General features: G+C 73.0%; 100 protein-coding genes and 3 pseudogenes (2 of these 103 cut by a window edge). 71 read left to right on the forward strand and 32 right to left on the reverse strand.

Going from position 1 to position 115,343, the window contains the following annotated elements; genetic code table 11:
• Positions 1–460, forward strand: partial view of an HAD family hydrolase gene (locus GA0070216_RS14965; protein WP_091245829.1) — the 3' portion only. Its footprint begins 158 nt before the window's first position; 460 of the gene's 618 nt are visible here — the last part of the coding sequence; its start codon lies beyond the left edge, outside the window; its stop codon occupies positions 458–460.
• Positions 461–523: 63 nt separating this feature from the next.
• Here GA0070216_RS14965 and GA0070216_RS14970 read toward each other — a convergent pair whose 3' ends face one another.
• The 5 genes from GA0070216_RS14970 to GA0070216_RS14990 all read right to left on the reverse strand — a co-directional run bounded on the left by GA0070216_RS14970 (position 524) and on the right by GA0070216_RS14990 (position 5,602).
• Positions 524–1,045 (reverse strand): DinB family protein, encoded by a 522-nt coding sequence (locus GA0070216_RS14970; protein WP_091245832.1) that lies wholly within the window; start codon positions 1,043–1,045, stop codon positions 524–526.
• Positions 1,046–1,182: 137 nt separating this feature from the next.
• Positions 1,183–1,674: a universal stress protein gene (locus tag GA0070216_RS14975; protein WP_176738971.1), complete on the reverse strand. Its 492-nt coding sequence runs from the start codon at positions 1,672–1,674 to the stop codon at positions 1,183–1,185.
• 3 nt (positions 1,675–1,677) lie between these two features.
• On the reverse strand, positions 1,678–3,297 hold the full coding sequence (locus GA0070216_RS14980) for an MDR family MFS transporter (protein WP_091245837.1): 1,620 nt from the start codon (positions 3,295–3,297) through the stop codon (positions 1,678–1,680).
• Positions 3,298–3,427: 130 nt separating this feature from the next.
• Positions 3,428–3,865 (reverse strand): MarR family winged helix-turn-helix transcriptional regulator, encoded by a 438-nt coding sequence (locus GA0070216_RS14985; RefSeq protein WP_245722511.1) that lies wholly within the window; start codon positions 3,863–3,865, stop codon positions 3,428–3,430.
• Positions 3,866–3,889: 24 nt separating this feature from the next.
• Positions 3,890–5,602, reverse strand: a complete 1,713-nt coding sequence (locus GA0070216_RS14990) for an alkaline phosphatase D family protein (RefSeq protein WP_091245839.1) — start codon at positions 5,600–5,602, stop codon at positions 3,890–3,892.
• A 148-nt stretch (positions 5,603–5,750) separates the two neighbouring features.
• Between GA0070216_RS14990 and ftsY the strand changes: the two genes are divergently transcribed.
• The 20 genes and pseudogenes from ftsY to GA0070216_RS15090 all read left to right on the forward strand — a co-directional run bounded on the left by ftsY (position 5,751) and on the right by GA0070216_RS15090 (position 24,533).
• Entirely contained in the window at positions 5,751–6,932 is a 1,182-nt protein-coding gene (gene ftsY, locus GA0070216_RS14995) for a signal recognition particle-docking protein FtsY (protein ID WP_091245842.1), read from the forward strand.
• A gap of 7 nt (positions 6,933–6,939) precedes the next feature.
• Positions 6,940–7,803 (forward strand): aminoglycoside phosphotransferase family protein, encoded by an 864-nt coding sequence (locus GA0070216_RS15000; protein WP_176738972.1) that lies wholly within the window; start codon positions 6,940–6,942, stop codon positions 7,801–7,803.
• Positions 7,804–8,116: 313 nt separating this feature from the next.
• Positions 8,117–9,535, forward strand: a complete 1,419-nt coding sequence (locus tag GA0070216_RS15005; RefSeq protein WP_091245845.1) for an ammonium transporter — start codon at positions 8,117–8,119, stop codon at positions 9,533–9,535.
• 25 nt (positions 9,536–9,560) lie between these two features.
• The gene (locus GA0070216_RS15010; RefSeq protein WP_067307311.1) at positions 9,561–9,899 is read left to right on the forward strand and encodes a P-II family nitrogen regulator; all 339 of its coding nucleotides are present in this window, start codon (positions 9,561–9,563) and stop codon (positions 9,897–9,899) included.
• Positions 9,900–9,912: 13 nt separating this feature from the next.
• Complete coding sequence (locus GA0070216_RS15015; RefSeq protein ID WP_091245848.1) at positions 9,913–12,237, forward strand: [protein-PII] uridylyltransferase; 2,325 nt, start codon at positions 9,913–9,915, stop codon at positions 12,235–12,237.
• A 233-nt stretch (positions 12,238–12,470) separates the two neighbouring features.
• The gene (gene ffh, locus GA0070216_RS15020; RefSeq protein ID WP_091245850.1) at positions 12,471–14,027 is read left to right on the forward strand and encodes a signal recognition particle protein; all 1,557 of its coding nucleotides are present in this window, start codon (positions 12,471–12,473) and stop codon (positions 14,025–14,027) included.
• Positions 14,028–14,096: 69 nt separating this feature from the next.
• Positions 14,097–14,678, forward strand: coding sequence for a Uma2 family endonuclease (locus tag GA0070216_RS15025; RefSeq protein WP_091245854.1), 582 nt, complete (start codon positions 14,097–14,099; stop codon positions 14,676–14,678).
• A gap of 18 nt (positions 14,679–14,696) precedes the next feature.
• A complete protein-coding gene (locus tag GA0070216_RS15030; protein ID WP_091245857.1) occupies positions 14,697–15,776 on the forward strand; it encodes an amidohydrolase family protein in 1,080 nt (359 codons plus the stop codon).
• Positions 15,777–15,846: 70 nt separating this feature from the next.
• Positions 15,847–17,253 (forward strand): proline--tRNA ligase, encoded by a 1,407-nt coding sequence (gene proS, locus GA0070216_RS15035; protein ID WP_091245859.1) that lies wholly within the window; start codon positions 15,847–15,849, stop codon positions 17,251–17,253.
• 194 nt (positions 17,254–17,447) lie between these two features.
• Positions 17,448–18,095, forward strand: a complete 648-nt coding sequence (locus GA0070216_RS15040; protein WP_091246250.1) for a ribonuclease FAU-1 family protein — start codon at positions 17,448–17,450, stop codon at positions 18,093–18,095.
• A 295-nt stretch (positions 18,096–18,390) separates the two neighbouring features.
• On the forward strand, positions 18,391–18,912 hold the full coding sequence (gene rpsP / locus GA0070216_RS15045) for a 30S ribosomal protein S16 (protein ID WP_091245862.1): 522 nt from the start codon (positions 18,391–18,393) through the stop codon (positions 18,910–18,912).
• Complete coding sequence (locus GA0070216_RS15050; RefSeq protein WP_172862164.1) at positions 18,887–19,147, forward strand: RNA-binding protein; 261 nt, start codon at positions 18,887–18,889, stop codon at positions 19,145–19,147. The genes rpsP and GA0070216_RS15050 overlap by 26 nt, the downstream gene beginning before the upstream one ends.
• A 2-nt stretch (positions 19,148–19,149) precedes the next feature.
• Complete coding sequence (gene rimM, locus GA0070216_RS15055; RefSeq protein WP_176738976.1) at positions 19,150–19,743, forward strand: ribosome maturation factor RimM; 594 nt, start codon at positions 19,150–19,152, stop codon at positions 19,741–19,743.
• A gap of 16 nt (positions 19,744–19,759) precedes the next feature.
• A complete protein-coding gene (trmD, locus tag GA0070216_RS15060) occupies positions 19,760–20,548 on the forward strand; it encodes a tRNA (guanosine(37)-N1)-methyltransferase TrmD (RefSeq protein WP_091245868.1) in 789 nt (262 codons plus the stop codon).
• Positions 20,549–20,691: 143 nt separating this feature from the next.
• Positions 20,692–21,048 carry a 50S ribosomal protein L19 gene (gene rplS, locus GA0070216_RS15065; RefSeq protein WP_091245871.1) on the forward strand — a complete coding sequence of 119 codons (357 nt, stop codon included), beginning with the start codon at positions 20,692–20,694 and terminating at the stop codon, positions 21,046–21,048.
• A gap of 193 nt (positions 21,049–21,241) precedes the next feature.
• Positions 21,242–22,063 (forward strand): annotated as a pseudogene (lepB, locus tag GA0070216_RS15070) (signal peptidase I); the annotation flags it as partial.
• A 170-nt stretch (positions 22,064–22,233) separates the two neighbouring features.
• Positions 22,234–22,869: a signal peptidase I gene (lepB, locus tag GA0070216_RS15075; protein ID WP_091245878.1), complete on the forward strand. Its 636-nt coding sequence runs from the start codon at positions 22,234–22,236 to the stop codon at positions 22,867–22,869.
• A 58-nt stretch (positions 22,870–22,927) separates the two neighbouring features.
• Positions 22,928–23,407 carry an NUDIX hydrolase gene (locus tag GA0070216_RS15080; RefSeq protein ID WP_091245881.1) on the forward strand — a complete coding sequence of 160 codons (480 nt, stop codon included), beginning with the start codon at positions 22,928–22,930 and terminating at the stop codon, positions 23,405–23,407.
• Positions 23,401–24,213 (forward strand): ribonuclease HII, encoded by an 813-nt coding sequence (locus tag GA0070216_RS15085; protein WP_091245883.1) that lies wholly within the window; start codon positions 23,401–23,403, stop codon positions 24,211–24,213. The genes GA0070216_RS15080 and GA0070216_RS15085 overlap by 7 nt, the downstream gene beginning before the upstream one ends.
• A complete protein-coding gene (locus GA0070216_RS15090) occupies positions 24,210–24,533 on the forward strand; it encodes a DUF2469 domain-containing protein (protein ID WP_011905215.1) in 324 nt (107 codons plus the stop codon). The genes GA0070216_RS15085 and GA0070216_RS15090 overlap by 4 nt, the downstream gene beginning before the upstream one ends.
• Positions 24,534–24,594: 61 nt before the next feature.
• On the opposite strand, the gene GA0070216_RS15095 is transcribed toward GA0070216_RS15090, so the two are convergent.
• The gene (locus tag GA0070216_RS15095) at positions 24,595–25,698 is read right to left on the reverse strand and encodes a sulfite oxidase (RefSeq protein WP_091245886.1); all 1,104 of its coding nucleotides are present in this window, start codon (positions 25,696–25,698) and stop codon (positions 24,595–24,597) included.
• Between the two features lie 180 nt (positions 25,699–25,878).
• Here GA0070216_RS15095 and GA0070216_RS15100 point away from each other — a divergent pair.
• Positions 25,879–26,546: pseudogene (locus tag GA0070216_RS15100) on the forward strand (murein hydrolase activator EnvC family protein).
• Positions 26,547–26,683: 137 nt separating this feature from the next.
• On the opposite strand, the gene GA0070216_RS15105 reads toward GA0070216_RS15100, so the two are convergent.
• The 3 genes from GA0070216_RS15105 to GA0070216_RS15115 form a co-directional block, all read right to left on the reverse strand.
• Positions 26,684–27,865, reverse strand: a complete 1,182-nt coding sequence (locus GA0070216_RS15105) for an aminotransferase class V-fold PLP-dependent enzyme (protein ID WP_091246253.1) — start codon at positions 27,863–27,865, stop codon at positions 26,684–26,686.
• A gap of 113 nt (positions 27,866–27,978) precedes the next feature.
• Entirely contained in the window at positions 27,979–28,977 is a 999-nt protein-coding gene (locus GA0070216_RS15110) for a tyrosine recombinase XerC (protein WP_091245892.1), read from the reverse strand.
• 124 nt (positions 28,978–29,101) lie between these two features.
• Positions 29,102–30,433: a serine hydrolase domain-containing protein gene (locus GA0070216_RS15115; protein WP_245722512.1), complete on the reverse strand. Its 1,332-nt coding sequence runs from the start codon at positions 30,431–30,433 to the stop codon at positions 29,102–29,104.
• Between the two features lie 147 nt (positions 30,434–30,580).
• Here GA0070216_RS15115 and GA0070216_RS36115 point away from each other — a divergent pair, with 147 nt between their 5' ends.
• Positions 30,581–30,709 carry a hypothetical protein gene (locus GA0070216_RS36115; protein ID WP_281190427.1) on the forward strand — a complete coding sequence of 43 codons (129 nt, stop codon included), beginning with the start codon at positions 30,581–30,583 and terminating at the stop codon, positions 30,707–30,709.
• 140 nt (positions 30,710–30,849) lie between these two features.
• Here GA0070216_RS36115 and GA0070216_RS15120 read toward each other — a convergent pair whose 3' ends face one another.
• From GA0070216_RS15120 to GA0070216_RS15130, 3 genes are all read right to left on the reverse strand, one after another.
• On the reverse strand, positions 30,850–32,028 hold the full coding sequence (locus GA0070216_RS15120; protein WP_091245899.1) for a DNA-processing protein DprA: 1,179 nt from the start codon (positions 32,026–32,028) through the stop codon (positions 30,850–30,852).
• Positions 32,025–33,545 carry a YifB family Mg chelatase-like AAA ATPase gene (locus tag GA0070216_RS15125; protein ID WP_091245904.1) on the reverse strand — a complete coding sequence of 507 codons (1,521 nt, stop codon included), beginning with the start codon at positions 33,543–33,545 and terminating at the stop codon, positions 32,025–32,027. The genes GA0070216_RS15120 and GA0070216_RS15125 overlap by 4 nt, the downstream gene beginning before the upstream one ends.
• A 127-nt stretch (positions 33,546–33,672) precedes the next feature.
• A complete protein-coding gene (locus GA0070216_RS15130; RefSeq protein ID WP_091245909.1) occupies positions 33,673–34,032 on the reverse strand; it encodes a YraN family protein in 360 nt (119 codons plus the stop codon).
• 234 nt (positions 34,033–34,266) lie between these two features.
• Here GA0070216_RS15130 and GA0070216_RS15135 point away from each other — a divergent pair, with 234 nt between their 5' ends.
• The 8 genes from GA0070216_RS15135 to GA0070216_RS15170 all read left to right on the forward strand — a co-directional run bounded on the left by GA0070216_RS15135 (position 34,267) and on the right by GA0070216_RS15170 (position 43,584).
• Entirely contained in the window at positions 34,267–35,430 is a 1,164-nt protein-coding gene (locus GA0070216_RS15135) for a hypothetical protein (RefSeq protein ID WP_245722513.1), read from the forward strand.
• Positions 35,431–35,830: 400 nt separating this feature from the next.
• On the forward strand, positions 35,831–36,736 hold the full coding sequence (gene rpsB, locus GA0070216_RS15140) for a 30S ribosomal protein S2 (RefSeq protein ID WP_091245916.1): 906 nt from the start codon (positions 35,831–35,833) through the stop codon (positions 36,734–36,736).
• 132 nt (positions 36,737–36,868) lie between these two features.
• The gene (tsf, locus tag GA0070216_RS15145; protein ID WP_091245920.1) at positions 36,869–37,696 is read left to right on the forward strand and encodes a translation elongation factor Ts; all 828 of its coding nucleotides are present in this window, start codon (positions 36,869–36,871) and stop codon (positions 37,694–37,696) included.
• 168 nt (positions 37,697–37,864) lie between these two features.
• A complete protein-coding gene (gene pyrH, locus GA0070216_RS15150; protein ID WP_091245924.1) occupies positions 37,865–38,632 on the forward strand; it encodes a UMP kinase in 768 nt (255 codons plus the stop codon).
• An 85-nt stretch (positions 38,633–38,717) separates the two neighbouring features.
• Complete coding sequence (frr, locus tag GA0070216_RS15155; RefSeq protein ID WP_091245927.1) at positions 38,718–39,275, forward strand: ribosome recycling factor; 558 nt, start codon at positions 38,718–38,720, stop codon at positions 39,273–39,275.
• Positions 39,276–39,726: 451 nt separating this feature from the next.
• Entirely contained in the window at positions 39,727–41,052 is a 1,326-nt protein-coding gene (locus tag GA0070216_RS15160; protein ID WP_091245930.1) for a phosphatidate cytidylyltransferase, read from the forward strand.
• A gap of 104 nt (positions 41,053–41,156) precedes the next feature.
• Positions 41,157–42,308, forward strand: a complete 1,152-nt coding sequence (rlmN, locus tag GA0070216_RS15165; protein WP_091245935.1) for a dual-specificity RNA methyltransferase RlmN — start codon at positions 41,157–41,159, stop codon at positions 42,306–42,308.
• A gap of 22 nt (positions 42,309–42,330) precedes the next feature.
• Positions 42,331–43,584 (forward strand): DivIVA domain-containing protein, encoded by a 1,254-nt coding sequence (locus tag GA0070216_RS15170; RefSeq protein WP_091245938.1) that lies wholly within the window; start codon positions 42,331–42,333, stop codon positions 43,582–43,584.
• Positions 43,585–43,649: 65 nt separating this feature from the next.
• On the opposite strand, the gene GA0070216_RS15175 is transcribed toward GA0070216_RS15170, so the two are convergent.
• Entirely contained in the window at positions 43,650–43,871 is a 222-nt protein-coding gene (locus GA0070216_RS15175) for a DUF2631 domain-containing protein (protein ID WP_091245943.1), read from the reverse strand.
• A 362-nt stretch (positions 43,872–44,233) separates the two neighbouring features.
• Here GA0070216_RS15175 and GA0070216_RS15180 point away from each other — a divergent pair, with 362 nt between their 5' ends.
• Positions 44,234–45,823 carry a Rieske 2Fe-2S domain-containing protein gene (locus GA0070216_RS15180; protein ID WP_091245946.1) on the forward strand — a complete coding sequence of 530 codons (1,590 nt, stop codon included), beginning with the start codon at positions 44,234–44,236 and terminating at the stop codon, positions 45,821–45,823.
• A 173-nt stretch (positions 45,824–45,996) separates the two neighbouring features.
• Entirely contained in the window at positions 45,997–46,668 is a 672-nt protein-coding gene (locus GA0070216_RS15185) for a TMEM175 family protein (protein ID WP_091245950.1), read from the forward strand.
• An 86-nt stretch (positions 46,669–46,754) separates the two neighbouring features.
• Here the strand turns inward: GA0070216_RS15185 and GA0070216_RS15190 are convergent, their stop codons facing one another.
• Entirely contained in the window at positions 46,755–48,356 is a 1,602-nt protein-coding gene (locus tag GA0070216_RS15190) for a phytoene desaturase family protein (protein ID WP_091245953.1), read from the reverse strand.
• 443 nt (positions 48,357–48,799) lie between these two features.
• Between GA0070216_RS15190 and GA0070216_RS15200 the strand changes: the two genes are divergently transcribed.
• Entirely contained in the window at positions 48,800–51,214 is a 2,415-nt protein-coding gene (locus GA0070216_RS15200; RefSeq protein ID WP_091245960.1) for an MMPL family transporter, read from the forward strand.
• On the opposite strand, the pseudogene GA0070216_RS15205 reads toward GA0070216_RS15200, so the two are convergent.
• Positions 51,163–51,993, reverse strand: a pseudogene (locus tag GA0070216_RS15205) (YhjD/YihY/BrkB family envelope integrity protein); the annotation flags it as partial. The gene GA0070216_RS15200 and the pseudogene GA0070216_RS15205 overlap by 52 nt on opposite strands.
• Positions 51,994–52,044: 51 nt before the next feature.
• Here GA0070216_RS15205 and GA0070216_RS15210 point away from each other — a divergent pair.
• Together GA0070216_RS15210 and GA0070216_RS15215 are read left to right on the forward strand one after the other, a co-directional pair.
• Positions 52,045–52,611 (forward strand): GNAT family N-acetyltransferase, encoded by a 567-nt coding sequence (locus tag GA0070216_RS15210; RefSeq protein WP_091245964.1) that lies wholly within the window; start codon positions 52,045–52,047, stop codon positions 52,609–52,611.
• A gap of 368 nt (positions 52,612–52,979) precedes the next feature.
• A complete protein-coding gene (locus GA0070216_RS15215) occupies positions 52,980–54,539 on the forward strand; it encodes a pectate lyase family protein (RefSeq protein WP_091245967.1) in 1,560 nt (519 codons plus the stop codon).
• Positions 54,540–54,642: 103 nt separating this feature from the next.
• Here GA0070216_RS15215 and GA0070216_RS34555 read toward each other — a convergent pair whose 3' ends face one another.
• Positions 54,643–54,849, reverse strand: coding sequence for a hypothetical protein (locus GA0070216_RS34555; protein WP_176738973.1), 207 nt, complete (start codon positions 54,847–54,849; stop codon positions 54,643–54,645).
• A gap of 749 nt (positions 54,850–55,598) precedes the next feature.
• Between GA0070216_RS34555 and GA0070216_RS15220 the strand changes: the two genes are divergently transcribed.
• From GA0070216_RS15220 to ispG, 6 genes are all read left to right on the forward strand, one after another.
• On the forward strand, positions 55,599–56,405 hold the full coding sequence (locus GA0070216_RS15220) for a helix-turn-helix domain-containing protein (RefSeq protein ID WP_245722514.1): 807 nt from the start codon (positions 55,599–55,601) through the stop codon (positions 56,403–56,405).
• The gene (locus tag GA0070216_RS15225; RefSeq protein WP_091245973.1) at positions 56,396–56,605 is read left to right on the forward strand and encodes a DUF397 domain-containing protein; all 210 of its coding nucleotides are present in this window, start codon (positions 56,396–56,398) and stop codon (positions 56,603–56,605) included. The genes GA0070216_RS15220 and GA0070216_RS15225 overlap by 10 nt, the downstream gene beginning before the upstream one ends.
• Positions 56,606–56,929: 324 nt before the next feature.
• Positions 56,930–57,673, forward strand: a complete 744-nt coding sequence (locus GA0070216_RS15230) for a Uma2 family endonuclease (protein ID WP_091245976.1) — start codon at positions 56,930–56,932, stop codon at positions 57,671–57,673.
• 43 nt (positions 57,674–57,716) lie between these two features.
• The gene (gene dxr / locus GA0070216_RS15235) at positions 57,717–58,928 is read left to right on the forward strand and encodes a 1-deoxy-D-xylulose-5-phosphate reductoisomerase (protein ID WP_091245979.1); all 1,212 of its coding nucleotides are present in this window, start codon (positions 57,717–57,719) and stop codon (positions 58,926–58,928) included.
• Entirely contained in the window at positions 58,928–60,169 is a 1,242-nt protein-coding gene (locus GA0070216_RS15240) for a M50 family metallopeptidase (protein WP_091245982.1), read from the forward strand. The genes dxr and GA0070216_RS15240 overlap by 1 nt, the downstream gene beginning before the upstream one ends.
• A gap of 7 nt (positions 60,170–60,176) precedes the next feature.
• The gene (gene ispG / locus GA0070216_RS15245; protein WP_091245985.1) at positions 60,177–61,349 is read left to right on the forward strand and encodes a flavodoxin-dependent (E)-4-hydroxy-3-methylbut-2-enyl-diphosphate synthase; all 1,173 of its coding nucleotides are present in this window, start codon (positions 60,177–60,179) and stop codon (positions 61,347–61,349) included.
• A 72-nt stretch (positions 61,350–61,421) separates the two neighbouring features.
• On the opposite strand, the gene GA0070216_RS15250 is transcribed toward ispG, so the two are convergent.
• A complete protein-coding gene (locus tag GA0070216_RS15250) occupies positions 61,422–62,000 on the reverse strand; it encodes a PadR family transcriptional regulator (protein ID WP_091245987.1) in 579 nt (192 codons plus the stop codon).
• A 160-nt stretch (positions 62,001–62,160) separates the two neighbouring features.
• Here GA0070216_RS15250 and GA0070216_RS15255 point away from each other — a divergent pair, with 160 nt between their 5' ends.
• Both GA0070216_RS15255 and GA0070216_RS15260 read left to right on the forward strand, forming a co-directional pair.
• Entirely contained in the window at positions 62,161–63,000 is an 840-nt protein-coding gene (locus GA0070216_RS15255) for a GNAT family N-acetyltransferase (RefSeq protein ID WP_091245990.1), read from the forward strand.
• 257 nt (positions 63,001–63,257) lie between these two features.
• A complete protein-coding gene (locus GA0070216_RS15260; RefSeq protein WP_091245993.1) occupies positions 63,258–66,935 on the forward strand; it encodes an ATP-binding cassette domain-containing protein in 3,678 nt (1,225 codons plus the stop codon).
• Between the two features lie 166 nt (positions 66,936–67,101).
• On the opposite strand, the gene GA0070216_RS15265 is transcribed toward GA0070216_RS15260, so the two are convergent.
• The 4 genes from GA0070216_RS15265 to GA0070216_RS15280 all read right to left on the reverse strand — a co-directional run bounded on the left by GA0070216_RS15265 (position 67,102) and on the right by GA0070216_RS15280 (position 71,545).
• Positions 67,102–68,169 (reverse strand): NADH:flavin oxidoreductase/NADH oxidase, encoded by a 1,068-nt coding sequence (locus tag GA0070216_RS15265; protein ID WP_091245995.1) that lies wholly within the window; start codon positions 68,167–68,169, stop codon positions 67,102–67,104.
• A gap of 104 nt (positions 68,170–68,273) precedes the next feature.
• Entirely contained in the window at positions 68,274–69,581 is a 1,308-nt protein-coding gene (locus GA0070216_RS15270) for a dicarboxylate/amino acid:cation symporter (protein WP_176738979.1), read from the reverse strand.
• Positions 69,582–69,789: 208 nt separating this feature from the next.
• Positions 69,790–70,587, reverse strand: a complete 798-nt coding sequence (locus tag GA0070216_RS15275) for a DUF998 domain-containing protein (RefSeq protein ID WP_091246000.1) — start codon at positions 70,585–70,587, stop codon at positions 69,790–69,792.
• Positions 70,580–71,545 (reverse strand): glutathione S-transferase family protein, encoded by a 966-nt coding sequence (locus tag GA0070216_RS15280; RefSeq protein ID WP_091246003.1) that lies wholly within the window; start codon positions 71,543–71,545, stop codon positions 70,580–70,582. Before GA0070216_RS15280 ends, GA0070216_RS15275 begins: the two co-directional genes overlap by 8 nt.
• 165 nt (positions 71,546–71,710) lie before the next feature.
• Between GA0070216_RS15280 and pcaF the strand changes: the two genes are divergently transcribed.
• The 5 genes from pcaF (at position 71,711) to GA0070216_RS15310 (ending at position 79,271) form a co-directional block, all read left to right on the forward strand.
• Entirely contained in the window at positions 71,711–72,916 is a 1,206-nt protein-coding gene (gene pcaF / locus GA0070216_RS15285; protein ID WP_091246006.1) for a 3-oxoadipyl-CoA thiolase, read from the forward strand.
• 322 nt (positions 72,917–73,238) lie between these two features.
• On the forward strand, positions 73,239–74,057 hold the full coding sequence (locus tag GA0070216_RS15290) for an SAM-dependent methyltransferase (RefSeq protein WP_091246008.1): 819 nt from the start codon (positions 73,239–73,241) through the stop codon (positions 74,055–74,057).
• 7 nt (positions 74,058–74,064) lie between these two features.
• Positions 74,065–76,230: a putative bifunctional diguanylate cyclase/phosphodiesterase gene (locus tag GA0070216_RS15295; protein ID WP_091246256.1), complete on the forward strand. Its 2,166-nt coding sequence runs from the start codon at positions 74,065–74,067 to the stop codon at positions 76,228–76,230.
• 273 nt (positions 76,231–76,503) lie between these two features.
• Positions 76,504–77,004 (forward strand): DUF456 domain-containing protein, encoded by a 501-nt coding sequence (locus GA0070216_RS15300; protein ID WP_091246011.1) that lies wholly within the window; start codon positions 76,504–76,506, stop codon positions 77,002–77,004.
• A gap of 623 nt (positions 77,005–77,627) precedes the next feature.
• Positions 77,628–79,271 carry an amino acid permease gene (locus tag GA0070216_RS15310; RefSeq protein WP_245722515.1) on the forward strand — a complete coding sequence of 548 codons (1,644 nt, stop codon included), beginning with the start codon at positions 77,628–77,630 and terminating at the stop codon, positions 79,269–79,271.
• A 116-nt stretch (positions 79,272–79,387) separates the two neighbouring features.
• Here GA0070216_RS15310 and GA0070216_RS15315 read toward each other — a convergent pair whose 3' ends face one another.
• Positions 79,388–79,981 carry a hypothetical protein gene (locus tag GA0070216_RS15315; protein WP_141723101.1) on the reverse strand — a complete coding sequence of 198 codons (594 nt, stop codon included), beginning with the start codon at positions 79,979–79,981 and terminating at the stop codon, positions 79,388–79,390.
• A 563-nt stretch (positions 79,982–80,544) separates the two neighbouring features.
• Between GA0070216_RS15315 and GA0070216_RS15320 the strand changes: the two genes are divergently transcribed.
• The 6 genes from GA0070216_RS15320 (at position 80,545) to GA0070216_RS15345 (ending at position 89,343) form a co-directional block, all read left to right on the forward strand.
• Complete coding sequence (locus GA0070216_RS15320; protein WP_091246021.1) at positions 80,545–81,909, forward strand: glutamine synthetase family protein; 1,365 nt, start codon at positions 80,545–80,547, stop codon at positions 81,907–81,909.
• A 94-nt stretch (positions 81,910–82,003) separates the two neighbouring features.
• Positions 82,004–83,350: an aldehyde dehydrogenase family protein gene (locus GA0070216_RS15325; protein WP_245722525.1), complete on the forward strand. Its 1,347-nt coding sequence runs from the start codon at positions 82,004–82,006 to the stop codon at positions 83,348–83,350.
• Positions 83,351–83,355: 5 nt separating this feature from the next.
• The gene (locus tag GA0070216_RS15330) at positions 83,356–84,123 is read left to right on the forward strand and encodes a 3-oxoacyl-ACP reductase (RefSeq protein WP_091246030.1); all 768 of its coding nucleotides are present in this window, start codon (positions 83,356–83,358) and stop codon (positions 84,121–84,123) included.
• Positions 84,124–84,200: 77 nt separating this feature from the next.
• Complete coding sequence (locus GA0070216_RS15335; RefSeq protein WP_091246263.1) at positions 84,201–84,881, forward strand: gamma-glutamyl-gamma-aminobutyrate hydrolase family protein; 681 nt, start codon at positions 84,201–84,203, stop codon at positions 84,879–84,881.
• A gap of 61 nt (positions 84,882–84,942) precedes the next feature.
• Positions 84,943–85,494 carry a pyridoxamine 5'-phosphate oxidase family protein gene (locus GA0070216_RS15340; RefSeq protein ID WP_091246033.1) on the forward strand — a complete coding sequence of 184 codons (552 nt, stop codon included), beginning with the start codon at positions 84,943–84,945 and terminating at the stop codon, positions 85,492–85,494.
• Between the two features lie 192 nt (positions 85,495–85,686).
• Entirely contained in the window at positions 85,687–89,343 is a 3,657-nt protein-coding gene (locus tag GA0070216_RS15345) for a SpoIIE family protein phosphatase (protein WP_091246036.1), read from the forward strand.
• 74 nt (positions 89,344–89,417) lie between these two features.
• Here GA0070216_RS15345 and GA0070216_RS15350 read toward each other — a convergent pair whose 3' ends face one another.
• Positions 89,418–89,732 carry an STAS domain-containing protein gene (locus GA0070216_RS15350; protein WP_245722516.1) on the reverse strand — a complete coding sequence of 105 codons (315 nt, stop codon included), beginning with the start codon at positions 89,730–89,732 and terminating at the stop codon, positions 89,418–89,420.
• A gap of 92 nt (positions 89,733–89,824) precedes the next feature.
• Here GA0070216_RS15350 and map point away from each other — a divergent pair, with 92 nt between their 5' ends.
• The gene (gene map / locus GA0070216_RS15355; RefSeq protein ID WP_091246041.1) at positions 89,825–90,682 is read left to right on the forward strand and encodes a type I methionyl aminopeptidase; all 858 of its coding nucleotides are present in this window, start codon (positions 89,825–89,827) and stop codon (positions 90,680–90,682) included.
• The gene (locus GA0070216_RS15360; RefSeq protein ID WP_091246044.1) at positions 90,679–91,395 is read left to right on the forward strand and encodes a VIT1/CCC1 transporter family protein; all 717 of its coding nucleotides are present in this window, start codon (positions 90,679–90,681) and stop codon (positions 91,393–91,395) included. The genes map and GA0070216_RS15360 overlap by 4 nt, the downstream gene beginning before the upstream one ends.
• Positions 91,396–91,462: 67 nt before the next feature.
• Here GA0070216_RS15360 and GA0070216_RS15365 read toward each other — a convergent pair whose 3' ends face one another.
• The 7 genes from GA0070216_RS15365 to GA0070216_RS15395 all read right to left on the reverse strand — a co-directional run bounded on the left by GA0070216_RS15365 (position 91,463) and on the right by GA0070216_RS15395 (position 98,129).
• Positions 91,463–92,194 (reverse strand): nucleotidyltransferase domain-containing protein, encoded by a 732-nt coding sequence (locus GA0070216_RS15365; RefSeq protein ID WP_245722517.1) that lies wholly within the window; start codon positions 92,192–92,194, stop codon positions 91,463–91,465.
• Positions 92,191–92,670, reverse strand: coding sequence for a nitroreductase/quinone reductase family protein (locus GA0070216_RS15370; RefSeq protein ID WP_091246269.1), 480 nt, complete (start codon positions 92,668–92,670; stop codon positions 92,191–92,193). The genes GA0070216_RS15365 and GA0070216_RS15370 overlap by 4 nt, the downstream gene beginning before the upstream one ends.
• Before the next feature lie 108 nt (positions 92,671–92,778).
• A complete protein-coding gene (locus GA0070216_RS15375; protein WP_245722518.1) occupies positions 92,779–95,643 on the reverse strand; it encodes an FtsX-like permease family protein in 2,865 nt (954 codons plus the stop codon).
• A complete protein-coding gene (locus tag GA0070216_RS15380) occupies positions 95,640–96,374 on the reverse strand; it encodes an ABC transporter ATP-binding protein (RefSeq protein ID WP_091246047.1) in 735 nt (244 codons plus the stop codon). The genes GA0070216_RS15375 and GA0070216_RS15380 overlap by 4 nt, the downstream gene beginning before the upstream one ends.
• Positions 96,371–96,958, reverse strand: a complete 588-nt coding sequence (locus GA0070216_RS15385; RefSeq protein WP_091246050.1) for a PadR family transcriptional regulator — start codon at positions 96,956–96,958, stop codon at positions 96,371–96,373. Before GA0070216_RS15385 ends, GA0070216_RS15380 begins: the two co-directional genes overlap by 4 nt.
• Before the next feature lie 275 nt (positions 96,959–97,233).
• On the reverse strand, positions 97,234–97,683 hold the full coding sequence (locus GA0070216_RS15390; protein ID WP_091246055.1) for a ferritin-like domain-containing protein: 450 nt from the start codon (positions 97,681–97,683) through the stop codon (positions 97,234–97,236).
• A complete protein-coding gene (locus tag GA0070216_RS15395; protein ID WP_176738980.1) occupies positions 97,680–98,129 on the reverse strand; it encodes a hypothetical protein in 450 nt (149 codons plus the stop codon). The genes GA0070216_RS15390 and GA0070216_RS15395 overlap by 4 nt, the downstream gene beginning before the upstream one ends.
• Before the next feature lie 229 nt (positions 98,130–98,358).
• On the opposite strand from GA0070216_RS15395, the gene rimP reads away from it, so the two are divergent.
• The 10 genes from rimP (at position 98,359) to GA0070216_RS15445 (ending at position 108,675) form a co-directional block, all read left to right on the forward strand.
• Positions 98,359–99,072: a ribosome maturation factor RimP gene (gene rimP / locus GA0070216_RS15400; RefSeq protein WP_091246279.1), complete on the forward strand. Its 714-nt coding sequence runs from the start codon at positions 98,359–98,361 to the stop codon at positions 99,070–99,072.
• Entirely contained in the window at positions 99,069–100,112 is a 1,044-nt protein-coding gene (gene nusA, locus GA0070216_RS15405; RefSeq protein ID WP_091246059.1) for a transcription termination factor NusA, read from the forward strand. Before rimP ends, nusA begins: the two co-directional genes overlap by 4 nt.
• A gap of 16 nt (positions 100,113–100,128) precedes the next feature.
• Positions 100,129–100,461, forward strand: coding sequence for a YlxR family protein (locus GA0070216_RS15410; RefSeq protein WP_091246062.1), 333 nt, complete (start codon positions 100,129–100,131; stop codon positions 100,459–100,461).
• A gap of 93 nt (positions 100,462–100,554) precedes the next feature.
• The gene (gene infB, locus GA0070216_RS15415; RefSeq protein WP_091246065.1) at positions 100,555–103,572 is read left to right on the forward strand and encodes a translation initiation factor IF-2; all 3,018 of its coding nucleotides are present in this window, start codon (positions 100,555–100,557) and stop codon (positions 103,570–103,572) included.
• A gap of 90 nt (positions 103,573–103,662) precedes the next feature.
• Complete coding sequence (locus tag GA0070216_RS15420) at positions 103,663–103,956, forward strand: DUF503 domain-containing protein (RefSeq protein ID WP_091246069.1); 294 nt, start codon at positions 103,663–103,665, stop codon at positions 103,954–103,956.
• A gap of 294 nt (positions 103,957–104,250) precedes the next feature.
• Complete coding sequence (gene rbfA / locus GA0070216_RS15425) at positions 104,251–104,730, forward strand: 30S ribosome-binding factor RbfA (RefSeq protein WP_091246072.1); 480 nt, start codon at positions 104,251–104,253, stop codon at positions 104,728–104,730.
• Complete coding sequence (locus GA0070216_RS15430) at positions 104,727–105,827, forward strand: DHH family phosphoesterase (RefSeq protein WP_091246076.1); 1,101 nt, start codon at positions 104,727–104,729, stop codon at positions 105,825–105,827. Before rbfA ends, GA0070216_RS15430 begins: the two co-directional genes overlap by 4 nt.
• Positions 105,828–105,846: 19 nt before the next feature.
• On the forward strand, positions 105,847–106,254 hold the full coding sequence (locus GA0070216_RS15435) for a hypothetical protein (RefSeq protein ID WP_091246080.1): 408 nt from the start codon (positions 105,847–105,849) through the stop codon (positions 106,252–106,254).
• Positions 106,254–106,463 (forward strand): DUF6186 family protein, encoded by a 210-nt coding sequence (locus tag GA0070216_RS15440; protein ID WP_176738974.1) that lies wholly within the window; start codon positions 106,254–106,256, stop codon positions 106,461–106,463. Before GA0070216_RS15435 ends, GA0070216_RS15440 begins: the two co-directional genes overlap by 1 nt.
• 886 nt (positions 106,464–107,349) lie before the next feature.
• Positions 107,350–108,675: an MATE family efflux transporter gene (locus GA0070216_RS15445; RefSeq protein WP_091246087.1), complete on the forward strand. Its 1,326-nt coding sequence runs from the start codon at positions 107,350–107,352 to the stop codon at positions 108,673–108,675.
• A 63-nt stretch (positions 108,676–108,738) separates the two neighbouring features.
• On the opposite strand, the gene GA0070216_RS15450 is transcribed toward GA0070216_RS15445, so the two are convergent.
• Positions 108,739–109,935, reverse strand: a complete 1,197-nt coding sequence (locus tag GA0070216_RS15450) for a hypothetical protein (RefSeq protein WP_091246090.1) — start codon at positions 109,933–109,935, stop codon at positions 108,739–108,741.
• 133 nt (positions 109,936–110,068) lie between these two features.
• Positions 110,069–110,365, reverse strand: a complete 297-nt coding sequence (locus tag GA0070216_RS15455) for a hypothetical protein (protein WP_091246092.1) — start codon at positions 110,363–110,365, stop codon at positions 110,069–110,071.
• A 95-nt stretch (positions 110,366–110,460) separates the two neighbouring features.
• Between GA0070216_RS15455 and truB the strand changes: the two genes are divergently transcribed.
• The 4 genes from truB to GA0070216_RS15475 all read left to right on the forward strand — a co-directional run.
• On the forward strand, positions 110,461–111,345 hold the full coding sequence (gene truB / locus GA0070216_RS15460) for a tRNA pseudouridine(55) synthase TruB (RefSeq protein WP_091246284.1): 885 nt from the start codon (positions 110,461–110,463) through the stop codon (positions 111,343–111,345).
• A gap of 134 nt (positions 111,346–111,479) precedes the next feature.
• Entirely contained in the window at positions 111,480–112,406 is a 927-nt protein-coding gene (locus tag GA0070216_RS15465) for a bifunctional riboflavin kinase/FAD synthetase (RefSeq protein ID WP_091246095.1), read from the forward strand.
• A 217-nt stretch (positions 112,407–112,623) separates the two neighbouring features.
• Positions 112,624–112,893, forward strand: coding sequence for a 30S ribosomal protein S15 (gene rpsO / locus GA0070216_RS15470; RefSeq protein WP_091246098.1), 270 nt, complete (start codon positions 112,624–112,626; stop codon positions 112,891–112,893).
• Between the two features lie 221 nt (positions 112,894–113,114).
• On the forward strand, positions 113,115–115,343 hold the 5' portion of the coding sequence (locus GA0070216_RS15475) for a polyribonucleotide nucleotidyltransferase (RefSeq protein ID WP_091246101.1). The gene runs 174 nt beyond the window's last position; only the first 2,229 of its 2,403 coding nucleotides appear in the window; it begins with the start codon at positions 113,115–113,117; its stop codon lies off the right edge, out of view.

Consider the following 115,343-nt stretch of genomic DNA (forward strand, 5'->3'; position numbering starts at 1 on the left):
GACCGGTCAGGTCAGCCACGCCGACTGGGTGTCCAGCGTGGCCGACGCGCTGACCGAGTCGGTCGGCCCGGACCGGGCGCGGGCGGCGGTGCAGCAGTGGCAGCGTTACCGGGGTGAGGTCGACGCCGACGTGCTGGCCTTCGTCCGCGAGGTGCGGGCCGCCGGGGTCCGGGTCGGGCTGGGTACCAACGCCACCGACCTGCTCGACACCGACCTCGCCGAGTTGGGCCTGGTCGGCGAGTTGGACGTGGTGGTCAACTCCTCGGTCGTCGGGGTGCACAAGCCGGCGAAGGAGTATTTCCAGGCGGCCTGCGACGCGTTGGCGACCCCACCGGCCCGGGTGCTCTTCGTCGACGACGAGGACTGGGCGGTCCGGGGAGCCCGGGTGGCCGGGCTGTCGGCGTACCGGTGGAGTGGGCCGGAGGGGCTGCGCTACCTGCGGGCGGCGCTGGGGTGCTGACCCGGCCGGCCGGTGGGCTGTCCGCCTGACAGCCTGCCGATCCGGGCCCGGTCCCCGCCGGGGTCACTCGCCGGTGACGCCGTCGAGGCGTTCCCGGAGCAGGTCGGCGTGGCCGTTGTGCCGGGCGTACTCCTCGATCAGGTGGAGGTAGACCCAGCGCAGGCTGAAGGTTCGTTTCTTGGCGCCGACCTCGGTGAACGTCTCGTCGAGCGAGCGCCCGGCGGTGGCAGCCCGGGCCAGGGCGACCTGCTCGTGGTAGATGGCGAAGTCGGCCTCGGCGTCGGCGTGGCGCACGTCGAGGTCGGCGTCCGGGTTCTCGGGGGTGCCGTACGGGTAGTCGAACTGTTGCCCGGCGAAATTCTCCCGGAACCACCAGGACTCCACCTCGCCCAGGTGGCGGACCAGGCCGAGCAGGGTCAGCGTCGACGGCTGCACGCTCGGGGTGCGCAACTGCTCGCCGGTCAGCCCGGCACACTTGAGCAGCAGGGTCTGCCGGTGGTAGTCGAGCCAGCTCTCCAGCATGGCCCGCTCGTCGCCGACGGGGAGCTCAGGGGTCCGGGTGATCTCCGGTGCACGCCAGGTCATGTCCGGCATCCTTGTCGCCCGGTCCGACATTCCGCGACCGAGATTCGTCGCGCCGCCGGCGGCACCACCCGGCCAGGATGCCCGGCGGTGACCCGGGAGGGAACCCGGGCGGCAGCGGTCGCCGACCCTGTCCCCGGTCAGGGCACGACGAGGACCGGCCAGCGGCCGGTGCGGACCAGGCGGGTGGCGACCGAACCGACCAGCCGGTGCCCGGCCTGCGCGGAGGAGCCGACCACCACCAGGTCCGCCCGGGACTCGTCGGCCGCCGCGCGGAGTTCGGTGTACGCGTCGCCGCGCCGGCACAGGAACGTCACCGGCAGGCCCAGCTCCTCCGCGCCCCGACGGCACTCCTGCCGCAGGTCGGCGGCGAGTTCGTCGTGGGTCTGCTGGACCGCCCCGGCCACCACTGCCGGCATCAGGGAGGCGTAGCCGGCCGGGGCGCTGACGAAGACCACCACCAGCCCGGCATGCTGCCGACGGGCCAGCCCCGCCGCGTACGAGGCGGCCCGCAGCGAGGTCCGGCTGCCGTCGACGCCGACCAGCACCACCCGGGGGCCGTCGGTGCCGCGCTCGAACTCCAGCGAGCGGGCCTGCGGGCCGTACTGTTCACGCTCGACGGGGATGCTCACCGGTCAGTCCCGGGTCCCGGTGCGGACCACCGCCGCCCCGGCGCCTGCGGCGACGGTGGACTCCTGCGTGACGGTGTCGGTCAGGGCGTCCCCGGTGTGCTGGCGCAGCGGGATCTCCTTGATGAAGATCACCGCGATCAGGGCGATCAGCCCGAACGGGGCGGCGGCCAGGAAGATATCCCCGGCGCCGTGGCCGTAGGCGCTCTCCACCACGGTGCGGATCGGGCCCGGCAGGGCGTGCACGTTCGGCAGCACACCGCCGCTGCCCGAGGCGCTGGCCGGGATGCCCAGCGCGGTGAGGCCGTCGGCGATGTAGTCCTTGACCCGGTGGCCGAGCACCGCGCCGAGCACGGAGACGCCGACCGCGCCGCCGAGGCTGCGGAAGAAGGCCACCACCGAGCTGGCCGCGCCGAGCTCGTGGGTGTCGACGGTGTTCTGCACGGCGAGCACGAGGTTCTGCATGGTCATGCCGAGCCCGAGGCCGATCAGCGCCATGTAGATGGCGAGGTGCCAGTACGGGGTGTCGTAGCGGATCGTGCCCATCAGGGCGAACCCGGCGGTGAGCAGGGCCGACCCGGCGACCAGGTAGCGCTTCCACCGGCCGGTCCTGGTGATGATCCGACCGACGACGACGGAGGAGACCAGCAGGCCGAGGATCATCGGCATGGTCATCAGGCCGGACATGGTCGGGCTCGCACCCCGGCTGATCTGGAAGTACTGGCTGAGGAAGACCGAGGCGCCGAACATCCCCACGCCGACGGCGATGCTGGCGACGACGGCGAGGGTGATGGTCCGGTTGCGGAACAGCCGGGGCGGGATCATCGGCTCGCTGGCCTGGTTCTCCACCCGGACGGCGAGCACACCGAGGGCGACCGCACCGGTCACCATCACGGCGCTCTGCCAGGAGATCCAGTCGTACTTGTCGCCAGCCAGGGTGACCCAGATCAGCAGCAGCGACACGGCGGCGGTGATCAGGGTCGCGCCCCACCAGTCGATCTTCACCTGGCGCTTGACCACGGGCAGGTGCAGGGTCTTCTGGAGCACCACCAGGGCGGCGATGGCGAACGGCACGCCGACGTAGAAGCACCAGCGCCAGCCGAGCCAGGAGGTGTCCACGATGACGCCACCGATCAGCGGGCCGCCGATGGTGCCGAGGGCCAGCACCGCGCCGAGGTAGCCGCTGTACCGGCCCCGCTCGCGGGGCGCGATCATCGTCGCCATGATCACCTGGGCCAGGGCGGTGAGGCCGCCCGCGCCGACGCCCTGGAGCACCCGGCAGGCGATGAGCTGCTCGGTGGACTGGGACAGGCCGGCCAGCACGGAGCCCAGCACGAAGATGGTGAGGGAGAGCTGGACCAGGATCTTCTTGCTGGTCAGGTCGGCGAGCTTGCCCCAGATCGGGGTGGTCGCGGTGGTCGCCAGCAGGGTCGAGGTGACCACCCAGGTGTAGGCGGACTGGCCGCCCTTGAGTTCGGTGATGATCCGCGGCAGCGCGTTGGAGACGACCGTGGAGGAGAGGATCGCGACGAACATGCCCAGCAGCAGTCCGGAGAGGGCCTCCAGGATCTGCCGGTGGGTCATCTCGACGCCGGTCGCCCTGCTGGGCGCTGTCGCCTGGGTCATCGTCGCTGCCTCCGATGGGTGGTGAAAAGGGTGCCTCAGGCAACCGTAGGCTTTCGTTGCCTCAAGCAACAACCGGACGTGACATGGCTCTATTCCCCTCGCCCCGGGTCGGGGGAGGGGCGTGACGGGGTCAGAAGGTCTCGTTGAACCGGTGCATCAGGCGGGCGAACTCCTCGACGTCCCGCTTCGGCCAGGTCTCCATGGATCGGGTGATCTGGTCCATCCGGGCCGACCGGGCCGCGTCGAAACGCCGGCTGCCCTCCTCGGTCAGGCGCAGCTGCGCCGCCCGCCGGTCGGCCGGGTCCGGATCGCGGCGCACCAGCCCCAGCGTCTCCAGCCCCTGGATCTGCCGGCTCAACGTGCCCTTACCGATGCCCAGCAGGACCGCCAGGTCGGTGAGCCGGGTCGAGCCGGACCGGCGCAGCCAGAGCAGCAGGCCGTACGCGTTCGGCTCCAGGTTGGGGTGCACCTCCCGGGCGATCTCCAGGGAGAGTGCCCGCCCCCGGCGGAGCAGCGCGGCCAACTCGTGCTCCAGCACGCGCATCGTCTCCGGCAGATGATCGTCCACGGCACCGAGCGTACGTGCCGTCCGTCACTTCGCCGAGGAGAGTTTCTGCCGGGCCACCTCGCGCAGGTGCCCGTCGCTGGTGGTGCCCTCGATCAGCACCTCGGCCTCCCGCCCGGTGTGGCGCAGCGTGCTCACCGCGTTGCCGAAGTACGGGCCGGCCAGCTTCTTCCAACGCACCGTCGGGCGGCGTACCCCGGCGGAACGGGCCAGCGCCCGGGTGGCCGCCGCCGGCCCGGAACTCCAGCCCAGCTTCATCAGCGGGCGCATCGCCGCCGGCACCTGGTTGTGGATCGGTGAGCAGGTGAGCTGGTGCACCGGGGTGCGTACCGCCGGATCGTCGAACCGGGCCCGGGCCACGTACGAGTGGTGCACGTCGCCGGAGAGCACGCTGATCGACGCCGGCGCCGGGTACGCGGGCCCGGCGCCGACCCGGTCCCCGGCGGTGCCCGGGGCACCGCTGCCCAGCCGGACGAAGAGCGCGCCGAGGGCGTCGAACGAACGGCGGAACGCGGCCCAGTGCTCCAGGTCGAGCGCCCGGCGCAGCTTCTCGGCCAGCCCGGCGACCCACGGTTTGCCGGAGTCCGCCAGCCGCTCGTTCCACGCCTCGACGTGGTGGATGCCCGGCGGCAGCAGCCAGGGCAGCGACGCCCCGATCACCAGGTGGTCGTAGACGCCGTGGGCCCGGTCCAGGAACCAGGACCACTCACCGGCCGGCAGCATCGACCGCCCGCCCGGTTCGAGCACCCGGCTGCACCGGTTGTCCAGCATGACCAGCCGGGTCCGGCCCAGGTCCAGCGCGTAGCTCCACTGGTACTGCACGGCCCGCCAGCGCTCGGTGTCGTGCGCCTCGTCGGCCTCGGAGTCGACCCGCTCGCCGAACTCGCGCAGCACGTCGGTGGCGTCCTCGGCGGCGACCACCTTGGCATAGAGCGGGTCGGCGGCGATCTCGTCCGGGGCCAGGTTGCCCAGGTGCTGGTAGACCCAGTAGGAGGCCAGGCCGCTGCGGATCCGCTCGGCCCACCAGGCCTGCTGGCGCATGTCGGCCCGCCACGACTTCGAGGTGTTCCAGTCGTCGATCACCTCGTGGTCGTCGAAGATCATCACGCTCGGCACGGTGGAGAGCAGCCAGCGGATCTCCGGGTCGCGCCACGACTCCAGATAGAGCTTGGTGTACTCGTCGAAGCTCACCACCTGGTCGGCCGGGGCGTCCTGCGGCCGCCGCCGACGCCGCTTGAGCAGCCGCTTGACCGTGGGCGACGTGACGTCGGCATAGACCTGGTCGCCGAGCAGCACCAGCAGGTCGGGCTGCGCGTCCCGGTCGGGCGCGGCCATCAACCGCCGGGCGTACGCGTCCAGCGCGTCCGGGGGCAGCCGCCGGGTGGTGTTGTGCTGGGTGGTCTCCCGGCACGATCCGAAGATCAGGCTGACCGGCTGGTCCCGGTCGTCGGCCGCCCTGGTCCGGATCACGCTGGGTGGGAAGCCGTCCCGGGCCACCGGCCAGACCAGTTCGTCGTCGACCAGCACCTCGTAGCTGGTGGTGTGGTCCGGGGCGAGCCCCTCCACCACCACCAGCGCATAGTGGTGGTCGTACGCGGAGAAGGTGGGCGCGGAGCCGGTGACGCCCTCGGCCGTGCGGACGGTGACCACCGCGGGCCCGCTGGTCTCCACCCACACCGTTGCCCGGGTGCCGACGACCCGGCGCAGCAACGGGCCGATGAGCAGACGGGGCTCGGGCATGGGTGGCACCTCCGAGGAGAAGACGATTCATCTTTTCTACCCCGTGGGTCAGTGGGTCACCCCCGGCAGCGGCGAGCGTACCCGCAGCTCGCTCAGGTCCGGAGGCGGTGAGTGGGACGCCGCCGCCGGCATCTGACAGGATTTCGGCATGACGGACTACCTCCTCGTCGCACTGGCCCTGCTCGGTGTGCTGATCCTCGGCGGCCTCGGCCTGGTGGTGCCCCGGTTGCGCCGGCGTGGCGAACCCCCGCTGCCGCAGACCGAGGTCGACACCCGGGCGGAGGAGGACCTGGCCGGCCCACCCGTCGAGGCGGCGGAGTCCGACCTGTCCACCGGTGTCCTGGTCGAGCCGCCGGTCGTCGCGGCCCCGCCGCTGGAGGTCCCCGAGCCGACCGCCGGCCGGCTGGTCCGGCTGCGGTCCCGGCTGGCCCGCTCGCAGAACGCCTTCGGCAAGGGCCTGCTCGGCCTGCTCGCCCGCGACCACCTCGACGAGGACGCCTGGGAGGAGATCGAGGACAGCCTGATCACCGCCGACGTCGGCATCGACGCCACCCGGGACATCGTCGACCGGCTCCGCGAGCGGACCCGGGTGCTCGGCACCCGCTCCGCCGGTGAGCTGCGTGACCTGCTCGCCGCCGAGCTGGTCACCGCGCTCGACCCGGGCCTGGACCGCTCGCTGCGCACCACCGGCCGCGACGGCATGCCGGCGGTGCTGCTGGTGGTCGGGGTCAACGGCGCCGGCAAGACCACCACCTGCGGCAAGATCGCCCGGGTGCTGGTCGCCGACGGGCGCTCGGTCACCCTCGGCGCGGCCGACACCTTCCGGGCCGCCGCCGCCGACCAGCTGGAGACCTGGGGCGGCCGGGTGGGCGCGGAGACGGTCCGGGGCGCGGAGGGCGCCGACCCGGCCAGCGTGGCCTTCGACGCGGTCCGCCGGGGCATCGACGCCGGCACCGACACCGTGCTCATCGACACCGCGGGCCGCCTGCAGAACAAGATCGGCCTGATGGACGAGCTGGGCAAGGTCAAGCGGGTGGTGGAGAAGCACGGCCCGATCGACGAGACCCTGCTGATCCTGGACGCCACCACCGGGCAGAACGGGCTGGAACAGGCCCGGGTCTTCACCGAGGTGGTGAACGTGACGGGCGTGGTGCTGACCAAGCTCGACGGGACGGCCAAGGGCGGCATCGTGATCGCCGTACAGCGCAAGCTCGGCATCCCGGTCAAGCTGGTCGGTCTCGGCGAGGGCGCGGACGATCTGGCCCCGTTCGACCCGGCGCAGTTCGTCGACGCGCTGCTCGGCACCGAGCCGCTCGCCCGGGACGCGTAACCTCGCGGTGAGCAACGACGATCGCGCGTACGCCGGGTGGCGTGACCCCCGCCATGCGGCGCCGGGCCTGGGGAGACCGTACGTGACCTCGCAGGAGATCCCGCTGCACGGTGGGAACGTGAGCACCGTGGTCCGGGTCGGCGACACCGTCCGGCGCAACGCCGGCCCGTGGACGCCCTCGGTGCACGCCCTCCTGCGCCACCTGGAGTACGTCGGGTTCACCGGCGCTCCCCGGGCGCTGGGCATGGACGAGCGCAACCGGGAGGTGCTGTCGTACCTGGAGGGGGAGTGCGGGGAGTACCCGCTGGCCCCGCACTGGGTCACCGACGAGGCGCTGGTGACCGTGGCCACCATGCTGCGGATGTTCCACGACGCCCAGTACGGTTTCGCCCCGCCGCCGGGCGCGGTCTGGCGCTCGTTCGGGCCGCCGCCGCCGGACACCGAGGTGATCTGCCACCACGACGCCGCCCCGCACAACGTGATCTGGCGGCCGGACGGCACCCTCGGCCTGATCGACTTCGACCTCGCCTCGCCCGGCGCCCGGATCTACGACGTGGCGTACGCGGCGTGGACGTGGGTGCCGATCTTCGCCGACCGGGACTCGATCACGCTCGGCTGGAAGCGCCCGGACCGGCCCCGCCGGCTGCGCCTGTTCGCCGACGCGTACGGGTTGATCCCCCGGGACCGGCACCGGCTGATCCGGACCATCCGCAAGCGGATCGTCGACCACGTGGAGGGCATCCGGCGGATGGCCGCGGCGGGTGAGCCGGCGTTCGTCCGGATCGTGCACAAGGGTCACCTTCGTCGCCCGATGCGCGACCTGCGCCTGCTCGACTACGAGCGGCACGCGTTGGAGCACGCCCTGCGCTGAGCCTTCTACGCGCCGGGCCCGGCAACTCCGTGCACGCCGGGGCCGGTGACCCCGCGCGTCGATCACCCGGACCACCCCTCCGATTAGTCACCATCGAGGAAAGAGTGGCCGTTCGTTGCCGAACGGCCACTCTTTCGTTTTCCGATTTTCATGATCGAGGTTCTTCACACGCCGGAAACAACCCGTCACGTGTCGGAAATCGAGGGGTGTCGGTGCAGGAAACAGCGGCCCACCAAGCTCTCGGCCAACCGGCGTACGGGCGACGCTGCCCCGGAAGCCGCGAAGGAGGGAACTTCACCTTTAGGAGGCCAGCGTGCCTGAAGCACCGACGATCGACGGCGGCAACACCGTTTGGCTGCTGGTTTCGACCGCTCTCGTGCTGCTCATGACCCCGGGACTGGCGCTGTTCTACGGCGGCCTCAACCGGGCCAAGGGCGTGCTCAACATGATGATGATGAGCTTCTCCGCCATCGGGCTCATCTCTGTTCTGTGGTGGTTCTACGGTTTCAGCATCGCCTTCGGGACCGACGTCAACGGTTTCTGGGGCGACCCCGGTGCCTACCTGGGCACCAAGACCTTCCTCGCCGAGACCGACCTGTGGGGCGCCACGGCGGAGAACCCCAGCGGCATCGGCGTCCCGCTGTACGTGTTCATGGCGTTCCAGATGGTCTTCGCGGTGATCACCGTCGCGCTGATCAGCGGCGCGATCTCGGACCGGGCCAAGTTCGGCGGCTGGCTGCTCTTCGCCTTCGGCTGGGCCACCCTGGTCTACTTCCCGGTCGCCCACTGGGTGTGGGGCGGCGGCATCATCGGCGCCAAGATCCACGCGTTGGACTTCGCCGGTGGCACCGCGGTGCACATCAACGCCGGTGCGGCGGCCCTCGCCGTCGCCCTGGTGCTCGGCAAGCGGCTCGGCTGGCCGCGTGAGGGCATGAAGCCGCACAACATCCCGCTGGTCGCGCTCGGTGCCGGTCTGCTGTGGTTCGGCTGGTTCGGGTTCAACGCCGGGTCCGAGCTGACGGTCGACTCGGTCGCCGGGTTGGCCTTCATCAACACCCAGCTCGCCACCGCCGCGGCGGTGCTCGGCTGGATCGCGGTGGAGTGGATCAAGGACAAGAAGCCGACCATGGTCGGTGCCTCGTCCGGTGCCGTCGCGGGTCTGGTCGCCATCACCCCGGCCTGTGGTTTCATCGCCCCCTGGGCGGCAGTCCTGCTCGGCATCGTCGCCGGTGTGGTCTGCGCGCTGGCCATCAGCCTGAAGTACAAGCTCGGCTACGACGACTCGCTCGACGTGGTCGGCGTGCACTTCGTCGGTGGCTGGATCGGGTCGCTCTGGCTCGGCCTGTTCGCCACCAACTCGGTCAACGCCGCGATCAGCGACGTGGTCGGGGCCTCCGACGGCCTGTTCTACGGCGGCGGCGTCACCCAGTTCGGCCGCCAGGCCCTCGCCGGCCTGATCGTGACCGTCTGGTCGTTCGGTGTCGCCTGGGTGCTCGCCTTCGTCATCGACAAGACCCTCGGGTTCCGGGTCAAGGCCGACGACGAGGTCGAGGGCATCGACATCTCCGAGCACGCGGAGAGCGGCTACGACCTGTCCCCGAGCACCGGCGGCGCCGGTGGCGGTGGTGGGGCGTTCGCGATGGCCGGGCTCACCCCGGCCGGCGCGAAGCCGGCCTCCCCGGGGGCACCCGAGCCGGCCGGCGCGCCGGTGGACGAGAAGGTCGCGCGTTAACGTTCGGAGAATGGAGGGCTTGGACATGAAGCTGGTGACCGCGGTCATCAAGCCGTACCAACTGGACGCGGTGAAGGAGGCCCTGCACGCCCTCGGCGTTGCCGGTCTGACCGTCAGCGAGGTCCAGGGGTACGGACGTCAGAAGGGGCACACCGAGGTCTACCGGGGTGCCGAGTACACGGTCGAGTTCCTGCCCAAGATCCGGGTCGAGGTGCTCACCGACGAGATGGACGTCGACAAGGTGGTCGACGCGATCGTGGCCGCCGCCCGGACCGGCAAGATCGGTGACGGCAAGGTCTGGGTGACCGGCGTGGAAGAGGTCGTCCGGGTCCGTACCGGCGAACGCGGCCTCGACGCCCTGTAGGAGGACCTACCAGATGACCCCGTCGACCACGAGGAACGCGTCGGACGACACCGGCGACGGAGACAGGAAACTCGTGGTCGACGGGGTCATCGGGGTCCCCGCAGGAATCGGGGAACCGGCCCGGGTGGGGCGCGCGGAGGCCTTCGACGGATGGCTGCGCGGATTGCTGCCGGGGCGGGAGGGCATCGCGCTGATCGCCGTCGGCGGCCTCGGCCGTCGACAGTGCGCCCCGTACGGCGACCTCGACCTCGTGCTGCTGCACGCCGGGGTGGCCGGGGTGGACGAGTTGGCCGCCTCGCTGTGGTATCCGATCTGGGACGCCGGGGTCCGCCTCGACCACTCCGTGCGCACCCTCGCCGAGGCGCTGTCGGTGGCCCAGGACGACGTCAAGGTCGCTCTCGCCCTGCTCGACGCCCGCTTCGTCGCCGGTGACCGGGCCCTCGCCGACACGCTGACCCGCACCGCCACCGACCACTGGCGGCGGACCGCCGTCCGCCAACTGCCCGCCCTGCGGGAGATCACCGACCTGCGCTGGCGTACCCATGGCGAGCTGGCCTTCCTGCTCGAAGGCGACCTCAAGGAGGCCGCCGGCGGACTGCGCGACGTGGGCATCCTGCGGGCCATCGCCACCGCCGGGATCACCGACGCGCTGCGTCCCGCCGTCCGCGCTGCCCACCTGCGGCTGCTGGACACCCGCGACGCCCTGCACCAGCAGGTGGGCCGCCGGGTCGACCGGCTGGTCGCCCAGGAACGCGCCGGGGTGGCCGCGCTGCTCGGCCTGCGCCAGCCGGCGTCCGAGGTCGCCGACCCCGGGGCGCGGGCGGAGGCCGGCGACGGTGACGCCCTGCTGCGTCGGGTCGCCGGCGACGCGCGCACCGTCAGCCACGCGCTCGACGACGCCTGGCGGGCCGCCGACCGGCTCCGCTCCGGCCGCCGCCGGGGCGCCGACGGCCGGCCGCTGCGCCGCCCGGTGGCCCGGGACGTGGTCGAACACGACGGGGAGCTGGTGCTCGCCCGGACCGCCATCGGGGCCCGCCCCGACCCGAGCCTGTCGCTGCGGATCGCCGCCGCGGCCGCCACCAACCGCCTGCCGATCGCGCGGGCCACCTGCGAGTGGCTGGCCGCGTACTGCCCGCCGCTGCCCGCGCCCTGGCCGCCGGCCGCCCGGGCCGCGTTCATCACCCTGCTCGGTGCCGGCCCCGGCCTGGTGCCCGCCTGGGAGACCTGCGACCGGTACGGCCTGGTCGACGGCTGGCTGCCCGAGTGGACCCGGCTGCGCAGCCTGCCGCAGCACAACCCGGTGCACCGGTTCACCCTCGACCGGCACCTCGTGCAGACCGCGTACGAGGCGAGCCGGCACACCCGCGACGTCGAACGCCCGGACCTGCTGTTGATCGGCGCGTTCCTGCACGACATCGGCAAGGGGCTGGACGGCGACCACTCGACCGTCGGCGCGCCGCTGGCCGAGGCGGTGGCCGCCCGGATCGGCCTGCCCGCCGAGGAGGCGGCGCTGATCGGCACGCTGGTGCGGCTGCACCTGCTGCTGCCCGACGTGGCCACCCGCCGCGACCTGTCCGACCCGAAGACGATCGCCGGTGTCGCCGAGCGGGTCGGTGACACCACCACCCTGGAGCTGCTGCACGCCCTGGTGCTGGCCGACGCCACCGCGACCGGCCCGGCCGCCTGGTCCGGCTGGAAGGGCCGGCTGATCGCCGAACTGGTCGCCCGGGTGCGGACCACCCTGGACACCGGCGTGGTACCCGCCCCGCCGGCCCCCGACCCGGCGCTGGTCGCCGGGCCGCTGCCCGTCGTGCACCTGACCGAGGACCGGGTGGCGGTGGCCGCGGCCGACCGGCGGGGGCTGCTCGCCACGGTGGCCGGCTGCCTGGCCCTGCACCGGCTGGACGTGATCTCCGCGGACGCTGCCACGGTCGACGGCCGGGCGCTGGTCGAGTGCCGGGTGCAGCCGCGCTACGGGCTGGCCCCGGACCCGATCGCGCTCAGCGCCGACCTGCGCCGCGCGGTCGTCGGCGACGTCTCGGTCACCCAGCGGCTGCGCGGCCGGGCCCTGGCCGCCCGGAGCGGGGGCGCGGCCCCCCGGGTCGTCTGGCACCGGGAGGCGGCCACCGACGCGGTGCTGCTGGAGTTACGGGCCGCCGACGCGGCGGGTCTGCTCTACCGGGTCGCCTGCGCGCTGGACGAGGCCGGGGCGCAGGTGCGCGCCGCCCGGATCTCCACTCTCGGCGGCGACGTGGTCGACGCGTTCTACCTGGTCGGTGGCTGGCCGTCGGACGAGCAGCGGGCCAGCGTCGAGACCGCCGTCCTCGCCGCGGTGTAGGACCGCGCCGCGACGGCGGCCCGACACGGTGCTTGTCCACGGGTGGACGCCCGGCGGCAGCGGGGTGCGCCCACCGCAGTGTGGACGACCCGGTGCTGGTCGCTTCCGCGCGGTGTGGTGCGGGGCGTGCGGGGCCGGAGCGGGCGCGCGGCCGGCGGGCTACCCTAACGGTGGGCTGGACAGCCGGCCCGGCTGCATTTGTGCCCGCCGATGACGACAAACGGGATGTTCGCGTGTTTGACACCTTGAGTGACCGCCTGTCCGGAATCTTCACCAAGCTCCGCGGCAAGGGCCGGCTCACCGACGCCGACATCGACGCCACCGCGCGCGAGATCCGCCTGGCGCTGCTGGAGGCGGACGTCGCGCTGCCGGTGGTCAAGGGCTTCATCACCAACGTCAAGGAGCGGGCCCGCAGCGCGGAGGTCTCCCAGGCGCTCAACCCGGCCCAGCAGATCGTCAAGATCGTCAACGAAGAGCTGGTCAACGTGCTCGGTGGCGAGGGGCGGCGGCTCCAGTTCGCCAAGCAGCCGCCGACCGTGATCATGCTGGCCGGCCTCCAGGGTTCCGGCAAGACCACCCTCGCCGGCAAGCTGGCCCGCTGGCTCAAGGCCCAGGGGCACCAGCCGCTGCTGGTCGCCGCCGACCTCCAGCGTCCCAACGCCGTCGGGCAGCTCCAGGTGCTCGGTGGCCGCGCCGGCGTCGAGGTGTACGCCCCGGAGCCCGGCAACGGCACCGGCGACCCGGTGCAGGTCGCCCGCGCCTCGATCGAGCACGCCAAGCGGGCCGCCCGGGACATCGTCATCGTCGACACCGCCGGCCGGCTCGGCATCGACGCCGAGATGATGCAGCAGGCCGCCGACATCCGCGACGCGGTCGACCCGGACGAGGTCATCTTCGTCATCGACGCGATGGTCGGCCAGGACGCGGTCCGCACCGCCGAGGCGTTCCGCGACGGCGTCGGCATCACCGGCGTGGTGCTGTCCAAGCTCGACGGCGACGCCCGGGGTGGCGCGGCGCTGTCGGTGCGGGAGGTCACCGGCCAGCCGATCCTGTTCGCCTCCACCGGCGAGAAGCTGGAGGACTTCGACGTCTTCCACCCCGACCGGATGGCCAGCCGGATCCTCGGCATGGGCGACGTCCTCACTCTGATCGAGCAGGCCGAGGCGGCCTTCGACACCGATCAGAAGGAGAAGATGACCGCCAAGCTGATGGGCGGTGAGCAGTTCACCCTGGAGGACTTCCTCGACCAGCTCATCGCGGTGCGGCGGATGGGCCCGATCGCCAACGTGCTGGCGATGATGCCCGGCATGGGGCAGATGAAGGACCAGCTCGCCGAGCTGGACGACAAGCACTTCGACCGGGTCACCGCGATCATCCGGTCGATGACCCCGACCGAGCGGAGCAACCCCAAGATCATCAACGGGTCCCGGCGGGCCCGCATCGCCGGTGGCTCCGGGGTCACCGTGATGGACGTCAACCAACTGCTCAACCGCTTCGCCGACGCGCAGAAGATGATGAAGCAGATGGGCGGCATGATGGGCCTGCCCGGCGGAGGCCGTCGCAAGGCCACCAAGTCCCCCAAGAACAAGCGCAAGGGCACCAAGGGCGGCAACCGGCCGCGCAGCGGTGCGGGCGCCGGGCTGCCGGGCGGCTTCCCGGGTGGCATGCCGCAGCTCCCGCCGGGGATGGACCCGAACGACCTGGCGGGCGGCCAGGGCCTGCCCCCGGGCTTCAAGCTTCCGAAGATCGACTTCAACAAGCTCGGCAAGGGCGACAGCGGGCCCCGCTGAGGCGTGTCGGTGACGGTGGGCGACGATTCGGATGCCTGGTGTGGTTGTCGCCCCCTGGAAGGAGATGTCATGACCGCAGCCCCGATCCTGCCCGAACGGCACGAGTGGACGGTCGACGACCTTGGCGACCTGCCGAAGGACCTTCCGTACGAACTGATCAACGGAAGGTTGATCGTGCCGTCGCCGACTCTGCTGCACCAAGACATGTGCGTCGAGCTGCTGCTCGCGCTTCGAGTGAACTGCCCGAGGGAATACCAGGTCGGAATCGATCTCTCGATGCGGGTGGACCGACGCAACGAGCCCCGGCCGGACGTCGTCGTGGTCCGGCGGGGGAACGCTACTCGTAGCCCGCTGCCCGTCGAGGACGCCCTGCTCGCCGTGGAGGTGGTCTCGCCCACCTCCACCTTTCGCGACATGTACGACAAGGCGAAGGTGTACGCGCACGCCGGGGTCCGCTCGTACTGGGTGGTCGACCCGCTCCAGGAGCGGATCACGCTGACGGAGTACGCACTCGGTCCCGGTGGCCGCGACTACGAGCAGATCACCCACACCGAGGACCTCTTCGTCACCGAGTCGCCGTGGAAGGTCTCCGTCGACCTGCCGGCGCTGACCGCCCGGAAGAACGACCTGCTCGCCCCCGAGGGGCCGTGATCGGGTAGGACTGTGCGCATGGCTCTGCATGTGCGCGGTGTGCTCCTGCCCGACGACGAGGTCCGGGACATCTGGCTCGACGGCGACCGGGTCACCTTCGACCCGGTCCCCGGCGCCCGGACGGTCGCCGACACCGGATTCGTGCTGCCCGGCCTGGTCGACGCCCACTGCCACCTCGGCATCGCCCGGGGCGGCACCCCGATCACCTCCCTCGACCAGGCCCGTACGTTGGCCCGGGTGGACCGCGACTCCGGGGTGCTCGCGCTGCGGGACGCCGGCTCGCCGTACCCGTACCCCCAGCTCGACGACGAGCCGGACCTGCCGCGACTGGCCCGCGCCGGCCGGCACGTCGCCCCGCCCAAGCGCTACCTGCGCGACATCGGGCTGGAGGTCGGCGCGGCGGAGGTGGCCGCGGCCGTGGCCGCGCAGGCCGCCGCCGGCAACGGCTGGGTCAAGCTGGTCGGCGACTGGATCGACCGGGGAGTCGGCGACCTCGCGCCGGCCTGGGACCCCGACACGATGACCGCCGCCGTGGCCGCCGCGCACGCCGCCGGGGTCCGCGCGGCGGTGCACACGTTCAGCGAGTCGGCCGTGGAGATCATGGTGAAGGCCGGGGTGGACTCGGTGGAGCACGGCACCGGGCTGAGCCTCGACCTGATCGACCTGATGGCCCGGCAGGGCACCGCGCTGGTCCCCACGATGATCAACATTCGGACCTTCGGGGGCATCGCCGCCGCAGCCCGCCCCAAGTTCCCCGGGTACGCCGACCACATGCTCGCCCTGCGCGACGGTTTCCCCGAGGTGGTGCGCGCCGCCCACGAGGCCGGGGTGCCGATCTACGTGGGCACCGACGCCGGCGGCGGCATCGACCACGGGCTGGCCGCCGAGGAGATGCTGCTGCTGCACCAGCAGGCCGGCATGTCCGCCGTCGACGTGCTCGCCGCCGCCTCCTGGCGGGCCCGCGAGTGGCTCGGCTTCCCCGGCCTGGTCGAGGGCGGCCTGGCGGACCTGGTCGTCTATCCGCAGGACCCCCGCCGCGACCTGGCCGTGGTGCGCACCCCCAGCCGGATCGTCCTGCGTGGCCGGGTGGTCCGCTGACCGGCGTGCGGGACGGCGCAGGCGCGCCCGATGACGTCGACGTCGGGCGGGGCGCATAGGATGTGCGGTCATGGCTCGCGTGCTCACTCCCCGTGCGGAGGATTTTCCCCGCTGGTACCAGGACCTGATCGCCAAGGCGAAGCTGGCCGACAACGGCCCGGTCCGGGGGACCATGGTCATCCGTCCGGCCGGCTACGCCATCTGGGAGCGGATGCAGGCCGAGATGGACGCCCGGATCAAGGCGGCCGGCGCGGAGAACGCCTACTTCCCGCTGTTCATCCCGGAGAGCTACCTCAAGCGCGAGGCCGAGCACGTCGAGGGCTTCTCGCCGGAGCTGGCGGTGGTCACCCACGGTGGTGGCAAGCAGCTCGCCGAGCCGGTGGTGGTGCGCCCCACCAGCGAGACGGTGATCGGCGAGTTCATGGCCAAGTGGATCGACTCCTACCGGGACCTGCCGCTGCTGCTCAACCAGTGGGCGAACGTGGTCCGCTGGGAGCTGCGCCCGCGGATCTTCCTGCGCACCAGCGAGTTCCTCTGGCAGGAGGGGCACACCGCGCACGCCACTCGGGAGGACGCCCGCGCCTACGCCCGCAAGATCCTGCACGAGGCGTACGAGGATCTGATGGTCAACGTGCTGGGCATCCCGGTGGTGGTCGGGCTGAAGACCACCCGGGAGCGCTTCGCCGGGGCGACCGCCACCTACACCTGCGAAGGCATGATGGGTGACGGCAAGGCGCTCCAGCTGGGCACCAGCCACGAGCTGGGGCAGAACTTCGCCAAGGCGTTCGACATCAGCTACTCCTCGGCCGAGGGTGGCCGGGAGCATGCCTGGACCACCTCCTGGGGCACCTCGACCCGGATGCTCGGCGGCCTGATCATGGCGCACGGCGACGACAACGGTCTGCGGGTGCCGCCGAGGCTGGCCCCGATCCAGGCGTACGTCATGATCGTCAAGGCGGGCGACGGCGTGGGCGAGGCGGCGGCCAAGCTGCGCGACGCGCTGCGCGACGCCGGTGTCCGGGTCGCGCTCGACGACCGCACCGACACCGCGTTCGGCCGCCGGGCCGTCGACGCCGAGCTGCGCGGCTATCCGGTACGCGTCGAGGTCGGCCCCCGTGACCTGGCCGCCGGCAACGCGGTCGTGGTCCGGCGCACGGACGGCTCGAAGGCGCCCACCCCGATCGCGGACGTGGTCGGCGCGGTCCTGGCCGCCCTGGAGGCCGACCAGCAGGCGTTGCACGACGAGGCGCTGGCCCACCGGCGGTCCCGCACCGTCGAGGTGTCGACCCTTGCCGAGGCGATCGAGGCGGCGGCCAACGGCTGGGCGATGGTGCCCTGGTCGGCCGTCGGCGTCGCGGGCGAGGCCGAGGCCAACGGCCAGGGGGTCACCGTCCGCTGCCTGCTGCGGGCCGACGGCTCCGTCCCGGACAACGAGGACGAGCCGGACCTCACCGCCATCCTGGCCCGCGCCTACTGAGCCGACCCACGGCGGGCCCGGGTCCGGCAGACCCGGATCGGCCGGGTGCCGGATCGGCCGGGTGCCGGCGGCGCACGACGTGCGACGCCGGCACGTTCGGGCCAGGGTGGGCGGTCGGCCCGGAACTGCTGCCGGGGCCTGAACACGTCAGCGGGCCGGCGTGCCGGACGTCCGTCGAGACCTGTGGAGGTGTGGTGCGTTTCGCGCCAGGTCAGCTGATCATGCACCGAAACGTCCGGCACGGCCGGATCGGGTGGGTCCGGGCGGCCCGGGTGGTCCTCGACGACGACCGGGGACTGCTGCTCTGGGTGGCCCGGGACACGCCGGTGGCGCACGAGGTGTCCGAGGCGGGTCTGGGCATGCGGGCGATGCCCTTCACCGAGTGGATCACCTCGTCCTACCGGCTGGCCCGGGGACGGTGGAACGGCCCACCGCTGCTGGAGTTCCTGCCCACCGGCGCGGCCCACTCGGTCTGGTTCTTCCGCGACGCGCAGGGCCGCTTCGCCACCTGGTACGTCAACCTGGAGGAGCACGGCGTCCGGTGGGACGACGGGTCGGTGGCCGGGGTGGACGTGGTCGACCAGGACCTGGACGTGGTGGTCCGTCCCGACCGCAGTTGGCAGTGGAAGGACGAGGACGAGTTCACCGAGCGGCTCGCCTTCCCCGACCACTACTGGGTGACCGACGAGAAGGCGGTCCGGGCCGAGGGGGCACGGGTGATCGCCCTCGCCGAGGCGGGGGAGTTCCCGTTCGACGGCACCTGGTGCGACTTCGTCCCGCCGGCCGACTGGACGTCCCCGACGGAGCTGCCGCCCGGCTGGGACCGGCCACCCGTGCGCTGAGTGTGTCCTTACCCACTTGGACCGCGCCCCCGTGCGGGGGAAGGTTGGGCCCGGCGGGCGCGGCGCTGGCCCGCCGCGCCCGGGTGGGTGCCGGCGGGGCGGGCCGATGTGAGCATCCCGCGGGCGATCTGGCAGAATGGGTCGCTGGTATCCGGCGCGCGTTCGGCGCCCTCTAACCCGGGCGCGTCGCCAGTCCATCGAGCAGTCTCCGGCCCAACCCCACTGTGCCGGTCGACGCTCACCCGTGCACCGCCCGTAGCCGGGTCGGTGAAATCGCAACAGGAGCGAAACAACTGTGGCCGTAAAGATCCGGCTCCTGCGGATGGGTAAGATCCGCAACCCGCAGTACCGCATTGTCATCGCGGACTCGCGCACCAAGCGTGACGGTCGCGCGATCGAGTTCGTGGGCATCTACCAGCCGAAGGAAGACCCCTCGATCATCGAGGTCAAGTCGGAGCGGGTCCAGTACTGGCTCTCGGTCGGCGCGCAGCCGAGCGAGGCCGTCCAGCGGCTGCTGGAGCTGACCGGTGACTGGCAGAAGTTCAAGGGCCTGCCGGCCCCGCCGCCGCTGAAGGTCGCCGCCGAGCGCGCCGACCGCAAGGCGGCGTACGAGGCCGAGGCGAAGGCCGCCGCCGGCCTGGCCCCGGAGACCCCGGCCAAGCCGGCCCGCAAGGCCGCCAAGGCGGAGGCCCCGGCCGAGACCGAGGCCCCGAAGACCGAGGCCCCGAAGACCGAGGCTCCGAAGACCGAGGCCCCGAAGACCGAGGCTCCGGCCGAGGCCCCGGCCGCTGCTGCCGACGCCGGTGAGCAGGCCTGACATGCCGCTGCGTCCCGCCCTGGAGCACCTGGTCAAGGGGATCGTCGACCACCCGGACGACGTGCGCGTCCGCATGGTCGACTCCCGTCGGGGCAAGCGGCTGGAAGTCCGCGTGCACCCGGAGGATCTCGGCACGGTGATCGGGCGGTCCGGCCGGACCGCCAAGGCGCTGCGTCAGGTGATCGGCTCCATCGGAGGACGCGGGGTACGCGTCGACATCGTCGACTCGTACTGATGCTGCTCATCATCGGCAGGATCGGCAAGCCGCACGGCCTCCGCGGTGAGGTCACCGTGGAGGTGCGGACCGACGAGCCCGAGGCGCGGTTCGCCCCCGGCGCGGTGCTCAGCACCGAGCCGGGGGCGACGCCCCGCACCGGGCTCCCGAGGGAGGCTCGGGCGTCGACCCCCGAGCCGGCCGCCACCCCCGAGCCGGGGGTGGCGTACGAGGTCCCCGACGAGCTGACCATCGAGGCGGCCCGCTGGCACCAGGGCCGGATGCTGGTGGCCTTCGAAGGGGTGCTCGACCGGGAGACCGCCGAGGCGCTGCGCGGCACCCTGATCGGGGTGGACAGCGCCTCCGTCGCCGCACCGGAGGACCCGGAGGAGTTCCACGACCACCAGTTGGTCGGCCTCGCCGTGGTCACCCCGGCCGGGGAGCATCTCGGTGAGGTGGTGAAGATCGACCACGCGCCCGCCTCCGACCTGCTCGTCCTGCGCCGCCCGCAGGGCGGCACCGCGTTGATCCCGTTCGTCAAGGCGATCGTCCCGGAGGTCGATCTCGCCGGCGGACGCGTCGTCGTCGACCCGCCGGCCGGTCTGCTCGACCTCTAGACCGGAAGCCACCCACATGCGCGTCGACATCGTGTCGATCTTCCCGGAGTACTTCGCCCCGCTGGACCTGTCCCTGATCGGACGGGCCCGGGAGCAGGGTCTGCTCCGGTTGGCCGTACACGACCTGCGGAGTTGGACCCACGACGTGCACCGCACGGTCGACGACACGCCGTACGGCGGTGGGCCGGGCATGGTGATGCGGCCGGAGCCGTGGGGCGCGGCGCTGGACGCGTTGGCCCCCGACGAGTTGGCTCCGGACGGCCTGACCCTGCCCCGGCTGCTGGTGCCCTCCCCGGCCGGTGCGCCGTTCACCCAGGCGATGGCGCACGAGTTGGCCACCGAGTCGCACCTGCTCTTCGCCTGCGGCCGGTACGAGGGCATCGACCAGCGGGTGCTCGACCACGCCGCGACCCGGCTGCGGGTCACCGAGGTCTCGCTCGGCGACTACGTGCTCTTCGGCGGCGAGGTCGCGGTGCTGGTGATCCTGGAGGCGGTCACCCGGCTGCTGCCGGGGGTGCTGGGCAACGCCGGTTCGCTGGACGACGAGTCGCACGCGCACGGTCTGCTGGAAGCCCCGATGTACACCAAGCCGGCGAGCTGGCGGGGGCACGAGGTGCCCGAGGTGCTCCGCTCGGGCGACCACGGTCGGATCGCCCGCTGGCGGCGCGACGAGGCGCTGGCCCGGACGGCCACCCGGCGACCCGACATGCTCGCCGCGCTGCCCCCGGAGATCCTGGACAAACGGGACGTGGCGGCGCTGGAGCGGGGTGGGTTTCCCCTGCCCTCGGGGGATGTGGCAAAGTAGAGGGGTTGCCGCATCCGTCCGCGCCCGTGGGCGGCTGCGAGGATTCCCGACCGGGGTCGGCCCCGCCGACCACCACCGGGGATCAGAATCACCCATCCGCGCACCGACTGACGGTGCGCCGTGAGCATCACGAGGACGCAGCGATGAACATCCTGGACGCCCTTGACGCCCAGTCGAAGCGCACCGACCTCCCCGACTTCCGTGCCGGTGACACCGTCAAGGTGCACGCGCGGGTCGTCGAGGGCAACCGGTCCCGGGTCCAGATCTTCCAGGGCGTCGTCATCCGTCGCCAGGGTGACGGTCTGCGCGAGACCTTCTCGGTCCGCAAGGTCAGCTTCGGGGTGGGCGTGGAGCGGACCTACCCGATCAACGGCCCGGGCATCGACCGGATCGAGATCGTGACCCGCGGTGACGTCCGCCGGGCCAAGCTCTACTACCTGCGTGAGCTGCGCGGCAAGAAGGCCAAGATCAAGGAGAAGCGGGAGAAGCAGCCCAGCTGACTTCCCGTTCGCCATGCCGCCTGAGCTGCGCGGATGTCGTATCGAGCAGAGCGCATTACGCTGATCGGTACGGGCGCAGTCCGGCAGGTGGTGTCGCGACCCAGGTCGCGGCGCTCCGATCGTCCACCGCCGCCCGTGGGGCCTCGACGAGGCTCCCGGGCGGTAGTGTCGTTTCTGCGGACCGGGGAGTGGCGTGGTGCAGGTGCTTGACTCGAACGACACGGCCGACCCGTGGCGTCGGCGGACCCGACCCACCCGTCGGCAGATGCCCCTGTGGCAGGAGTTGCCACTCCTGTTGATCGTGGCCTTCTGTCTCGCGGTGCTGATCCGCACCTTCCTGCTCCAGGCCTTCTTCATCCCGTCCAGCTCGATGGAGGACACCCTCCTCATCGGCGACCGGGTCCTGGTCAACAAGGTCGTCTACGACGTGCGGGACCCGCTGCGCGGCGAGGTGGTGGTGTTCCGGGGCACCGACAAGTGGGTCGCCCTGGAGAGCCCTGCGCCGCCGGCCGGTGCCGTCGGCAGGATCGGACGCACCCTCGGCGACCTGATCGGCGTGGGCCGCCCCGGCGAGAAGGACTTCATCAAACGGGTGATCGGGTTGCCCGGCGACCGGGTCAAGTGCTGCGACGACCAGGGCCGGGTGCTGGTCAACGGCATCCCGCTGGACGAACCGTACGTGGTGCGCGACTCCCCGCTGGACGTGCCGCCGAACCCCAAGGAGTGCCGGTCCCGGCGGTTCGACGAGGTGGTCGTACCCCCGGGTCAGATCTTCGTGATGGGCGACCACCGGCTGGTCTCCCAGGATGCCCGCTGCCAGGGCCCGGTGCCGATCGACAACGTGGTCGGCCGGGCGTTCATGGTGGTGTGGCCGTCCTCCCGGTGGGCGTCGCTTCCGGTGCCGGCCACCTTCGAACGGGTGGCCGACTCCGCCGCCGCGCCCAACGCCCCGGCACCGGTCCGGCCGACCCCGACCGGTGACGTGGTCCTGCTCCTCCCGGTCGCCGCGCTGCTCGCGGCCGTCGTCCGCTCCGGGCGACGGGTGTGGCCCCCCGGCCCCGGCCGGTCCGCAGGTTCCGGCCGGCCACCACACCTGCGCCGGGAACGGCTGCGGCGTTCCGGGTGGCCGGGACACCTCCGGCGTTCCGGGCGGCCCGTTCGGCTCCGGCGACGTAGGCTCCACCCGTGATTGACGAGCAGACCGACAAGCCGCGCAGTTCCTTCTGGAAGGAGCTGCCCATTCTCCTGGGCGTCGCGATCCTGGTGGCGGTGCTGGTCCGCGCATTCGTGCTGCAGACCTTCTTCATCCCGTCGCCGTCCATGGAGAACACTCTCAAGATCGACGATCGGGTGCTGGTCAACAAGCTGGTCTATGACTTCCGCTCACCGCACCGGGGTGAGGTGGTGGTGTTCAAGGCACCGACGGAGTGGAGCGGCAACCCCGACGGCGAGGACTTCATCAAGCGGGTGATCGGGGTCGGCGGTGACCACGTGGTCTGCTGCGACGCGCAGGAGCGGCTGACGATCAACGGCAAGTCCCTCGACGAGCCGTACATCTACTCCGCCAACGGTCAGCAGGACAAGCCCGCCGACCAGGAGTTCGACATCACCGTCCCGGCGGGACGGCTCTGGGTGATGGGTGACCACCGTTCGGCCTCCGGCGACTCCCTGGAGCACTGGCAGCAGTCCGGCCGCAACATCGACAGCGCCACCATCCCCGAGGGCGAGGTGGTGGGTCGGGCCTTCACCGTCTTCTGGCCGTTCGACCGGGCCACCTGGCTCACCGTGCCGAAGTCGTTCGACGGGATTCCCCAACCCTGACCGGGGCGAGACCACCGGGGCGTGGCCGAGCGTCGGGGCCGTCTGGCAGGCTGATGCGGTGACCGTCTTCCACCCCCGTCGTGCGGCCCGCGTGCTGCTCGTCGACGCGTCCGACCGGGTGCTCCTCTTCGAGGGCATCGATCCGGCCCGTCCGGGCCACCGGTACTGGTTCACCCCCGGCGGTGGGCTCGCACCGGAGGAGTCCCCGGCGGCCGGGGCGGCCCGGGAGTTGGCCGAGGAGACCGGGCTGCGGCTCACGCCGGCCGAGCTGGGCGGGTCGGTCCGCACCGAGACGATCGAGTTTCCCTTCGACGGCGTGTGGTACCGCCAGGAACAGGAGTTCTTCGTGGTCCGGGTGCCCGCCTGGCAGGTGGACACGGCCGGCTTCGACGAGATCGAGCGGGCCAGTGTCACCGGGCACCGCTGGTGGTCGGCGGCCGAACTGGCCGACACCGCCGAGCGGTGCTACCCCGCCGACCTGGCGGTCCTGCTCACCCAGGTGCTGGCGGCGGCCCCCGCGTCGGAGGCGTCGTGCTGACCCCGCCGCGCACGGTGGTGCGCCGCGACGGTGGGCTCTACGCGCTGGAGCGGGCGCTGCAACGCCGCGGCTTCCGGCATGTCGCGGGCGCGGACGAGGCCGGCCGGGGAGCCTGCGCCGGCCCGCTGGTGGCCGCCGCCGCGGTGCTCCCCGAGGGGCGGCGCGGCGAGATCGAGGGGCTGGCCGACTCCAAGCTGCTCACCCCGGCCAGCCGGGAGCGGGTGTACGCCGAGGTGGTCGCCCGCGCCCTGGCGTACGCGGTGGTGGTCATCCCCGCCGAGGAGGTCGACGCCCGGGGGCTGCACGTGTGCAACCTGGCCGCGATGCGCCGGGCCCTGGCCTCGCTGACCACCCGACCGGAGTACGTGCTCACCGACGGCTTCGGGGTGGACGGGTTGGACGTGCCGGGGCTGGCGGTCTGGAAGGGTGACCGGGTGGCGGCCTGCGTGGCGGCGGCCAGCGTGCTGGCCAAGGTCACCCGGGACCGGATCATGGTGGAGCTGGACGGACGCCACCCGGGCTACGGCTTCGCCGAGCACAAGGGGTACGCCACGGCCGAGCACACCGAGGCGCTGCGGGAGCGCGGTCCCTGCGTGGAGCACCGGTTCTCGTACGTCAATGTCGCTGCCGTCTCCGGCCGGGAGGGTGCCCCGCCCCGGGCCCGTCGGCCGCTCGGCGCAGCCGCCCCCGAGCCGATGGAGCGCTCGGGCCCGGCAGGGGGTACCGTCGGCGTGGCGTTGGGCGAGCAGCCTCGGCCTCCGGCACCGGTGGGGGAAGATGTGGTCATGGAAGGCGGAGTGCGATGAGCGCGGAAGATCTCGAGAAGTACGAGACCGAGATGGAGCTGCAGCTCTACCGGGAGTACCGCGACATTGTCCGTCAGTTCTCCTACGTGGTGGAGACGGAACGCCGGTTCTACCTCGCGAACCAGGTGGACCTGCACGTGCGCAACTCCGACGGCGAGGTCTACTTCGAGGTCGAGATGCACGACGCCTGGGTCTGGGACATGTACCGCCCGGCCCGCTTCGTCAAGAACGTCCGGGTGATGACGTTCAAGGACGTCAACGTCGAGGAGTTGGAGAAGCCCGACATCTCGCTGCCCGCCGACTCGGGCTTCGGTAGCTGATCCCCGCCCCGCGTCGGCCCCCACCGCCGACGCCGGGCCGGGGCCCGTCCCGCCGCCGGCCTCACTCCCCGACGACGAGCACGTCGACCCGCTGGATCAGGTTGTTGGCGAAGCCACCCCGGTTCCAGGGTTGCTCCACCGGCTGGGTACGCCCCGACGCGTCGGTCGCCCGCGCCCCCAGCGAGTAACGGCCGGGCTGCGGCGTCCACTCGTACCGCCAGCGTCGCCAGGACCATTCGCCGCCGGTCGGCGGGTCCAGGATGGCCGGTGTCCAGCTCACCCCGCCGTCGGTGGTCACCTCCACCGCCACCACCGGGCCGTGCCCCGACCAGGCACGTCCGTCCACCGTGCACGGTCCGGGACGCAGCACCCTGCTGCGGGACATGAAGTCCGGGAAGCCCGGCGGCCGGACCAGCGCCCGGGGCTCGATCCGGGTCACCGGCACACCCGGGTCGTCGGCGTCGCGCCGCAGCCGGTAGGCCACCGCGTTCTGGTAGCCGTCGAACTCCCCGGTCAGCACGCTGATCGCCCGCAACCACTTGACGTGCGCCATGCCGTACCAGCCGGGGACGATCAGCCGCAGCGGTGCGCCGTGCTGGGGCAGCAGGGGAGCGCCGTTCATCTCGTACGCCAACAGCACCTCGTCGCGCAGCGCGTCGGCGACCGGCAGGGCCCGCTGGTAGTCCTGCTCCACCCCGCGCTCGACGCCATGGTCGGCACCGGTGAACACCACGTCCACCGCCTCCGGCGCGATCCCGGCCTCGCGCAGCAACGGCGCCAACGGGGTGCCGGTCCACTCGGCGTTGCCCGCCGCCTCCACCAGCCACGGCTGGCTGACCGGACGGGGATGCAGCAGCGCCCGACCGTTGCCGGCGCACTCCATCGCGACCCGGCGGGTCACCCGGGGGCGTTCGCGCAGCTCGGTCAGCCCGAGCCGGAGCGGCCGACCCACCGCGCCGTCCACGGTCAGCGTGTGGGTCACCGGGTCGAGGTCGGGGATGTCGTAGTGGATGAGCAGGTAGTGCAGGCCGGCGGGGGTGACGTCGTAGCGCAGCGCTTCGAGCGGGATGCCGTGGTTGCGGGCGGCCAGTTGGAGCTCCTCCGGACTGATCGCCTCATCCGCCCCGGCGACCCGTGACGGTCGGCTCACCTCGTCGATGGTCATCGGTGGCCTCCCGGTCTGCGCCCGCCTGCGATGCCGCCAGCCTAGACCGGTGGATCGCCCGCAGCCTCGCCGTCTTAGCAGATCATCGGGCCGGCCGGGCGTTCTCCACAGTCGGTTCCGTCATCCACAGCGGACAACCGGTCCGTGGCGCCGGTCCGTCGGTCCCGACATGCTGCGGTGATGCGCACAGGACTGCGGCAGGCGGTGGCCCTCGGGACCGCCGTGCTCGTGTTCGGCTCCCACTGGCTCCCCGGGCGGTCCACCCCACCACCATCCGCCCCGGTCCGGGTCGTGCCGGCACCGGTGTTCCGGTGGCCACTCGACGGCCCACCCCGGCCGGTACGCCGGTTCGACCCGCCTCCGCTGCCGTGGCTTCCCGGCCACCGGGGCGTGGACCTGGCCGCCGCGCCCGGTGCCACCGTCCGGGCCGCCGGGGCCGGCACCGTGCTCTTCGCCGGCATGGTCGCCGGCCGGCCGGTGGTCACCGTCGGGCACCCCGGGGGCCTGCGGACCACCTACGAGCCGGTCCATCCCGAGGCGCACCCCGGGGACGTCGTGGCGCTCGGTGCACCGCTGGGAGTGCTGCTGGGCGGGCATCCTGGCTGCCCCACGGCGGGGGCTTCCACCCCGACCGGAGGGTGCCTGCACTGGGGGGCCCGCCGGGACCGGGAATACCTCGATCCGCTGGCCCTGCTGGGGCTCGGCCCGGTCCGCCTGCTACCGGTGACGGCACCGGTCGAGGCGGGCATCCCCGGCGACGACGGGTCCCGCCGGGACGGCGACGCCGACGGTCGGCGGGTCCGGGCCGGCGGCTCCGGCTTCGAGGGTCGGCCGGTCCGGGACGGTGACCCGACGTAGACCACCGGCCGGTCCGGGTCGGTGACTCCGACGCCGGCCGACGGTGGGGCCAGGGGCCGGACGGGGTCATCCGGCGGGACGGGTGGGCACCCTGCCGGTGCGGTCCGCGCCCCGGCAGGGGGACGGGTCACCCCTCGGCCAGCAACGCCGGCAGCCGGGTCGCCAACCGGTCGTACTCGTCGGGGGTGTTGTAGACCTGACCGCAGAGCCGAAGCCAGCCCCGCCCGTTCCAGGCCATCACCGACACCTCGGCGGCGAGCCGGTCGGCGATCCGGGCACGCAACGCCCCCGCACCCTCCAGCGTGCCGGCGACGCCCGGTGGCAGCGGCACGATCCGCATCGCCACCCCCGGTCCGCCCGGGTCGGGCAGGTCGGCCGGCGGCACCCCGAGCGCGTCCCCGACCACCCGCTGCCCGTACGCGGCCAGTGCGGCGTTGTGCGCGCGGACCCGCTCCACGCCGATGCTCCGCAGCGTGTAGAGGCCGGCCGGGGCGCTCAGCCAGCCGGTGTAGTCGAGGGTGGCCTGCCATTCGACGTTCCCCGGGAAGCCGCTCGGCTGCTGCCAGGACACCACCAACGGCTCGATCCGGTCCCGCCAGCGTGGGGCGACCACCAGGACGGCGGTGCCGCGCGGGGCGTACCCCCACTTGTGCAGGTTGCCCACCCAGAAGTCCGCCCCGATCGCGTCCACCTGGACCGGCAGCATCCCGGGCACGTGCGCGGCGTCCACCAGCACGGAAATACCGTGTTCCCGCGCCACGGCCACCAGCGCGGCGACCGGCAGCACCCGGGCCGTGGCCGAGGTGAGCTGGTCGACCACCAGCAACCGGGTCCGCCCCGGGCGCAGCCCGGCCCGGACGATCTCCACGAGCTGCGCTTCGGTGGCGGACAGGGGCAGATGCAGGCTGCGGGCGGTCGCACCGGTCCGCCGGCACTCCCGGGCGACGGAGTAGTTCACCGCGCCGTACCCGTGGTCGGTGCCGAGCACCTCGTCGTCGGGGCGCAGACCGAGCGACTGGAGGGCGACGGCCACCCCGGTGGTGGTGTTGCCGACCAGGGCGGTGCCCTCCGGATCGGCGCCGAGGAAGGCGGCCAGGTGCCGCCGGGTGTGGGCGAGCCGCTCGGTCAGCGCCTGGCCGAAGAAGCGCTGCGGGTTGGCTTCCATCTCGTCGCGCAGTCGCTGCTGGGTCCGCTGCACCCCGAGCGGCACCGCGCCGAATGCGCCATGGTTGAGATAGCTGACCGAGGGGTCGAGGGTGAAGAGCAGTCGGGCCCCGGGAATCGACTCGGGCGGCGGCGGGACGCTCATCCGGTGATCGTAGCCGGCACACCGGGGACCGGCGGACCGATCGTCGCCGGTCACTGCGGCCCGTTGTCGTCCTCGTCCCCGTCAGGCCCGCAGGGGCCGCCGGCCGGGGCCGGTCAGGCCCGGGGGTGCGCCTGGCGGTAGGCGGCGCGCAACCGTTCCACCGACACGTGGGTGTAGATCTGGGTGCTCGCCAGGGACGAGTGCCCGAGCAGCTCCTGCACCGCCCGCAGGTCCGCGCCGCCGTCCAGCAGGTGGGTGGCCGCCGAGTGGCGCAACCCGTGCGGGGTGGTCGGGGGCAGCCCGGCGGCCCGGGCGTAACCGGCGACGATCCGACGGGCCATCGTCGGATGGAGCCGGCCACCCCGGGCACCGAGGAACAGGGCCCGGTCGGAGTCCGGGCCGGCCAGTGCGGGCCGGCCGACCGCCAGCCACCGGTCGACGGCCCGCTGGGCCGGTAGCCCGTACGGGACCGTCCGCTCCCGGTTGCCCTTGCCGAGGACCCGGATCACCAGGCGTTCGTGGTCGACGTCCGTGGCGTCCAACCCGCACACCTCGCTGATCCGTGCACCGGTCGCGTAGAGCAGTTCGAGCAACGCCCGGTCACGTAACAGCACCGGATCGTCCGCCGTGGCCTCCTCCGGCGCACCGGCGCCGCCGGCACCGCCCGGTGCGGAAGGCCCGCCGTCGCCCGGGGCCTCGACGAGGGTGGCGGCCTGGTCGGCGCGGAGCACCACCGGCAGCTCCCGACGGGCCTTCGGGGTGGCCAGCGGGGCGGCCACGTCCGTGGCCAGCAGACCGGACCGGTGCGCCCAAGCGCTGAAGGTACGCACCGCAGCGGCCCGCCGGGCCGACGAGCTGTGCGCCGCGCCTGTCGTCCGCTGCTTCGCCAGCCAGCTTCGCAACACGCTCAGCTCCAGGTCGGCTGGCGCGGCACAGCCCATCCGGACGGCATGGTCGAGCAACGAGACCAGGTCGGCCACGTACGCCCGGACGGTGTGCGCGGACCGGTTGCGCACCTGGGCGAGGTGGGCGGCGAACTCGTCCACCGCGTCCCGCATCGCCGGCGGCAGCGCCTGGTGGATGACCCGGGTGCCCGCACCGCGTCGACTCATCGACCCGCCTCCGCCAAGGTCGACCGGTGGCGGCACCCGCAGGGCGGCGGTGACCGACGGGGGAGCGAGCGGTCGTCCGGGGCCACCCGCCCAGCTTACGGACGCCGGCGGGTAGGGCGACGGGTCAGGCGAACGTGTTGGCCACGGCGACCCGGGCCGGATCCGGGTCGGCCCAGCTCCAGTTCGGGTGGGCGCGGTTGGTGAGCAGCACCAGCACCCGGCGTCGGTCGGGTTGGACCAGGAACGAGGTGCCGGTGAACCCGGTGTGCCCGTAGGTGGTGGGCCGGGCCAGCTTGCCCATGAACCAGGGCTGGTTGAGCACCACGCCGAGGCCGTGGTCGGAGGTGCGGCCCGGTCGGTCCGGGTCGACGGCGGGCAGCCCGGTGTTGGCGTTGCGCAGCATCCGGGCGACGGTGCTCTCGGCGAGGATCCGCTTCCCGCCGTAGCTGCCGCCGTCGAGCAGCAACTGCCCGATGACCGCCACCTCCTCGGCGGGGGCGAAGATGCCGGCGTGGCCGGCGATGCCGCCGAGGTGGTTGGCGACGTCGTCGTGCACCACGCCCCGCAGCAGCCCCCGGGAGGAGCGGGCATCGGTGGCGACCAGCCGGTTGGCCCGGTCGGCCGTGCCGAGCCAGGTGTTGGGGTTGAACCCGGTGTAGCGCAGCCCCAACGGCGTGGTCAGGTGGGTCTTCAGGGCCCGGTCGAGGCTGAGCCCGGTGACCTTCTCGACGATCTTCCCGGCCACCATCAGGCCGACGCTGGAGTAGCGGAACACGGTGCCCGGGGTGGTGCCACTGACCAGGGGCGTGGTCAGCACCGCGCGCCACCGCTCGGCCATCGTCGCGTAACCGGTCACCTTGGCCCCGACCGGCAGACCGCTGGTGTGGGCCAGCAGCATCGCCACGGTGACGGTGGACTTGCCGGCGCCGGTGAACTCGGGCAGGTAGCGCACCACCGGCGCGTCCAGGTCGATCCGGCCGCTGTCGACCTGTTGCAGGGTGAGGATCGCGGTGTAGACCTTGGTGAGCGAGGCCAGGTCGAAGATCGAGTCGGGACGCATGGCGACCCGCTTCGCCGCCGGCAGCAGCACCGGGCCGGCGCCGTAGCGCAGCGCCTCACCGACCGCCAGCTGGTCGGTCGGCTCACCGGCGGTCATCGCCAGCACCACCGCCCCGGCGTACGTCGGGTGCTTCGGGTTCTCGGTGGTCGGCTGGAGGTAACGCTGGAGCGCCACGGTGAGGGTGCGCGGCTTGCTGGCCGGGACCGGGGCGGTGCCCCGGGCTGCCGCCCCCGGCCGGCCGGCCGCCGCAGCACCCTGGCCACCCGGCGCACCGTCACCCGGCGCGGCGGTGGCCCAGGAGCCGGCCGGCGCGGTGGGCGGGTTCTTGGCGCAGCCGGCCAACCCGAGGGCGGCGGCGAATCCGAGACCGAGCACGGAACGACGGGGAATCGACACGGCAGCGATCATCGCACCCTCTCAACAGTGTGATCGGTTGGATGACGCCCTTCGCGGCGGCGAACTTCACTACCTGGGAAGGGGTGGGTGGACGGGTGGACTGTCACGGTCCTCGTGCGGCCACCGGTCCTACCGACGGAAACTGGCATGGTGAAGGCTTCCAACCCCTGGATGCGGCTGCTCGTTGCGGGCCTGGTGCTGCTCTGCACCGGCCTACGGACTCCCGACGTTCTCGCCGAGCGAAGCTGGCGTTCGTGGGTCGTCCTGCCTTCGTGAAAGCGCGGTGGGAAATGGTGGCCAGGGGAGACCACGATTCCCCTGGTCGGAACACCAGCGCCTGAGATCCTCGCACTGTGGGGGGCCGGTCGATGCTGTCCGCCGGCCCCACCGGAGCGAGACTGCTCACCCGGGCATCCTCAACCCTTGGACGATTGCGGTCGGGTGAGGGCGTAGCCGTCGTCGCGGCGGGTCACCAGACCCAACTCCTCCAGCAGGGCGAGTTTGCGCAACGCCGTCCGGACCGGCACGCCGGCCCGGGCGGCGAGCGCGTCCGCACCGATCGCACCGCGCCGGGGCATCGACTCGCGCAGCATGGCCGCCTCGTCGTCGAGGACGTCCGTCGGGCGGTCCGCGCCCCTGGCCGGTGGTGCCAGGTCCGCCCCGATCCGGCCCACCTCCTCCAACACGTGCGCGAGCCCGGTGACAAGTCGGGTGCGGTCGTATTCCCGCAGCAGTTCGTGCGCGCCGACGGACAGCGCCGAGGTGACCGGGCCGGGCACCACCATCGCCGGTCGTCGCAGGGCGATCGCGCGGTGCATGGTCTGGGCCGCGCCGCTGCGGGCCGCCGCCTCCACCAGCACGCTGCCCCGGGTGCCGGCGGCGATCACCCGGTTACGGATCAGGAAACGGGGACGCAACGGCTCCGCCCCCGGCAACCACTCGCTGATCAGCAGGCCGGTCTCGGCGATCCGGTCGAACAGCGCGGAGTTGCCCATCGGGTAGGGGCGGTCCACGCCGCAGGCCAGCACCGCCACCGTCACCCCACCCGCGTTCAACGCGCCCCGGTGAGCGGCGGCGTCGATGCCGAACGCGCCACCGGAGACCACCGTCCACTCCCGGTCGGCCAGGCCGTACCCGAGCTCGGTGGCGACGTGTACGCCGTACCCGGTGGCGGCCCGTGCGCCGATCACCGCCACCGAGCGGTCCAGCACCTCGCCCAACGGCCACCCGCCGCGTACCCAGATGCAGAGCGGTGGGGCGGTCTCCCGGTCGACCTTCCGGCTCGCCCCGGGCAGCACCAGCCCTTCCAGGTCGCCCAGCGGGGCGGGCCACTCGTCGTCCGGCGGGGCGATGATCCGCGCGCCGAGCCGGTCGGTGAGCGCCACCGCCTCGGCGGCTACCGCCCGGGGGTCACCCGCGTGCAGCCGGGCCGCCACCGCCGTCCGCAACGTCTCGTCGGGTGCGCCACCGTCGAGCAGCAGGTCCAGCGTGGCGACCGGACCGAGCCGGCCCACCAGCCGGTGCACCAACCGGGTGCCCGGCTCGGTCAGCCAGGTCAGCGCCACCCGGGCGTGCAGATCCTCGGTGCTGTTCACACTTCCTCCCCCGTCCTGAGTCCGGTGGCTTCCCGGACGTCCTCCCGATCGGGCCCGGCCCGGCCGTCGAGGTCGGCGATCGTCCAGGCGAGCCGGACGATCCGATCGAAGCCCCGGGCGGACAACGAACCCCGGTCGAGCCGTCCCCGCAGTTCGGCGGTGACCCGGGTGGCGAGCCGCCACGGCGGCCGGCGCAGCAACGGGCCGGGCACCTCCGCGTTGAGCCGGTGCCCGGTCGGGGCCCACCGCTCGGCGGCAGCCTTCCGGGCCACCGCGACCCGGGCGGCGACAGTCGGCGAGTCTTCGCCGTCGGGGTCGGTGCCCATCAGTTCGGCCGCCCGCACCGGATGCACCCTGATCTGGATGTCGATCCGGTCGAGCAGCGGGCCGGAGAGCCGGCCGAGGTACCGCCGCCGCGCCAGCGGGCTGCACTCGCACAGCGCGTCGCCCCCGGGCTTCGCGCAGGGGCAGGGATTGGCGGCCATGACCAACTGCACCCGGGCCGGGTACCGGGTGCTGCCCCTGGCCCGGGTCAGGTGGACGTGCCCACTCTCCAGCGGCTGGCGCAACGCCTCCAGGGCGCCCTTGCTGAACTCGGCGGCCTCGTCGAGAAACAACACCCCTCGATGGGCAAGCGACAGCGCGCCGGGCCGGGCCAGCCCCGAGCCGCCACCGACCAGCGACGGCACGGTGGCCGAGTGGTGCGGGGCCTGGAACGGTGGTCGGCGCAGCAGCCGGCCGTCCGGCGGCAGCGTGCCGGCGATCGAGTGCAGCGCGGTGACCTCCAGCGCGGCCTCGTCGTCGAGCGCCGGCAGGATCGACGGCAGCCGTTCGGCGAGCATCGTCTTGCCGGCGCCGGGCGGCCCCAGCAGGGAGAGGTGGTGCCCGCCGGCCGCTGCCACCTCCAACGCCCGCCGGCCCAGCCCCTGCCCGGCGACGTCGGCGAGGTCCGGCCCGGACGGCGTCTCGGCGGGAGTGGCGGACGGTGGCTCCAGCAGGGGAGTGCCGTCCCGGACGAAGGCGACGAGCCGGTGCAGGGTGTCCACGGCGCGAACCCGTACCCCGGGGATCACCGCCGCCTCGGCCGCGTTCCCCACCGGTACGACCACCCGGTCCAGGCCGCCGCGGACGGCGGCGACGACCATCGGCAGGACCCCACGGACCGGCCGGACCGTGCCGTCGAGCCCCAACTCGCCCAGGACCACCACCCCCTCCATCGGCAGCAGCGGTAGCTCACCGGCGGCACCGAGCAGGGCGACCGCGATGGCCAAGTCGAACGCCGAGCCGTGCTTGGGGAGCGTGGCGGGGAGCAGGTTGAGGGTGATCCGGCGGTTGGGCCAGCGCTGGCCGGAGTTGACCACGGCCGCGCGGACCCGGTCCCGGGCCTCGTGCAGGGCGGTGTCCGGCAGCCCCGAGATGACCACCGCGGGCAGCCCCGGGGAGAGATCCGCCTCGACCTCGACCAGGTGTCCGGTGACCCCGACCAGCCCCACCGCGTGCACCTTGGCGTAGCTCACCGCGCCACCTCCGCCCAGCATCGCCCGGCGCGATGGTGGGGAGCCGGGCGGGAGCCTCCCGCGCGCCGCCGGCCGGCCCGGCCCGGGGCGCCGCCGGTGGAAACCCCGACCACGAGGTCGGCGGCCATCAGAAGGCGCCCTTGAGGTGCTCGACCCGGGCCGGGCCGGCAGGCGGCAGGCGGACCGACAGCACGTCGAAGCGCACCTCGTCGGCGGTCGTCCCGGTCTCGGCCAGCCAGCGGACGGCGAGCCCTCGCAGCCGTCGGGCCTTGGCCGGGACGATCGCCTCGGCGGGGCTGCCGTAGGTGTCACTCCGCCGGGTCTTCACCTCGCAGAAGGCGAGGACCGGGCCGTCCCAGGCGATGACGTCGATCTCGCCCTCGCGGCAGCGCCAGTTGCGGGCCACCGGGCGCAGCCCGGCCCCGATCAGGTGCCGTACGGCGCACCTCTCGCCGTACGCGCCGACCGCCTGGTTCCGCTTCGTCATGCCCGTCAGGCTGCGGGTGGGGCCGGGATGGGCGCGACACCCGACGACACGCCTGTGGACAACTCGACGCCCTGTGGACGACCGGACGATCAAGGCTCCGCCGTGCTATGTGATCTGCCGAAGCCCTGCTCACGAGGGTGGCGGGCGGGCGTCCGCCGAACCGTCCGATCGGTGCTGTCGGCCGGTCCGACCTGCGAATGGCGTCGGGCGGGTCGGTCGCATACGGTGCCGGACGTGGACGCACGACGGAGCTACCCCGAAGATCAGGAGTCACGCTGGTACCCGGCCGACCGGGAACGCGCGTACGACGACTCGGACTGGCGTACGGCGAGCGGGGTGCGCCGGTACGACGACGAGTCGCGCACCCCCGACCAGCGGGCCGCCGAGGAAGGCCGGTACGCCGATGCCAGCCGTTTCGACTCGGGGCGCTTCGACGTGGCCGATCCGCTGGGTGCCGTGGGGGGCGGGACCACCGGGTACCGGCCGACCCGCTCCCGTCGTGACGACCCGGACGTCTCCGGCGAACTGCCCGGCGACCGGGTGGGTCGACGCGCCGCCCGTGAAGCCGGCGTCAGCGGCGTCGGCCCGCTCGGGGGCGGCGGCGCGGGCCCGCTCGGCGGTCTGCCGGTGCGGGGCGTCGGTGACACCGGAACGGGCCGGCTGACCGATGCCGGAACGGGCCGGAGCCTGGCCGACACCGGTACCGGCCGGCTGACCGATGCCGGAACGGGCCGGAGCCTGGCCGACACCGGAACGGGCCGGCTGACCGATGCCGGAACGGGCCGGGGTGTCGGTGACACCGGGACGGGCCGGCTGGCTGGTGCCCCGACCGGGCGGCTCGGCGGCGGTGACAGCGGCACCGGTCGGTTCACCGCCGACTCGGGTGTGCTGGGGGTCAGTGGGGTGGGCCCGCTGGCGGGGGCCGAGTCGGTCCGGCCGGCGGCGCTGGGCAACTATCCGATCGTCGAACCCACCCGACCGGCTGAGCCCTCCCCGTTGGAGGTGCCGACCGGCCCGATGGCACCGGTCACGCCCCGAGCGGACGACCTGGCCGGCCCGGACGGGACGTACCGCGCGGGTGGACCGGCCTCCGACGGCGTCTACCGCACCCGGCGGCCGGCGCTGGCGGCGCTGCTGGGGCTGTCGGTCCTGGTCTTCGAGGCGCCGGCGCTGCGGGTGCTGCTGCACGGCCTCACCGGCGACCCGGTCTCGGCGTCGCACGTCGTGGTGGGCACCTTCCTGGTGATCGGGTTGCCGGTCTTCGCCGGTGGCCTGTACGGGCTGCGCACCGGCGGCCTGGCGATGGCCGACGGCGCCCGGGGCTGGCTGCGCCCGCCGACCGCCTACCTCACCGTCGGGCTGGTCCTCTTCCTCGCCGCCGCCCTCGCCGCCCGCTGAACCGCCGGGCCGCCGGCCCGCCGGGCCGCCGGCCCGCTGGACCGCCGCCCCCGCCGGCCCGCCGGGCCGCCGGCCCGCTGGACCGCCGCCCCCGCCGGCCCGCCGAACCCCGTGCCGTCCCGCCCGGCCTTCCGACTCCTCGGGCACCGTCGCCGCCGGGAGCCTGAACCCGGGGCCGGATGGTGGGGCGGGGGCCGGCGGGCAGGGCGGGGGCGTACACTGGCCACTTGGCGACCGCCTTGTGCGGTCGACCTCGCGTGCCCTCTCCACGTTTCATCGTGGGGCGGCGGCCTCCCTGGTCCCGATCTCCTTCGGGCCCACCATGGGCCGGCGACCAGGCACCAGGACGTCCGGCCACCGGCCGGACGTGACAACCAGGGATCTTGAGGAGTACCCCACCATGGCCGTCGTGACCATGCGTCAGCTGCTGGAGAGCGGTGTCCACTTCGGGCACCAGACCCGGCGCTGGAACCCGAAGATGAAGCGCTTCATCATGACCGAGCGCAACGGCATCTACATCATCGACCTGCGCCAGACCCTCGAATACATCGAGAAGGCGTACGACTTCGTGCGCAGCACGGTGGCCGAGGGTGGCAGCATCCTATTCGTCGGCACCAAGAAGCAGGCTCAGGAGGCCATCTCCGAGCAGGCCACCCGGGTCGGCCAGCCGTACGTCAACCACCGCTGGCTCGGTGGCATGCTGACCAACTTCCAGACGGTGTACAAGCGGCTCCAGCGGATGAAGGAGCTGGAGGCGCTGGGTGACCTGACCGGCACCGCCGCCGGCTACACCAAGAAGGAGACCCTGCAGCTGTTCCGCGAGAAGACCAAGCTCACCAAGACCCTTGGTGGCCTGCGGGACATGCAGAAGCTCCCGGCCGCGGTCTGGATCGTCGACACCAAGAAGGAGCACATCGCCGTCGACGAGGCCCGCAAGCTGGGCATCCCGGTGATCGCGGTGCTGGACACCAACTGCGACCCGGACGAGGTCGACTTCCCGATCCCGGGCAACGACGACGCGATCCGCTCCGCCGAGTTGCTGACCCGGGTCGTGGCCGCCGCCGTCGCCGACGGTCTGATCGCCCGGTCCGGCCGTCGTCGCGGTGGCGACGAGAAGCCGGAGGCGGGTCAGGTCGGCAGCGACGAGCCGCTGACCGAGTGGGAGCGCGAGCTGCTCGAGCCGAAGAAGGCCGACGAGCAGCCGGTGGCCACCGAGCAGCCGGCGACCGAGCAGCCGGCCGCCGAGGAGCCCGCCGCCACCGAGCAGAAGCCGGCCGAGCAGCCGGCCACCGCCGCCGCCGAGTGACTCGTACCGCCGCGTCCCCGTCGCCCAGTCCGGGCGGCGGGGTCCGGCGGTCACCGCCGGGCACATCCGGCCCGTTCCGGGTAGCCGGCACCTCAGACCACCCACCGCAGACTCAACACCGAAGAGAGAGTCATGTCCAACTTCACCGCCGCGGACGTCAAGAAGCTCCGCGACCTCACCGGCGCCGGCATGATGGACTGCAAGAAGGCGCTCACCGAGGCTGAGGGCGACTTCGACAAGGCCGTCGAGATCCTGCGCGTCAAGGGCGCCAAGGACGTCGGCAAGCGGGCCGGCCGGACCGCCGCCAACGGCCTCGTCGCGCACTCCGGCCAGGCGCTGCTGGAGCTCAACTGCGAGACCGACTTCGTGGCCAAGACCGACGCGTTCGTCGCCCTGGCCCAGCAGTTGGTCGCGCACGGTGAGCGCAGCGGCGTCGGCACCGCCGAGGAGCTGCTCGCCACCGAGCTGGACGGCAAGACCGTCGCCGACCTGATCCAGGAGCAGTCCGCCAAGATCGGCGAGAAGCTGGTGCTCAACCGCTTCGCCAAGCTCGACGGCACCGTCGCGGTCTACCTGCACCGCAAGAGCCAGGACCTGCCGCCGGCCGTCGGTGTGCTGGTGGAATACCGCGGCAAGACCGACGAGGCCGGTGACGCCGACGCCCGGGGCACCGCCATGCAGATCGCCGCGATGCGGCCGAAGTACGTCACCCGCGACGAGGTGCCGGCCGAGGTCGTCGAGTCCGAGCGGCGCATCGCCGAGCAGACCGCCCGCGAGGAGAACAAGCCCGAGGCGGCCCTGCCGAAGATCGTCGAGGGCCGGGTGAACGCCTTCTTCAAGGACTACGTCCTGATCGAGCAGGCGTCGGTCTCCGACAACAAGAAGACCGTCAAGCAGGTGCTGGCCGAGGCCGGCATCGAGGTGACCCGCTTCGTCCGGTTCGAGGTCGGCCAGGCCTGAGCCGCCACCGTCCGGGCGCACGTCGCGCCCGGACGGGCACGCAACGTCGACGAGGAGGCCGCTGGTGTACGCGACAGGCACCGCGGCCTCCTCGTCACATAGGGTCGGCAACGGGCAGGTACGCGGTGACGCGGCGCGGTCGACGCGTACGCGGGAGGGGCGGGGCGGATGACACAGGTTGTGAACGACCGGAGCCTGGAGGCGGACGACCCGACGGCACCGCCGCCCGGCCGCGCCCGCCGGGTGGTGCTGAAGCTCTCCGGTGAGGTCTTCGGCGGTGGGGCGATCGGTGTCGACCCGGACGTCGTGCAGGCCATCGCCCGGCAGATCGCCACCGTGGTACGTCGTGGTGTGCAGGTCTCCGTGGTGGTCGGCGGCGGCAACTTCTTCCGCGGTGCCGAGTTGCAGAAGCGTGGCATGGACCGGGCCCGCGCCGACTACATGGGCATGTTGGGCACCGTGATGAACTGCCTGGCGTTGCAGGACTTCCTGGAGAAGGAGGGCATCGAGACGCGGGTACAGAGCGCGATCACGATGGCCCAGGTCGCCGAGCCGTACATACCGCTGCGGGCGATCCGGCACCTGGAGAAAGGACGCGTGGTGATCTTCGGCGCGGGTGCCGGGATGCCGTACTTCTCCACCGACACGGTGGCCGCCCAGCGGGCGCTGGAGATCCGCGCCGACGTGGTGCTGATGAGCAAGAACGGCGTGGACGGCGTCTACAGCGCCGACCCGCGGATCGACCCGGACGCCAGTAAGTTCGACTCGATCACCTTTTCCGAGGTGTTGCAACGCAACCTGCGGGTGGCCGACGCGGCGGCGTTCAGCCTCTGCATGGAGAACGGGCTGCCGATGCTGGTCTTCGGCGCCCAGGGCGAGGACACGATCATCCGCGCCGTCGGCGGCGACAAGATCGGTACGCTGATCACCGCCTGACCGCTCCCGGCCACCAGTGCGGTCCTGCCGCACCCACAGCAGCAGCCCAGCCCACGACGAGCAACAGAAGGAGGCGAGGAGACCGGTGATCGACGACACCCTCCTCGAGGCCGAGGAAAAGATGGAGCGTGCGGTCGAGCACGCCAAGGAGGAGTTCGGCGCCATCCGTACCGGTCGCGCCAACGCCGCCATGTTCTCCAAAGTCATCATCGACTACTACGGCACGCCGACCCCGCTGCCCCAGATGGCGTCCATCGGGGTGCCCGAGCCGCGCATGGCCATCATCAAGCCGTACGACAACTCGCAGATCAATGCCATGGAAAAGGCGATCCGCGACTCCGACCTCGGGTTGAACCCGAACAACGAGGGCAACCAGCTGCGCATCCTGCTCCCGCAGATGACCGAGGAACGCCGCCGCGAGATGATCAAGGTGGCTCGGCACAAGGGCGAGGAGGCCAAGGTGGCGGTCCGCAACGTCCGCCGCAAGGGCAAGGAAGAGCTGGACCGCCTGGTCAAGGACGGTGAGGTCGGCGAGGACGACGGCCGCCGCGCCGAGAAGGAACTCGACGACCTGACCCAGCGCTACGTCGGCACCGTCGACGAACTGGTCAAGCACAAGGAGTCGGAGCTGCTCGAAGTCTGAGCCCGGCTGCCACGGCACCGGTGCGGCACCGCCCGTGTGGCGGCGCTGCGCCGGTGCCGCCGTCGTTCGCCCACCCGGCCGGGCCGGTGCGTCAAGGGGACCGATGGATCGATCCGTGGGCCGGACCGGCCCGTGGGCCGAGCCGGCGGCCGGTCGGCCGGGCGTGGGACCGGTGATGCGGGCGGTCGCGCCAGCGGGGTGTGGCCGGTGGTCCGGGCGGGTCGCGCCAGCGGGGTGGGGCCGGCCTGCGAGCTGCTGGTGGACCGCCGGGCCGACGTCCACCGTGTCCGGCCGGCCCGTGCAGTAGGCTCGGCACGATTCCCGGCCACCGGGCGGTGAATGGCGGGGATCGATCGGCCGTCGGGCCGGCCAACCGGAAGTAGTCACGCGGGTAGGGGATGGTTGTGGTCTTGCGTCATGTGGTGGAACTCGTACCGTCGTCCGGTGCGTGATGTCCCACCTCGACCCCTACAGCGGCACCGAGCCTCGTGGCTGGGAGCGATCCGACCGTCCCCCGGCGCTGCCCTGGCCGGAACGGGAGGTCGAGCCGTGGTCGCCCCGGCAGTCCGGTCCCGACCTGTCGGCCGGGCCGCAGGCCCCGCTCCGGCCACCCGTGCGTCGACACGACGAGCCGAACGGCGGGCCGTACGACGAGCCGGTCGGTGACCGGTTCGGTGCTGACCGCCCTCTCGGCGACCTGGTCCGGCCGCTCCCCGACGACGCCCCGACCTCGCACCTCGCCCCGGTGCGGGACGACGACGCCCCGGCTGCGCACCTGACGCCGGTCAGGGACGACGACCAGCCGACCGCCCAGTTCGCCCCGGTCCGCGACGACGACGGTTTCCGGTCGTCGTTCCCGTCGCCCGTCGCCGAACCGGAGCCGGCACCGCCGACCGGCCGGCGGTTCCGGGGTCGGCGGCGGGCCAGCGCGGCCCGACCGGCCACCCCGCTGCCGGCGACCGGTCGGGCCGGCCGGAACCTGCCGGCCGCCATCGGCGTCGGGCTCGGGCTCGGCGCGCTGGTCCTGGTGCCGCTGTTCTTCTTCCTCCCCGGCTTCCTGGCCGTGCTGGCCGCCGCGATCGGGGTGGGCATCTGGGAGATGACCCGCGCGGTCCGGCGCAGCGGGGCCCACCCGCCACTGCTGCCGTTGCTCGCCGGTGGTGTGCTCACCATCGGGTTGGCCTGGTTCGCCGGGCCGGACGCGCTCAGCCTGGGTCTGCTGGTCACCGTGCTGGGCACGATGATCTGGCGGCTGGGTGACGGCCCGGCCGGCTTCCAACGGGACATCACCGCGGCGACCCTGATCGCGGTCTACGTGCCGTTCCTGGGCGGTTTCGCGGCGATGCTCGCGGCGGCCCCGGGCGACGGCCACCTGCGGGTGCTGGTCACCGTGGTCGGCGTGGTGCTGTCCGACACCGGTGGGTACGCCGCCGGGGTGTCCTTCGGCAAGCACCCGATGGCCCCCCGGATCAGCCCGAAGAAGTCCTGGGAGGGTTTCGCCGGCTCGGTCACCGCCGCCGCGGTCGGCAGCGCCCTGCTGCTCTGGCTGCTCTTCGACGTGGCGCCCTGGTGGGGCGCGGTGTTCGGGGTGGCGGTCTCGGGTGCGGCGGTGCTGGGCGACCTCGCCGAGTCGATGATCAAACGGGATCTCGGTGTGAAGGACATGAGCACCCTGCTGCCCGGACACGGCGGCCTGATGGACCGGCTGGACTCGGTCCTGTTCGCCGTACCCACCGCTTATCTGCTGCTGGCGATCCTCGTGCCGGTGGTGGGCTGAGGGATGAATCACGCCGGGCCGCAGGGGTGGTCCCCCTGGTGGAGGGCGATTCGGCACCTCCGGACGGGCGGGTCCGGCGACCGGCGTGACAGACTGGACCAGCCATGACGAGCCTGCCTGTGATCCCCGTTGACCCTGACGCCCCCGGCCGCCGCCCGGCGATGCCACCCCGGCACCTCGCCGACCTTGACCTGCCGGGTCGGCGGGCGCTCGTCACCGAGCTCGGTGAACCGGCCTTCCGGGCCAAGCAGATCTCCCACCACTACTTCGGGCGACTGGTCCGGGACCCGGCCGAGATGACCGACCTGCCGGCGGCCGCCCGGGACCGGTTGGCCGATGCGCTGCTGCCCCGGCTGCTCACCCCGGTCCGCGAGCTGGCCTGTGACGACGGCGCCACCCGCAAGGCGCTGTGGCGGTTGCACGACGGGTCGCTGGTGGAGAGCGTGCTGATGGGTTACCCGGACCGGGTCACCGTCTGTATCTCCAGCCAGGCGGGTTGCGGCATGGCCTGCCCGTTCTGCGCCACCGGCCAGGCCGGGCTGACCCGCAACCTCTCCGCCGCCGAGATCGTCGACCAGGCGGTCTACCTCGCCGGGGTCGCCGCCTCGGGCGCGGTGGCCGGGTCGCCGCCCCGGTTGTCCCACGTGGTGTTCATGGGCATGGGTGAGCCGCTGGCCAACTACTCCCGGGTCGTCACGGCGATCCGGCGGCTGGTGGCGCCGGCTCCGGAAGGGCTGGGCCTGTCGCAACGGCACATCACCGTCTCCACGGTCGGCCTGGTGCCGGCCATTCGCCGACTGGCCAGCGAAGACCTCGCGGTGACCCTTGCGTTGTCGCTGCACGCGCCCGATGATGAGCTGCGCGACGAACTCGTGCCGGTCAACCAGCGCTGGAAGGTAGCCGAGGTGCTGGACGCAGCGTGGGACTACGCGGCGACGACGGGGCGCCGGGTGTCGATCGAGTACGCGATGATCAAGGACGTGAACGATCAGCCATGGCGGGCCGACCTGCTCGGACGCCTGCTGGCCGGTAGGTCGGCGCACGTCAACCTCATCCCGCTCAATCCGACACCGGGCAGCCGCTGGGACGCCAGTGCCAAGCCGGTGGAGCGGGAGTTCGTCCGACGGTTGCGGGAGTCCGGCGTCTCCACCACGGTGCGTGACACCCGGGGACGCGAGATCGACGGTGCGTGCGGGCAGTTGGCTGCCGCGGTGGACAGTGACATCGAAGCGCCGCGCGGGCGCGACCGGGCGTAGCGGTACGAGACCAGGAGACATAGTGGCGAGTCAGGGTCAGCGTTTCCGGCGTAAGGCGCTCCGCCGGGGCTACAAGGTCGACGAGGTCGACGCCTTCCTGGACCGGGTGGAGGCGACCCTCGCCGGTCAGCCGGTCGGCGCTCCCGTGGCCTCCCAGGAGGTCCACGACGTCGTCTTCCGGGTCCGCTTCAACGGCTATGACGAGTGGCAGGTCGACCTGCACCTGGACCGGGTGGAGCGGCAGTTGGCCGAGTTGGAGGAGCGCGCCGCCCCCAGCGGCCGGGGTGCCGACCCGCGCGGCGCGGACCGGCTCGCCCCGCCGATGCGCGACGACCACCGGGGCCTGCCGTCGGCCCCGCCGCCGATGCCGCCCCGCGCCATGCCGGCCCAGCCCGGTCCGCCGGACCGTTACGGCAACCGCTACGACGAGCCGAGCGGTGCCTTCGCCGTCGGACGCGATGCGCCGCGCGGTGGGTACGACGAGCCGAGCGGCGCCTTCGCCGCCGGACGCGATGCGCCGCGCGGTGGGTACGACGAGCCGAGCGGCGCCTTCGCCGCCGGACACGACGCGCCTCGCGGTGGGTACGACGCACCGCGCGGTGGGTACGACGCACCGCGCGGCCAGTTGGGACCGGGCCCCGGTGGGCCGATGGGCCCTGGTCCGAGCGGGCCGACGGGGCACGGTGGCCCACCGCCGCGGGGCCTGCCGGCCGGCCCGGGTAGTGGCTACGGCCCCCCGGACGAGCAGCGCTTCGACGGTTTCGAGGCGGGCCGGCACGGTCGTACCGACATGACTGCCGAGATCCGGATGCCGGAGCGGGACCGGATGCCGGAGCGGGACCGGATGCCCGAGCGTGACCGGATGCCCGAGCGCGACCCGCGGGAGATGCGTGGCCGTGGTCCGGGAGGCCCGCCGCCGATGTCGCCGCCGCCGATGGGTGGCCCGTCGATGGGCGGGCCCGCGCCGATGGGCCCGCCGGCCGGCGGTCCGCCGATGGTGGGTCCGCCGATGGCCGGCCCGCCCGGCAGCGAGCTGTACCGGGTCGACCAGATCCGGCGCAGCTTCCAGGTGCGCCGCTTCGGCAGCGGATACGACCCCGATCAGGTGGACCGGTTCTTCGAGAGCCTGCTCGGTGGGATGCAGGGCCGCAACCAGATGCCGGTGAACCCGAAGGACCTGGACACGCTGCGGTTCGGGCTGGTGCCCGGTGGTTACTTCGAGGCCGAGGTCGACGCCGCGCTCAAGGACGTCCAGGACATCCTCTTCGGCCGTTGATCCACCAGATGTGACGAGGGCCCGCCCCGACCGGGGCGGGCCCTCGTAGGTGTGGGGCGGTTGCGTCAGGAGCGCAGCCCGCTGCGGCGCAGCACGGCGTCGCCGATGACGATCGCCAGCAACAGCACGGCCAGGCCGACCAGCCAGATGTCCTCGACCTTGCCCTCGTGGTTGCCGCACAGCATCGCCAACAGCGCCAACGCGGAGAGCACCGCGCCGATCCGCCCGGCCTTGCGGTGCCCGGGCCTGTGCTGATCTGGCGCGGTTACCGGCTCGCTTCCTGCCACTGTCGGTCCTTCCCTCGCGATCGGATCTCCGGTTAGTCTGGCACGCCCTGCCCCGGGCCCGGTGCGGGGTCCGCCCTGCTGCGGTGCGGCACGCCGGGAAAGCCGTGGCGTGCGGCGCGGCTGCTGACCAGCAGCGCCCGCCCCGGCAGGGACCGGGAAGCCGCCCCGGCACGGGCGGGGGAAGCCGCCCCGGCACGGGCGGGGGAAGCCACGCCGGCACGGGCGGGGGAACCGGGAGACCGGGTCCAAGGTCCCCTTCCTGACGGGGCGGATCGGCTCTACCGGCGTCGCGGACCGTCGACCACACTGCCTCCGGTAGCGTTCTGACGTACACCTTGATTGTCTGTTTGAGGGGGACTGCGGTGCGAGTGACCGGTACGGGACATGCCAGCATGCGGATCGACACGGCTGCGGGCAGCATCCTGTGCGACCCGTGGGTCAATCCGGCCTACTTCGCCTCCTGGTTTCCGTTCCCCGACAACTCCCTGCTCGACTGGGACACCCTGGGCCAGGTCGACTACCTGTACGTGTCGCACCTGCACCGGGACCACTTCGACGCCAAGCACCTGCGCGACTTCGTCTCGAAGGACGCCACCGTCCTGCTGCCCGAGTTCCCCACCTCCGAGATGGAGGACGAGCTGCGGGCGCTGGGCTTCACGAAGTTCCTCCGGGCCCCGAACGAGCAGGTGGTGGAGCTGGACGGCGGCCTGAAGATCATGATCCAGGCGCTGACCAGCCCGACCGACGGCCCGATCGGCGACTCGTCGCTCTGGGTGGAGTACGACGGGGTCCGGCTGCTCAACCAGAACGACGCCCGCCCCACCGACCTGACCGTCTTCGCCGAGCTGGGTCACGTGCACGCGCACCTGCTCCAGTTCTCGGGCGCGATCTGGTATCCGATGGTCTACGAGCTGCCGCAGGCGGCCAAGACCGCGTTCGGCAAGCAGAAGCGGGAGCGGCAGTTCGACCGGACCTGGCGCTACATCGACGACCTGAAGGCCGACCACGTCTTCCCGATCGCCGGCCCGCCGTGCTTCCTCGACGACGCGCTGTGGCAGTTCAACGACATCCACGGCGACGAGGGCAACATCTTCCCCGACCAGTCGGTGTTCCTGTCCGAGTACGCGAAGGTCGGCGGCACCAACGGCATCGTGCTGCTGCCCGGCAGCGTCGCCGAGGTGACCACCTCCGGCGCGACCACCACCCACCCGCAGCCGGTCGAGGAGTTCTTCGCGAACAAGACGGCGCACCTGGAGGAGATGCGGGAGCGCAAGCGGGGCATCATCGAGGCGGAGAAGGCGTCCTGGCGGCACCCCGAGGTGGACGTGCTGGCCGGGATGAAGAGCCGGATCGAGCCGCTGCTCGAAGAGTCGATCTATCTGGCCAAGGGCGTCGGCGGCCCGGTCCGCTTCGACTTGGTCGGCACCGACAGTTCGGGCGGGGAGACCATTGAATCCATCGTGGTGGACTTCCCGGGCAAGCAGGTCCGGCCGTACGCCGACGAGAAGGTCCGCTACCGGTTCCGTACCGAGCGGGCGCTGATCGAGCACCTGCTGCACATCGACGAGGTCGACTGGGTCAACTCGCTCTTCCTGTCCTGCCGCTTCTCGGCCGCCCGGATCGGCCAGTACAACGAGTTCGTGTACGCCTTCTTCAAGTGTCTGTCCACCGAGCGCCTCCAGTACGCCGAGGGCTGGTACGACGAGCACGAGCGCAGCACCGACGCCGAGGACATCACCCTGGGTGACTGGGTGGTGCAGCGTCGCTGCCCGCACCTGAAGGCGGACCTGACCCGGTTCGGCATCGTCGACGGCGACCAGCTCACCTGCCAACTGCACGGCTGGAAGTTCGACCTGCCCTCCGGCCGCTGCCTGACCAGCGTCGGCCACAAGATCCGCGCCGGCCGGGTGGACGCGGAAGCGCCCGCCCCGGCCGGTGGACCAGCCAACTGACCAGTCGTTCCCGACCGCTCCCGTCCTCGCTGCCGCCCGATGGGGTGGCGGCAACTGACGCCGTTCCCACCCCGCCACTCCCCGTTTCCGGCGACCATGACGTGGTGCCGGCCCGGCTGACCGGTGCACTCCGGGCACGGTGACGTCAGGACCGACAGGGCGGGTGGGGCGGGGTGGTGGACGAGGAGGAGTACGAGTTCGGGCACCGGCGGGAGAAGGAGCGGGACGCCTCCCGGGTGGAGGCGTTCAGCGACGCGGTGATCGCCATCGTGCTCACCCTGATGGCGGTGGACCTGCTCCAACTCAGTCCGCAGCGGCCCGAGGGGCAGGAGCTGCCCGACGCGCTGTTCCACGAGTGGCCCGCCTACCTGGCGTTCGTGATCACGTTCGTGATCGTCGGACAGGTCTGGTTGACCCACCACAACATGTGGCGGTACGTCGTCAAGGTCGACCAGCTGCTGCTCGTACTCAATCTGCTGTTGTTGCTGTTCGTGGCGGCCATTCCGTTCGCCGCCAGCCTGCTCGCCGACAATCTGCGGGGCACCGTCGCCGACCAGCGGTTGACCGCCGCGCTCTATGTGGGCACGGTGCTCGGTGAGGCGCTGTTCTTCAACCTGAGCTGGTGGTGGGCCCGCCGCCGACGGCTGCTCGACCCCGGGCTGGACCCCCGGTTGGCCCGCGCTGTGGCCCGCCGCTTCCTGCTCGGCCCGTTGCTCTACGTGGTCGCGTTCGGCATCTCCTTCGTCGACCCGGTGCTCAGCCTCGCGGCGTACTTCCTGTTGACCGGGCTGTACCTGGTCCGGGGCCCCGGCGACCTGCCGTCCTCCCGCCCGGCCCCCGCCTGACCACCCGGCGGCGGGCCCGTCGCGGAACGGGCGGGCCGGGCGCGGAACGGGCGGGCCGGGCGGGGGCCGGGCGGAAGCGGAGGGCGTCAGCGGCCCAGGTCGGCGAGGATGCGTTGGGCGGCGTTGTGGCCGGCCGCGCCGATCACGCTGCCCGCCGGGTGGCAGCCGGCGCTGCCCGCGTACACCCCGTCGATGCCGGTGGCGTAAGGCATCCGGTCGGTGAACGAGACGGTGTTGTCGACGTGGTGGATGTGTCCGCCGGTGATGCCGAAGTGCGCCTCGATGCCGGGCGGCGGGAGCGGCACCGCGTCGGCGATCAGGTCACCGGTGCCCGGGGCGTACCGCTCGCAGATCTCCACCAGGCGGGCGACGTAGCCGGGCAGCGCGGTGTCCCAGTCGGTGCCGGCCAGCGTGTAGGGGACCGACTGGACGAACAGCGCCGACGAGTGGTGCCCGGCCGGGTCGGACAGCGACGGGTCGACGGTGGTGTGCAGGTACCACTCGATGGTCGGCTCGTCGGGCAGCCGACCGGCCTGGACGTCCGCCCACATCGCCCGCAGCGCCGCCATCGGCGACTCACCGCCCGCCCCGACCAGCGACGCGGACCCGGGGAGCAGGTGGATGGTGGACCCGAACGGGCTGGGCGCGTCCGCCGGCAGGCAGGAGAACCGGGGCAGCCCGGTCAACGCCAGGTTCAGCTTGAGGGTGGTGCCGGGCCGGCGGACCGCCGCCATCCGCGCGCCCAGCTCCGCCGGCAGCGCGCCGTCGGGCACCAGCTCCATCAGCCGGTACGGGTCACACGCGCCGAGCACCACCTCGGCGGCGACCTCCCGGCCGTCGGCGAGCCGGACGCCCGAGGCCGCGCCCCCGGCCAGGGTGACGGCGTCTACCCGGGCACCGGTCAGGATGGTCGCCCCGGCCGACCGGGCGGCCTCGGCGAAGGTGCGGGAGACGGTGCCCATGCCGCCCTCGGCGATCATCCAGGTGCCGTCGGCACCGGGCAGCCGGCACATGTTGTGCACCAGGAAGTTGTGGCCGGTGCCGGGGTCGTCGGGGCCGGCGTTGAGGCCGGACAGCCCGTCGGTGACCGCGTACATGCTGACCAGCAGCTCGGAGCGGAAGTCGAAGCGGGCCAGGTAGTCGGCGACGGAGCCGCGGACCAGGTCGACGAAGACCTCCCGCAGCTCGGGGCGGACGTACCGGTCGGCGGTCTGCTCCACCGGCAGCGGCCCGGTCAGCCAGGCCGGGGCCAGGTCCGCGCGGAGCTGCGCCAGCTCGGCCTGGAGCGCGTCGTCGGCGGCCACGTCGGCGGGGGAGAAGAACTCGGTGAGCTGCCGTCGGGTCGCGGCGGTGTCGCTGCCGATCAGCAGGTAGGGCGCACCGGGCCCGCCCGGGGTGGGCAGGAAGTAGTGCGGGTCGCGGCGCAGCACCGGGATGCGCACGTCGAGGGCGGCGAGCAGTTCCGGTGGCATCAACCCCAGCAGGTACGACCCGGTGGAGTGCCGCAGCGCGGGCACCTTCGGGAACGGGTTCTCGGTGCGGGTGGCCCCGCCGATCACCTCCGCCGCCTCCAGCACCAGCACGTCCAGCCCGGCGCGGGCCAGCAGGACGGCGGAGACCAGCCCGTTGTGCCCCGCTCCGATGATCACGACGTCGGCGCGGGACGGCAGCTCACTCGCATCGCTCATGCCTGGGCAGCCTAGTGCGGCGCGCGGCGTCCGTCTGCCGGCTCGACCGGCGGGACTGGCGGGTCCGGGTGGTCCGGGTCGGCCGGCCCGACCGGCGGAGCAGGCGGGGCCGGCTCGACCGGTTGGTCCGGCTCGACCGGCGGGGACCGGTTGGCCCGGGTCGGCCGGGTGGTCCGGCGGGGGTCGGGTCGGCCGGGTGTCGGCACCAGCCGCGGAACGCGTCATGCCACTGCGGCATGAATATGACGCCCAGGCATACCGGTCACCACGGGAAGTGGTGCCCCTCCCGCTCCGGTAACCGGGGGAGGCCGGGCCGACCCGTCGAACGTGAACGGTTGTTGCGATAGTGGACGGCGATCGCTGCGGGGCCGACACCGGTCGCCGCCGGTCGACGGCCCGGTGTGGGTGACGGCGGGTCGGTGGGGTCGACGAGGGGAGAGGTGATGTTCGCCTGGTGGGGGCGGGTGGTGGTGCGCGCCCGGTGGGTGGTGCTGGCCGTCGCCGGGGTGCTGATGGCCGTCGGTGCCACCTGGGGTGTCGGGGTGTTCGGCGAGCTGACCGGGGGCGGGTTCGACGACCCGGCGAGCGAGTCCAGCCGTACGGTGCAGCGGGTCACCGCCGAACTGGGCCGGCAGGGCGCCGACGTGATCGTGCTCTGGTCCAGCGACACCGCCTCCGTCGACGACCCGGAGTTCCGCGACCCGGTCACCTTCACCGTGGCCGGGCTGCGCCAGCGCGCCGAGGTCGCCGCGGTGACCACCTGGTACGACGCGCCCGCGCCCGCGCTGGTCGCCGAGCACCGGCGGGCCACCTACGCGCTGGTCAAGCTGACCGGCGGTGACGAGGACGCCCGCTCGGCGCAGTTCGCGGCGCTGCGCCCCGCGCTGGACGCCCCCGGTCTGCGGACCGACGTCGGTGGGCTGGTGGCGTTCCAGGCGGAAGCCACCACCCAGAGCACCGAGGACATCACCCGGGCCGAGCTGCTGTCCATGCCGGTGCTGCTGGTGCTGCTCGTGCTGATCTTCGGCGGCCTGGTCGCCGCCGGCACCCCGCTGCTCGTCGGCGGCCTGGCCATCCTCGGCGCGTTCGTGGCGGTACGCCTGGTCAACATGGTCACCTACGTGTCGATCTTCGCGATCAACGTGATCACCCTGATCGGGCTCGGGATGGCGGTGGACTACGCGCTGTTCGTCATCAGCCGGTTCCGGGAGGAGTTGGCCGCCGGGCACACCACCGCCGAGGCGATCCGGCGCACCATCCTCACCGCCGGCCGCACCGTGTTCGTCTCCGGGCTGACCGTCGCGCTCGCCATGGCCAGCCTGCTGATCTTCCCGCAGCCGTTCCTGCGTTCGATGGGCTTCGGCGGGATGGCCGCCGTCCTGATCGCCATGCTGGCGGCGCTCACCGTGCTGCCGGCCCTGCTGGTGGTGCTCGGCCACCGGGTGGACGCGGTGCGCGTACCGCTGCCGTGGCGGCGGGGGACGCGGGGTGCCCGGCGGGCGGCGGGTGACGGGGGTGGTGCCTGGGCCCGGATCGCGCGCAGCGTGATGCGCCGGCCGGTGCGGTACCTGGTGGGGGTCGCGGTGCTGCTCGCGGTGCTGGCCACCCCGTTCCTGCGGATCACCTTCGGCGGGGTCGACGAGCGGGTGCTGCCGGCGGACGCCGCGCCGCGGGTGGTCTCCGAGCGGATCTCCGCCGAGTTCCCCGGCGGCACGATCGCTCCGATCGAGGTGCTGGTCTCCGGAGCGCCGGCCGACGCGGTGCGGCCTTTCGCCGACCGGATCGCGGCGGTGCCCGGGGTGACCGGGGTCCAGGTCACGGCGGCCCGGGGGGAGTCCACCCTGCTGTCGGTGAGCTACCCGGGGGAGCCGACCGGCGACGACGCCCGGGACCTGGTGCGGACGCTGCGCGACCTGCCCGGCCCGGACGGGGCGGAGGTGCTGGTCGGCGGGCGGCCCGCCGCCGACGTGGACCTGCTGGACAGCCTCGGCGACCGGCTGCCGTGGATGGCGCTGCTGATGGCCGGCGCGACCCTGCTGCTGCTCTTCCTCGCCTTCGGCTCGGTGGTGCTGCCGGTCAAGGCGGTGCTGATGAACCTGCTGTCGATCGGCGCGTCGTTCGGCGTGGTGGTCTGGATCTTCCAGGACGGCCACCTGGCCGGCCTGCTCGGCTTCACCTCCACCGGCTTCATCGAGCCGAGCAACCTCATCCTGATGCTCGCGGTGCTGTTCGGGCTGGCCACCGACTACGAGGTGTTCCTGCTCAGCCGGGTCCGCGAGGAGTGGGACCGCACCGGCGACAACACCGCCTCGGTCGCCGCCGGCCTGCAACGCACCGGCCGGATCATCACCGCCGCCGCGCTGCTGCTGATCATCGTGGTGGCCGGCTTCACCACCGGCGGGATGGCCTACATCAAGCTGATCGGCGTCGGCATGATCGTGGCGATCGTGGTGGACGCGACGCTGGTCCGGGCGCTGCTCGTGCCGGCCACCATGCGGCTGCTGGGCCGGTGGAACTGGTGGGCCCCGGGCCCCCTGGCCCGGCTCTGGGCCCGCTACGGCCTGCGCGAGACCGACGACCCGGCGGAGTCGTCGGCGACCCCGGGCGGGTCGGCGTCGGCGGTCCCGTCGGTGGTGGCGGGGACCCCGGGCGGGCCGGTCAGCGCTTCGGCGTGGTTCGCTGCGGCGGCCCCGGCGTCGTCGACCCCGGACCCGGACGCCCCGGCGTCGTCGACCCCGGACCCGGACGCCCCGGCGTCGAGGGCTGCGGACGCGGCCCCGAAGCCGGAGCCGGCTGCGGACCCGGAGGCGGCGGCGCGGCGGGCCCGCCAGCGGGACAACGCGAGGGTGGCCGAGTAGCCGGCCAGCACGATCACGTGGAACAGGTAGAGCCAGAGCAGCACCGCGACCCCGGCGCCAACCGGGTCGAAGCCGCCGAACGGGACACCGAGGTCCAACGGGAGCGAACAGAACAACACGAAGCCGTGCAGGAAGCCGGAGAGGTTGGCGGCGGTGAACGAGCCGACCGCCAGCGTCGACAACCAGTCCGGTGAGGCCGGCCCGACCACCCGGAACACCCACATCAGCACCGGGGTGAGCACCAGCCACACCGCCAGGAACGACAGCACGATGCCGAGGGCGGCGACCCAGCCGCCCTGCCGGATCAGCCGGGTGGTGGTGGGCAGCGCGATGAGGATCGACAGCAGCAGGGCGGGGGCGGGGGCGAGCAGCGGCAGCAGCAGCAACCGCCCCCGCCAGCCGACGAACGACTCGCCGGTGTGCGACGCGGCCACCGAGACGAAGGCCCGGCGCAGCCCCTCACCGTAGAGCGAGGCGGGCAGCAGGGAGGCCAGCGCCAGCAGCGGGGTCAACCGCACCCCGGCATTGACCAGCGCGTCCACCGCGTCGGGCGCGCCGATCGCGTCCGGCAGCGTCTCCACGGCGTACGAGGTGAGCCGGCGTACCCGGTCCACGCCGGCCAGCAGCGAGGTCAGCCAGATCGCCAGCAGGGCCACCGGCACCACGGCGATCGCCCCGTAGAAGGTGATCGCGGCGGCGTGCAGGGACAGATCCCGCCCGCGTACCGGCCGGAACGCGGCACTGGTGATCCGCTTCGTACGCTGCCATGCGTCGCCCATCGCGATGTTCTTCCCCCGGACGGCGGCGGGCACGCATTACGATCCCGCGACATGACCGTGCTCACCACCGCCCGGCTGATCGTGCGGAACTGGACCGACTCGCCGGCCGACCTGGCCCGGATCTTCGACCTCTATTCCCGCAACGAGGTGGTGCGCTGGCTGGGCGCGGCCCCCGGCCTGCCGTTGACCGACCCCGCGCAGGCGGCCGACCGGCTGGCGCTCTGGCGGGCCCGGCACGCCGACCACGGTGACCGGTACGGCAGTTGGGCGGTGCAGGTGCGCGACACCGGCCTGGTGGTCGGCACGATCCTGCTCAAGCCGCTGCCCGGCCGGGACGAGCAGGTGCCCACCGGCGACATCGAGGTGGGCTGGCACCTGCACCCCGACTCGTGGGGCCACGGGTACGCCACCGAGGCGGCCCGCGCCCTGGTCGACCGGGAACTCGCCACCGGCACCCCGCAGGTGTACGCGGTGGTCTCCCCCGGCAACGTGGCATCGATGGCGGTCGCCCGGCGGCTCGGGATGACCCACCTGGGCCGGCGCACCGACTGGTATGGCGGCGAGGAGTTGGAGACCTTCGTCCGCCGGGCGCTCCCGGACTCCCCAGGTGGTCATTAGCCGACTCAGGTGGTCATTAGCCCGCAATCCGGACGACATCTTGCGGTATCGATAGACGTCGTCCTATTCTCGCTTGTGGAAAGCGCTTTCCAGATGCTCCTTGCGGGTGCCTCGGCGAGTTTGCTGCCGCCGGAGGCGCCAGTTCGCCGTGCGCGGCAGCACGGTGAGCGGGTCGATCCGGTACACCGGCGCCACCACCCTGGCCGACCGGCGACTCCGCCTGACGGCCGCGAAGGCCCGGCCCGTCCCCGGCGCGCACAGGTTCGCAGGATCACCACCATCACCGCCGCCCGGCCGGGCACCACACCAGCACCACACCCCCGGCAGCGGCACCACCACCACCAGGTAATGAGAAAGGTGACGCGAGGATGAGACGACCAGTTGCACGACGAGTCCAGGCGGGGCTGGCCACGGCGGCCGTCGGTGCCGCGATCTGCGTGGCCCTGCCGATGCACCAGGCGTCGGCGGCGGCCGGCAGCGCCAGCGGCTACGCCACCCAGAACGGTGGGACCACCGGCGGCGCGGGCGGGCAGACCGTCCGGGCCGGCACGGGCACCGCGATCCACACGGCCCTGTGCAACCGGGCCAGCAGCAGCACCCCGATCGTCATCGAGGTGCAGGGCACGATCAACCACGGCAACACCACCAAGGTCTCCGGCAGCAGTTGCAACACCGCCGCCGACAAGATCGAGCTGAAGGAGATCAGCAACGTCACCATCGTCGGGGTGGGCAGTGGCGCGGTCTTCGACCAGCTCGGCATCCACATCCGGGACTCCCGCAACATCATCATCCAGAACGTGACCGTCCGGAACGTCAAGAAGTCGGGCTCGCCCATCTCCAACGGCGGTGACGCCATCGGCATGGAGAGCAGCGTGCGCAACGTCTGGGTCGACCACGCCACGCTGGAGGCGTCCGGTGGCGAGTCGGCGGGTTACGACGGGCTGTTCGACATGAAGGACGACGTCCAGTACGTGACGCTGTCGTACAGCATCCTGCGCAACTCGGGGCGGGGCGGCCTGATCGGGTCCAGCGAGAGCGACCGGGGCAACGGCTTCGTCACCTTCCACCACAACCTCTACCAGAACATCGACTCCCGTGCGCCGCTGCTGCGGGGCGGGATCGCGCACGCCTACAACAACTCGTACGTGCAGCTGAACGAGTCGGGGATCAACTCCCGGGCCGGTGCGCGGGCCAAGGTGGAGAACAACTACTTCAAGAACTCCCGGGACGTGCTGGGCACCTTCTACACCAGCGAGGCCGGCTACTGGCAGGCCAGCGGGAACATCCTGGACAACGTGACCTGGTCCAGCCCCGGCAGCGAGACCAACCCCGCCGGCCCGGGCATGCCGTCCAACACCAGCGTCAGCATTCCGTACTCCTACCGGCTGGACGGGGCGAGCTGCGTGCCGGACATCGTCCGGCAGACGGCCGGTGCGAACACCGGCCTCAAGGAGTCGAACGGGAGCTGCTCGCCGCAGACGCCGGCCCCGACCACCCCGGGACCGACCACGCCCGCTCCGACCACGCCCGCACCGACCACCCCGCCGCCCACCAGCAACCCCGGCGGGACCAACCTCAGCATCGGTGCCGGCTCCGACGGCTCCAGCAAGGCCAGCGGTACGAGCTACGGCGACGTCCGCGACGGCAACCTGAGCACCTTCTGGTCGCCGGCCGGGTCGACCGGTGACATCTCGATCAAGTGGGGCTCCGCGACCAGCATCTCCTCGATCAACATCCGGGAGGCGTCGGGCTCGGCCGGCAGCATCACCTCCTGGCAGGTCCTCAACGGCGACACCGGCGCGGTGCTGGCCTCCGGCAGCCGGGCCGGCGTGGTCACCTTCCCCCGGACCTCGCTGAAGAAGATCACCTTCCGGATCAACAGCTCTGCTGCCACCCCGAAGGTCGCCGAGTTCGAGACCTACGCCTGACCGTCGCTCCCGGGCCGCGCCCGGGACGATGATCAACTCAATGGGGCCGATGTTGGGGTGTCCGATCGGCGTGGACACCCACACATCGGCCCCGTTGTGTCGATCAACCCGCGTCGGCGGGCGCGGATGAGGGCGACGACCCGGATGGCGGGGAGGGCGGTAGGTCGGGTGGTGGCTTGGAGGGCGGGCCGGGTGGCAGGTTGGGTGGCGGCCGGTCGTGGCGGGTCCAGGCGAGGAAGCGGGTGAAATAGGCGGCCGGGTCGACCATGCCGGTGCCGACCCGCAGCGCATCGGTGATCGCGTCGTGCATGAGCAGGCAGAGGTAGATGGCCAGCGCCGGCCGGGTCGTGGGCGTACTCCCGCCGGAGGCTCAGCTCGGCCGGCTGGCAGGGCCACGGGGCGGCACACGCCCGGCACCGCCATGCCGGCCGGGCGGCGACGTGCCGACCGGAGCCGTCCGTCCGGACCGCTGCCGGCCGCCCACGCCGTGCGCTGTCCGTCGGCGGAGTCACGGCCGTCGCCGGTCGCTCCCGCCGTGTGTCGTCCGGCGGCGGGGGCACGGCCGTTGCCGGCAGGCCGCGCCGTGTGTCCTCGGTCGGCGGGGTCACCGGTGGCGGCCGTTCGCCCGGCGGGCCTGGCCCCGGGTGACCAGGCCCGCCGCGCCCACCCAGTAGACGGCGGTGGGCCGTTCCACAGGTGGGGGCGGTGCGCCGGCAGCCGGGGCGGTGGCGGTTCCCCAGTGGTACGCCGGCCAGCCGGTCCGGGCACGGCCAGCGCAGCCCGCAGGTGCAGTACCGACCCCACCGGGACCAGTCCCGCCGATGCCGTGGTGCCGTCGGTACCGGCCTGTCGTGCTTCTTCATCCGCTACTCCTTCCGCAAGCGCTGCGTCGCTCCGGACGCCCTGGCCGGGCCACAAGCGACTGCCACCTGTTCGCACTCTGCTGTGGAGCGACTACTGTCGGGAAGGTGGCGTGCGGCCTCAGCGTCGGGTGTGCCGAGCGGGTCCGCCCTGGTGGCCGGCGCTGGCGGCCAGTGGCAGACGTGTGGTGGAGGTGTGATGACCGGTGGACCGATGTCGACCCTGGAATTCCTCGGGGCGGAGCTGCGCCGGGCGCGCAAGGATCGCGGGCTGAGCCAGGAGGACCTGGCCCAACGGATCAGCTACTCGTCGTCGCTGGTGGGCATGGTCGAGATCGGCCACCGTACGCCGTCGCAGGACTTCATCACCCGCGCGGACGCCGCTCTGGAGGCCGGCGGCCTCTTCGAACGGCTACTCGCCCTGGTACGCGCCGACTCCGCCCCACCGTGGCTGCGCGAGTGGATCAGCGTGGAGCGGGAGGCGACATTGATCCGCTGGTTCGAGCCGTCACTCATCCCCGGCCTCCTCCAGACCGAGCAGTACGCCCGCGCGGTGCTGCACGGCGGCGGGATGCTCCGCGCGAGTGAGATCGAGCAGCGTGTTTCCTCCCGAATGGATCGGCAGGAAGTGCTGACCCGGGATCACCCGCCCGAGGTGGTGGCGGTGATCGACGAAACGGTGCTGCGCCGGACGATCGGTGAGCCGGCGGTGATGATCGAACAGTTCGAGCATCTGCTGAGGCTGACCGAGCACTCGCACGTCAGTCTGCACGTGGTGCCGACGGATGCGGGGATGCATGCCGGCCTGGCCGGCCCGTTCATCCTGGTCCGCGTGCCCGACGGCGGCGAGGTGGCGCACCTGGACAGCGCGCTGCGCGCGCACATCACCGACCGGCCTGACGACGTTGATAGCCTTCAGCGCAGATGGGAGAGCCTGCGCGGGGAAGCACTGCCACGCAGGGCGTCCCGGGATCTCATTCGGGAGTTGGCGAAGTCATGGACCTGAGCGGCGCTGTCTGGCGCAAGTCGACCCGTAGCGACAACGGTGGCTCGACCTGTGTGGAGGTGGCGACGAATCTGCCGCAGGTGGTCGGGGTGCGGGACAGCAAGGACCGGGGTGGCCCCGCGCTGACCTTCGCGCCCGCCGCCTGGGCCGGTTTCGTCGCCGCGACCAGGGCGGGAGACCTCAACCCCGCTCGCCACTGACCCGCACCGCCGCCGAAGCTGCCCACCGTTGGTGGCCGATTCCGGCCCGGCGGTGTCACGGCCCACCGACGGCACGGCGGTTCCGTCACCGCGACAAAGCCCACCGTGCTCGCCTCCGACATGGTGATCGACTCAATTGGGCCGAAGTGGGGGCGTCCTGGCCGATCGGAGACCCCGACATCGGCCCAATTGTGTTGATCAAGGCCCGCTGGGCGGGCGCGGCCGGGCGGGCGGGTGACGCACTGGTGGTGCGACGGTCCGGTGGCGGGGCTGCGGCGATTAGGCTGGGAGCAGCAGGATGTTCCGCTGAGGGGGTGAGCCCGGATGGCCCAGGCCGCATTCGCGCCCGAGCCGGCACCGCAGTCGCCCGACCTGCCGTCCCCGTCGCCCGAGCCGGCACCGCAGTCGCCCGGGTCGGTCGACCGGCCGACCGGGCCGTCGTTCGACGTGCTGCGCTGGCACGACGAGCCGTGGACCGCCCAGCTCGCCCTCGACCTGTTGCCGGAGACCAACGGCCCCAAGGTTGAGGTCCTGAGCGGAAGCGTGATCGTGACACCACATGCCGGATACGACCATCAGAATGCCGAGCTGGATCTGGCCTACCTGCTCAAGCAGGCGGCCCGCCGAGAAAAGCTGTGGCTCTACGCCGAAGCCAACATCATCTCCGGGGCCGACCTCTTCATTCCTGACATCGTGATCCTCGACGTTCCCGGTGGCGGGCGGACGACGATGGACATCGGCCACGCCGTGCTGCTCGGTGAGGTCGTCTCGCCGGGTAACCGGCGTAAGGACGTGATCGACCGGCCCCGCGAGTACGCCGCCGCCGGTGTCCCGTTCTTCCTCCGCGTCGACCTGCGCAACCGGGTGTCCACCATCGCGCTCTTCGAGTTGACCGACGGGGAGTACCGGCCGGTCGCGGCGGCTGCCGCCGGGACGACGTTCGTCATGCGGCAGCCCTTCGAGTTCAGTATCGATCCGGCCGACCTTCTCGGCGAGGAGGCACCGGTCGCGGAGGCGGAACCGCCCGGCGGGGAGACGCCGGGCGGGGAGGGCGACGTCGAGGGGTGAGGCTCCCAGCGGGAGTACAGCGCGGCCGGGGCAGAATGACCGCGTGACAACTCCCCGGGATCTCGTACTGCTCGGCTCGACCGGTTCGATCGGCACCCAGGCGATCGACATCGTCAGGCGCAACCCGGACCGGTTCCGGGTGGTGGCGCTCGGTGCCGGCGGGGGCAACGTCGAGTTGCTCGCCACCCAGGCGCTCGAACTGGCGGTGGACGCGGTCGGGGTGGCGAAGGCGTCCGCCGTGCAGGATCTCCAACTCGCCTTCTATGCCGAGGCGAGCCGGCGCGGCTGGGCCACCGGGGACTTCAAGCTGCCGAAGATCATTGCCGGCCCGGACGCGATGACCGAGTTGGCGCAGTGGCCCTGCGACGTGGTCCTCAACGGGGTGGTCGGGTCGCTCGGGCTCGCGCCGACGCTGGCCGCGCTGCGCTGCGGTCGTACCCTCGCGTTGGCCAACAAGGAGTCGCTGGTGGCCGGCGGCCCGCTGGTGAAGGCCGCGGTGACGCGGCCGGGGCAGATCGTGCCGGTGGACTCGGAGCATTCGGCGCTGGCCCAGTGCCTGCGCGGCGGGACGCGCGGTGAGGTGCGGCGGCTGGTCGTCACCGCCAGCGGCGGGCCGTTCCGGGGGCGGGGGCGCGACGAGCTGACCGGGGTCACCCCGGAGCAGGCGCTCGCCCACCCGACCTGGAACATGGGGCCGGTCGTCACGATCAACTCGGCCACCATGGTCAACAAGGCGCTGGAGGTGATCGAGGCGCACGAACTGTTCGACGTGCCCTACGCCGACATCACCGTGATGGTGCACCCGCAGTCGGTGATCCACTCGATGGTCGAGTTCGTCGACGGCTCCACCCTGGCCCAGGCGAGCCCGCCGGACATGCGGCTGCCCATCGCGCTCGGCATCGGCTGGCCCGACCGGGTCGGTGACGCGGCCGCCGCCGTCGACTGGACCACCGCCCACACCTGGGAGTTCGCCCCCCTCGACGACGAGGCGTTCCCGGCGGTGGCGTTGGCCAAGGCGGCCGGTGAGACGGGCCGCAGCAGGCCAGCGGTCTACAACGCGGCGAACGAGGAGTGCGTGGCGGCGTTCGTCGCCGGCCGGTTGCCGTTCCTCGGCATCGTCGACACCTTGAAGCGGGTGTTGGAGGAGGCCCCCGATTTCGGTGAACCAGGTACCGTCGAGGACGTGCTCGCCGCCGAATCGTGGGCGCGCGCGCACGCGCAGGAGATCATCTCGGGGTCGGGGAAGGAAGCCTGATGCTCTATCTGCTCGGGGTGGTGGTGATCGCCCTGGCGATCCTCATCTCGGTGAGCCTGCACGAGGCCGGTCACATGCTGACCGCCAAGGCGTTCGGAATGAAGGTCACCCGCTACTTCGTCGGCTTCGGGCCGACCATCTGGTCGTTCCGCCGGGGCGAGACGGAGTACGGCCTCAAGGCCATCCCGCTCGGTGGCTTCTGCAAGATCGTCGGGATGACGCCGCAGGACGACGACGTCGAACCCGGTGACGAGAAGCGGGCGATGTGGCGCTACCCGGTCTGGAAGCGGACGATCGTGATGTCCGCCGGCTCGGTCACCCACTTCGCGCTGGCCGTCATCGCGATCTGGCTGGCCGCCATGTTCATGGGCCTGCCCAACAAGAACCTGCCCAACCCGCTGCCGGCGCACGTCAAGGTCGTCGACTGCGTCATCCCCACCGACGCGGCCCGCGAGTGCGCCCCCGGAGACCCGGTCAGCCCCGCCAAGCAGGCCGGGCTGCGCGACGACGACAAGATCGTCGCGGTGAACGGGGTCCAGGTCGCCGACTACACCGCGCTGGTCAAGACCGTCCGTGAGCTGCCCCCGGGCCAGCCGGCGACGATCAGCTACGAACGCGACGGGGTGGCCGGCGAGGTCCGGGCCGGCCTCGCCGCCGTGCAGCGCAAGCCGCTGGACGACCCGGACGGCGCCCCGATCACCGTCTCCGCCCTCGGCGTCGCCGGTCCGATGCTCCCGCCCGGCGTCCCGGCGAACGTCACCTACGGCCCGGTCGAGGCGATCCCGGCGACCGCCGGCTACACCAAGGACCTGGCCGTCGGCACCTACGAGGCGCTCAAGCGCATCCCCGACAAGATCCCCGCCCTGTGGACCGCCATCACCGGCGGCGAACGCGACAAGGACACCCCGATCAGCGTGGTCGGGGCCAGCCGGCTCGGCGGTGAGGCGCTGGAGAACGGCGTCTGGCAGCTGCTGGTCCTGCTGTTCATCTCGCTGAACTTCTTCGTCGGCGTGTTCAACCTGCTGCCGCTGCTGCCCCTCGACGGCGGCCACATCGCCATCGCCTGGTTCGAACGGGCCCGCTCCTGGCTCTATGCCCGGATCGGCCGGCGCGACCCGGGCCGGGTCGACTACCTCAAGCTGATGCCCATCACGTACGCGGTGATCCTCATCGGTGGCGCGTTCACACTGCTCACCGCCACCGCAGACATCGTCAACCCGATCACCCTCTTCACAAGGTGAGTGTCTAGTGACCGCTGTCAGCCTCGGTATGCCCGCCGTACCGCCCCCGCCGCTCGCCCCGCGCCGGACCAGCCGCCAGATCATGGTCGGCTCGGTGCCGGTCGGTGGTGGTGCCCCCGTCTCGGTGCAGTCGATGACCACCACCCTCACCTCCGACGTCAACGCCACCCTCCAGCAGATCGCCGAGCTGACCGCCTCCGGCTGCCAGATCGTCCGGGTCGCCGTGCCCAGCCAGGACGACGTGGAGGCGCTGCCGGCGATCGCCAGGAAGTCGCAGATCCCGGTGATCGCCGACATCCACTTCCAGCCGAAGTACGTCTTCGCCGCGATCGACGCCGGCTGCGCGGCCGTCCGGGTCAACCCGGGCAACATCCGCCAGTTCGACGACAAGGTCCGGGAGATCGCGGCAGCCGCCTCCGCCGCCGGTACGCCGATCCGGATCGGCGTCAACGCCGGCTCGCTCGACAAGCGGCTGCTCGCCAAGTACGGCAAGGCCACCGCCGAGGCGCTGGTCGAGTCGGCGCTGTGGGAGTGCTCGCTGTTCGAGGAGCACGGCTTCCGGGACATCAAGATCTCGGTCAAGCACAACGACCCGGTGGTGATGATCCGGGCGTACCGTCAGCTGGCCGAGCAGTGCGACTACCCGCTGCACCTGGGCGTGACCGAGGCCGGCCCGGCGTTCCAGGGCACCATCAAGTCGGCGGTCGCCTTCGGGGCGCTGCTCGCCGAGGGGATCGGCGACACGATCCGGGTGTCGTTGTCCGCGCCGCCGGTCGAGGAGATCAAGGTCGGCAACCAGATCCTGGAGTCGCTGGGCCTGCGCGAACGGGGCCTGGAGATCGTCTCCTGCCCGTCCTGCGGGCGGGCCCAGGTGGACGTCTACAAGCTCGCCGAGGAGGTCACCGCCGGCCTGGAAGGGCTGCCGGTGCCGCTGCGGGTTGCCGTGATGGGCTGCGTGGTGAACGGGCCGGGCGAGGCCCGCGAGGCCGACCTCGGCGTCGCCTCCGGCAACGGCAAGGGGCAGATCTTCGTCAAGGGGCAGGTCGTCAAGACCGTCCCCGAGAGCCAGATCGTCGAGACGCTGATCGAAGAGGCGCTGCGGATCGCCGACGAGATGGGCGCGGAGATCCCCGAGGAACTGCGCGACCTGGTCCCCGGCCCCACCGTCACCGTGCACTGACCCGTAGAAACCGCCGAAAAGGGCGGCCGTTCCCCGCTGGGGGACGGCCGCCCTTCGCACGTGCGGGCCTGGTCACTCGGATTCGGCGAGGATCGCGTACAGCTTGCGTCGGGTCTCGTCGAGCACCTGGGCGGCGCGTTCCCGCTGGTCGTCGGTGCCGGTCATCATCACCTGCCGCAGCGCGTGCATGGCCTGCGCCCCGGCGTCACGGATGTCGTGCCAGCTGTTGACGGTGTCCTCGGCGAACTCCGCCCAGGGCGGGGTCTGCGCGGCGGTGGTGGCCTCCTCCCGACCGGCGTCGGTGAGGTCGAACCGCTTGCGCCCGCCGCCGGCCGGATCGGCGCTGGCGGCGATGACGCCCTCGTCCTCCAGTAGTTGCAGGGTCGGGTAGATCGATCCGGGGCTGGGCCGCCAGGCCCCGCCGGTGCGGGAGTCGATCTCCTGGATCATCTCGTAGCCGTGCATCGGCCGCTCGGTGAGCAGGGCCAGCACCGCGCCCCGGACGTTCGGCCGGCGTCCCCGGCCCCGCCCGCGACCGCCCCGGCCGCCGCCCCAACCCCCGTGCCCGTGCGGGCCGGGCGGTACGGGCGGGAAGCCGAAGCCACGTTGACGTGCCTCCTGTAGTGCATGGATCCGACGGTGGAATCCCATCGTGTCGTTCCTTCCGTAGAGTGTCGCTGATGCATCAACGATATATCGCCAACGTGTCGCCGACAAGGGTGTTCGCGGTGAGATCGGGCCGGGGCCGGCGGACAGGCGGCTGCGCCGGTCGCCCGGCGGACCACCGCCTGTATCTGGCAGGCTGGTAAGCGTGCTGACGGTGCCGGTACGCCAACTGGGAGAGTCGGAGCGCCGCGCGGTCGAGCGGCTGCTCGACCTCGACCCGTTCGCGGGCGCGCAGGTCGCCGAGCGGGTCTCCGCCCGAGGGCTGGCCTGGTGGCGGGCCGAGGGGCGCATCCTCGGCTACGGCACCCGCCGCAACCTGGAGTCGATCTGCTGGCTCGGCGGCAATCTCACCCCGATCCTCGCCACCGACTCGGCCGTCGCCGCCTTCGCCGAGCAGCTCTCCGCCGAGGAACGACTCTGCTCCTCCATCGTCGGGCGGGCCGACGCGGTGCTCGGCCTCTGGGACCGGCTCGCCGACCACTGGGGCCCGGCCCGCGACGTACGTCCCAATCAGCCCCTGCTGGCCACCGACACCCTGCCCCGCATCCCGGTCGACCCCGAGGTGCGTCGGGTCCGGCCCGACGAGGTCCACCGGCTCTTCCCGGCGGCCGTCGCGATGTACGCCGAGGAGGTCGGCGTCTCACCGCTGGCCGACGACGGCGGCCGGGCCTACCGCCGGCGGGTCGAGGACCTGGTCCGGGCCGGTCGGGCGTACGCCCGCCTGGTCGACGGGGAGGTCGTGTTCAAGGCCGAGTTGGCGGTGGTGACCCGCCGGACCGCCCAGATCCAGGGGGTCTGGGTGGCGCCCCAGTGGCGGGGACGCGGGATCGCCACCGCCGCGATGGCCGCCGTGGTACGCGACGCGCTGCTCCGGGTCGCCCCCACCGTCAGCCTCTACGTCAACGACTTCAACCTCCCCGCCCGCCGGGTCTACCAACGCTGCGGCTTCCACCCCGTAGGCACCCTGGCCACCATCCTCTTCTGACCGTGAGGCTGCCCCCCACCCCCTCTCGCCCCGGCGCCCCCACCCTCTCTCGCCCCTCCGCCCTCTCTCGCCCCGGTGATCAAGAGGTTTAGGTCACTCCGAGCGAGATTGTTGACCTAAACCTCTTGATCACCGGGGCTGGCGGGTGGGGCGGGGCAGCGTGGCGTGGGAGGGAGTGGGTGGTAAATGCGTTGAGGGGAGGGGTTCGGGGGGTCAGGCTGGGGGGACCGCCACCCCGAGTCCCGGAGGGAATCTCCATGCGCCTGCTCCGTGATCTCTGGGCCTCCGCGCCGCGCCGCGTGACGGTCGTGATCGTGCTCGTCGTGCTCGGTGCCGCCGGTCAGGCCGCCGCCTCGGCGATCGCCGGCCCGGTGCTGGTGCACCGCTCGGCCGGCTGGTTCGTGGCGCTGGTCGTCGCGCTGGTCGTCGCCGTCTTCGGCGAGTTGGTGATCGCGCTGCTGATGGCGGGCATCACCGCCGACTGGTCCGCCGACGTGCGCCGCCGGCTCTGCCGGGTCGCCCTCGGGCAGGATCTGCCCACCCTGGAGGGCACCCCCGTCGGCGAGCTGCTCGACCGGATCGACAACGACGTCTACCAGGTCGCCTCCGAGCTGCGCAACACCGGCGTACGGCTCGTGCAGGGGTTGGTGCTCTGCCTGCTCGCCACGGTCAGCGCCCTGTTCGTCTGGTGGCCGGCCGGCGTCGTCATGCTGCTGCTCACCGCGCTGCTCGGGGTGCTGCTGCGCCGTCCCACCGCCGCCATCGCGCCGGCCCGGATGTTCGAGGAGGAAGCCTGGTCCGACCTGGCCGCCGTGATGGAGGAGGCGGTGCACGGCCAGGACGACGTCCGCACCAGCCTCGCCCAGCCGTACGTGCTGCGGTTGTACGCCCGGCGCGCCGCCGAGGTGCTGGCCCGTTGCCGCCGGGTCTTCCTGATGTCGGCGCGGGTCACCGCCGTCGCCGCCGGCACCATCCGGGTCGGCATCGCCGGGGTGGTGCTCGCCGGGGCCTGGGCGCTGACCACCGGCCGGGTCGACGGGGCCCGGTTGACCGCGATCTGGCTGCTCGCGTTGAGCTTCGGCGCGACCGTCGAACACCTCGCCCGCTGGGTGCCGCACCTCCAGTACGCGCTCGGCGCCTGGGCCCGGGTGCTGCTGCTCTCCGACGCCCGGCAGGAGCCCGCCGGCGGGGTCACCCCCACCGACGGTGACCTGACGCTGCGCGGGCTCACCTTCCACTACCCGGCGACCGGGGAGGGCGAGCGTGGGCCGGCGCTGCGTGACATCCGGCTCAGCTTCGTCCGGGGCCGGTCGTACGCGCTGGTGGGCCGGACCGGGTCGGGCAAGTCCACGCTGACCAAGGTGCTCACCCGGGCGGTCGAGGTGCCCCGGGGGACCGCCCTGCTCGGCGACACCGACCTGTGCGACCTGGACGTGGAGGAGCTGCGCCGGTGGATCGCGGTGGTGCCGCAGCGCACCGAGATCCTGGCCGGCACCCTCGCCGAGAACGTCGCCCTGTTCGACCCGGACCTGCTCGACGACGCCCCCCGGGCGCTGGCCGAGCTGGGGCTCACCGGCTGGGTCGCGGAGCTGCCGGACGGCATCCGGACCCGGCTGGGCGAGGGCGGTCACGTGCTCTCCGCTGGTCAGGAGCAGTTGGTGGCGTTCGCCCGGATCCTGGTCCGCGACCCGCACGTGGTGGTCCTCGACGAGGCCACCGCGCGGCTCGACCCGGTCACCGAGGTCCGGGTACGCGAGGCGACCGAACGTCTGCTCACCGACCGGATCGGCATCATCATCGCGCACCGGCTCTCCTCGGTGCGGCGCTGCGACGAGGTGGTGGTGATGGCCGACGGGGCGGTCCTGGAGGCCGGGCCGCTGCACTCCTCGGCCCGCTTCGCCGAGCTGCTCGCCACCAGCCACGCCGCCGCGTACACCCCGGTCGGCGCGGCCTCCACGGGCACCGCCCGGGGCGGGGTGGACCTGCTCGACGGTCCGGGGGTGGCCTGGCCGGACCCGGGCGGGCGGGCGGACACCTGGGCGGACGACGCCGGTTCGGGCGGTGCCTGGCCGGACGCCGACGTGTCAGCCCGGGGCGGGCCGGACGGCACCTGGTCGGACGTCGCCGCAGTGGTGGCCGGCGGCGCACCTCGGCCCGGGTCGGACGGCACCGGGCCGGGCGTCGACGGGCCGGACCGGGTCGGCGGGTCCGGGCGGGCGGCGGTCGCCGTACCGAAGGGGGACCCGCCGCCGTTGCCGCCGCTGCCGCCCACCCGGACGATGCGGGAGATCCTGCGGCTGGGCATGAACGACCCGCGCTTCGGCCTGCTGTCGGTCGCGTTGTTCATGGTGATCACGGTGCTCGGCCTGGACGGGACCGTGCTGCCCTGGCTCTGGGCGGACGTCGTCGACGGCGGCGACCCGTGGTTGCCGGCGATCGGCATCGCCGCCGCGCTGGTGGTCGTGCTGCCGCTGCCCTACTGGACCAACGTGCGGTTCCCCCAGTGGTGGGTCCGGCAGATGCTGCGGATGAGCCTGCGGCTGGTGCACGGGCAGACCGGCCCGCGCCGCACCAGCCGGCACACCCCGGCGGAGGTGGTGGCCCAGAGCGGCGACACCGAACGGGTCGTGCAGCTCGCCGACAACCTGATGGACCAGTTCATCGCCCTGGTGACCATGGTGACCATGACGCTGGTCACGGGCAGTCTGGTGCCGGCGTTGTTCTTCCTCGGCACGATGGCCGTCTCCGGGCTCGCCGCCACCCTGTTCGGCCCGGGACTGGAGCGTTCCGCCCGGGACACCGTGGCGGCCCGTGCCGCGTTCGCCACCGCACTGGTCTCCTCGCTGTCGGCGGCCCGTACGGTCAAGTTGGCCGGCGCGACCCGGCCGGTGCTCGCCCACCTTTCCGCCCTGGACCTGGTCCGCAGCGACCGGCAGCGGCGGGAGATCGCCGCACAGGTGTGGGCCCGGTCCACCCCGTCGGTGGCGAGCGGCCTGCTGCCGATCGGGGCGTGGGCGCTCTTTCTGGCCGGAGGGCTGTCCGCCGGTGCCACCCTGGTCGTCGTCTCCACCCTCGGCGCGGCCCGCTGGTTCGCCTGGACCACCGCGTCCCTGGTCTCGCAGTACCCGTCGGCCCGGGTCTGGACCCGCCGGACGGTGGCGATGACCGGGATCGGGGCGTACTCGGCGGAGGTGCCCGGGGTGGACCTCGCCGCCGGCACCGCCCCCGCGCCGGAGCCGCCACCGCGCCGGCCACTGCGCCGGCTGGAGCTGGCCGGCTTCGGGGCGCTGCACTCCGACGGCACCCTCGCCGTGCGGGACGTCGACCTGACCGTGGACCGGGGCCAGCTGGTGCTGGTGGTCGGGCCGGTCGGGTCCGGCAAGTCCTCACTGCTGCGGGCGTTGGCCGGGATCGTGCACCACGTCGGCGAGCTGCGCTGGAACGGTGAGCCGGTGACCGAGCCGGAGCTGTTTCTGCGCCCGCAGCAGGTCGGCTACGTCGGTCAGCTGCCCCGGGTGCTCTCCGGCACGGTCGCCGACAACATCGCCCTCGGGCACGACGTGGACGCCGACGGTGCGGTGAGCACCGCCCAGTTGGCGCACGATTTGGCGGCCGGGGGCGGGTTGGGGCTGCTGATCGGGCACAAGGGCACCCGGCTCTCGGGCGGGCAGTTGCAGCGGTTGGCGCTGGCCCGGGCGCTCGCGCCGCGCACCGAGCTGCTGGTCGCCGACGACGTGTCGTCCGCCCTGGACGTCACCACCGAGTTGGCGCTCTGGGCGGCGTTGCGCGCGCACGGGGTGACCGTGGTCGGCTCCACCTCGAAGCGGGCGGCGCTGGTCCGCGCCGACCACGTGGTGGTGCTGGTCGACGGCACGGCCGCCGCCCAGGGCCCGTGGCGGGACCTGGAGGGCGACTGGGGTCACCTGGCCGGCTGACCCCGCCCGACCCCCGCCGGTCGGGCCTGGTCGGGTCGGGCGGGCTTGCCGTCCGCGTCGGGCCGGTCGGCGCGGTGGGTGCCTTGGGTTCGGGGAGAGTTGTCGTCGCTTCAGCGACGACAACTCTCCCCGCAGGAGTTACCGCAAGCCGACAGCCCGGGTGCGGTCAGAAGGCGCGGGCGTACGGGTCGGGCCAGTCGGCGCTGGCGCCGAGCTTGGCCGCGGCCCGGCGCGGCCAGTACGGGTCGCGGAGCAGCTCCCGACCGAGCAGCACCAGGTCGGCCTCCCCGGCCGCGACGATCTGCTCGGCCTGCTCCGGCTCGACGATCAGGCCGACCGCGCCCGTGGCCACGCCCGCCTCGCGGCGGATCTGGGCGGCCAGCGGCACCTGGTAGCCCGGCCCGACCGGGATGGTGGCACCGGCCGCCGCCCCGCCGGAGGAGACGTCCACCAGGTCCACCCCGGTCGCGGCCAACTCGGCGGCGAGCGCCACGCTGTCGTCCACCGTCCAGCCGCCGTCGACCCAGTCGGTGGCGGAGATCCGGGTGAGCACCGGCACCTGTTCGCCGACGGTGGCGCGGACCGCGCGGGCCACCTCCAGGGTGAGCCGCATCCGGGCGGCCCGGTCCCCGCCGTAGCCGTCGGTGCGGTGGTTGGTCAGCGGGGACAGGAACTCGTGCAGCAGGTAGCCGTGCGCGGCGTGGATCTCCACGACGGCGAAGCCAGCGTCCACCGCCCGGCCGGCGGCGGTGGCGAACGCCGACACCACCCCGGCGATCCCGGCCTCGTCCAGCGCGGTCGGCTGCCGGTAGTCGGGCAGGAACGACTCGGCCCCGGGGCCGACCGGCCGCCAACCACCGTCGGCGTCCGGCACCCCGCCGCGCTCCTGCGCCCAGGGCCGGTACGTGCTGGCCTTGAACCCGGCGTGCGCGAGCTGCACGGCGGGCACCGCCCCCTGGCCGGCGACGAACGCGGCGACCGGACGCCACGCGTCGACGTGCGCGTCGGACCAGATGCCGGTGTCCTCGGGGCTGATCCGCCCCTCGGGGACGACCGCGGTGGCCTCGGTGACGATCAGGCCGGCGCCGCCGACGGCCCGGGAACCGAGGTGCACCCGGTGCCAGTCGGTGGGCAGGCCGTCCGGGCCGGCGCGGTACTGGCACATCGGCGCGAGGGCGATCCGGTTGGGCAGGGTGACGCCGCGCAGGGCGAGCGGGGTGAACAGGGCACTCATACGGGTGATCCTCTGGTACGGGCGGGTGGCGGTGCGGTGCGGGGCGCGGTGCGCCCCGGGAGGGGTCCCGGCCGGCCCGGCGACCGGGACCGCGGTCGGCGCGTTCAGGCGGGTGCCGGCGTCAGTTCGTCGCTGCGGGCGGGCCGGTCGGTGTCGGTGCTCCCGTCGGCGTCGATCAGGTCGCGCCGGCCGGCGTTGGCGTAGGCGTCCCGGTCCAGGGTGCCCTCGCGGGCGGCCACGATGGTCGGCACGACGGCCTGCCCGGCCACGTTGGTCGCGGTGCGGATCATGTCGAGGATCGGGTCGATCGCCAGCAGCAGACCGGCCCCGGCCAGCGGCAGGCCCAGCGTGCTCAGGGTCAGCGTGAGCATCACGATGGCACCGGTCAGGCCGGCGGTGGCGGCCGAACCGACCACCGAGACGAAGGCGATCAGCAGGTAGTCGCCGACGCCGAGGTCCACCCCGAAGACCTGGGCCACGAAGATCGCGGCGAGCGCCGGATAGATCGCGGCGCAGCCGTCCATCTTGGTGGTCGCGCCGAACGGCACCGCGAAGGAGGCGTACTCGCGGGGGACGCCGAGCCGCTCGACGGAGCGCTGGGTCACCGGCATGGTGCCCACCGAGGAGCGGGAGACGAAGGCCAGCTCGATCGCCGGCCAGGCACCGGCGAAGAAGCGCAGCGGGTTGAGTCGGCCGGCCGTCACCAGCAGCAGCGGGTAGACCACGAACAGGACGATGGCGCAGCCCACGTAGACGGCGGTGGTGAACTTCGCCAGCGGGGCCAGCAGGTCCCAGCCGTACGCGGCGACGGCGTGGCCGATCAGGCCGAGGGTGCCGATCGGGGCGAGCCGGATCACCCACCACAGCGCCTTCTGCACGATGCTCAGCACCGCGCGGTTGACCTCGACGAACGGCTCGGCCGCCGCACCGACCAGCAGCGCGGCGGCACCGACCACCACTGCGAGGAAGACGATCTGGAGCACGTTGCCCTCGACGAACGCCCCGACCGGGTTGGTCGGCACGATGCCGGTGAGGAAGTCCGTCCACGAGCCGGTGGTCTTCGGTGCGGTGGCGCCGCCGACGTCCAGGGTCACCCCCCGGCCCGGGTCGGTGAGCAGGCCGATGCCGATGCCGATGCCCACCGCGATCAACGCGGTGATCCCGAACCAGAGCAGCGTCTTGAGCGCCAGCCGGGCGGCGTTGGCCACCCCGCGCAGGCTGACCACGCTGACCACGATGGCGGTGAAGACCAGCGGCGGGACGGCCAGCTTGAGCAGCTGGACGAAGAGCCCGCCGACGGTGTCGAGGGTGCTGGCCAGCCAGCTCAGGTCGTTGGCGCGGGCGAGGAAGCCGAGCGCCACGCCGAGCACGAGGCCGAGCAGGATCTGGGCGGAGAAGGGGAATTTGCGCAGGGTGGAAGCCATCAGGATGCGTCCAAGGTCGGTAGGGGGTCGGTCGAACGGGCAGCGTCAGGAGCGCGGCTGCGCCGGACAGACCCCGCTGGCCTGACGTCGGAGATCGACGTACAGGCGCACGGTGAGGTGCCAGACATTGGTCATCGCCTGTCGACGCTACTCCCGGCCGGCCGACATGTGGAAGGAGCACTCGGCGTGAGGCTCCTTACACGGGTGTTCTCGACCCGGCGACCCGTTCGTCACGTTCGGCGCTCTCCTGATCGCCGTCCGCACCGGGCAGGACCGCTGCGGAGGCACCGGTTCGGAGCGCTGCGCAGGCACCGGGCAGGTCCGCTGCGCAGGCATCGGGTCGGTCCGCACCGGGCCGGAGTGCTGCGGGCACGTCGGGCCGGGGTCGGGTCAGCAGCAGCGCGGTGACCAGGCCCCAACCGAGGCAGACCGCCAGCAGCAGCCGTTCCAGGCCACCCACCAGGGCACCCCGGCCCACGGTCAGCAGACCCAGCGCGACGAGCACGGCCACCGGCAACGCCACCACCGAGGCCCCCCGGGCCACCCGCCGCAGGGCCGCCGTCGCCGGGCGGAGGAATCCGACCACCAGCATCGCGAGCACGGTCGCCCCGGCCGCCGCGATGCTGGCCCCGGCGTGCACCAGGTCGGCCGGCGTCGCCGCCTCGAACGGTGGCAGCGGGCAACCGGCGCTGCACGTCACCGCCCCGGAGAGCACCGCGCCGGCTGCGCCGGCCACGAGCAGGCCGGCCGCGATCCGCAGCGCCGCCGGCAGCGCGGCGGCCAGCGACAGCAGCGCCGCCGCCAGGACGAAGACCCCCATCCGGTACGTCGACGCGAAAGCGCTGCCGGTGACGCCGGCCTCACTGACGTACCCGCTCGACAGGCCCGGACCGGCCGCGACGGCGACGGTCACCGCGACCGTGCCGGCCAGCACGCAGCCGGCGGCGGCCCACCCGGCAGCGGTGCGGACCCGACCGGGGACGGGATCAGGCACGGCCGTGCGGCGTACGCCAGCCGGAAGTGTCCGGGCCGGCCGGCACCACGCCAGTGGGATTGATCTCGCGGTGGGTGGCGTAGTAGTGCCGCTTGATCTGGTCGAAGTCCACCGTCTCCCCGAACCCCGGGGTCTGGAACAGATCCCGGGCGTACGCCCACAGCACCGGCATCTCGGTCAGCTTCTGCCGGTTGCACTTGAAGTGCCCGTGGTACGCCACGTCGAAGCGGACCAGGGTGGTGAAGAACCGGACGTCCGCCTCGGTGATCGCGTCACCCATCAGGTAACGCCGCCCGGCCAACCGCCGCGACAGCACGTCCAACCGGTCGAACAACGCCGTGTACGCCTCGTCGTACGCCTGTTGGGAGGTGGCGAAGCCGCACCGGTAGACGCCGTTGTTGACGTCGGCGTGGATCTCGGCCATCAGCGCGTCCAGTTCCGGGCGCAACGCGACCGGGTAGAGGTCGGGCGCGTCCGGGGCGTGCAGGCGTCGCCACTCGGTCGACAGGTCGAGGGTGAGCTGCGGATAGTCGTTGGTGACCACCCGGCCGGTCAGCGTGTCCACCAGCGCCGGCACGGTCACCCGGCCGGTGTAGTCCGGATCGGTGGCGAGGTAGGCCTCGGAGAGGAAGCCGATGCCCAGCGCCGGGTCGAAGCCGTCCGGGTCGAGGGTGAACCGCCAGCCCCGCTCGTCGCGGATCGGGTCGACCGTGCCCAGCGAGATCACCTCGTCCAGGCCGAGCAGGCCGCGCACGATCCGGGCCCGGTGCGCCCACGGGCAGGCCCGGCACCAGATCAACCGGTACCGGCCGGCCTCCAACGGCCAGCGACCCTGGTCGTCCGGGCCGCCGCCCGCAGGCGAGGTGGAGTGCGGGGTGACCCGGCCGGTGAACCGGTTGGGCTGGCGGACGAACGCCCCGCCGCCGGAGGTCTCTGCGCTGAACTGGGCCCGGGTCATACCGCCAACCTATCCGGCGCGGGCCCGGCCGACCGGCGTCCCGTCGCGCCGCGGGTGTGCGGGGAACCGGCCGGGACGGGCCTGGATATCCTGACGCCGGACGTCCCCGTGACCCGGTGACGCCGGAACCGCCAGCCCCTTCCCACCCCCGAAGGACGTGCGTCGATGACCGTGGCATATCTCGTGGCCGGAGTCCGTACCCCGATCGGCCGGTACGCCGGCGCCCTCGCCGGGGTGCGCCCCGACGACCTGGCCGCCCACGTGCTGCGCGAACTGGTCGCCCGGCACCCGGCGGTGGACTGGTCCCGGGTCGACGACGTGGTGCTGGGCTGCGCCAACCAGGCCGGTGAGGACAACCGCAACGTGGCCCGGATGGCGGCGTTGCTGGCCGGCCTGCCGCAGGAGGTGCCGGGCAGCACCATCAACCGGCTCTGCGGTTCCGGCCTGGACGCGCTGGCCACCGCCGCCCGCGCCGTGGTGGCCGGGGAGGCCGACCTGGTGCTCGCCGGCGGCGTCGAGAGCATGAGCCGGGCCCCGTTCGTCATGCCGAAGGCCGCCACGCCCTATTCCCGCGCGGCCGAGGTGTACGACACCACCCTCGGCTGGCGGCTGGTCAACCCGCTGATGGCGAAGGGGTGGGGCATCGACTCGATGCCGGAGACCGCCGAGAACGTGGCCGCCGAGTTCGGCGTCGACCGGCGCGCGCAGGACGAGTTCGCGCTGCGCTCCCAGCACCGGGCCGCCAAGGCGCAGGCCGACGGCCGGTTCGCCGAGGAGATCGTGCCGGTGACCGTGCCGGCCGGCCGGCGGGAGACCACGCTGGTCGAGGCCGACGAGCACCCCCGGGAGACCACGCTTGCGAAGTTGGCCGCGCTGCCCACCCCGTTCCGCGACGGCGGCACGGTCACCGCCGGCAACTCCTCCGGCGTCAACGACGGTGCGGTGGCCCTGCTGGTCGCCTCCGAGGCGGCGGTGTCCCGGTACGGTCTCACCCCGCTGGCCCGGATCAGCGGCGCGGCGGCGGCGGGGGTACCACCCCGGATCATGGGGATCGGGCCGGTGCCGGCCACCCGTCGGCTGCTGGACCGGCTCGGTGTCGCCCTGGCCGACGTGGACGTGATCGAGTTGAACGAGGCGTTCGCCGCGCAGGGCATCGCGGTGCTCCGCGAGTTGGGCCTGCCGGAGGACGCCGAGCACGTCAACCCGAACGGCGGCGCGATCGCCCTGGGGCATCCGCTGGGCGCCAGCGGGGCCCGGCTGGCGTTGACCGCTGCCCTGGAGCTGCGTCGCCGGGGCGGCCGGCGGGCCCTGGCGACCATGTGCGTCGGGGTGGGCCAGGGCATCTCCCTGCTGCTGGAATCCACCGACTGAGCCGACCCTCGACCGCCGACCCTCGACCCCCGACCGCCAACTGCCGATCCCGGCCCCTGACGTCCGGCCGTCGCGTGCCGGGACGGTGGCATCCGGTGTCCGGGGGGTGGCCCTGCGTGGACCGCAGGTCGGCCCCGGGTTGCCCGACCGTCGGCCCAGCCGCAGATCGGGGTCGGCTGATCTCCCGTACCTGGACGGACGGGCCTAGAGTGGTCAGCACCACACGATCCGCGGGTCGGCCGGTGCGGCTCCGCGTGCCCGCGCACGCCGCCGACACCGGTGCCCTCCCGCACCGCGGCGACGAACTGGGGGCCAGACAGCGATGCAGACGCCGGACGGACTTCCCGCCGAGATCGACCTGAGCCGGCCCAGCGCCGCCCGGGTCTACGACTACTTCCTCGGTGGCGCGCACAACTTCGAGATCGACCGGCGGCTCGCCGAGCAGATCGCCGGCATGACCCCGAACCTCGCCGCCACCATGCGCTCCGGCCGGGAGTTCCTGCGCCGTGCCGTCCGGGTGCTGCTCGACGCCGGCATCGACCAGTTCCTCGACATCGGCTCGGGCATTCCCACCGTCGGCAACGTCCACGAGGTCGCCCAGGCCGCCAATCCGCAGGCCCGGATCGTCTACGTCGACATCGACCCGGTCGCGGTGGCGCACAGCCGGGAACTGCTCGCCGACAACGACCGGGCCATCGCCGTGCACGCCGACCTGCGCGAGCCGAAGCTGATCCTGGACGAGGCCCGCGCCAGCGGCCTGATCGACTTCGACCGTCCACTGGGCATCCTGCTCGCCGGGGTGGTGCACTTCGTTCCGGACGCCGACCGGCCGGCCGACATCCTCACCACCCTGCGGGCCGCCGCCGCACCCGGCAGCTTCCTGGTCATCTCGCACTCCACCTTCGAGGACCAGCCCCAGGAGATGCTGGACGCGCAGCGCCTCTCGGCGCGTACCGACACCGAGATCACGCTGCGGTCCCGCGCCGAGGTCACCGGCTTCTTCGGCGACTGGACGGTGCTTGCGCCGGGTGTGGTGCACATGCCGCTGTGGCGGCCCGACTCTCCGTCCGACGTGGACGAGCATCCCGAGCGGTTCGGGGCGTTCGGTGGCGTCGCCCGGTATGACCGACCCGCCGGCTGAGTCGACCATGTCCGCCGTTCCGGACCCCGGCGGCACCGACGCGTCCCGTCCGGGCGCCCAGGGCTACGCCGCCGACTGGGCCCGGGCGGTACGCCGGCTCGGATTCGTGCCGATGAGCGCGGACGAGACCGAGCGGCTGCTGCTCGTGCACACCGTACGGCTGGCGCAGGCCCTGCTCGCCGACGGGTTCTCCGCTGCCCCGGCGGAGGAGGTAGGCCGGGCGTTGGTGGAGGCGCACCTGACCGAGCCGCGCGTCCTGGACTGGTCGGTGCGGGCGCTCGGCGAGCAGTTGCCGCAGCGCGTGCTGCCCCCGGGCGACCTGCCGCCCGACCTGGCCGCCCGGGTGGCCGCGTTGCAGGGTGGGCTGGCCGCCGGATTCGGTCGGGCGCTGCGGGACCGTACCTTCAGTCAGCAGGAGCGGATCGCCCGGTCGGCCTGGCAGGCCCGGGATTCGGTGGAGCGGGCGCTGCGCGACAGCGAGGCGCGGTTCCGGGCGGTCTTCACCGGCGCGGTCATCGGCATCGGCATCGCCGGCATCGACGGGCAGATCATCGACGTCAACCAGTCCTTCGCCGACATGCTCGGTTACAGCCCGGAGGAGTTGCGGCAGACCAACGTGTCGTCGCTGTTCCACGCCGAGGACGCGGCCGGGATGTGGGAGATGTACCAGGAGTTGATCGAGGGCAAGCACGACAGCGTCCGGGTGGAGAAGCGCTACTACCGCAAGGACGGCACGGTCGTCTGGACGGACCTGGCCGTCTCGCTGATCCGGCACGACGATGGCCGCCCCCGGTTCACGGTCGCGATGATCGAGGACATCACCCAGCGGTACGAGCTCCAGCAGCGGCTGCGTTTCCAGGCGCTGCACGACCCGCTGACCGGCCTGCCCAACCGGACGCTGTTCTTCGAGACCCTCGGTCAGGTCTTCGCCGACGCCGGGCCGGAGCAGCGGATCGGCATCTGCTTCCTGGACCTCGACGGGTTCAAGGCGGTCAACGACAGCCTCGGCCACGACCTCGGCGACCGGCTGCTGATCACCATCGCCCGGCGGCTCTCCGACTGCGTCATCGGTCAGGGGCACCTGGTGGCCCGGATGGGCGGCGACGAGTTCGTCATCCTGGTCAACGGCGGCGAGGGGATCGACGACGCGGTCGGGGTCGCCGAGTTGGCGCTCGCCGCGGTGGCCGCGCCGGTGCTCGTCGGCGACCACCAGCTCGCCGTCTCGGCCAGTGTCGGGGTGGTCGAGTGCCCGGCCAGCGAGACCAGCGTCTCCGAGCTGATGAAGGCCGCCGACACCACGCTGTACTGGGCGAAGGCGGAGGGTCGCGGCCGCTGGGCGGTGTACGACCCGGAGCGCAGCGCCGCCGACATCGCCCGGTCCGCGCTGGCCGCCGGCCTCCCGGCGGCCCTGGACCGGGGCGAGTTCGTGGTCCACTACCAGCCGATCGTCTCCCTGCTGGACGGCTCGATGATCGCGGTGGAGGCCCTGGTCCGCTGGGCCCACCCGGAGCTGGGCCTGGTCGGCCCGGACCGGTTCATCGGGCTGGCCGAGGAGACCGGGCTGATCGTCCGGCTCGGCGAGTGGGTGCTCCGGCAGGCGTGCCGTGACGCCCGCGCCTGGCATCGCGAGTTCCCCGGGGCGAAACTGGTGGTCAGCGTCAACCTGGCGGCCCGGCAGGCCGACGACCCGGCCATCGTGGACACCGTCGCCAGCGCGCTGAGCCGCACGGGCCTGCCGGCGGAGCTGTTGCAGCTGGAGCTGACGGAGAGCGCCGTGATGGGCACCGCCGGGGAGCCGTTACGGTCGTTGTACCGGCTGGCGGATCTGGGCGTACGGCTGGCCATCGACGACTTCGGCACCGGCTACTCCAACCTGGTCTACCTGCGGCGGCTGCCGATCCACTGCCTGAAGTTGGCCGGCCCGTTCGTCGAGGGCATCCGGGGTGCCGGCGACGACCCCCCGCCCGACCACCGGGACGAACGGATCGTCGACGCCCTGGTCCGGTTGGCGCACGCGCTGGAGCTGTCGGTGACCGCCGAGGCGGTGGAGACCGGGGAGCAGGCCGAACGGCTGCGGGCGTTGCGCTGCGACACCGGACAGGGCCGCTGGTTCGGCCCACCCGCCCCGGCGGATCAGATCACCGCCCGGCTGCGCGGGGAGACGACGGAGTGACCTGCTCCCCGGCCAGTCCGGGGTGGGACGGCCGGAACTGGCCGGTCGGGTGCGGCTGGTCGGGTGCGGGTGACCGGAAGCGGCTGGTCGGGTGCGGCTGGTCGGGTGCGGGTGACCGGAAGCGGCTGGTCGGGTGCGGGTGGTCGGGTGCGGGTGGCTGGAAGTGGCCGGTCGGAAGTGGCCGGTCGGGTGCGGGTGGCCGGCGGGGAGCCCGGTGCTCTGGCATGGTGTCGACGTGACCGGGGCGGGACCGGGCGGGGGAGAGGTGGCGGGGTGAGCCTGACCGATGGTGGGGCGGCGGTCTCGGTGGTCGCGGCGATCGCGATCGTCGCCGGGCTGGCCGGGGTGGTGGTTCCCGGCCTGCCGGCGCTGCCGCTGTGCTGGGGCGGGGTGCTGCTCTGGGCGATCTTCAGCGATGCCGGGCCGGGCCGCTGGGCGGTGCTCGGCGCGGCCACCGTGGTCGCCGCCGCCGGTGCTGTGATCAAGTATGCCTGGCCGGGGCGCAACCTCAAGCGCACCGGGGTGCCGACGTCGTCGCTGCTCGTCGGGGGTTTGCTCGGACTGGTCGGGTTCTTCGTCATCCCGGTGATCGGCCTGGTGATCGGCTTCGTCGGCGGGGTGTGGGGGGCCGAGCGGCTGCGGTTGGGCAGCAACCAGCTCGCCTGGCCGGCGACCGTGCAGGCGTTGAAGGCCGCCGGCCTGTCCATGATGGTGGAGTTCCTGGCCGGCCTGATGATCGCCGCCCTCTGGGTGGCCGGCCTCCTCTTCACCTGACCCGCAGGCCGGGCACCGGCAAGATCGACTCACTTGGGCCGATGTTGCGGCATCCGGCCGCCGGGACACCGCAACGTCGACCCAAGCGAGTCGATCAAGACGAGTCGATCAGGGTGGAGTAGGTCGGGGCGGCAAGATTGACTCTTCTGGGTCGACGTTGCGGTGTCCGTGCGCGGCGGGTACCGCAACATCGACCCAGGCGAGTGGATCAAGGCGGCAGTGGATCAGGCGGCAGTGGGCAGGGCGGGAGTGGGTGGCAGGGCGGGAGTGGGTGGCGGGGCAGGAGTGGGTGGCAGGGCGGGAGTGGGTGGCGGGGCGGGACGCCCGTCGGGTACGGCGGGACGCCGTACGTGAGAGAGAGGTGGACGCCCCGCACCGCCGTGGTGCCGGGCTCCTGCCGAGCGCCCGGCGTCGGCCCGTCGCGATCGGGCCTGGTCACGGGCTCAAGCATCCGTCGGTGCAGTGCCCGGGGCAACCTGATTACCGCCGGGCCTGGGCGACGCGATTTAACGAGTTCGGCACCGGCGACGGATTGACCGTGGTGATCGGCGGGACGAGACTCGGGCGCACTCGCACCGGGATCACCCGGGGCAGTACCGGGTACCACCTCAGGGAGGTGTGCTGTGGCCACAACGCCCCCGCCGACCACCGGGCAACCGCCGAGCGCCGGCACCGGGCAACCGCCGACCGCCGGACCACCGCAGGCGCCGGACGACGACGCCCGACGGCTCGCCGAACTCGGCTACCAGCAGGAGTTGCACCGCAAGTGGAGCGGCTTCTCCAACTTCGCCATCTCGTTCTCGATCATCTCGATCCTGGCCGGCTGTTTCACCACCTTCGGCCAGGCGTGGAACAACGGCGGGCCGGTCGCCATCTCCTGGGGCTGGCCGCTGATCTCGCTGTTCATCCTGATCATCGGGTTCTGCCTGGCCGAGCTGGTCTCGGCGTACCCGACCGCCGGGGGGATCTACTGGTGGGCGGCGAAGATGGGCAAGCCGGTGCACGGCTGGTTCACCGGCTGGCTCAACCTGATCGGCCTGGTCGCGGTCACCGCGTCGGTGGACTACGGCTGTGCCACCTTCCTCAACCTGACCCTGTCGGCGCTCTTCGACGGGTGGGAGGGGACGCTGCGGCAGGCATTCGTCCTGTTCGTGATCATCCTGGCCCTGCACGGGCTGATCAACATCTTCGGGCACCGGATCATCGACGTACTCCAGAACGTCTCGGTCTGGTGGCACGTGGCCGGCGCCACCGCCGTGGTGGCCATCCTGCTGCTGGTGCCGGACGAGCACCAGAGCTTCCAGTTCGTCTTCACCGAGCGGTTCAACAACTCCGGGTTCGGTGACGGCAGCACCGGTGGGTTGACCTTCTGGTTCTATGTGCTGCCGCTGGGATTCCTGCTCACCCAGTACACGATCACCGGCTTCGACGCCTGCGCGCACGTCTCCGAGGAGACCCGGGGCGCGTCGCAGGCCGCCGCCCAGGGGCTGTGGCGGTCGATCTTCTATTCGGCGGTGGGCGGCTGGATCCTGCTGCTGGCGTTCCTGTTCGCCGCCACCGACGTGGACGCGATCAACGCGGCCGGCGGGTTCTCCGGGGCGATCTTCGAATCCGCGTTGACCCCGTTCTTCTTCAAGACGGTCATCATCATCTCCACCATCGGGCAGTTCTTCTGCGGGATGAGCTGCGTGACCTCGATGAGCCGGATGGCGTACGCGTTCAGCCGGGACCGCGCGGTGCCCGGCTGGCGGCTCTGGTCCAAGGTCGACCGTAACGGCACCCCGGCCAACGCGATCATCGGGGCGACGCTGGCCGGCCTGGTGCTCACCCTGCCGGCGCTCTACCAGAGCGACGGTGTCCCGGTCGCCTTCTACGCGGTGGTGTCGGTGGCGGTGATCGGCCTCTACCTGTCCTTCGTCATCCCGATCGCGCTGCGGCTGCGCCTCGGCGACCGGTTCGAGCCGGGGCCGTGGACGCTCGGGCGCAAGTACAAGTTGTTCGGCTGGATCGCGGTGGTCGAGATCGTGATCATCTCGGTCTACTTCGTGCTGCCGATCGTGCCGGCCGGGGTGCCCGGCAACGACGGGTTCAGCTGGTCGGCGGTGAACTACGCGCCGCTGGCCGTCGGCGGGGTGCTGCTCGGGGTGGGCATCTGGTGGTACGCCTCGGCCCGGAAGTGGTTCACCGGCCCGCGCCGGACCGTCGACGTACCCGGGTCGGGGGCGCATGCGGCGGCGGACGCCGCGCGGGCCGACGGACCGGCCTGACCGCGAACGTCCCGGTCGCCGACGGTACGGAGCGGCAGCCCCTGGTGGAGCCCTGCGGGTTCCGGCCAGGGGCTGCCCGGTTGCCGGCGGACGTCCCGTCGGCGCGGGTCAGGATGTCAGAGATAGATGCTGTTGCTGAAGGTGAGCGGAATGAAGGTGGTCGGGCCGCCGTAGCTCCAGGTGATGAAGGCGTCCGCGCCCGTTTTGTATTCGCCGCTCGACCGGGGGTACTCGGTGTCCGCGGTCGTGGTGGTGGTGCTGTAGTTCGTGTAGGTGTTGTAGGTGACCTGGGTGCCGTAGCGGAACAGGGCGACCTCGACCTGGGCCGCGTAGACGGGGTAGGTGCACCGGACCGTCGCGAGGCCCTCCTCACCGCCACCGTACGGGCCGCCGTAGTAGACGAACGGGGTGCTCGGGGTCAGCGTGCAGGTGACGGTGATGGAACCGACGGTCCCCGTCACGGAGGTCGAGGCGAGGGTGCCGTAGGAACCCGCCGACGGGCCGGTGGCCCCGGCGGAGAGCGGAGCGAGGCGGCCGGCCGTCGCGCCGCCGGTGGCGGACGATCCCGCCGAGGGCTTCGCGGCGTCGGCCCCGGCGGCGCGGGGTGCCGCCTGGGTCGGGCTGGCCACCGCGAGCAGCGCGGCGGAAACGGCGATCGCCACCAGGGCGGCGAGGGCCCGGGGCTTTCCACTCAGACGTACTCTCGTCATTTTGCGTCCTTCGGTGCGTCGTGATGGAGCAGTTCGGGCATTTCTGGGCCGGCCGGCCGGGTGCGACCAATTCGGCCGGACATCCGCTCTCCGTTGACGTGGTCGACGCATTTCGCGCGAATACGCAGATGGTCATCGGAAAAGCGGGCTTGTGGGTCGACCGGTAATGTGCCGTGCGTCGCACCCGATCGAATCCGAGTCTGGCAAGGGTTCAACTTCCGTGCAAGGTGGCTGCGCGATTACCGATCCGAGTGCCGGGTATTTGTCCGAACGGATGAGCAGGGTGTCGTGTCGCACCTTTCCCGCGCTTGGGAAAAGCGTTTCCGTTGTGGTGCGCACGACAATTCCCGCTCGTCTCGCGCGGGGAGCCGCGTCCAGTCCCGCGTCGGCGTCCGGGCGCGGCGAACCATCGCGGGGCGGGTTCGGCACGGCGGGCCGGGCGGCCGGGGACGGCCCCGGGCCGGGTCGGTGCGCCCGAAGGTGGTGGGTTTGCCGGGACGCCCGAACGGGGCATTGACGGTGATCCGCTAGGCCCGGTAGACCTTGGTGATGGAGGCGCACGGATGAGGAAAGCCCCGCTCACGTTGGAACAGCTCCGGGTCGCCGTCGCCGAGGGCGAGATCGACACGGTGGTGCTCGCCCTGACCGACATGCAGGGCCGCCTCCAGGGCAAACGGTTCCACGCCCCGTTCTTCCTCGACCAGGTGGTGGCCAACGGCAGCGAGGGCTGCAACTACCTGCTCGCCGTGGACGTCGACATGAACACCGTCGACGGCTACGCGATGTCGAGCTGGGAACGCGGCTACGGCGACTTCGCCATGCGCCCCGACCTGTCCACCCTGCGCCGGATGCCCTGGCAGCCGGGCAGCGTCCTGCTCCTGGCCGACCTGGAGTGGCTGGACGGCTCCGGCCCGGTGGTCGCCTCGCCCCGGCAGATCCTGCGCCGGCAGCTCGACCGGCTGGCCGACCACGGGCTCACCGGGTACGCCGGCACCGAGCTGGAGTTCGTCCTCTACCGCGACTCGTACGAGGAGGCCTGGCAGCGCGGCTACCGCGACCTCACCCCGGCCAACCAGTACAACGTCGACTACTCGCTGCTCGGCACCGCCCGGGTGGAGCCGCTGCTGCGCCGCATCCGCACCGAGATGGCCGGCGCGGGGCTCACCCCGGAGAGCGCCAAGGGCGAGTGCAACCTCGGCCAGCACGAGATCGCCTTCCGCTACGACGAGGCGGTGGCCTGCGCCGACCACCACGTGATCTACAAGAACGGGGCCAAGGAGATCGCCGCCCAGGAGGGTGTGTCGATCACCTTCATGGCCAAGCCGAACGCCCGGGAGGGCAACTCCTGCCACATCCACTTCTCGCTGCGTGACGTCGACGGCCGCTCGGCGATGCTCGGCGACGGGCCGGCGCAGCTCAGCGTGACCGGCCAGCGGGTGCTGGCCGGGCTGCTCGCCACCATGCGCGAGATGAGCCTGCTCTTCGCCCCGAACATCAACTCCTACAAGCGTTACCAGCCCGGCTCGTTCGCGCCGACCGCGCTGCGCTGGGGCACCGACAACCGCACCTGCGCGCTGCGGCTGGTCGGCCACGGGCAGGGCATGCGGGTGGAGAACCGGGTGCCCGGCGCGGACGTCAACCCGTACCTGGCGATCGCCGCCCTGGTCGCCGGGGCGGTGCACGGCATCGAGCAGGAGCTGGAGCTGGCCGACGAGTGCACCGGCAACGCCTACGACGACCCGACCGCCGAACGGGTCCCGGCCACCCTCCGCGACGCGCTGACCCTCTGGGAGGGCTCCGAGACCGCCCGGACGGCCTTCGGCCCCGAGGTGCACGCCCACTACGCCAACATGGCCCGGATCGAGCTGGCCGCCTTCGACGCCGCCGTCACCGACTGGGAACTGACCCGGGGTTTCGAACGGCTCTGACCCCTGCCGCGTCCGCAGCCGCCGTGCGATCGTGGTGCGGGGCCGGACGCCGGGGCTCCGGGACCGACGAGGAAGGGCGGACGCGGTGACGCAGGTGCTCGATCCGGCCAGCGGGACGGTGGTCGCGGAGGTGCCGGCGACCGGGCCGGGGGAGGTGGACGCCGCGATCGCGCGGGCGGCCGCCGCGTTCGAGACGTGGCGGCAGGTCGCGCCCGGGGACCGGGGACGCCTCCTGCGGCGGTTCGCCGCGCTGGTCGACACCCACCGCGAGGAGTTGGCGCAGCTGGAGGTGCGCAACGCGGGGCACACCATCGGCAACGCGCGCTGGGAGGCGGGCAACGTCCGCGACGTGCTCGACTACTACGCGGGGGCGCCGGAGCGGCTGACCGGGCAGCAGATCCCGGTGCCCGGCGGCTGGGACGTCACGTTCCACGAGCCGCTCGGTGTGGTCGGGGTGATCGTGCCGTGGAACTTCCCGATGCCGATCGCCGGCTGGGGTTTCGCCCCGGCGCTGGCCGCCGGCAACACGGTGCTGCTCAAGCCCGCCGAGCTGACCCCGCTGACCGCGCTGCGGCTGGCCGAGCTGGGGTTGGCCGCCGGCCTGCCGGAAGGGGTGTTCACCGTGCTGCCCGGCCGGGGGGACGTGGTCGGCGAGCGCTTCGTCACCCACCCGGCCGTCCGCAAGGTCTGCTTCACCGGCTCCACCGAGGTCGGCACCCGGATCATGGCCGGCTGCGCCGCCCAGGTGAAGCGGGTCACCCTGGAGCTGGGCGGCAAGAGCGCCAACCTGGTCTTCGCCGACGCCGACTTGGAAAAGGCGGCGGCCACCGCGCCGTACGCGGTGTTCGACAACGCCGGCCAGGACTGCTGCGCCCGCTCCCGCATCCTGGTGCAGCGCCCGGTCTACGACCGGTTCCTGGAACTGCTCGAACCGGCGGTACGGGCGTTCCGGGTGGAGGACCCGGCCGCCGAGACCGCCGAGATGGGCCCGCTGATCTCCGCCGCCCACCGGGACCGGGTCGCCGGCTACCTCGACGGCGCGACGGTCGCCTTCACCGGCGCCCGCCCCGACGGCCCCGGCTTCTGGCACGCCCCGACGGTGCTGCTCGCCGACTCCCCGGCCGACCGGCACTGGCGGGAGGAGATCTTCGGGCCGGTCGTCTCGGTGCTCCCGTTCGACGACGAGGCCGATGCGGTCCGGCTCGCCAACGACACCGAGTACGGCCTGTCCGGCTCGATCTGGACCCGGGACGTCGGGCGGGCGCTGCGGCTGGCCCGCGCGGTGGAGGCGGGCAACCTGAGCGTCAACTCGCACTCCTCGGTGCGCTACTGGACCCCGTTCGGTGGGATGAAACGTTCCGGGCTCGGCCGTGAGCTGGGACCGGACGCGTTGCACGCCTTCACCGACGTCAAGAACGTCTTCATCAGCACAGAGGAGTGAGGCGCGTGCAGGGTCGGCTACAGGACCGGGTCGCCGTGGTGACCGGGGCGGGCAGCGGGATCGGGTTGGCCACCGTGCGGCGGTTCGCCGCCGAGGGGGCCCGGGTGGTCTGCGTCGACATCGACGACGAGGCCGGCGGGCGGGTCGCCGAGGAGGTCGGCGGGGAGTACGTCCACACCGACGTGGCCGACGAGGCGGCCGTGCGGAGCCTCTTCGACGGGGTCGCCGAGCGGCACGGCCGGGTCGACGTGGCGTTCAACAACGCGGGCATCTCCCCGCCCGACGACGACTCGATCCTCGACACCGGCCTGGACGCCTGGGAGCGGGTGCTGCGGGTCAACACCACCAGCGTCTACCTGTGCTGCAAGTACGCCATCCCGCACATGCGCCGGCAGGGCAAGGGCTCGATCATCAACACCGCCTCCTTCGTGGCACTGATGGGGGCGGCCACCTCGCAGATCGCGTACACCGCGAGCAAGGGCGGGGTGCTGGCGATGACCCGGGAGCTGGGCGTGCAGTTCGCCCGGGAGGGCATCCGGGTCAACGCGCTCTGCCCCGGCCCGGTCGCCACCCCGCTGCTGCTGGAGCTGTTCGCCGCCGACCCGGAGCGGGCCGCCCGCCGCCTCGTCCACGTGCCGATGGGCCGGTTCGGCGCACCGGAGGAGATCGCCGCCGCGGTGGCGTTCCTGGCCAGCGACGACTCGTCGTTCATGACCGCCGCGCAGTTCGTGGTCGACGGCGGCATCACCGGCGCGTACGTCACACCCCTGTGAGCGGGCCGGCTGGCGATCCCGCCGGGCCGCCGGTCCGCGCCGCCCGGCCCGGGGAGACCGGCCGGCGGTCCCGTCCGCTGATCGGGATCACCGGGTACGTCGAGCCGGCGAGCTGGGCGGTCTGGCGGGGCGTCCCGGCGTCGCTGGTGCCGCAGGCGTACGTCCGTTCGGTGACCGCCGCCGGTGGTCGGGCCGTGGTGCTGCCCCCGGACGACCTGGACGCCGACGTGGTCGACGTCCTGGACGGGCTGCTGCTGGCCGGCGGTGCGGACGTCGGCCCGGAGCGGTACGGCCAACCGGTGGACCCGCGTACCGAGCCCCGGCCGGACCGGGACGCCGGGGAGTGGGCCCTGCTGGCCGCCGCGCTCGCCGTCGACCTGCCGGTGCTCGGGGTGTGCCGGGGCATGCAGTTGCTGGCCGTCGCGCACGGTGGGTCGCTGCACCAGCACCTGCCGGACGTGGTGGGTCACGACCGGCACCGTCCCGCCCCCGGTGTGTACGGGGCGCACCCGGTCCGGTTCGCTCCGGGGAGCCGGACGGCGGCGGTGCTGGCCGGGGTGGACCGGGTCAACTCGTACCACCATCAGGCGGTGGCCGACCCGGGTCGGCTCACCGTCACCGGCTGGGCCGACGACGCGGTGGCGGAGGCGGTGGAGGACCCGGCGCGACGGTTCCTGCTGGGGGTGCAGTGGCATCCGGAGAACGACGACGACCCGCGCCCGGTGACCGCCCTGGTCCGGGCGGCCCGGGGATCCTGACACTTCCCATGATGCGGGATACCTGTCCCGAAATGCGGTCGGCGGCGGAAGTATGGACGGCATGGGGACGGTGTATCCGGCGCTCGACGGGCGGCTGCGGGAGTTCGTCGAGGCGCAGCCGATGTTCTTCGTGGCCACCGCGCCCAGTGGCGCGCAGGGGCACGTCAACGTCTCGCCCAAGGGGATGCGGGGCACCTTCGTGGTGCTCGGCCCGCACCGGGTGGCCTGGCTCGACTACCACGGCAGCGGTGCGGAGACGATCGCCCACCTGCGGGACAACGGTCGGATCACGCTGATGTTCTGCGCCTTCGACGGCCCACCGAAGATCCTCCGGCTGCACGGGCGGGGTGTCGCCACCCCCGTCACCGACCCGGGCTTCGGCGCACTGCTGGCCGACTTCCCCGAGCCGCCGGACCTGCACGCCGTCCGGGCCGTGATCGGGGTGACGGTGGAGCGGGTCAGCGACTCCTGCGGCTACGCGGTGCCCCTGATGGACTATCGCGGCGACCGGGACCTGTTGGTCACGTCACACTCCCGGCGTACCGCCGAGGATCTGGTCACCTACCGGGCGACGAAGAACGCGGCCAGCATCGACGGCCTGCCGGTCTTCTGAGCCCTGCCCGGCTGTGCCCCCGCCGGTCCCACCGTGCAGGGACGGGCAGTTGACGGCAGGATGAGGCGCGGGTTACCAGCGTCTGCCGGAACCGGTGCGTTACGTTCCTGATCCGTCGGGGTAGAAGACGGGACGCGGCCGGCGTCAGCCGAGGCGTTTGGGGGGCACGACCGGCCGAAGCAGGGGGCGCGGATGAGCTCGGCCCGTGGGGGCGAGGACGGCCGAGGGTTGTCCGCACTGTCCGCCGACCGCACCCTCCCGCCATGGCTGGCCGGGGCCTTCGCGGCGGGTGGCGAGATGGGCCGCCGGCTGCGCGAACACGACTGGGCGGCCAGCCCGTTGGGGAGCCCCGACACCTGGCCGGCGGCGCTGAGCCACGCGATCGGCATGATGCTCTCGTCCCGGGCCCAGATCGTGATGTTCTGGGGCCCCGAGCAGTTGGCCTTCTACAACGACGCCTACCGGCCCACCATCGGCGACAAGCACCCGCACGCGCTCGGCCGGCCGGCGCGGGAGCACTGGGTGGAGACCTGGGAGGTGCTCGGCCCGCTGCTGGACGGGGTACGCCGCACCGGCGAGTCCTACCGGGGCGAGGACCACCCGTTCCTGCTCGACCGGCACGGCTTCGTCGAGCAGGTCTACTTCGACATCTCCTACGACCCGATCCGGGACGACGACGGCAGCGTCAACGGCGTCTTCTGCTTCGTCAACGAGACCACCGGCCGGGTCATCGGGGAACGTCGACTGCGGGCGCTGGCCGAACTCGGTTCCCGGCTCGGCGCGGCCAGCAGCATGGCGGAGCTGGGACAGCTCACGGCGGCGGTGCTGGACGGGTACCGGGCGGACGTACCCTTCGCCCTGATCCACCTGACCGACGAGACCGGCCGTCCGGTGCTGGCCGGAGTCAGCGGCGTCGATCCGGCCCGGGTGCCGGCCGAGCTGCCCGCGGCGCTGTCCCGGGTCGCCGCCGGTGGGGTCGCCGACGAGATCGACGTGGCCGCGCTGTTCGGCACGGTGCCGGACGGCGTCGCCGAGCGGGCCCTGGTGCTGCCGGTGACGGCCACCAGTGAGCCGGCCGGGGCGCTGGTGGTGGGCCGGTCCGACCGGCTGCCGTGCAACGACGAGCACCGCGACTTCGTCGGCCTGATCGCCGCGCAGGTCTCCCGGTTGGTCGGCCAGCAGCGGGTGTACGAGCAGGAGCGGGTCCGCGCCGCCGAACTGGCCGCGCTGGACCGCGCCAAGACCAACTTCTTCGCCAACGTCAGCCACGAGTTCCGCACCCCGCTGACCCTGGTCCTCGGCCCGTTGGAGGACATGCTGGCCGACCCGACGCTGCCCGCGTCGCACCTCGACCGGCTCACCGTGATGCACCGCAATGCGCTGCGCCTGCTCAAGCTGGTCAACACGGTGCTCGACTTCTCCCGGCTGGAGTCCGGCCGGCTGGCCGCCCACTACCAGCCCACCGACCTCGCGGAGTACACCTCCCGGCTGGCCAGCACCTTCCGCTCCGCGATGGCGCGGGCCGGGCTGCGGCTCGTGGTGGACTGCCCGCCGCTGCCCGCACCGGTCTTCCTGGACCGGGACATGTGGGAGAAGATCGTCCTCAACCTGCTCTCCAACGCGCTGAAGTTCACCTTCGACGGGGAGATCCGGGTGCGGGTGCGCACGGTGGACGGCGCGGCCCGGCTGGAAGTGTCCGACACCGGGGTGGGCATCGTCGCCGGGGAACTGCCGCACGTCTTCGAGCGGTTCCACCGGGTGCCGGGGGCGCGGTCACGCACCCACGAGGGCACCGGGATCGGGCTGGCCCTGGTCCGGGAGTTGGTCGAGATGCACGGCGGCACGGTGGTCGCCGCGAGCCGGGTCGACCAGGGCAGCACCTTCACGGTGACCGTGCCGTTCGGCGCCGCGCACCTGCCTGCCGACCGGGTCGCCGACGCCGCGCCGCTGCCTACCGCCGGGTCGTCGCAGGCGCCGCTCTACGTCGCGGAGACCGCGTTGTGGACCGACGGTGGGCAGGCCGCCCCGGCCGGCGGCGGCACCGGGCGGGCGGGCCGGGTCCTGCTCGCCGACGACAACGCCGACCTGCGCGAACACGTCACGCGCCTGCTCAGCCCCGAGTACGAGGTGGTGGCCGTGCCGGACGGCGTGGTGGCCCTCCAGGAGGCCACCGGGAGCCCCTTCGACCTGGTGCTCACCGACGTGATGATGCCCCGGCTGGACGGTTTCGGCCTGGTCACCGCGTTGCGGGCGAACCCGGGCACCCGGCACGTGCCGATCGTGCTGCTCTCCGCGCGGGCCGGCTCCGCCGAGGTGGGCGCCGGCCTCTCGGTGGGCGCCGACGACTACCTCACCAAGCCGTTCTCCGGCGCGGAGCTGATCGCCCGGGTCCGGGCCAACGTCGAGCTGGGTCAGCTGCGCGGGCAGATCATCCGCCGGCTGCGGGCGCTCGCCGACGCGGCCGTGGCGGTCAACACCGCGAAGTCCACCGCCGAGGTGGTCCAGGTCGCCGCCCGGCACGCCCTGCACCTGGCCGAGGCGGCCCGGGTGCTGGTCACCACGGTCACCGGCGCACGCCACGAGGCCGACGGTGGCGGCGCCGCTGCCACCGAGCCGTCGCAGGTGCTGCCACTGACCGGCACCGCCGGTGGGCAGCTCGGCGAGCTGCGGGTCTGGCGTCGCGAGGGCGACAGCACCGACCAGGCCGCCGTCGCGGAGCTGGCCCGCCTGGTCGGGGTACGGCTGGAGAACGCCCAGCTCTACGAGGCCGAACACCGCATCGCCACCACCCTCCAGCACAGCCTGCTGCCCCGGTCGCTGCCCCAGTTGCCCGGAGCGCTGGTGGCCAGCCGCTACCTGCCCGGCAGCACCGACGTCGAGGTCGGCGGCGACTGGTACGACGTGATCGGCATCGGCGACGACGAGGTGGTGCTGGTCATCGGCGACGTGGTCGGCAAGGGCGTCCGGGCCGCCGCGGCGATGGGTCAGCTCCGCAACGGTCTGCGGGCGTACCTGCTGGAGGGGTACGACCCGGGACAGTCGTTGACCCGGCTCAACCGGCTGGTCGGCTCGACCGAGCGGCAGTCGTTCGCCACCGTGTTCTGCCTCTCCTTCGCTGTGCGCACCGGCCGGCTGCGGTACGCCAGCGCCGGTCATCCGTCCCCCCTGCTGATCCGAGGAGACGACGTGGCATTCCTGCACGAGCGGGCTCTCGGGCCGCCGATCGGGGCGATCGCCGGCACCGACTACCGCACCGTCGAGGGCGAACTGGCCCCCGGCGGTCGGCTGCTGCTCTACACCGACGGCCTGATCGAGGACCGCCAGGCCGGCATCGACGCGGCACTGGCCCAACTCCGGGCGGACGCCGGCACCGGCGGTGAGCACATCACCGACCTGGTGGACGCGGTGGTGCGGCGGGTCGACGGGCGCACCCGGCACGACGACGTCGCGGTGCTGGCCCTGGAGGCCGCCGAGCTGAACCGCTTCGCGCTGCGGCTGCCCGCCGACCCGACCCAGCTGAGCGTGCTGCGCAAGCGACTGGAGGACTTCCTGGTCGCCCACTCCGTCGGCGAGAACGACCTGTTCGACCTGATCGTCGCCGTCTCCGAGGCCGCCGCCAACGCCATCGAGCACCCGGTCGCGCCGGTCCGGCCGATGATCGGCGTCGAGGTCACGATCGTCGACCGCACGGTGGTGGCGACGGTGCGCGACAGCGGCCGGTGGCGCGAGTCGACCGGGGCGGGTTTCCGGGGCCGGGGACTCGCGTTGATCGAGGCGCTGGGCGAGCTGACGGTACGGCGTACCGACGAGGGGACCGAGGTGTCGCTGCGCCGCCGGCTGGCCGACTGAGCCGGGCCGGCGCGGACCCCTGGGTGGGCGTCGGCGGCGTGGTCCGGGCGCGGCGCGGAGGTGGAACCGGTCGGTCAGGTCGGGCGGAGCCAGTCCTGACCGCCGAGGCCGGAGATCTCCAACACCCGGCTGACCTGCCGGGACGGGAACACGGTCAGCGCGCCGGGAAACCGCCGGGCGAGCTGGACCACGGCGTGGATGGCGGCGGAGTCGAAGAAGGTGACCGCGCGCAGATCCAGGGTGACCTGCCGGGCCGGCTCCCGGAGCGCGGTCTGCATCATGGTGTCGGCGGTGGCCATGTCGACCTCACCGGTCACCGTGACGTGGACGTGGTCACCTGCCAGCTCCGCGCTCGCGGAGAACACCGGAGGTGCGCCCCCTAGATCCACGAAGCCACAATGGCACAGCCCGGTGGCCACAGCAACAACCGACGGGCCGGCCACGGCACGGCGGTCCGGACGCCCGGAGATAGTCTGTCGTCATGACCGTCCGTGCCCCGTTGACCCCAGGCACGCTCTCCCCGTGGCGAGCGGTCCCTGGGCACATCGCCCGACCGGAGTACGTGGGCAAGACGCAACCACAGCAGTGGCGCGGCTCGCACGTGCAGACCCCGGAGACCATCGAGAAGATGCGGGTCGCCGGCCGGTTGGCGGCGCAGGCCACCCAGCTCGCCGGTGCGCACTGCAAGCCCGGGGTGACCACCGACGAGATCGACCGGGTGGTGCACGAGTTCCTCGTCGACCACGGCGCGTACCCCTCGACGCTGGGCTACAAGGGCTTCCCCAAGTCCTGCTGCACCAGCATCAACGAGGTGATCTGCCACGGCATCCCCGACTCCACAGTGCTCGCCGACGGCGACATCATCAACGTCGACGTCACGGCCTACCTCGACGGGGTGCACGGCGACACCGACGCCACCTTCTGCGTGGGCGCGGTCAGCGAGGAGGCCCGGGTGCTGGTCGAACGCACCCACGAGGCGATGATGCGGGGCATCCGGGCGGTCCGCCCCGGCCGGCAGATCAACGCCATCGGCCGGGTCATCGAGTCGTACGCCAAGCGGTTCGGCTACGGGGTGGTCCGCGACTTCACCGGCCACGGCATCGGCGAGGCGTTCCACAGCGGCCTCTACGTGCCGCACTACGACAGCCCCCGGCCGACGGACGTGATGGAGCCGGGCATGACCTTCACCATCGAGCCGATGATCACCCTCGGCACCTACCAGTACGACATGTGGGACGACGGCTGGACGGTCGTCACCAAGGACCGCCGGTGGACCGCCCAGTTCGAGCACACCATCGTCGTCACCGACGACAGCCACGAGATCCTCACCCTGCCGTGACCGAAACCCCTGCGGCGCTGCGCGAGGCGCACCACGCGGACGTGTCCGGCGGGTGGCTGCGGCCGGCCGTCTTCGGCGCGATGGACGGGCTGGTCACCAACATCGCCCTGATCGCCGGGGTCGGCGGCGGTGGGGTGTCCCCGCACAGCATCGTGCTGACCGGCACCGCCGGCCTGGTCGCCGGCGCCATCTCGATGGGCCTGGGCGAATACACCAGCGTCCGTTCGGCCAACGAGCAGGTCGCCGCCGAGGTGGCCAAGGAACGGCGCGAGCTGGAACGGCACCCGGAGGCCGAGGCCCGCGAGCTGTCCGACGCCTGGGTGGCCCGGGGCCTGCCCCGCGACCTGGCCGACCAGGTCGCCGAGGCGGTGCGCCGCAACCCGGAGGAGGCGCTGCGGGTGCACGTCCGGGAGGAGTTGGGCGTCGACCCCGACGAACAACCCAGCCCCTGGGCGGCGGCGATCTCGTCGTTCCTCTGCTTCTCCATCGGCGCGTTGATCCCGCTGCTGAGCTACCTGCTCGGCTCCACCAGCCTCGTGTTGGCGCTCGCCGTCGGCGGGGTGGGACTCTTCGTGGCCGGGGCGGTCGTGGCCCGGTTCACCCACCGCCCGTGGTGGTCCGGCGGACTGCGGCAGTTGCTGCTCGGCGCGGCGGCGGCCGGTGCGACCTACCTGATCGGGATGCTGATCGGGGTCCAGGGCGGTCTCGGCTAGACCGTTGTCGCCGGCAGGGTCGGTCGTCGCGGCCGGTCAGTTGGTCTGCCGGTGCCGGTGCCGGTGCTCAGCGGGTGAGCAGGTCGTCCACCGTGCCGTCGACCGGTCGGCCCCGGGCGGCCAGCTCCTCGGCCTGCCCGGTCAGCACCCGGCCCACCTCGGTCATGTCCGCACCGGCCAGCCCGGTACGCCGTACCGCGTCCCCCGGGTCCCGGAAGTAGGTGCGGCTGAGCAGCCCGTTGACCGTGGCCGCCGCCAGCCGGGCCTCGGCGAGCATCACCAGCGCCTGGTCGGTCTCGTACCACTCGGCGAGCCGGGCGGCGCGGGCGTGCGCCGCCCAGCCCGGGTACCAGGCGTCCCGCGCGGCGGCGCTGAACTCGGCCGGCCGGGCCCGCGCCAACCGGCCCAGGTGCTCGTCGCGCAGGGTCCGCAGCCAGCCGGTCGGGTCGTACAGTGCGACGGTGGTGACGTAGCGGTCGGCGGTCAGCGGCCAGCGCGGGGTCAGCGTCCGGGCCCGCCGCAGGTGGTCGTCGGCACCGGTGACGGTCAGTTCGACAAGCACCCCGTCGATCCGTCGGCTCGACGGAGCCGGCCCGCCGCCCGCCCGGTAGGTGACCAGCAGCAACCCGACCTCGGCGTCCCCGCCGCCGTCGTCGTCGCCGTGCGCCAACGGGCCGTGCACGGCCACCGCGAGGATGTCCGCCGGGAAGCGCCGCCGCGCCGCGTCGGCCGTCCGCCCGGCGACCTGCCAGCGCGGATCGTCCGGGTCCACCCCGGCCGCCGGCTCCGGCAGCGTCACTGTCGACCGGGGCCGGTCGGGGCCAGCCGGAAGATGTGGATCTCCCGGCCGCCGGCCCGCCGCACGTACGTCCGGTATGCCGGCCACTCGGTGACCAGCAACTGCCAGAGCCGCTCCCGCTCGGCCCCGGTGGCCAGATCGGCCCGGACGGCGAGCCGGCGACCCTTGACGGCCACCTCCGCCTGGGGCCGGGCGCGCAGGTTGAGCACCCAACCCGGCTGGCGCGGCTGGCCCCAGTTGGACCCGATCACCACGAAACCGTCGCCGTCCGGCACGTACAGCAGGGGGTTGCTGCGGGGCAGCCCGGAGCGGTGTCCGGTGGTCGTGATGATCAGCGAGGGGACCAGCCCCAGCGCCACCACCCGGCCCCGGGTGAGCCGTCCGACCAACCGGTCGGCGGGGACCAGCAGCCGCATGGCGGTGCCGAACCACTCGTGGTGACCGAGCCGGCGGGTGAGGGTTCCGAGTACGGGCACCCGGCCAGTGTGCCTGGTCGTGGCGGTGTCCGCACCCACCGGTCGAGTCGCACCGGTGGCGGCGGGCCCGTCCGGCCCGCCGCGGTCGGCACTCGGTCCCACCGGCGCTCAGTCCAACCGGCGTTCGACCGCGAGGCGGGAGCGGGTGAACAGGCCGGCACCGAGCATCGCCACCAACGGCACCACCACCAGCACCCCGAGGGTCTGCCAGGGCACCACCATCGGGTACGGCAGCTGGACGGGCCACGCCGCGGCGTACTGGCGGTTCACCGAGGTCAGGATGATCAGTGCGGAGGCGAGGCCGGCGGCGATGCCGAGCACCGAACCCACCACGGCGATCACCCCCGCCTGGCAGAGCGAGAGCACCCGGCGTACCCGAGGACTGGCGCCCACCGCGGCGAGCGTGGAGAGGTCCCGACGACCCTCCGCCGCCGCGAGCCCGGTGGCCACCCCGGCGGCGCCCACCGTGATCACCCCGGCGGCGACGGCCAGCAGGAGCAGCACCGGCCGCTGCTCGGAGGCGGGCGGGCCGCGTTCCACCTCCGCCGACACCGGCAGCACCGGCCGCAGCGCGGTGACGGCCCGGTCGATCTGTGCGGGGGCCGGCGCGACGGGGGTGTCGACGGCGAAACCGATCGGCTGCGCGGTCAGGCCGGCCCGGTCCGCGGCGGCCGGGGAGAGCACCAGCCGGTCGACCGGCAGCCCGCCGCGCAGCAGGTATCCGGGGAGGGTGGTCGTGGTCGCCTTCGGTGGACTGGAACCGCCGGTCGACCGCTCGACCCGGACCACCACCCGGCCGTCGGCCAGGTACCGGGGATCGGTCACCACCGCGCCGCCGGCCCGCAGCACGGCGGTGGCCGCCACCAACTCGTCCCGGGGGGCACCGCTGATCACCCCGAGGGCGGTCCCGTCGTCGACCAGGGTGGGCAGGTAGGGGCCGCTCATCGTCCGCGCCAGCGGCACACAGCGCGGGTCGGCCAGCGCCTGCCGGCGCACCGCCGCCGTGCGGTACGACTCCCCGTCGTAGGGGCAGGTCCGCTCCGGTGGGAGCACCGGCGTTACCGAGCAGTACCCGTCCGGGTCCTCGTCGACGCAGCCCGGCACCGCCAGCGGTAGCACCGCTGCGGGCCCCAACTCGGCCCGGACCCGCTCGGTGACCAGTGGTAGCGGGGGCAGCGGGCCGGTGCCGTCCCGGTCCGCCCGCCACAGCAGCACCCGACCCGGCGGCAGAGCCGGTTGCCACTCGGCCCGGTTGCGCGCGTCGTCGCTGGCCACGTAGACGCCGAGGGCGACGCTGCCGGCGACGGCGGCCATCACCGCCGAGATGGCCGGGGCGGCCGAGGAACGGTTACGGCTGGCGTCGCGCAGCGCGATCCGGGGCGCCGGTGGCAGCAACCGACCGAGCCGGGCGAGCAGCCCGATCAGCGTGGGAGTGGCGAAGACGAGGCCCAACTCGCCCAGGATCAGCCCGGTGAGGATCAGCGGGGTGTTGCTCCGGCCGGCCCCGAGGAAGGCGGCCCCGGTACCCAACGCGGTGAGCAGCACCCCGAGGAACAGCCAGCGGCGGCGGTGCGGCGGTGCGGCCCGGCGACCGGCCAACCCGGCCACCACGTCCTGCCGGGCGGCGGTCAGCGCCGGGGCGAGCGCGGCCAGCACCCCGGCCAGCACCGCGACGGCCGCGATCGCGGCGAGCGCCGCCGGGAAGACCCGGTAACCGCCGCTGCGCTCGCCCAGCACATAGACCTCGACCAGCGGTCGGGCGGTGAACGCGGTGGTGACGCCGAGCAGCAGCCCGAGCGCCGCCCCGAGCCCGCCGAGGACGACCCCGTCGGCGAGCACGATCCGCCGCAGGTGCACCGGGTCGCCGCCGGCCACCGCGACCAGCGCCAGGTCCCGCCGCCGACGGCGGACCCCGACCGCGAAGGCCGGACCGACCAGCAGGACGACCTCCAGCAGGCCGAGCCCACCGACCAGCACCGTGTTGCTCGCCGCCACCGGGTCGGGCAGGGCGGCGCGCGGTTCCTGCGTGTCGGACGGCTGCCCGCTGGGCACCGGCGTCCGGGCACCGATCGTGACGCCGTGCGCGTTGAGTCGCTCCACCAGGGCGGCGTCCGGGACACCGGGGAGGTCGACCAGCCAACTGTTGTCGTAGCTGTCACGACTGACACGGGCCAGCCCGCCCGGTGTCAGGGCCACCACCTCACCCAGTTGGTCGGGGAACTCCACCACGCCGACCACCCGCCAGCGGCCGGAACCGTCGGCGGCGGCGACCGTCCCACCGACCCGTACGCCCAGTCGCCTGGCGGCCTGTTCGCTGACCGCGACCTCGTCGGAGGCGGCGGGCACCCGACCGGAGCGCAGGCGCACCGTCGACCGGGGCAGCGGGTCGGTAAGGTCCAGCGCCCGCCCGTCCAGCGTGATGGTCCGATCACCGATCCGGACCTCGAACGGCACCCACCAGCTGACCTGGCTGGCCCGGCTACCAGGGGGCAGCAGCGCCTCGACCGCCGCCCGGCTCACCGGCCGCTCCCGGGTCACCTGCTCACCCTCGCGGGCCCAGTTCGCCTCGCCCCAGGGGTCCTGGTGGAGTGGGTTCTCCGCCACCCAGCGCACCTCGACGTCAGCGGCACCGAGCCGCTGGTCGAACTGTTCCACCCGGGTGAGGTCGGCCATGTCGTAGGTGACCGCGACGAAACTCAACGCCAGCACGGGCAGCGCGATCATCGCCAGCACCAGCGCGGTGCGCCCCCGGGCCCGGCGGGCCTCCCGCCGGGCGATCCGCAGCGCCGCCCGCCACGACCCGACCGTCTCGCCGAGCCGACCGGACAGTCCGGGCCGGCGTCGCGGGCCGGCCGGGTCGAGGTGACCGGTCGATCCGGCGGTCGGGTCCGGTCGGGGCCGCTGGTCCGCCCGATCGGTCCGGTCGACCCGGGTGGGGCGGTGCGGCCGGTCGGGGCGGTGCGGCCCGCTCACCGGCCGCTGCCGGAGAGCAGGTGCTCGACCCCGGTCAGTGGGGCGGTGGAGTCGACCATGACGCCGTCGCGGAGGAAGACCACCCGGTCCGCCCAGCCCGCGTGCCGGGCCTCGTGGGTCACCAGCACCCCGGCTGCGCCCGCGTCGACCCGGCGGCGCAGCAGGTGCAGCACCGCCTCCCCGGTCTGCGAGTCCAGCGCCCCGGTGGGCTCGTCGGCCAGCACCAGCCGCCGCTCGCCGACCAGTGCCCGGGCGATCGCCACCCGTTGCTGCTGCCCCCCGGACATCTGGTCCGGGAAGCGTGCGCCGAGCCCGGTCAGGCTCACCTCGTCCAGGGCCGCCAGAGCGGCCCGCCGGGCCTGCCGCACCCCGACGCCGTCGAGTTCGAGGGGGAGGGCGATGTTCTCCACGGCGGTGAGGCTGCCGAGCAGGTTCAGATCCTGGAAGACGTAGCCGATCCGGCGACGACGCAGCCGGGCCAGCCGCCGACCGTTCAACGCCCCCAGCTGCTCTCCCTCGACCAGCACCTCACCGGCGGTCGGCCGGTCGAGCCCGCCGGCCAGGGTGAGCAGGGTCGACTTGCCGGAGCCGGAGGGACCCATCACGGCCACCAGTTCACCCGGTCGAACGGTGAGGCTGACCCCGCGCAGCGCGTGCACCGCCGCCTCCCCGTCGCCGTGGGTGCGGTGGACGTCGCGCAGTTCGAGCACCGCACAGTCCGGGCCGGTCACCGGTGCGCCTCCTCGTCGGCCCGGTCCACCACCTCCGGCGGTGACCCGCTGCGTGCGGTGGGCGCCGCCGGTCGGTGCCGGACCAGGCTGGTCTCGCAGTGGTCGAGCCAGCGGATCTCCGCCTCGGCCTGGAACATCATGGCGTCCAGCACCAGCCGCCAGGGCAGGTCCTCGGGCCGGTCGCTGGTGTACTTCAGCCGGGTCAGCTCCTGCAGGGTACGCATGGTGGCGCTGCGCTGGGTCTGCACCACGGCCCGGACGTCCACCCCGGGGGTGGTCAGCGCCAGGGCCAACTTGATGGACAGTTCGTCCCGGGGCCGGTCGTTGCGGCTGATCGGGGTGACGAACCACAGCGCCAGGTCCGCCCGTCCGGCATCGGTGATCTCGTACGGCCGCTGGCCGCCCTCGTGCTCGGGCAGCGAGCGGACCAGGCCGTCGCGTTCCAGCCGGTTGAGGGTGGTGTAGACCTGCCCGATGTTCAGCGGCCAGGTCGAGCCGGTCGACTCCTCGAACGCGGCCCGGAGTTGGTAGCCGTACATCTGGCCGCGCTCGAGCAGGGCGAGCAGGCCGTGACGGATGGACATGGCAACGGAGTATGCATACCCCGTATGCGGACCGCAACCGCTGCGCGTGCGGGACAGCCCTGCAAACCCGCTGAATCAGTCGAATAAGGCGGAAAACCCCGACCGGGCGGGGGTGATCTGTCTCTCCGGGAAATCGTGTCGACGCCGGCCCGGCACGTCGGCCGGTCGGTGCGGTGGCCCGGCGGCCGGTTCGGTGGGTCGTCCAGGTGGGTCGGTTCGGTGGGTCGGTCAGGCGGATTGGTCCGGTGGGTCGGGTCGGTGGGGCGGTCCGGTGGTCAGGCGGGGCGGCCGGGGAAGGGGACGGTCAGCGGGGTGATCCCGGCGCTGCGCCGCCACCGGGTGGCCCGTACCGCGCAGTCGGTCAGCGCGTTGAGTGCCCGGGTGCGGTCCGCGCCGGTGGTGACCGGCAGCGCCGCCCGCCAGAACGCCGCGGTGCGGTCCTCCACCTGCACCGCCAGCCGCAACGCGCTGGCCCGGTCGGTGACCGGGAACGGCAGTGCGTAGCCGGCCTGATCGGCGGGGACGGTGCCGCCGGTGGCGCTGAGTTGGAGCACCAGCGCGTCACGTCGGGCCCGGTGGGCGGCTTCGGCGGTGCGGGCTGCCCGCCGGTCCGCGTCGGTGAGTCGTACCCCGATCGGGCCGTAGGCGTAGATCGCGGCGTACTCGGCGGCCAACGCGCCGGCGAGCGCGTCGCCGGGCGCGGCCGGGGCGGTCCGGCGGTTCACTTCAGCGCCTCCAGGTGGGTGGCCCGGGCGGCGGCGATCGTACCGAGCAGCGCGGCCCGGTCGCCCGGCGCGTCGGCGCACGCCTTCGCCGCGTTGTCCCGGCCGCTCTGTTCGGCGGCCCGCAGCTCGGCCAGGAGGGTGTTCCGCGCGCCGTCGACGACGGTCGGGCCCGGTGCCGCCGGGCCGGAGGGTTCGGGGCGGCCGATCAGCCGGCGCAGCTCGTCGGCGTGCGCGGTGTGCGCGTCGGCGATCGGGGTGAGCCGGTCGGCCAGCCCCGGATCGGCGGTGATCGCGGCCCGGTGCCGGGCGGCCAGCTCCCGGGACTCGGCCGCCAGGGGTTCCAGCGGGTCGGGTGGTGGGGTGGGTCCGTCCCGGTCGAGGAGACCACACCCGGTCAGCGGCACCGCGGCGGCGCCGACCGCCAGTAGCGCACCGGTGCGCAGCACCGTGCGCCGGGATTGCCCCGTTCCGTCGGGGTGCGTCGTTGTTCTGCCCGTGGCCACCGGACAAGTCAACACCATCCGCGTCGACCGCCGGACGACCGCCGTCGGTGCGCCGCCGGGGCCCCCGTCCCGGCGGCGCGTTACGCTCTGCGCAGCCACCGGCGCTGCCGCCCCGGTGGCGTCCCGGCGTGCCGGTCCGACGACCGCCGCCGATCAGCAGAAGGGTGCCCAGATGACGCAGCGTGGCCGTGCCACCCGGCCGGCGGCGCCGACGGGACGATCCCGTCGCACCGACGGCGACCGGGGCGGGGACCGTGCGGGCGCATCGCGGGGCGACCTGGCCGCCCGGCGTACCAAATTGCGCGACGTGATCGCGCCGGTGGTCACCGCGGCGGGCTACGACCTGGAGGACGTCTCCGTCTCCCGGGCCGGCCGCCGGCACGTGGTCCGGGTGATCGTGGACGCCGACGGCGGGATCAACCTGGACGCCGTCGCGGACGTCTCCCGGTTGGTCTCGGCGGCGTTGGACACGGCCGAGGAGGCCGGCGGGGACATCGTGGCGGGGGAGTACCAGTTGGAGGTCAGCTCCCCCGGGGTGGACCGCCCGTTGACCCTGCCCCGGCACTGGCGGCGCAACGCCGGCCGGCTGGTCAAGGTGACCGTCCGGGTCGAGCGGACCGATGCGCAGCCCGCCGTGGACCGTCAGGTCACCGGCCGGGTGGTGGTGGCCGACGACGAGCGCGTGGTGCTGGAGACCGAGTCCGGTCAGGTGGAGCACCGCTACGCCGCGCTCGGCCCCGGCCGGGTGCAGGTCGAGTTCCACCGCCTCGACGAGATCGACGAGGCGGACGAGGTCGACGGCGACGACGACGATGACGAGTCCGACGGCGACGAGCACGACGCCGACGAAGATGACGACGATGATGTGGAGGACGAGGAGAGGTGAACATCGACCTCGCGGCGCTGCGCGCACTGGAGCGCGAGCGGGAGATCCCGTTCGACACGATCCTCGCGGCGATCGAGACCGCGTTGCTGACCGCCTACCGGCACACCGAAGGCGCCGAGTCGCACGCCCGGGTGGAGATCGACCGCAAGAACGGGGCCGCCCTGGTCTACGCCCAGGAGGTGGACGCCGACGGCAGCGTGGTGCGGGAGTGGGACGACACCCCGCACGACTTCGGCCGGATCGCGGCGATGACCGCCAAGCAGGTGATCCTCCAGCGGCTGCGGGAGGCCACCGACGAGGTGCACTTCGGCGAGTACGTCGGCCGCGACGGTGACCTGGTCACCGGCGTGGTGCAGGCGCACGAGGCGCGCAGCGAGAAGGGCATCGTCAGCGTCGACCTCGGCAAGCTGGAGGGCGTGCTCCCGCAGTCCGAGCAGGTGCCCGGCGAGCGGTACACCCACGGCGAGCGGATCCGCTGCGTGGTGGTGCACGTGACCAAGGGGATGCGCGGTCCGCAGATCACCCTGTCCCGGTCCCACCCGGCACTGGTCAAGAAGCTCTTCGCGCTGGAGGTGCCGGAGATCGCCGACGGCACGGTGGAGATCGGGGCGATCGCCCGTGAGGCAGGTCACCGCACCAAGATCGCCGTACGCTCCACCGTCCAGGGCGTGAACGCCAAGGGCGCCTGCATCGGCCCGATGGGCCAGCGGGTCCGCGCCGTGATGAGCGAGCTGCACGGCGAAAAGATCGACATCATCGACTGGTCGGACGACCCGGCCGCCTTCGTCGGCAACGCGCTCTCGCCGGCCAAGGCGTTGCGGGTCGAGGTGGTCGACCTGGCGACCCGCACGGCCCGGGTGACCGTCCCGGACTTCCAGCTCTCCCTCGCCATCGGGCGGGAGGGGCAGAATGCCCGGCTTGCCGCGCGATTGACCGGTTGGCGGATCGACATCCGGTCGGATGCGGAGCAGGCGGGCACCGGCGGTCGGGGCGGTGCCGAGTCTGTCCCGGAGCCGGGCGGAGCGATCTCGGGCGGCTAGGGGTAGACTTCTGCCAGTGGTACGACGCGCGCATCCGGAGCGCACCTGTGTGGGTTGCCGGAAACGTGCGCCGGCCAGCGAATTGCTGCGGATCGTCGCGGTCGGTGACGAGGATGGTCACAGTCTCCGGCCTGATCCGAGCCGCAGTCTGCCGGGTCGGGGAGCGAACATGCACCCGGATCCGGCCTGCTTCGCGCTGGCGGTACGGCGTCGCGCCTTCGGGCGGGCGTTGCGACTCACCGAGGTCCCTGACCACGGTGCCGTCGCGGAGCACGTCGATGCGCCAACCACTACGTCCGGTCAACCCGATCGGGCGAGGGTCGCTAGCAAGGTAGGACGACCGACATGAGCACACGATGAAGTCCCTGAAATGACCAGGCTTCAAGTGCAGGAGTGAGGTCGCTGCGGGTGCTGCCCGCACGACCTCGGAGTGAGGAGTGCAGTGGCAGGTAAGGCCCGCGTACACGAGCTTGCTAAGGAGCTCGGGGTCGAGAGTAAGACAGTGCTCGCCAAGCTGAAGGAAATGGGCGAGTTCGTGAAGTCCGCGTCCAGCACCGTCGAGGCGCCCGTCGCCCGACGTCTGCGTGGCGCATTCGTCGCGTCCGCCGGTGGTTCGTCGGCACCGACCGCTCCGGCGGCGGCCCCGAGCCCGGCATCGACCCCGACGCCGTCCCCGACCCCGGGAGCCCCTCGGGTCTCGGCCCGGCCGATGCCGCCCCGGCGGCCGACCGCGCCGACCCCTGGACCGAAGCCCAAGGGCCCGGTCCCCGGCCCGCCGCAGCCGGTGACCCCGGTCGCCAAGCCGGCGAGCGCACACGACATCGAGGTGGCGGCCGCCGAGGCGCGCGCCGCCGCGCTGAAGGCCGAGCAGGAGGCGGCGGTCAAGGCCGCCCAGGCTGCCCGGCAGCAGCAGCGGGACAACGTCCGACGGGAGCCCCCGACCGAGGGTGGTCCCCGTCCGGGTCCGGGTCCGCGTCCCGGTCCGAATGCCGTACCGCCGCGTCCGGGTACCCCGGCCGCCGGTCGTCCGGGTGGCCCTCCGGCCGGCCCGGGTGCCCGGCCCGGCGGTCGTCCGCCGGCGCGCGGCGCCGGTAACAACCCGTTCGGCATCCAGGGTGGCCAGCAGCAGCGGCCCCCGGCCGCCGGTGGTGGCGGTCCCCGGCCGAGTCCGGCCGGCATGCCGCCGCGTCCGAGCCCGGCCTCGATGCCGCCTCGGCCCAGCCCGGCCTCGATGCCGAGCCAGCGGCCCACCACGGGTCGCCCCGGCGGCCCCGGTGGCGGTCGTGGTGGCCCCGGTGGCGGTGGCGCCGGTCGTCCCGGTGGCGGTGGCGGTGGCTTCCGCCCCGGTGGCGGTGGCGGCGGTGGCGGTGGCGGCTTCCGTGGCGGTCCCGGCGGCGGCGCTGGTGCCGGCGGCGGTGGCTACCGTGGTGGCCCCGGTGGCGGCGGTGGTGCTCCCGGCGGCGGTTTCCGTCCGGGTGCCCCGGCCGGTGGCGGCGGTCGTCCCGGTGGTGGCGGTCGTGGCCGTGGCGGCGGCGCCGCGGGTGCCTTCGGGCGTCCGGGTGGTCGGCCGACCCGTGGTCGCAAGTCCAAGAAGCAGCGCAGACAGGAGTTCGACAACCTGTCGGCCCCGACCATGAGCTCGGGCGCGCCCCGGGGTCAGGGTCAGGTCGTCCGGCTCTCCCGTGGCGCCTCGCTGTCGGACTTCGCCGACAAGATCAACGCCAACCCGGGTTCGCTGGTCCAGGAGATGTTCAACCTGGGCGAGATGGTCACCGCGACCCAGTCCTGCTCCGACGAGACCCTGTTGCTGATCGGTGAGCACCTCGGCTTCGACGTGCAGATCGTCAGCCCGGAGGACGAGGATCGCGAGCTGCTCGCGCAGTTCAACATCGACCTCGACGCCGAGGTCGCGGAGGACCGCCTGGTCAGCCGTGCGCCGGTGGTGACCGTCATGGGTCACGTCGACCACGGTAAGACCAAGCTGCTCGACGCGATCCGTAAGGCGAACGTGGTGGCGGGCGAGGCGGGTGGCATCACCCAGCACATCGGTGCCTACCAGGTCCACGTCCCGCACGAGGGCATCGACCGCGCGGTGACCTTCATCGACACCCCGGGCCACGAGGCGTTCACCGCCATGCGTGCCCGTGGTGCCCAGGTCACCGACATCGTGGTGCTGGTGGTGGCGGCCGACGACGGCGTCATGCCGCAGACGATCGAGGCGCTCAACCACGCCAAGGCGGCCGACGTGCCGATCGTGGTCGCGGTCAACAAGGTCGACAAGCCGGAGGCCAACCCGGACAAGGTCCGCCAGCAGCTGACCGAATACGGTCTCGTCGCCGAGGAGTACGGCGGCGACACCATGTTCGTCAACGTGGCGGCCAAGCCGGGCATCGGCATCGAAGAGCTGCTGGAGGCGGTCCTACTGACCGCCGACGCGTCCCTGGAGCTGACCGCCGCGATCGACGGGCCGGCGCAGGGTGTGGCCATCGAGGCGCACCTGGACAAGGGTCGCGGTGCGGTGGCGACGGTGCTGGTGCAGAAGGGCACCCTGCGGGCCGGCGACTCGATCGTCGCCGGTGGGGCGCACGGCCGGGTCCGCGCCATGCTCGACGAGAACGGCAACCAGGTCGCCGAGGCCGGTCCGGCCCGTCCGGTCCTGGTGCTTGGTCTGACCGCGGTGCCGGGTGCGGGTGACACCTTCCTGGCCGCGGCGGACGACCGCACGGTGCGTCAGATCGCCGAGCAGCGGCAGGCACGACGGCGGGCGGCGTCCTTCGCCAACTCCCGTGGCCGGGCCACCCTCGAAACGCTCATGGAGCAGCTCAAGGAGGGCGAGAAGACCTCGCTCAACCTGGTGCTCAAGGGCGACGTCTCCGGTTCCGTGGAGGCCCTCGAGGACGCCCTGTTCAACCTCGACATCCCGGAAGAGGTCCAGCTCAGGATCATCCACCGGGGCGTGGGTGCGATCACCGAGAGCGACGTCATGCTCGCGAGCGCCTCGTCCGAGGCGGTCACGATCATCGGCTTCAACGTGCGGGCCGCCAACAAGGTCCGTGAGATCGCCGACCGCGAAGGCGTGGAGATCCGGTACTACACGGTCATCTACCAGGCCATCGAGGAGATCGACGCCGCGCTCAAGGGGCTGCTCAAGCCGGAGTACGAGGAGGTCGAGCTGGGCAGCGCGGAGATCCGCGACGTCTTCCGCTCGTCCAAGATCGGCAACATCTCCGGTTGCATCGTCCGGTCCGGCATCATTCGCCGCAACGCCAAGGCGCGGCTGCTGCGGGACGGGGCGGTCGTGGCGGACAACCTCACGATCAGCTCGCTCAAGCGGTTCAAGGACGACGCGACGGAGGTCCGCGAGGGCTTCGAGTGTGGTCTGACGCTGGCCGGTTTCAACAACGTCCAGGTCGGCGACACCATCGAAACCTTCGAGATGCGGGAGAAGCCGCGCGCCTGATCCGAGGCTGACAACAGTGCTCAAGGGGTTTACGCCGACCGGCGTAAACCCCTTGAGCATGTCCGGGCCGGTTCCGTAACGTCCGGAGTGATGTATACCGGAACCGCACTCTTCGACCTGCTCCTGCCGGGCGACTCCCGATCGCTCAAGGCCAAGCGTTCCTATGTACGGCCCATCGTGGCCGCGCTGCGCCGCTTCGAGGTGTCGGCCGCCGAGGTGGGTGCGCTCGACCTGCACGGTCGGGCCGAGATCGGGGTGGCCGTGGTGGCTGCCGAGGCGGCCCACGTCCGCGAGGTGCTCGACTCCTGCGAACGCCTGGTCGCCGCCCGCCCCGAACTGGACCTCCTCTCCGTCCGCCGCACCCTCCACACCCCCGAAGACTGACCCCACCCCACCCCACCCCCCACCCCCACCCACCGGCTCCCCCTCCCTGGTCCGCCCGCCTTCGGTGATCAAGAGGTTTGCGTCAGCTTCGATCTTCAGGTTGACGCAAACCTCTTGATCACCGAAGGCGGGACGGGTGAGTGGGGCGGGACGGGCGGGAGGGGATGGAGGCGGGGTGGGGCGGGCGGGTGGGGGTGGGGCGCGGGTAGTGTTCGAGGTGTTGGGGTGGTTGGTTCCGGTGGCGGTCTGCGCCGCCGTGCCGGCCGCGGAAGGAACGCCCTGGAGGTGGGGGACATGACTGATCCGGCCAAGGTTCGCCGGCACGCGGAGCGGATCCGCGAACTGGTCGCTTCGGTGGTGCGGAGCCAGATCAAGGACCCCCGGCTCGGGATGATCACCATCACCGACGCCCGGATCACCGCCGACCTGCGTGAGGCCACCGTCTTCTACACCGTGCTCGGTGACGCGACGGCCCAGGCCAGCACCGCCGCCGCGCTGGAGAGCGCGAAGGGGATGCTGCGCAGCACCGTCGGGAAGGCGCTGGGGCTGCGCCACTCGCCCTCGCTGACCTTCGTCCTCGACGACGTGCAGGACCAGGTCAAGCAGATCGACGACCTACTCGCCCAGGCCCGGCACGCCGACGCCGAGGTGCAGCGGTTGGCCGCCCAGGCGAAGTACGCGGGTGACGCCCAGCCGTACCGGGTCGACGACGAGGACGACGACGTGGACGACGAAGCCACCGAGACCGACACCTCGTCGACGGACCGGCGGTGACGGCCGCCCCGGACACGGCCGGTGGGCTCCTCGCCGGGTCACCGTCGACCGGCCCCGGCGAGGACGACTGGGCTGCCGCCGTCGCGGCGGTACGTGGCCTGCCAGCCGACGCCCGGGTGCTGTTGATCTGTCACGTCAACCCGGACGGCGACGCCCTGGGCAGCATGCTCGGCTTCGGAATCGGCCTGCGGCGACTCGGCGTACGCCGGTTGCAGGCCACCTTCCCGGGGCCGCCCGAGGTGCCGGAGCCGTTCCGTTGGCTGCCCGGGATCGACCTGTTGGTGCCGGCGTCCGAGGCGTACCCGGAGCCGGATCTGGTGGTCTGCTTCGACGCCGCGAGTGAGTCGCGGCTCGGTGACCTGGTCGACCGGCTCGACACCGCCGGCACGTCGGTGGTCCTCGACCACCACGCTTCGAACACCGGCTTCGGCGCGGTGCATCTGGTGGACCCGACAGCGGCGGCCACCTCGGTCGTGGCCGAGCAGTTGCTCGCCCGGCTCGACGTGCCGTTGGACGCGGAGATCGCGGCGGGCCTCTATGTGGCGCTGACCACCGACACCGGCTCGTTCCGGTTCGCGGCGACCACGCCCGAGGTGCACCGGCTCGCCGCCCGGTTGCTCGCCACCGGCCTGCGCCCCGGCGACATCTCCCGCGAGGTGTTCGACACCCGGCCGTTCGGCGCGGTCCGGCTCTTCGGTGAGGTGCTGGGCCGGTCCCGGCTCGAACCGGAGGCCGCCGCCGGTCACGGCCTGGTCTGGACCCACGCCACTCTCGACGACCTCGCCCGGCACGACCAGCGGCCGTACGTGTTGGAGTCGCTCATCGACTCGGTGCGCTGCACCGCCGAGGCGGACGTCGCGTGCGTGCTCAAGCAGCTCGGGCCGGACGAGTGGGCGGTGTCGATGCGCAGCAAGGGCGCGGTCGACGTCAGCGCGGTGGCGGTGGCGCTGGGTGGCGGGGGTCACCTGTTCGCCGCCGGCTTCACCGGGCGGGGCGACGTCGACCAGGTCATCGCCCAGATCAGGGCGGAGTTGGCCGGTGCGTTGACCGTCGGCCACACCGACGCCGACGGGTGTCGGTCTTCCCGCACAGGGTGAGCCCGGGGAGAATTGGACGATGGAGCAGCCGCACGAGATCACCATGAACGTCTCCCGGACCTGGGACCGGCCGGTGGTCACCGTGCCGGTACTGGCCTGCCTCTCCCTGGTCGGTGGGCAGTTCCCGTCGTTCTCCGCCCAGGCCAACCTCTGGACGCTGGGCACCGGCGGCGCGCTGATCTGGCTCGGCCTCGGCAATCGGGTGCAGCGTCGGCCGGCACCGCGCCGGTTGGGCGGGGGCACCGTCTGGTGGCTGCTCCCGGCGGCGCTGTTCGGGGTGCTCGAAGGCACCACCTTCGTCATGGCGGTCGGGGACGAGTTCCCCACCTTCTCCCGCCTGGCCGATCCGCTGCTGGAGGACGGCCTGGTCCGCTCGGCGGTCTGGTTCGCCTGGCTGGCCGCCTTCTGGGGGCTGGTGCGGCGGTGATGCGTACCCTCGCCATCAGTGGCTTCCTCGCCTCACTGGTGCTCTTCGCGGCGGTCGAGTGGGCTGCCCGCCGGGAGGGTTCCCGGATTCCGTCCCTGGGGGACGTCTGCGCCTATGTGATGCGGTACGAGGTGGGTCCGGTGCCGGTCGGCCGGATCGGGCTGTTCGGTTTCTGGTGGTGGCTGGGCTGGCACTTCCTGGCCCGCTGAGCACCACCGTCCCTCCGGCGCCGGCCGATCTGCCCCGCTGACCACGATCCGGCCGTCGTACGACACCGCGCTGCCTGCCCATCACCGGCTGCGCTGCCTTCCGGGCGCCGCATCGGTCGCGCTTGCCTGCCCCGGACCGGCCGCGCTGCCTGCTCGGGCACCGCCTCCCCACTGCTCCCGTGCGCCGAGCGCCCTGCCGGCGCGTCGTTGCGCCCGCTTCCGGGTGCCCCGGGATCGACGGCCGTGCCGTCCAGATGACGGGAAGAGTGGGCACCATGTGGAAAGTAAACGTTAACTTGGGAAGGGCCGACGTCGCGTCGCGACGCAGGTCGTGGGCGGTGGTGCCACACCCGGTGCCGCCTCCCTCCAGGGTCTGACCGACCCGGGCTCACGCTGCCAGGCGAGCCGCTCCGGTGATCCCGGGCCGCCTTCCCGGCGCTCAGCAGGACCGCCCGTAGGGCCACCTGTTCCGGTGGTCCGCACCCTGGAAGGACACCGCCATGGCGACCAAGACCAAGACCGAGACCACCGACGAGGCCCGCGAGCAGATGCGCCGCGCGCTGCAGACCTCGATGGACACCCGCCAGTGACGCTGCCCCACCGGCGATGACCCCACCGCCCGGCTGACCCCGCGCCCTGTTCGGGCTCGGCGGTCGCACACCGCCGAGGTTCGCCGGGTGGGGTCCGCCCGGTCGCACACCGTCGGGGTCCGCTGGGTGGGGTCCTCCCGGTCGCACGCCTTGTCGGGGTCCGCCGGGCGGGTTCACCTGACAGGGCTCCGACAGGGCGCCTTCGGGGTCCGCAGCGTCGGCTCCGCCAGCCATCGCCCTGGTAAGTGTTGCCGGGGATTGCGTTCCTTACCGAGGGCGTGTCAGGATCGGCGGCGATGAGCCAGCCCAGTCCTACTGCCACCGCGCTCGCCTCACCGCGTCGGATCGCCACGCTCGCCCTGCCCGCCCTGGTGGTGCTCGCGGCCGAACCGCTCTACGTGCTGGTCGACACCGCCGTGGTGGGGCACCTGGGCCGGGTTCCGCTGGCCGCGCTCGCCGTCGGCGGCACGGTGCTGACGCTCACCGCCTGGCTCGGCACCGTGCTGGCGTACGGCATCACCGGGCGGGTGGCCCGGCGGTTCGGTTCCGGCGACCGGGCCGCGGCGTTGGACGAGGGTGTCCAGGCGTCGTGGCTGGCACTCGGGGTGGGCGTGCTGGTGGCCGTCGGCATGCAGCTCGGCGGAGACGCGCTGGCGCGTACCCTCGCCGGGGGTGGTGGCGAGGTGGCCGACGCGGCCGGGCAGTGGCTGCGGATCGCGGCCCTCGGTGCGCCCGGTCTGCTGCTGGCCGCCGCCGGCAACGGCTGGCTGCGCGGCATCCAGGACATCCGTCGTCCGCTGCTGTTCGTGCTCGGGCCGAACCTGCTCTCCGCGCTGCTCTGCCCGCTGCTGGTCTACCCCGCCGGGCTGGGCCTGCCCGGTTCGGCGGTGGCCAACGTGATCGCCCAGACCATCTCGGGCGGTCTGTTCGTCGGGGCGCTGCTGCGGGAGCGGGCGAGCCTGCGGCCCCGCCCGGTGCTGATCCGCCAGCAGATGGTGCTCAGCCGGGACCTGCTCATCCGGGGGGTCGCCTTCCAGGCCAGCTTCCTGTCCGCCACCGCGGTCGCCGCCCGGTTCGGCGCCGCCGCCGTGGGCGCCCACCAGATCGCCCTGCAACTGTGGTTCTTCACCGCGCTGCTGCTCGACGCGTTGGCGATCGCCGCGCAGGCGTTGATCGGTGCCGCGCTGGGCGCGGGCGACGCCGCCGGGGCACGTGCCCTGGCCCGCCGGTTCGCGCTGCTCGGCGGGGTGTGCGGGGTGGGCTTCGCGCTGCTCATCGCCGCCGGGGCGGGGATCGTGCCGTCGTTGTTCAGCGCCGACTCCCAGGTGCAGGGCCAGGCGATGGTGGCCTGGCCCTGGTTCGTGGCGATGCAGCCGTTCGCCGGGGTGGTGTTCGCCCTCGACGGCGTGCTGATCGGTGCCGGCGACGTCCGCTACCTGCGCGACCTGACCGTCGTCGCCGCGCTCGGCGGGTTCCTGCCGTCGATCTGGTTCTCCTACGCCTTCGACCTGGGCCTGGGCGGCATCTGGGCCGGTCTCACCCTGTTCGTGCTGATCCGGCTGGTCGGGGTGCTGCTGCGGCTGCGGTCCGGCAGGTGGGCGGTGGTCGGCGCGGTGCGCTGACCAGCCACCGCCGGCGTCACCGGCGAGGCGACGGTTCCCGGCCGGGGCGACCACGACGGTCGTTCAGCACTCCTCGCCGTCGCCGGCCCGCCAGCTCTCGTCATAGACGTCGCTGGTCGGGGTCGGGACCGGGGCGGTCCGGCGGCGTAGCGGTTCGGCCTCGGCCAGCGCCAGGAAGCCCTGCTCCATCGCCGGGCAACTGGCGTTCTGGAGGGTGACCCTGGCCGAGCTGAGCCAGAGCCCGCGCCCGCCGGGGTCGACGTCGTCCGGGTACGGCAACAGCCACACCGCCTCGTCGCGCAGGGTGACCAGCTCCGCGCCCGGCGGGTACGCCTGGGGACGCCACAGGTCGAACGGGTAGACCCAGACGAACCGGGTGGTGATCTCCAACGCCCGCACACCGCCCTCGGCGGTGGTGGACCGGTAGGTCATGGTGCCCCGGGCGCGCACCTCCTCGTCGGGGTCCAGTCCCGGTTCAGCCTTGTCGGCGACCCGGCTGGCGAAGCCGAGATTGGCGCCGGCGGCCAGGTCCCGACGGACGGAGTCCCGGGACTGCGGGGCGAGCATGGCGAGGAACCCGTCGGGATCGCCATCCAGCATCCGGGACTGCAACCGCCCCTCGACCAGGGCCCGGCGGACCTTCGCCAGCCCGTCGGCGACCTGCTTCGCGGTGAACGGTCCGGTGGCGCGGGCGGCGGGCGGCACGACGGCCGCCGCCCCCTCGGCGTACGCCTCGGCCGGGGTGGCGACGAAGGGGCCGAGGCTGTTGCCACTGTCGTCGGTCGGCCGGGGAGCGGGTGGCGACGTGGCACCCCGCTGCGGGAGCAGCGGCGCGCCGTCGTGGACCCGCTGGACGAGACCGAACCCGCCCAGGGCGAGCCCACCGACCAGCACCAGCACCAGCAGTGCGCCCACCGCACCGAGCAGCGTGCCGCCGTGCCGGCCCCAGCGCAGCCGGAGCCGTTCCGAGCGGGTCAGTTCGTGCTCCACCTCGGGTTCCCGCATCCAGGACGGGATACGGACCGGTTCGTCCGCCGTGGCGACCGCGTACCGGTCCAGGGGTGACTCCGCGGCCTCGGGCGACGGCGGGCCGACGGCCGATGACGGGTCTGCGGCGGGAGGCGGGCCTGCGGCCGGCGGGGGGTCGGTGGCCGGCGGCGGGTCGGCGGGCGGGGGTGGACCGGTGGGCTGGGGTGGACCGGTGGGCGACGGCGCGTCGGCGGCCGGGGGCGGATCGGCCGGGATCGGGCTGTGGGTCACGCGTGTCCCTGAGTCGAAATGGGGAAGGGCGCATGATCCTCGCATCCGACCGGGCGCGGCGCTGCCCTGTTCCGGGCGGCGGGGGCGCCCGCTCCCGGGCGCGATCAGTCGCGCGGCGGAGCCGGGCGCGGGCTCAGAGGGTGCGGTCGCGGATCCGTCCGAGCAGGTAGAGCGCGCCGCCGACGAGCAGGGTGGCCACCGTCGCCACCAGCACGAACGAGGTGATCCCGGCGACCACCGGGTGACGTTCGCTGAATCGACTGCGGTCCCGCCAGCGCCAGAGCGACCGACGGGCCTGTCGGAGCGCCGGCACGGCCTCGACCAGCCCGGACAGCCGCCGGCCGAGGGTACGACGGGGCGGCTCCGGGTGGCGCATCCACTCAGGGAGCTCGACCCGGGCACGGTGCTCGGGCGGGGGCGGCGTGCTCATGCTGCTCCTGGCGGCGACGGGAAGTCTTCGTGGTACGACGGCATTGTGCCCTGCGGTGGCGGGCGGGGTCGACCCGTCTGGCAGGCTTGGCGGTCGTGAACGGTGACGGTCTGATCGTGGTCGACAAGCCCGGCGGCATGACGTCGCACGACGTGGTGGCGCGGATCCGCCGGTTGGCCCGGACCCGCCGGGTCGGGCACGGCGGCACCCTCGACCCGATGGCCACCGGTGTGCTGGTGATCGGGGTCGGCCGGGCCACCCGGCTGCTGACGTACGTGATCGGGGCGGGCAAGAGCTACACCGCGACGATCCGGCTCGGCCAGGCCACCGTCACCGACGACGCCGAGGGCGACGTGCTCGCCAGCACGCCCGCCGGGGAGCTGACCGACGCCGCGATCCGGGCCGCGTTCGTGCCGCTGACCGGTGAGATCGACCAGGTGCCCAGCGCGGTCAGCGCCATCAAGATCAATGGAGAGCGGGCGTACAAGCGGGTCCGGGACGGCGAGAGCGTCGAACTGCCCGCCCGGCGGGTCACCGTCTCCCGGCTGGACGTGCTGGCGATCCGTCGGGATACCCCGGACGTGGTCGACGTCGACGTCGACGTCGACTGCTCGTCCGGGACGTACATCCGGGCGCTGGCCCGCGACGCCGGTCGGTCGCTCGGCGTCGGCGGGCACCTCACCGCGCTACGGCGGACCGCTGTGGGTAGTTTCACCCTGGCCGAGTCGGCCACCCTCGCGACCCTGGAACAGCGTGCGCCCGAGGTGGTCAACCTGCCCCTCGACACCGCCGCCGACCGGTACTTCTCCCGTCGGGAGGCCACCGCCGACGAGGCGAAGGTGCTCTCCCACGGCGGGCCGCTCGACCCGGTGGGCATCGCCGGGCCGTACGCCGTCTTCGGACCGGACGGTGGGCTGATCGCTATCGTCAGCGAGCGGGACGGCCGGGCCCGCGCGGAGATCGTGCTCGCCCCGGCCTGACCGGGCCACCGGCCGGCACGACCGGCGGACGACAGATGGACGGGACGGCGGGACGGGCACGGACGACGGCCGGGACTCCGGCGGCGGTGGGCACGGGTGGGAGCCGGTCAGCGGTGGAGCAGGAGAGGAGCGGCATGCAGCGGTGGCGGGGGTACGAGGCGGCGCCCGGTGACTGGGGGCGGTCGGTCGTCACCATCGGCGTCTTCGACGGCGTGCACCAGGGACACCAGGCGACCATCGGACACGCCGTGGCGCGGGCCCGGGAGCTGGGCGTCCAGTCGGTGGTGGTGACCTTCGACCCGCACCCGGCCGAGGTGGTCCGCCCCGGCGCGCACCCGGCCGTGCTCACCGAGCCCACCCGCAAGGCGGAGCTGATCGAGGCGCTCGGGGTCGACGTGCTCTGTGTGGTGCCGTTCACCGCCGAGCTGTCCCAGCTGCCGGCCGAGGCGTTCGTGCACGACATCCTGGTCGAGCACCTGCACGCCATGCTGGTCGTGGTGGGGGACAACTTCCGCTTCGGGCACCGGGCCGCCGGGAACGTGGCGCTGCTCGAACAGCTCGGCGGGACGTTCGGCTTCGGGGTGGAGAACGCCCCGCTGGTCGCCGCCGAAGGGACGGTCTTCTCCTCGACGTACATCCGGTCCTGCGTCGACGCGGGCGACGTGGCGGCGGCGGCGGCCGTGCTCGGTCGCCCGCACCGGCTCGAAGGGGTGGTGGTGCTGGGCGACCAGCGCGGCCGGGAGCTGGGCTTCCCCACCGCCAACCTGCTCTGCCCGCCGCACGCGGCGGTGCCCGCCGACGGGGTCTACGCCGGCTGGCTGGTGCGTCGGGGGACCGAGCGGCTGCCGGCGGCCATCTCGATCGGCACCAACCCGACGTTCGCCGGCCGGGAGCGCCGGGTCGAGGCGCACGTGCTGGACTTCTCCGGCGACCTGTACGGCGAACGGGTCGCCCTGGACTTCGCCGCCCACCTGCGCGGCCAGATCCGGTACGACGCCATCGAACCGCTGCTCGTCCAGATGGCCGAGGACGTCGCGCGGACCCGCCAGGCGGTCGCCTGACGGGCCGTGCGGGGCGGTCCGCGACCCTCCGTCGCCCCGCCCGAGGGCCTTGACCGGGCGGTTCCGCGACGGGCTGGTAGTGTGGCGGTGACGTCGGATGACCGACGCGGGGCCTCGCGTGCCTGCACGACGCCGCGGGTGCGAGGTTCGTCCGTCCCCGGTCCGTTCGGACCCGAACGACGGACACCAGTTGTCAACCCACCGAAACAGGGAGAACATGGCGCTCGACCAGGAAGCCAAGGCCAAGATCCGCACGGAGTACGCGACCGCCGAGGGCGACACCGGTTCGCCGGAGGTCCAGGTCGCGGTCCTCACCAAGCGGATCGCGGAGCTGACCGAGCACCTGAAGGTGCACAAGCACGACCACCACAGCCGCCGTGGGCTGCTGCTGCTGGTCGGTCGGCGCCGTCGGCTGCTCAACTACGTCCAGAAGAAGGACATCAGTCGCTACCGGTCGCTGATCGAGCGGCTCGGCCTGCGCCGATGACGTGACGGGGGAGTGGCCGCTGGGTCGCTCCCCCGCTGGGCACCACCAGAAGAAGAGGGCCGCGCGACCACCCGAGAGGGAGCCGGTCAGCGTACCGGTCTCCGGTAGTGGCCCCCGGGCATCCCGGCATCATGCCGGCCACCCGGGCGCTTCGATCGAAGACCGGCCGTCTGAGCAGCTCCGGTGTCGTGCGCCCACGACGCGAAGGAGTACCGCCGCACATGACCGAGACCAACCTCGGCACCGAATCCCGTACCGCCGTGATCGACAACGGGTCCTTCGGCACCCGTGAGATCACCTTCTCCACCGGCCGGCTGGCCCGCCAGGCCGCCGGTTCCGTCGTCGCCCAGCTCGGCGAGACGGTCGTCCTCTCCGCCACCACCGCCGGTAAGCACCCGAAGGAGCAGTTCGACTTCTTCCCGCTGACCGTCGACGTCGAGGAGCGGATGTACGCCGCGGGCCGCATCCCCGGCTCGTTCTTCCGCCGCGAGGGCCGGCCCAGCGAGGACGCCATCCTCACCTGCCGGCTGATCGACCGGCCGCTGCGCCCGTCGTTCGTCAAGGGCCTGCGCAACGAGGTCCAGGTCGTCGAGACCATCCTCGCGCTCGACCCGCAGCACCCGTACGACGTGGTCGCCATCAACGCGGCCTCGATGTCGACCAAGCTGTCCGGCCTGCCGTTCTCCGGCCCGATCGGGGCAACCCGGGTCGCGCACGTCGACGGCCAGTGGGTGGCCTTCCCGACCCTGGAGGAGTTGGCCCGCGCCACCTTCGACATGGTGGTGGCCGGCCGCACGCTCGACGACGGCGACGTCGCGATCATGATGGTCGAGGCCGAGGCGACGCCGAACGCCGTCGCCCTGATCGCGGGCGGCGCGACCGCCCCGACCGAGGAGATCGTCGCCAGCGGCCTGGAGGCCGCCAAGCCGGCGATCCGCGAACTGTGCCGGGCGCAGAGCGAGCTGGCCGAGGTGGCGGCCAAGCCGGTCACCGAGTTCCCGGTCTTCCTGGACTACCAGGACGACATCTACCAGGCGGTGGCCGAGCTGGTCCGCGCCGAGGTGGGCGAGGCGCTCCAGATCGCCGGCAAGGCCGACCGCGAGGAGGCCCTGGACCGGATCAAGGCCAAGGTCGCCGAGGAGCTCGGCGGTCGGTTCGAGGGCCGGGAGAAGGAGCTGTCCGCCGCCTTCCGGTCGTTGACCAAGTCCGAGGTCCGCAACCGGGTGCTGCGCGAGCAGGTCCGGATCGACGGCCGGGGTCCGCGCGACATCCGGGCGCTCACCGCCGAGGTCGGCGTGCTGCCCCGGGTGCACGGTTCCGCGCTGTTCGAGCGGGGTGAGACCCAGATCCTCGGGGTCACCACGCTGAACATGCTCCGGATGGAGCAGATGGTGGACACCCTCTCCCCGGAGAACCGCAAGCGCTACATGCACAACTACAACTTCCCGCCGTACTCCACCGGGGAGACCGGCCGGGTCGGCTCGCCGAAGCGGCGGGAGATCGGCCACGGCGCGCTGGCCGAGCGGGCGTTGCTGCCGGTGCTGCCGTCGCGCGAGGAGTTCCCGTACGCGATCCGACAGGTGTCCGAGGCCCTCGGCTCCAACGGCTCGACCTCGATGGGTTCGGTCTGCGCCTCGACGCTGGCGCTGCTGTCGGCCGGTGTGCCGCTCAAGGCGCCGGTGGCCGGCATCGCGATGGGCCTCATCTCCGACGAGGTGGACGGCAAGACCCAGTACGTGACGCTGACCGACATCCTCGGTGCCGAGGACGCGTTCGGTGACATGGACTTCAAGGTCGCCGGCACGCCGGAGTTCGTCACCGCGCTCCAGCTCGACACCAAGCTCAACGGCATCCCGTCCGACGTGCTCGCCGCCGCGCTCCAGCAGGCGAACGAGGCCCGGCAGACCATTCTCGGTGTGATGCAGGCGGCGATCGAGTCGCCGGCCGAGATGTCGGACTACGCGCCGCGGGTCACCACCGTCAAGATCCCGGTGGACAAGATCGGCATGGTGATCGGCCCGAAGGGGCAGACCATCAACGCCATCCAGGACGAGACCGGCGCCGAGATCTCCATCGAGGACGACGGCACGATCTACGTCGGCGCGACCAACGGCCCGTCGGCGCAGGCCGCCGTGGACCGGATCAACGGGATCGCCAACCCGACCCTGCCCAAGGCCGGCGAGCGGTTCCTCGGCACGGTGGTCAAGACCGCCGCGTTCGGCGCGTTCATCTCGCTGCTGCCCGGCCGGGACGGCCTGCTGCACATCTCCAAGGTGGGCGACGGCAAGCGGGTCGAGCGGGTCGAGGACTTCCTCAACGTCGGCGACAAGGTCGAGGTGGAGATCGCGGACATCGACGCCCGCGGCAAGATCTACCTGGACAAGGTCCGGCCGGAGGGCGCCGAGGCGCCGGCCGCCGGTGAGGCCGGCGAGGCCGCCGGTGGCGACCGG

Origin of the sequence: Micromonospora matsumotoense, assembly GCF_900091525.1 — a bacterium.
GTDB classification, from domain to species: domain Bacteria; phylum Actinomycetota; class Actinomycetes; order Mycobacteriales; family Micromonosporaceae; genus Micromonospora; species Micromonospora matsumotoensis.

Coding starts and splice junctions, on each gene's coding strand:
- GA0070216_RS14970 (WP_091245832.1), bottom strand. CDS start 1,045: ATGACCTGGCGTGCACCGGAGATCACCCGGACCCCTGAGCTCCCCGTC.
- GA0070216_RS14980 (WP_091245837.1), bottom strand. CDS start 3,297: ATGACCCAGGCGACAGCGCCCAGCAGGGCGACCGGCGTCGAGATGACC.
- GA0070216_RS14990 (WP_091245839.1), bottom strand. CDS start 5,602: ATGCCCGAGCCCCGTCTGCTCATCGGCCCGTTGCTGCGCCGGGTCGTC.
- ftsY (WP_091245842.1), top strand. CDS start 5,751: ATGACGGACTACCTCCTCGTCGCACTGGCCCTGCTCGGTGTGCTGATC.
- GA0070216_RS15010 (WP_067307311.1), top strand. CDS start 9,561: ATGAAGCTGGTGACCGCGGTCATCAAGCCGTACCAACTGGACGCGGTG.
- GA0070216_RS15015 (WP_091245848.1), top strand. CDS start 9,913: ATGACCCCGTCGACCACGAGGAACGCGTCGGACGACACCGGCGACGGA.
- GA0070216_RS15025 (WP_091245854.1), top strand. CDS start 14,097: ATGACCGCAGCCCCGATCCTGCCCGAACGGCACGAGTGGACGGTCGAC.
- GA0070216_RS15030 (WP_091245857.1), top strand. CDS start 14,697: ATGGCTCTGCATGTGCGCGGTGTGCTCCTGCCCGACGACGAGGTCCGG.
- proS (WP_091245859.1), top strand. CDS start 15,847: ATGGCTCGCGTGCTCACTCCCCGTGCGGAGGATTTTCCCCGCTGGTAC.
- trmD (WP_091245868.1), top strand. CDS start 19,760: ATGCGCGTCGACATCGTGTCGATCTTCCCGGAGTACTTCGCCCCGCTG.
- rplS (WP_091245871.1), top strand. CDS start 20,692: ATGAACATCCTGGACGCCCTTGACGCCCAGTCGAAGCGCACCGACCTC.
- GA0070216_RS15090 (WP_011905215.1), top strand. CDS start 24,210: ATGAGCGCGGAAGATCTCGAGAAGTACGAGACCGAGATGGAGCTGCAG.
- GA0070216_RS15095 (WP_091245886.1), bottom strand. CDS start 25,698: ATGACCATCGACGAGGTGAGCCGACCGTCACGGGTCGCCGGGGCGGAT.
- GA0070216_RS15105 (WP_091246253.1), bottom strand. CDS start 27,865: ATGAGCGTCCCGCCGCCGCCCGAGTCGATTCCCGGGGCCCGACTGCTC.
- GA0070216_RS15110 (WP_091245892.1), bottom strand. CDS start 28,977: ATGAGTCGACGCGGTGCGGGCACCCGGGTCATCCACCAGGCGCTGCCG.
- GA0070216_RS36115 (WP_281190427.1), top strand. CDS start 30,581: ATGGTGAAGGCTTCCAACCCCTGGATGCGGCTGCTCGTTGCGGGCCTG.
- GA0070216_RS15130 (WP_091245909.1), bottom strand. CDS start 34,032: ATGACGAAGCGGAACCAGGCGGTCGGCGCGTACGGCGAGAGGTGCGCC.
- rpsB (WP_091245916.1), top strand. CDS start 35,831: ATGGCCGTCGTGACCATGCGTCAGCTGCTGGAGAGCGGTGTCCACTTC.
- tsf (WP_091245920.1), top strand. CDS start 36,869: ATGTCCAACTTCACCGCCGCGGACGTCAAGAAGCTCCGCGACCTCACC.
- pyrH (WP_091245924.1), top strand. CDS start 37,865: ATGACACAGGTTGTGAACGACCGGAGCCTGGAGGCGGACGACCCGACG.
- GA0070216_RS15160 (WP_091245930.1), top strand. CDS start 39,727: ATGTCCCACCTCGACCCCTACAGCGGCACCGAGCCTCGTGGCTGGGAG.
- rlmN (WP_091245935.1), top strand. CDS start 41,157: ATGACGAGCCTGCCTGTGATCCCCGTTGACCCTGACGCCCCCGGCCGC.
- GA0070216_RS15190 (WP_091245953.1), bottom strand. CDS start 48,356: ATGAGCGATGCGAGTGAGCTGCCGTCCCGCGCCGACGTCGTGATCATC.
- GA0070216_RS15200 (WP_091245960.1), top strand. CDS start 48,800: ATGTTCGCCTGGTGGGGGCGGGTGGTGGTGCGCGCCCGGTGGGTGGTG.
- GA0070216_RS15210 (WP_091245964.1), top strand. CDS start 52,045: ATGACCGTGCTCACCACCGCCCGGCTGATCGTGCGGAACTGGACCGAC.
- GA0070216_RS15215 (WP_091245967.1), top strand. CDS start 52,980: ATGAGACGACCAGTTGCACGACGAGTCCAGGCGGGGCTGGCCACGGCG.
- GA0070216_RS34555 (WP_176738973.1), bottom strand. CDS start 54,849: ATGCACGACGCGATCACCGATGCGCTGCGGGTCGGCACCGGCATGGTC.
- GA0070216_RS15220 (WP_245722514.1), top strand. CDS start 55,599: ATGACCGGTGGACCGATGTCGACCCTGGAATTCCTCGGGGCGGAGCTG.
- GA0070216_RS15225 (WP_091245973.1), top strand. CDS start 56,396: ATGGACCTGAGCGGCGCTGTCTGGCGCAAGTCGACCCGTAGCGACAAC.
- GA0070216_RS15230 (WP_091245976.1), top strand. CDS start 56,930: ATGGCCCAGGCCGCATTCGCGCCCGAGCCGGCACCGCAGTCGCCCGAC.
- GA0070216_RS15240 (WP_091245982.1), top strand. CDS start 58,928: ATGCTCTATCTGCTCGGGGTGGTGGTGATCGCCCTGGCGATCCTCATC.
- GA0070216_RS15250 (WP_091245987.1), bottom strand. CDS start 62,000: ATGGGATTCCACCGTCGGATCCATGCACTACAGGAGGCACGTCAACGT.
- GA0070216_RS15260 (WP_091245993.1), top strand. CDS start 63,258: ATGCGCCTGCTCCGTGATCTCTGGGCCTCCGCGCCGCGCCGCGTGACG.
- GA0070216_RS15265 (WP_091245995.1), bottom strand. CDS start 68,169: ATGAGTGCCCTGTTCACCCCGCTCGCCCTGCGCGGCGTCACCCTGCCC.
- GA0070216_RS15280 (WP_091246003.1), bottom strand. CDS start 71,545: ATGACCCGGGCCCAGTTCAGCGCAGAGACCTCCGGCGGCGGGGCGTTC.
- pcaF (WP_091246006.1), top strand. CDS start 71,711: ATGACCGTGGCATATCTCGTGGCCGGAGTCCGTACCCCGATCGGCCGG.
- GA0070216_RS15290 (WP_091246008.1), top strand. CDS start 73,239: ATGCAGACGCCGGACGGACTTCCCGCCGAGATCGACCTGAGCCGGCCC.
- GA0070216_RS15295 (WP_091246256.1), top strand. CDS start 74,065: ATGTCCGCCGTTCCGGACCCCGGCGGCACCGACGCGTCCCGTCCGGGC.
- GA0070216_RS15315 (WP_141723101.1), bottom strand. CDS start 79,981: ATGACGAGAGTACGTCTGAGTGGAAAGCCCCGGGCCCTCGCCGCCCTG.
- GA0070216_RS15320 (WP_091246021.1), top strand. CDS start 80,545: ATGAGGAAAGCCCCGCTCACGTTGGAACAGCTCCGGGTCGCCGTCGCC.
- GA0070216_RS15340 (WP_091246033.1), top strand. CDS start 84,943: ATGGGGACGGTGTATCCGGCGCTCGACGGGCGGCTGCGGGAGTTCGTC.
- GA0070216_RS15345 (WP_091246036.1), top strand. CDS start 85,687: ATGAGCTCGGCCCGTGGGGGCGAGGACGGCCGAGGGTTGTCCGCACTG.
- map (WP_091246041.1), top strand. CDS start 89,825: ATGACCGTCCGTGCCCCGTTGACCCCAGGCACGCTCTCCCCGTGGCGA.
- GA0070216_RS15385 (WP_091246050.1), bottom strand. CDS start 96,958: ATGTCCATCCGTCACGGCCTGCTCGCCCTGCTCGAGCGCGGCCAGATG.
- rimP (WP_091246279.1), top strand. CDS start 98,359: ATGACGCAGCGTGGCCGTGCCACCCGGCCGGCGGCGCCGACGGGACGA.
- GA0070216_RS15420 (WP_091246069.1), top strand. CDS start 103,663: ATGTATACCGGAACCGCACTCTTCGACCTGCTCCTGCCGGGCGACTCC.
- rbfA (WP_091246072.1), top strand. CDS start 104,251: ATGACTGATCCGGCCAAGGTTCGCCGGCACGCGGAGCGGATCCGCGAA.
- GA0070216_RS15435 (WP_091246080.1), top strand. CDS start 105,847: ATGGAGCAGCCGCACGAGATCACCATGAACGTCTCCCGGACCTGGGAC.
- GA0070216_RS15440 (WP_176738974.1), top strand. CDS start 106,254: ATGCGTACCCTCGCCATCAGTGGCTTCCTCGCCTCACTGGTGCTCTTC.
- GA0070216_RS15445 (WP_091246087.1), top strand. CDS start 107,350: ATGAGCCAGCCCAGTCCTACTGCCACCGCGCTCGCCTCACCGCGTCGG.
- GA0070216_RS15455 (WP_091246092.1), bottom strand. CDS start 110,365: ATGAGCACGCCGCCCCCGCCCGAGCACCGTGCCCGGGTCGAGCTCCCT.
- GA0070216_RS15465 (WP_091246095.1), top strand. CDS start 111,480: ATGCAGCGGTGGCGGGGGTACGAGGCGGCGCCCGGTGACTGGGGGCGG.
- rpsO (WP_091246098.1), top strand. CDS start 112,624: ATGGCGCTCGACCAGGAAGCCAAGGCCAAGATCCGCACGGAGTACGCG.